At 47.4% G+C, this 114,487-nt stretch carries 120 protein-coding genes, 1 tRNA gene and 1 riboswitch (2 of these 122 only partly in view); of the genes, 42 read left to right on the top strand and 79 right to left on the bottom strand.

Going from position 1 to position 114,487, the window contains the following annotated elements; genetic code table 11:
• The 9 genes from rpoS to ftsB form a co-directional block, all read right to left on the bottom strand.
• Positions 1-727, bottom strand: the 5' portion of a protein-coding gene (gene rpoS, locus U0358_RS06140; RefSeq protein WP_317496754.1) for an RNA polymerase sigma factor RpoS. Its footprint begins 242 nt before the window's first position; only the first 727 of its 969 coding nucleotides appear in the window; it begins with the start codon at positions 725-727; its stop codon lies beyond the left edge, outside the window.
• Positions 728-805: 78 nt separating this feature from the next.
• Complete coding sequence (locus U0358_RS06135; RefSeq protein WP_322407395.1) at positions 806-1,723, bottom strand: peptidoglycan DD-metalloendopeptidase family protein; 918 nt, start codon at positions 1,721-1,723, stop codon at positions 806-808.
• Complete coding sequence (locus U0358_RS06130; protein WP_114981397.1) at positions 1,724-2,308, bottom strand: YqaA family protein; 585 nt, start codon at positions 2,306-2,308, stop codon at positions 1,724-1,726.
• Positions 2,305-2,946 carry a protein-L-isoaspartate(D-aspartate) O-methyltransferase gene (locus tag U0358_RS06125; RefSeq protein WP_404398985.1) on the bottom strand — a complete coding sequence of 214 codons (642 nt, stop codon included), beginning with the start codon at positions 2,944-2,946 and terminating at the stop codon, positions 2,305-2,307. Before U0358_RS06125 ends, U0358_RS06130 begins: the two co-directional genes overlap by 4 nt.
• Positions 2,946-3,698 carry a 5'/3'-nucleotidase SurE gene (gene surE, locus U0358_RS06120; protein WP_317496752.1) on the bottom strand — a complete coding sequence of 251 codons (753 nt, stop codon included), beginning with the start codon at positions 3,696-3,698 and terminating at the stop codon, positions 2,946-2,948. Before surE ends, U0358_RS06125 begins: the two co-directional genes overlap by 1 nt.
• Positions 3,695-4,747: a tRNA pseudouridine(13) synthase TruD gene (gene truD / locus U0358_RS06115; protein ID WP_322407394.1), complete on the bottom strand. Its 1,053-nt coding sequence runs from the start codon at positions 4,745-4,747 to the stop codon at positions 3,695-3,697. Before truD ends, surE begins: the two co-directional genes overlap by 4 nt.
• Complete coding sequence (gene ispF / locus U0358_RS06110) at positions 4,747-5,226, bottom strand: 2-C-methyl-D-erythritol 2,4-cyclodiphosphate synthase (RefSeq protein WP_317496750.1); 480 nt, start codon at positions 5,224-5,226, stop codon at positions 4,747-4,749. The genes truD and ispF overlap by 1 nt, the downstream gene beginning before the upstream one ends.
• Positions 5,227-5,241: 15 nt before the next feature.
• Positions 5,242-6,003, bottom strand: coding sequence for a 2-C-methyl-D-erythritol 4-phosphate cytidylyltransferase (gene ispD / locus U0358_RS06105; RefSeq protein ID WP_317496749.1), 762 nt, complete (start codon positions 6,001-6,003; stop codon positions 5,242-5,244).
• An 18-nt stretch (positions 6,004-6,021) separates the two neighbouring features.
• Positions 6,022-6,303: a cell division protein FtsB gene (gene ftsB, locus U0358_RS06100; protein ID WP_322407393.1), complete on the bottom strand. Its 282-nt coding sequence runs from the start codon at positions 6,301-6,303 to the stop codon at positions 6,022-6,024.
• Positions 6,304-6,395: 92 nt separating this feature from the next.
• Here ftsB and U0358_RS06095 point away from each other — a divergent pair, with 92 nt between their 5' ends.
• Both U0358_RS06095 and U0358_RS06090 read left to right on the top strand, forming a co-directional pair.
• Positions 6,396-7,118 (top strand): sulfite exporter TauE/SafE family protein, encoded by a 723-nt coding sequence (locus U0358_RS06095; RefSeq protein WP_322407392.1) that lies wholly within the window; start codon positions 6,396-6,398, stop codon positions 7,116-7,118.
• Positions 7,119-7,158: 40 nt separating this feature from the next.
• Complete coding sequence (locus U0358_RS06090) at positions 7,159-9,648, top strand: bifunctional diguanylate cyclase/phosphodiesterase (RefSeq protein WP_322407391.1); 2,490 nt, start codon at positions 7,159-7,161, stop codon at positions 9,646-9,648.
• 1 nt (position 9,649) lies between these two features.
• Here the strand turns inward: U0358_RS06090 and U0358_RS06085 are convergent, their stop codons facing one another.
• Positions 9,650-9,916, bottom strand: a complete 267-nt coding sequence (locus U0358_RS06085) for a DksA/TraR family C4-type zinc finger protein (RefSeq protein WP_317496746.1) — start codon at positions 9,914-9,916, stop codon at positions 9,650-9,652.
• 108 nt (positions 9,917-10,024) lie between these two features.
• Between U0358_RS06085 and U0358_RS06080 the strand changes: the two genes are divergently transcribed.
• The 3 genes from U0358_RS06080 (at position 10,025) to U0358_RS06070 (ending at position 11,267) form a co-directional block, all read left to right on the top strand.
• Positions 10,025-10,327 (top strand): putative signal transducing protein, encoded by a 303-nt coding sequence (locus tag U0358_RS06080; protein WP_317496745.1) that lies wholly within the window; start codon positions 10,025-10,027, stop codon positions 10,325-10,327.
• Positions 10,328-10,357: 30 nt separating this feature from the next.
• Entirely contained in the window at positions 10,358-10,780 is a 423-nt protein-coding gene (locus tag U0358_RS06075; protein WP_322407390.1) for an MAPEG family protein, read from the top strand.
• Between the two features lie 118 nt (positions 10,781-10,898).
• Entirely contained in the window at positions 10,899-11,267 is a 369-nt protein-coding gene (locus U0358_RS06070) for a hypothetical protein (protein WP_322407389.1), read from the top strand.
• 16 nt (positions 11,268-11,283) lie between these two features.
• Here U0358_RS06070 and U0358_RS06065 read toward each other — a convergent pair whose 3' ends face one another.
• The gene (locus U0358_RS06065; RefSeq protein ID WP_317496743.1) at positions 11,284-11,940 is read right to left on the bottom strand and encodes a Fe2+-dependent dioxygenase; all 657 of its coding nucleotides are present in this window, start codon (positions 11,938-11,940) and stop codon (positions 11,284-11,286) included.
• Positions 11,941-12,028: 88 nt separating this feature from the next.
• Between U0358_RS06065 and U0358_RS06060 the strand changes: the two genes are divergently transcribed.
• The 11 genes from U0358_RS06060 to thiH all read left to right on the top strand — a co-directional run bounded on the left by U0358_RS06060 (position 12,029) and on the right by thiH (position 22,249).
• Positions 12,029-12,823, top strand: a complete 795-nt coding sequence (locus U0358_RS06060) for a 4-helix bundle domain-containing protein (RefSeq protein WP_322407388.1) — start codon at positions 12,029-12,031, stop codon at positions 12,821-12,823.
• Positions 12,824-12,958: 135 nt separating this feature from the next.
• Entirely contained in the window at positions 12,959-13,351 is a 393-nt protein-coding gene (locus U0358_RS06055) for a c-type cytochrome (protein ID WP_322407387.1), read from the top strand.
• Positions 13,352-13,384: 33 nt separating this feature from the next.
• Positions 13,385-14,542, top strand: a complete 1,158-nt coding sequence (locus U0358_RS06050; protein ID WP_317496740.1) for a multicopper oxidase domain-containing protein — start codon at positions 13,385-13,387, stop codon at positions 14,540-14,542.
• A gap of 10 nt (positions 14,543-14,552) precedes the next feature.
• The gene (locus U0358_RS06045; RefSeq protein WP_322407386.1) at positions 14,553-15,305 is read left to right on the top strand and encodes a formylglycine-generating enzyme family protein; all 753 of its coding nucleotides are present in this window, start codon (positions 14,553-14,555) and stop codon (positions 15,303-15,305) included.
• Entirely contained in the window at positions 15,298-15,942 is a 645-nt protein-coding gene (locus U0358_RS06040; RefSeq protein WP_322407385.1) for an SCO family protein, read from the top strand. The genes U0358_RS06045 and U0358_RS06040 overlap by 8 nt, the downstream gene beginning before the upstream one ends.
• 40 nt (positions 15,943-15,982) lie before the next feature.
• Positions 15,983-16,101, top strand: a riboswitch (TPP riboswitch).
• 83 nt (positions 16,102-16,184) lie between these two features.
• Positions 16,185-17,891: a phosphomethylpyrimidine synthase ThiC gene (gene thiC / locus U0358_RS06035; RefSeq protein ID WP_322407384.1), complete on the top strand. Its 1,707-nt coding sequence runs from the start codon at positions 16,185-16,187 to the stop codon at positions 17,889-17,891.
• On the top strand, positions 17,891-19,405 hold the full coding sequence (thiE, locus tag U0358_RS06030) for a thiamine phosphate synthase (RefSeq protein ID WP_322407383.1): 1,515 nt from the start codon (positions 17,891-17,893) through the stop codon (positions 19,403-19,405). The genes thiC and thiE overlap by 1 nt, the downstream gene beginning before the upstream one ends.
• Positions 19,395-20,153, top strand: a complete 759-nt coding sequence (locus U0358_RS06025; RefSeq protein ID WP_322407382.1) for a HesA/MoeB/ThiF family protein — start codon at positions 19,395-19,397, stop codon at positions 20,151-20,153. The genes thiE and U0358_RS06025 overlap by 11 nt, the downstream gene beginning before the upstream one ends.
• Positions 20,137-20,337 carry a sulfur carrier protein ThiS gene (gene thiS, locus U0358_RS06020; RefSeq protein ID WP_317496734.1) on the top strand — a complete coding sequence of 67 codons (201 nt, stop codon included), beginning with the start codon at positions 20,137-20,139 and terminating at the stop codon, positions 20,335-20,337. Before U0358_RS06025 ends, thiS begins: the two co-directional genes overlap by 17 nt.
• Positions 20,338-20,339: 2 nt before the next feature.
• Positions 20,340-21,110: a thiazole synthase gene (locus tag U0358_RS06015; RefSeq protein WP_322407381.1), complete on the top strand. Its 771-nt coding sequence runs from the start codon at positions 20,340-20,342 to the stop codon at positions 21,108-21,110.
• On the top strand, positions 21,107-22,249 hold the full coding sequence (gene thiH / locus U0358_RS06010) for a 2-iminoacetate synthase ThiH (RefSeq protein WP_322407380.1): 1,143 nt from the start codon (positions 21,107-21,109) through the stop codon (positions 22,247-22,249). Before U0358_RS06015 ends, thiH begins: the two co-directional genes overlap by 4 nt.
• Here the strand turns inward: thiH and U0358_RS06005 are convergent.
• The 3 genes from U0358_RS06005 to U0358_RS05995 are packed head-to-tail and all read right to left on the bottom strand — an operon-like array spanning position 22,200 to position 25,800.
• A complete protein-coding gene (locus tag U0358_RS06005; protein ID WP_322407379.1) occupies positions 22,200-22,877 on the bottom strand; it encodes a hypothetical protein in 678 nt (225 codons plus the stop codon). The two genes, thiH and U0358_RS06005, sit on opposite strands and share 50 nt — an antisense overlap.
• The gene (gene eno / locus U0358_RS06000) at positions 22,831-24,123 is read right to left on the bottom strand and encodes a phosphopyruvate hydratase (protein ID WP_322407378.1); all 1,293 of its coding nucleotides are present in this window, start codon (positions 24,121-24,123) and stop codon (positions 22,831-22,833) included. Before eno ends, U0358_RS06005 begins: the two co-directional genes overlap by 47 nt.
• Positions 24,124-24,162: 39 nt before the next feature.
• Positions 24,163-25,800 carry a CTP synthase gene (locus U0358_RS05995; protein WP_317496729.1) on the bottom strand — a complete coding sequence of 546 codons (1,638 nt, stop codon included), beginning with the start codon at positions 25,798-25,800 and terminating at the stop codon, positions 24,163-24,165.
• 159 nt (positions 25,801-25,959) lie between these two features.
• Between U0358_RS05995 and U0358_RS05990 the strand changes: the two genes are divergently transcribed.
• The gene (locus U0358_RS05990) at positions 25,960-26,595 is read left to right on the top strand and encodes a cation efflux transmembrane domain-containing protein (protein WP_322407377.1); all 636 of its coding nucleotides are present in this window, start codon (positions 25,960-25,962) and stop codon (positions 26,593-26,595) included.
• Here the strand turns inward: U0358_RS05990 and U0358_RS05985 are convergent.
• The 9 genes from U0358_RS05985 to U0358_RS05945 form a co-directional block, all read right to left on the bottom strand.
• Positions 26,592-26,948 (bottom strand): DUF6404 family protein, encoded by a 357-nt coding sequence (locus tag U0358_RS05985; protein ID WP_322407376.1) that lies wholly within the window; start codon positions 26,946-26,948, stop codon positions 26,592-26,594. The two genes, U0358_RS05990 and U0358_RS05985, sit on opposite strands and share 4 nt — an antisense overlap.
• Positions 26,949-26,965: 17 nt before the next feature.
• A complete protein-coding gene (locus U0358_RS05980; RefSeq protein WP_322407375.1) occupies positions 26,966-27,196 on the bottom strand; it encodes a hypothetical protein in 231 nt (76 codons plus the stop codon).
• 127 nt (positions 27,197-27,323) lie between these two features.
• Positions 27,324-30,455, bottom strand: coding sequence for an efflux RND transporter permease subunit (locus U0358_RS05975; protein WP_322407374.1), 3,132 nt, complete (start codon positions 30,453-30,455; stop codon positions 27,324-27,326).
• 10 nt (positions 30,456-30,465) lie between these two features.
• Positions 30,466-31,371, bottom strand: coding sequence for an efflux RND transporter periplasmic adaptor subunit (locus U0358_RS05970; protein ID WP_322407373.1), 906 nt, complete (start codon positions 31,369-31,371; stop codon positions 30,466-30,468).
• Positions 31,368-32,615, bottom strand: a complete 1,248-nt coding sequence (locus tag U0358_RS05965) for a TolC family protein (protein WP_322407372.1) — start codon at positions 32,613-32,615, stop codon at positions 31,368-31,370. The genes U0358_RS05970 and U0358_RS05965 overlap by 4 nt, the downstream gene beginning before the upstream one ends.
• 49 nt (positions 32,616-32,664) lie before the next feature.
• Positions 32,665-32,991, bottom strand: a complete 327-nt coding sequence (locus tag U0358_RS05960) for a hypothetical protein (RefSeq protein WP_322407371.1) — start codon at positions 32,989-32,991, stop codon at positions 32,665-32,667.
• A 343-nt stretch (positions 32,992-33,334) separates the two neighbouring features.
• On the bottom strand, positions 33,335-33,577 hold the full coding sequence (locus U0358_RS05955) for a hypothetical protein (protein WP_322407370.1): 243 nt from the start codon (positions 33,575-33,577) through the stop codon (positions 33,335-33,337).
• Positions 33,578-33,684: 107 nt separating this feature from the next.
• Entirely contained in the window at positions 33,685-33,909 is a 225-nt protein-coding gene (locus U0358_RS05950) for a hypothetical protein (RefSeq protein WP_322407369.1), read from the bottom strand.
• Between the two features lie 13 nt (positions 33,910-33,922).
• The gene (locus U0358_RS05945) at positions 33,923-34,390 is read right to left on the bottom strand and encodes an energy transducer TonB (protein ID WP_322407367.1); all 468 of its coding nucleotides are present in this window, start codon (positions 34,388-34,390) and stop codon (positions 33,923-33,925) included.
• A 696-nt stretch (positions 34,391-35,086) separates the two neighbouring features.
• On the opposite strand from U0358_RS05945, the gene U0358_RS05940 reads away from it, so the two are divergent.
• From U0358_RS05940 to U0358_RS05930, 3 genes are all read left to right on the top strand, one after another.
• Positions 35,087-35,866, top strand: a complete 780-nt coding sequence (locus U0358_RS05940) for an acetoin reductase (RefSeq protein ID WP_322407366.1) — start codon at positions 35,087-35,089, stop codon at positions 35,864-35,866.
• Positions 35,867-36,115: 249 nt separating this feature from the next.
• Positions 36,116-37,264 (top strand): L-threonine dehydrogenase, encoded by a 1,149-nt coding sequence (gene yiaY / locus U0358_RS05935; protein WP_322407365.1) that lies wholly within the window; start codon positions 36,116-36,118, stop codon positions 37,262-37,264.
• Positions 37,265-37,638: 374 nt separating this feature from the next.
• Positions 37,639-38,532, top strand: a complete 894-nt coding sequence (locus tag U0358_RS05930) for a ZIP family metal transporter (protein WP_322407364.1) — start codon at positions 37,639-37,641, stop codon at positions 38,530-38,532.
• 94 nt (positions 38,533-38,626) lie between these two features.
• Here the strand turns inward: U0358_RS05930 and U0358_RS05925 are convergent, their stop codons facing one another.
• From U0358_RS05925 to rpoE, 16 genes are all read right to left on the bottom strand, one after another.
• Positions 38,627-39,223: an HAD family hydrolase gene (locus U0358_RS05925; protein ID WP_322407363.1), complete on the bottom strand. Its 597-nt coding sequence runs from the start codon at positions 39,221-39,223 to the stop codon at positions 38,627-38,629.
• A gap of 12 nt (positions 39,224-39,235) precedes the next feature.
• On the bottom strand, positions 39,236-39,427 hold the full coding sequence (locus U0358_RS05920; protein ID WP_322407361.1) for a hypothetical protein: 192 nt from the start codon (positions 39,425-39,427) through the stop codon (positions 39,236-39,238).
• Between the two features lie 362 nt (positions 39,428-39,789).
• Positions 39,790-40,563, bottom strand: coding sequence for a nucleoside triphosphate pyrophosphohydrolase (mazG, locus tag U0358_RS05915; protein ID WP_322407360.1), 774 nt, complete (start codon positions 40,561-40,563; stop codon positions 39,790-39,792).
• Positions 40,564-40,585: 22 nt separating this feature from the next.
• Positions 40,586-42,775: a GTP diphosphokinase gene (gene relA, locus U0358_RS05910; RefSeq protein WP_322407358.1), complete on the bottom strand. Its 2,190-nt coding sequence runs from the start codon at positions 42,773-42,775 to the stop codon at positions 40,586-40,588.
• A 3-nt stretch (positions 42,776-42,778) separates the two neighbouring features.
• Positions 42,779-44,131, bottom strand: coding sequence for a 23S rRNA (uracil(1939)-C(5))-methyltransferase RlmD (rlmD, locus tag U0358_RS05905; protein ID WP_322407357.1), 1,353 nt, complete (start codon positions 44,129-44,131; stop codon positions 42,779-42,781).
• A 27-nt stretch (positions 44,132-44,158) separates the two neighbouring features.
• Positions 44,159-44,539, bottom strand: a complete 381-nt coding sequence (acpS, locus tag U0358_RS05900) for a holo-ACP synthase (protein WP_322407356.1) — start codon at positions 44,537-44,539, stop codon at positions 44,159-44,161.
• A complete protein-coding gene (gene pdxJ / locus U0358_RS05895) occupies positions 44,539-45,267 on the bottom strand; it encodes a pyridoxine 5'-phosphate synthase (RefSeq protein WP_011234058.1) in 729 nt (242 codons plus the stop codon). Before pdxJ ends, acpS begins: the two co-directional genes overlap by 1 nt.
• A 39-nt stretch (positions 45,268-45,306) precedes the next feature.
• Entirely contained in the window at positions 45,307-46,011 is a 705-nt protein-coding gene (gene recO, locus U0358_RS05890) for a DNA repair protein RecO (RefSeq protein ID WP_317496711.1), read from the bottom strand.
• Between the two features lie 3 nt (positions 46,012-46,014).
• A complete protein-coding gene (gene era, locus U0358_RS05885) occupies positions 46,015-46,932 on the bottom strand; it encodes a GTPase Era (RefSeq protein ID WP_317496710.1) in 918 nt (305 codons plus the stop codon).
• The gene (gene rnc, locus U0358_RS05880; RefSeq protein ID WP_317496709.1) at positions 46,929-47,618 is read right to left on the bottom strand and encodes a ribonuclease III; all 690 of its coding nucleotides are present in this window, start codon (positions 47,616-47,618) and stop codon (positions 46,929-46,931) included. Before rnc ends, era begins: the two co-directional genes overlap by 4 nt.
• Complete coding sequence (lepB, locus tag U0358_RS05875; protein WP_317496708.1) at positions 47,615-48,535, bottom strand: signal peptidase I; 921 nt, start codon at positions 48,533-48,535, stop codon at positions 47,615-47,617. The genes rnc and lepB overlap by 4 nt, the downstream gene beginning before the upstream one ends.
• Positions 48,536-48,538: 3 nt before the next feature.
• A complete protein-coding gene (gene lepA / locus U0358_RS05870) occupies positions 48,539-50,350 on the bottom strand; it encodes a translation elongation factor 4 (protein ID WP_317496707.1) in 1,812 nt (603 codons plus the stop codon).
• Positions 50,351-50,453: 103 nt separating this feature from the next.
• Positions 50,454-50,897: a SoxR reducing system RseC family protein gene (locus U0358_RS05865; RefSeq protein ID WP_317496706.1), complete on the bottom strand. Its 444-nt coding sequence runs from the start codon at positions 50,895-50,897 to the stop codon at positions 50,454-50,456.
• Complete coding sequence (locus U0358_RS05860) at positions 50,897-51,862, bottom strand: MucB/RseB C-terminal domain-containing protein (protein ID WP_322407355.1); 966 nt, start codon at positions 51,860-51,862, stop codon at positions 50,897-50,899. The genes U0358_RS05865 and U0358_RS05860 overlap by 1 nt, the downstream gene beginning before the upstream one ends.
• A gap of 4 nt (positions 51,863-51,866) precedes the next feature.
• Positions 51,867-52,445, bottom strand: a complete 579-nt coding sequence (locus tag U0358_RS05855; protein ID WP_317496704.1) for a sigma-E factor negative regulatory protein — start codon at positions 52,443-52,445, stop codon at positions 51,867-51,869.
• An 18-nt stretch (positions 52,446-52,463) separates the two neighbouring features.
• Positions 52,464-53,042: an RNA polymerase sigma factor RpoE gene (gene rpoE / locus U0358_RS05850; protein WP_317496703.1), complete on the bottom strand. Its 579-nt coding sequence runs from the start codon at positions 53,040-53,042 to the stop codon at positions 52,464-52,466.
• Positions 53,043-53,187: 145 nt separating this feature from the next.
• Between rpoE and nadB the strand changes: the two genes are divergently transcribed.
• Positions 53,188-54,789 carry an L-aspartate oxidase gene (gene nadB / locus U0358_RS05845; RefSeq protein ID WP_317496702.1) on the top strand — a complete coding sequence of 534 codons (1,602 nt, stop codon included), beginning with the start codon at positions 53,188-53,190 and terminating at the stop codon, positions 54,787-54,789.
• On the opposite strand, the gene U0358_RS05840 is transcribed toward nadB, so the two are convergent.
• Positions 54,786-55,019 (bottom strand): hypothetical protein, encoded by a 234-nt coding sequence (locus U0358_RS05840; protein ID WP_317496701.1) that lies wholly within the window; start codon positions 55,017-55,019, stop codon positions 54,786-54,788. The genes nadB and U0358_RS05840 overlap by 4 nt on opposite strands.
• A 65-nt stretch (positions 55,020-55,084) precedes the next feature.
• Entirely contained in the window at positions 55,085-55,357 is a 273-nt protein-coding gene (locus tag U0358_RS05835; RefSeq protein ID WP_317496700.1) for an FAD assembly factor SdhE, read from the bottom strand.
• A 79-nt stretch (positions 55,358-55,436) separates the two neighbouring features.
• Between U0358_RS05835 and U0358_RS05830 the strand changes: the two genes are divergently transcribed.
• Complete coding sequence (locus U0358_RS05830) at positions 55,437-56,330, top strand: CAF17-like 4Fe-4S cluster assembly/insertion protein YgfZ (RefSeq protein WP_317496699.1); 894 nt, start codon at positions 55,437-55,439, stop codon at positions 56,328-56,330.
• A 4-nt stretch (positions 56,331-56,334) separates the two neighbouring features.
• Positions 56,335-56,817, top strand: a complete 483-nt coding sequence (locus U0358_RS05825) for an FKBP-type peptidyl-prolyl cis-trans isomerase (protein WP_317496698.1) — start codon at positions 56,335-56,337, stop codon at positions 56,815-56,817.
• Between the two features lie 60 nt (positions 56,818-56,877).
• Here the strand turns inward: U0358_RS05825 and lysS are convergent, their stop codons facing one another.
• From lysS to U0358_RS05795, 6 genes are all read right to left on the bottom strand, one after another.
• Positions 56,878-58,389 (bottom strand): lysine--tRNA ligase, encoded by a 1,512-nt coding sequence (gene lysS, locus U0358_RS05820; RefSeq protein WP_317496697.1) that lies wholly within the window; start codon positions 58,387-58,389, stop codon positions 56,878-56,880.
• Between the two features lie 36 nt (positions 58,390-58,425).
• Positions 58,426-59,524, bottom strand: a protein-coding gene (gene prfB, locus U0358_RS05815; RefSeq protein WP_317496696.1) for a peptide chain release factor 2 whose coding sequence is annotated in 2 segments (ribosomal slippage) — positions 58,426-59,448 and positions 59,450-59,524 — 1,098 coding nt in all. Because the reading frame shifts where the segments join, the coding sequence is not laid out codon by codon here.
• Positions 59,525-59,563: 39 nt separating this feature from the next.
• A complete protein-coding gene (gene recJ / locus U0358_RS05810) occupies positions 59,564-61,276 on the bottom strand; it encodes a single-stranded-DNA-specific exonuclease RecJ (protein WP_322407354.1) in 1,713 nt (570 codons plus the stop codon).
• A gap of 3 nt (positions 61,277-61,279) precedes the next feature.
• Complete coding sequence (dsbC, locus tag U0358_RS05805) at positions 61,280-62,011, bottom strand: bifunctional protein-disulfide isomerase/oxidoreductase DsbC (RefSeq protein WP_322407353.1); 732 nt, start codon at positions 62,009-62,011, stop codon at positions 61,280-61,282.
• Between the two features lie 55 nt (positions 62,012-62,066).
• Positions 62,067-62,969, bottom strand: a complete 903-nt coding sequence (gene xerD, locus U0358_RS05800; protein ID WP_322407352.1) for a site-specific tyrosine recombinase XerD — start codon at positions 62,967-62,969, stop codon at positions 62,067-62,069.
• A gap of 97 nt (positions 62,970-63,066) precedes the next feature.
• Positions 63,067-63,552 (bottom strand): VC2046/SO_2500 family protein, encoded by a 486-nt coding sequence (locus tag U0358_RS05795; RefSeq protein WP_317496692.1) that lies wholly within the window; start codon positions 63,550-63,552, stop codon positions 63,067-63,069.
• Between the two features lie 111 nt (positions 63,553-63,663).
• Here U0358_RS05795 and U0358_RS05790 point away from each other — a divergent pair.
• Positions 63,664-63,748 (top strand) — tRNA-Tyr (locus U0358_RS05790).
• A gap of 37 nt (positions 63,749-63,785) precedes the next feature.
• On the opposite strand, the gene U0358_RS05785 is transcribed toward U0358_RS05790, so the two are convergent.
• Positions 63,786-64,754, bottom strand: a complete 969-nt coding sequence (locus tag U0358_RS05785; RefSeq protein WP_322407351.1) for an NAD(P)H-quinone oxidoreductase — start codon at positions 64,752-64,754, stop codon at positions 63,786-63,788.
• An 84-nt stretch (positions 64,755-64,838) separates the two neighbouring features.
• Here U0358_RS05785 and U0358_RS05780 point away from each other — a divergent pair, with 84 nt between their 5' ends.
• Positions 64,839-66,482: a response regulator gene (locus U0358_RS05780; RefSeq protein ID WP_317496690.1), complete on the top strand. Its 1,644-nt coding sequence runs from the start codon at positions 64,839-64,841 to the stop codon at positions 66,480-66,482.
• On the opposite strand, the gene U0358_RS05775 is transcribed toward U0358_RS05780, so the two are convergent.
• The 16 genes from U0358_RS05775 to rpsB all read right to left on the bottom strand — a co-directional run bounded on the left by U0358_RS05775 (position 66,479) and on the right by rpsB (position 82,190).
• Complete coding sequence (locus U0358_RS05775) at positions 66,479-67,315, bottom strand: pirin family protein (RefSeq protein ID WP_322407350.1); 837 nt, start codon at positions 67,313-67,315, stop codon at positions 66,479-66,481. The genes U0358_RS05780 and U0358_RS05775 overlap by 4 nt on opposite strands.
• Positions 67,312-68,274: a glutathione S-transferase family protein gene (locus U0358_RS05770; RefSeq protein WP_322407349.1), complete on the bottom strand. Its 963-nt coding sequence runs from the start codon at positions 68,272-68,274 to the stop codon at positions 67,312-67,314. Before U0358_RS05770 ends, U0358_RS05775 begins: the two co-directional genes overlap by 4 nt.
• Positions 68,275-68,368: 94 nt before the next feature.
• The gene (gene lpxB, locus U0358_RS05765) at positions 68,369-69,508 is read right to left on the bottom strand and encodes a lipid-A-disaccharide synthase (protein ID WP_322407348.1); all 1,140 of its coding nucleotides are present in this window, start codon (positions 69,506-69,508) and stop codon (positions 68,369-68,371) included.
• Positions 69,508-70,275 carry an acyl-ACP--UDP-N-acetylglucosamine O-acyltransferase gene (lpxA, locus tag U0358_RS05760; RefSeq protein ID WP_317496686.1) on the bottom strand — a complete coding sequence of 256 codons (768 nt, stop codon included), beginning with the start codon at positions 70,273-70,275 and terminating at the stop codon, positions 69,508-69,510. The genes lpxB and lpxA overlap by 1 nt, the downstream gene beginning before the upstream one ends.
• Positions 70,276-70,731 (bottom strand): 3-hydroxyacyl-ACP dehydratase FabZ, encoded by a 456-nt coding sequence (fabZ, locus tag U0358_RS05755; RefSeq protein WP_011234085.1) that lies wholly within the window; start codon positions 70,729-70,731, stop codon positions 70,276-70,278.
• A gap of 14 nt (positions 70,732-70,745) precedes the next feature.
• A complete protein-coding gene (gene lpxD, locus U0358_RS05750; RefSeq protein WP_322407347.1) occupies positions 70,746-71,771 on the bottom strand; it encodes a UDP-3-O-(3-hydroxymyristoyl)glucosamine N-acyltransferase in 1,026 nt (341 codons plus the stop codon).
• A 3-nt stretch (positions 71,772-71,774) separates the two neighbouring features.
• Positions 71,775-72,290 carry an OmpH family outer membrane protein gene (locus tag U0358_RS05745; RefSeq protein WP_317496684.1) on the bottom strand — a complete coding sequence of 172 codons (516 nt, stop codon included), beginning with the start codon at positions 72,288-72,290 and terminating at the stop codon, positions 71,775-71,777.
• A 44-nt stretch (positions 72,291-72,334) separates the two neighbouring features.
• Positions 72,335-74,836, bottom strand: a complete 2,502-nt coding sequence (bamA, locus tag U0358_RS05740) for an outer membrane protein assembly factor BamA (protein ID WP_317496683.1) — start codon at positions 74,834-74,836, stop codon at positions 72,335-72,337.
• Positions 74,837-74,867: 31 nt separating this feature from the next.
• Entirely contained in the window at positions 74,868-76,223 is a 1,356-nt protein-coding gene (rseP, locus tag U0358_RS05735; RefSeq protein WP_317496682.1) for a sigma E protease regulator RseP, read from the bottom strand.
• A complete protein-coding gene (ispC, locus tag U0358_RS05730) occupies positions 76,223-77,413 on the bottom strand; it encodes a 1-deoxy-D-xylulose-5-phosphate reductoisomerase (RefSeq protein WP_322407346.1) in 1,191 nt (396 codons plus the stop codon). Before ispC ends, rseP begins: the two co-directional genes overlap by 1 nt.
• Before the next feature lie 4 nt (positions 77,414-77,417).
• Positions 77,418-78,281 carry a phosphatidate cytidylyltransferase gene (locus U0358_RS05725; RefSeq protein WP_322407345.1) on the bottom strand — a complete coding sequence of 288 codons (864 nt, stop codon included), beginning with the start codon at positions 78,279-78,281 and terminating at the stop codon, positions 77,418-77,420.
• A gap of 3 nt (positions 78,282-78,284) precedes the next feature.
• Positions 78,285-79,058 carry a polyprenyl diphosphate synthase gene (gene uppS, locus U0358_RS05720; RefSeq protein ID WP_317496680.1) on the bottom strand — a complete coding sequence of 258 codons (774 nt, stop codon included), beginning with the start codon at positions 79,056-79,058 and terminating at the stop codon, positions 78,285-78,287.
• An 82-nt stretch (positions 79,059-79,140) separates the two neighbouring features.
• Positions 79,141-79,698: a ribosome recycling factor gene (frr, locus tag U0358_RS05715; RefSeq protein WP_317496679.1), complete on the bottom strand. Its 558-nt coding sequence runs from the start codon at positions 79,696-79,698 to the stop codon at positions 79,141-79,143.
• A gap of 31 nt (positions 79,699-79,729) precedes the next feature.
• Entirely contained in the window at positions 79,730-80,464 is a 735-nt protein-coding gene (gene pyrH, locus U0358_RS05710) for a UMP kinase (protein ID WP_016341299.1), read from the bottom strand.
• A 103-nt stretch (positions 80,465-80,567) separates the two neighbouring features.
• Positions 80,568-81,446: a translation elongation factor Ts gene (tsf, locus tag U0358_RS05705; protein ID WP_322407344.1), complete on the bottom strand. Its 879-nt coding sequence runs from the start codon at positions 81,444-81,446 to the stop codon at positions 80,568-80,570.
• A 15-nt stretch (positions 81,447-81,461) separates the two neighbouring features.
• Complete coding sequence (gene rpsB / locus U0358_RS05700; RefSeq protein ID WP_011234096.1) at positions 81,462-82,190, bottom strand: 30S ribosomal protein S2; 729 nt, start codon at positions 82,188-82,190, stop codon at positions 81,462-81,464.
• A gap of 285 nt (positions 82,191-82,475) precedes the next feature.
• On the opposite strand from rpsB, the gene map reads away from it, so the two are divergent.
• From map to dapD, 3 genes are read left to right on the top strand one after another with little or no spacing between them, the layout of a single operon-like run.
• Entirely contained in the window at positions 82,476-83,264 is a 789-nt protein-coding gene (gene map, locus U0358_RS05695) for a type I methionyl aminopeptidase (RefSeq protein ID WP_317496677.1), read from the top strand.
• 20 nt (positions 83,265-83,284) lie between these two features.
• Positions 83,285-85,924 (top strand): [protein-PII] uridylyltransferase, encoded by a 2,640-nt coding sequence (gene glnD / locus U0358_RS05690; RefSeq protein WP_322407343.1) that lies wholly within the window; start codon positions 83,285-83,287, stop codon positions 85,922-85,924.
• Positions 85,925-85,933: 9 nt separating this feature from the next.
• Positions 85,934-86,758 carry a 2,3,4,5-tetrahydropyridine-2,6-dicarboxylate N-succinyltransferase gene (gene dapD, locus U0358_RS05685; protein WP_322407342.1) on the top strand — a complete coding sequence of 275 codons (825 nt, stop codon included), beginning with the start codon at positions 85,934-85,936 and terminating at the stop codon, positions 86,756-86,758.
• Positions 86,759-86,761: 3 nt separating this feature from the next.
• Here dapD and truC read toward each other — a convergent pair whose 3' ends face one another.
• Both truC and U0358_RS05675 read right to left on the bottom strand, forming a co-directional pair.
• Positions 86,762-87,472 (bottom strand): tRNA pseudouridine(65) synthase TruC, encoded by a 711-nt coding sequence (gene truC, locus U0358_RS05680; protein WP_322407341.1) that lies wholly within the window; start codon positions 87,470-87,472, stop codon positions 86,762-86,764.
• A gap of 2 nt (positions 87,473-87,474) precedes the next feature.
• Positions 87,475-87,819 carry a YqcC family protein gene (locus tag U0358_RS05675; protein ID WP_317496673.1) on the bottom strand — a complete coding sequence of 115 codons (345 nt, stop codon included), beginning with the start codon at positions 87,817-87,819 and terminating at the stop codon, positions 87,475-87,477.
• A 93-nt stretch (positions 87,820-87,912) separates the two neighbouring features.
• Here U0358_RS05675 and U0358_RS05670 point away from each other — a divergent pair, with 93 nt between their 5' ends.
• Both U0358_RS05670 and U0358_RS05665 read left to right on the top strand, forming a co-directional pair.
• Positions 87,913-88,944, top strand: a complete 1,032-nt coding sequence (locus tag U0358_RS05670; protein WP_317496672.1) for a DUF3549 family protein — start codon at positions 87,913-87,915, stop codon at positions 88,942-88,944.
• Positions 88,944-89,255: a DUF3301 domain-containing protein gene (locus tag U0358_RS05665; protein ID WP_322407340.1), complete on the top strand. Its 312-nt coding sequence runs from the start codon at positions 88,944-88,946 to the stop codon at positions 89,253-89,255. The genes U0358_RS05670 and U0358_RS05665 overlap by 1 nt, the downstream gene beginning before the upstream one ends.
• A 1-nt stretch (position 89,256) precedes the next feature.
• Here the strand turns inward: U0358_RS05665 and U0358_RS05660 are convergent, their stop codons facing one another.
• A complete protein-coding gene (locus U0358_RS05660) occupies positions 89,257-89,937 on the bottom strand; it encodes a GNAT family N-acetyltransferase (RefSeq protein WP_322407339.1) in 681 nt (226 codons plus the stop codon).
• 96 nt (positions 89,938-90,033) lie between these two features.
• Positions 90,034-90,585: a SecY-interacting protein gene (gene syd / locus U0358_RS05655; RefSeq protein WP_317496669.1), complete on the bottom strand. Its 552-nt coding sequence runs from the start codon at positions 90,583-90,585 to the stop codon at positions 90,034-90,036.
• 59 nt (positions 90,586-90,644) lie between these two features.
• On the opposite strand from syd, the gene queF reads away from it, so the two are divergent.
• Positions 90,645-91,469 carry an NADPH-dependent 7-cyano-7-deazaguanine reductase QueF gene (gene queF, locus U0358_RS05650; protein ID WP_322407338.1) on the top strand — a complete coding sequence of 275 codons (825 nt, stop codon included), beginning with the start codon at positions 90,645-90,647 and terminating at the stop codon, positions 91,467-91,469.
• A gap of 4 nt (positions 91,470-91,473) precedes the next feature.
• On the opposite strand, the gene U0358_RS05645 is transcribed toward queF, so the two are convergent.
• The gene (locus U0358_RS05645) at positions 91,474-93,279 is read right to left on the bottom strand and encodes a M61 family metallopeptidase (protein ID WP_317496667.1); all 1,806 of its coding nucleotides are present in this window, start codon (positions 93,277-93,279) and stop codon (positions 91,474-91,476) included.
• A 151-nt stretch (positions 93,280-93,430) separates the two neighbouring features.
• Between U0358_RS05645 and U0358_RS05640 the strand changes: the two genes are divergently transcribed.
• The 5 genes from U0358_RS05640 to U0358_RS05620 all read left to right on the top strand — a co-directional run bounded on the left by U0358_RS05640 (position 93,431) and on the right by U0358_RS05620 (position 99,408).
• Positions 93,431-94,954, top strand: coding sequence for a GGDEF domain-containing protein (locus tag U0358_RS05640; protein WP_317496666.1), 1,524 nt, complete (start codon positions 93,431-93,433; stop codon positions 94,952-94,954).
• Between the two features lie 74 nt (positions 94,955-95,028).
• Positions 95,029-96,384: a nucleotide 5'-monophosphate nucleosidase PpnN gene (gene ppnN, locus U0358_RS05635; RefSeq protein ID WP_317496665.1), complete on the top strand. Its 1,356-nt coding sequence runs from the start codon at positions 95,029-95,031 to the stop codon at positions 96,382-96,384.
• 7 nt (positions 96,385-96,391) lie between these two features.
• Positions 96,392-96,778, top strand: a complete 387-nt coding sequence (locus U0358_RS05630) for a DUF3192 domain-containing protein (RefSeq protein WP_034820394.1) — start codon at positions 96,392-96,394, stop codon at positions 96,776-96,778.
• Positions 96,775-98,298 (top strand): hypothetical protein, encoded by a 1,524-nt coding sequence (locus tag U0358_RS05625; protein WP_322407337.1) that lies wholly within the window; start codon positions 96,775-96,777, stop codon positions 98,296-98,298. Before U0358_RS05630 ends, U0358_RS05625 begins: the two co-directional genes overlap by 4 nt.
• 105 nt (positions 98,299-98,403) lie before the next feature.
• On the top strand, positions 98,404-99,408 hold the full coding sequence (locus U0358_RS05620; RefSeq protein ID WP_322407336.1) for an isocitrate dehydrogenase: 1,005 nt from the start codon (positions 98,404-98,406) through the stop codon (positions 99,406-99,408).
• Between the two features lie 45 nt (positions 99,409-99,453).
• Here U0358_RS05620 and rlmM read toward each other — a convergent pair whose 3' ends face one another.
• The 9 genes from rlmM to U0358_RS05575 form a co-directional block, all read right to left on the bottom strand.
• A complete protein-coding gene (gene rlmM / locus U0358_RS05615; RefSeq protein WP_317496662.1) occupies positions 99,454-100,563 on the bottom strand; it encodes a 23S rRNA (cytidine(2498)-2'-O)-methyltransferase RlmM in 1,110 nt (369 codons plus the stop codon).
• The gene (locus U0358_RS05610) at positions 100,563-100,943 is read right to left on the bottom strand and encodes a DUF423 domain-containing protein (protein ID WP_322407335.1); all 381 of its coding nucleotides are present in this window, start codon (positions 100,941-100,943) and stop codon (positions 100,563-100,565) included. The genes rlmM and U0358_RS05610 overlap by 1 nt, the downstream gene beginning before the upstream one ends.
• Positions 100,940-101,563 (bottom strand): alpha/beta fold hydrolase, encoded by a 624-nt coding sequence (locus U0358_RS05605; RefSeq protein ID WP_317496660.1) that lies wholly within the window; start codon positions 101,561-101,563, stop codon positions 100,940-100,942. The genes U0358_RS05610 and U0358_RS05605 overlap by 4 nt, the downstream gene beginning before the upstream one ends.
• Positions 101,563-102,462, bottom strand: coding sequence for a transcriptional regulator GcvA (locus U0358_RS05600; protein ID WP_011234116.1), 900 nt, complete (start codon positions 102,460-102,462; stop codon positions 101,563-101,565). The genes U0358_RS05605 and U0358_RS05600 overlap by 1 nt, the downstream gene beginning before the upstream one ends.
• Positions 102,463-102,559: 97 nt before the next feature.
• Positions 102,560-103,324: an SDR family oxidoreductase gene (locus tag U0358_RS05595; protein ID WP_011234117.1), complete on the bottom strand. Its 765-nt coding sequence runs from the start codon at positions 103,322-103,324 to the stop codon at positions 102,560-102,562.
• Between the two features lie 20 nt (positions 103,325-103,344).
• Positions 103,345-104,241, bottom strand: a complete 897-nt coding sequence (gene mmsB, locus U0358_RS05590; RefSeq protein ID WP_322407334.1) for a 3-hydroxyisobutyrate dehydrogenase — start codon at positions 104,239-104,241, stop codon at positions 103,345-103,347.
• Positions 104,242-104,267: 26 nt separating this feature from the next.
• Positions 104,268-105,389 (bottom strand): enoyl-CoA hydratase/isomerase family protein, encoded by a 1,122-nt coding sequence (locus U0358_RS05585; RefSeq protein ID WP_317496657.1) that lies wholly within the window; start codon positions 105,387-105,389, stop codon positions 104,268-104,270.
• 9 nt (positions 105,390-105,398) lie between these two features.
• Positions 105,399-106,556: an acyl-CoA dehydrogenase family protein gene (locus tag U0358_RS05580; RefSeq protein ID WP_317496656.1), complete on the bottom strand. Its 1,158-nt coding sequence runs from the start codon at positions 106,554-106,556 to the stop codon at positions 105,399-105,401.
• 12 nt (positions 106,557-106,568) lie between these two features.
• Entirely contained in the window at positions 106,569-108,068 is a 1,500-nt protein-coding gene (locus U0358_RS05575; RefSeq protein ID WP_317496655.1) for a CoA-acylating methylmalonate-semialdehyde dehydrogenase, read from the bottom strand.
• 68 nt (positions 108,069-108,136) lie between these two features.
• On the opposite strand from U0358_RS05575, the gene U0358_RS05570 reads away from it, so the two are divergent.
• Positions 108,137-109,015 carry an EamA family transporter gene (locus tag U0358_RS05570; RefSeq protein ID WP_322407333.1) on the top strand — a complete coding sequence of 293 codons (879 nt, stop codon included), beginning with the start codon at positions 108,137-108,139 and terminating at the stop codon, positions 109,013-109,015.
• Positions 109,016-109,035: 20 nt separating this feature from the next.
• Here the strand turns inward: U0358_RS05570 and U0358_RS05565 are convergent, their stop codons facing one another.
• Positions 109,036-110,217: an acetyl-CoA C-acyltransferase gene (locus tag U0358_RS05565; protein WP_317496653.1), complete on the bottom strand. Its 1,182-nt coding sequence runs from the start codon at positions 110,215-110,217 to the stop codon at positions 109,036-109,038.
• 78 nt (positions 110,218-110,295) lie between these two features.
• Here U0358_RS05565 and U0358_RS05560 point away from each other — a divergent pair, with 78 nt between their 5' ends.
• The 5 genes in view from U0358_RS05560 to U0358_RS05540 are tightly spaced (at most 16 nt apart) and all read left to right on the top strand, a layout consistent with a single transcriptional unit that may run on beyond the window.
• Positions 110,296-110,715: a MerR family transcriptional regulator gene (locus U0358_RS05560; protein ID WP_322407332.1), complete on the top strand. Its 420-nt coding sequence runs from the start codon at positions 110,296-110,298 to the stop codon at positions 110,713-110,715.
• A complete protein-coding gene (locus tag U0358_RS05555; protein ID WP_317496651.1) occupies positions 110,712-111,881 on the top strand; it encodes an isovaleryl-CoA dehydrogenase in 1,170 nt (389 codons plus the stop codon). The genes U0358_RS05560 and U0358_RS05555 overlap by 4 nt, the downstream gene beginning before the upstream one ends.
• Before the next feature lie 15 nt (positions 111,882-111,896).
• Positions 111,897-113,504 carry a carboxyl transferase domain-containing protein gene (locus U0358_RS05550; protein ID WP_322407331.1) on the top strand — a complete coding sequence of 536 codons (1,608 nt, stop codon included), beginning with the start codon at positions 111,897-111,899 and terminating at the stop codon, positions 113,502-113,504.
• A gap of 16 nt (positions 113,505-113,520) precedes the next feature.
• A complete protein-coding gene (locus U0358_RS05545; RefSeq protein WP_317496649.1) occupies positions 113,521-114,306 on the top strand; it encodes an enoyl-CoA hydratase-related protein in 786 nt (261 codons plus the stop codon).
• 14 nt (positions 114,307-114,320) lie between these two features.
• On the top strand, positions 114,321-114,487 hold the 5' end (the start) of the coding sequence (locus U0358_RS05540) for an acetyl/propionyl/methylcrotonyl-CoA carboxylase subunit alpha (protein WP_322407330.1). It continues 1,804 nt past the right edge of the window; the window shows 167 of its 1,971 coding nt (coding positions 1-167); the start codon lies at positions 114,321-114,323; the stop codon falls past the right edge of the window.

Raw genomic sequence — 114,487 nt, 5'->3', positions numbered from 1 at the left:
CCTGTAAAACACCTTCCGGACCGGTATCCGCATCATCGGTCAGGATATCCAACAAGGCTTTATCGTTATCGCCGCCTATGGGCGTATCTACCGAACCAATGCGTTCATTCAGACGCAACATTTTGGTGATGTCGCCCACCGGCTTATCGAGGCTTTTCGCAATGTCTTCGGCAGTTGGCTCGTGATCCAGTTTATGCGCAAGTTCACGGGCAGCACGAAGGTACACGTTAAGCTCTTTAACAACGTGAATCGGCAATCTAATGGTACGCGTCTGGTTCATAATAGCGCGTTCAATCGTTTGTCGTATCCACCAGGTAGCGTAAGTTGAGAAACGAAACCCGCGTTCAGGATCGAACTTTTCGACCGCCCGAATAAGCCCCAGATTACCCTCTTCAACTAAATCTAATAACGGCAATCCGCGATTAGAATAACGACGGGCAATTTTAACAACCAGTCTGAGGTTACTTTCAATCATACGACGGCGAGCTGCTTTGTCGCCTTTCAATGCACGGCGGGAATAAAAGACCTCCTCTTCAGCAGTCAGTAAAGGAGAGAACCCAATTTCTCCCAGGTATAACTGCGTCGCGTCCATCTTCTTTTGATATTGAGTTGAAGACGAGGATAGCGCCTCTTCCAACTCTTCTGCTGTGCTGTCTGTGCTATCTACAATAGACTCTTCTTCATTAGCTTCGACGTTTTCAACTGCTTCTTCCTTTATGCGGCTCATAACAAGCTCCTGTTATACTGAACACCGTGTTACAACACACGTCGACTTCCTTATCTTGTTATTATTATTCCCACATGACTAGCGAGATTTGGGTAAGTAATGCCTCGGATTGACTGACTTACCACGAAAACGAACCTCAAAATGCAATTTCACACGAGAACTACCGGAATCTCCCATACGTCCGATAGTCTCACCTACGTCCACCCATTCTCTCTCCTGTACCAGAATGTCTTCATTGTGAGCGTAGGCAGTAATAAAATCATCGTTATGTTTCAAAATGATTAAATTACCAAACCCGTGTAATGCGTTTCCAACGTAAACCACTTTTCCTGCCGCCGCGGCGTTAACTGAATCACCCCGACCACCGGCAAAATCTATTCCTTTATTGCCTTGTTCACGCAACGAGAAGTCAGCTATTATCTTCCCCGATGAAGGCCAACGCCAAATAATATTGTTATTACTCGGTTGAGCCACTTCGGACCGTTCAATTCGCTGAATCGGTTGGCTCTTGCTCCCCTTATCGGTTTGTTTTCCAACCGTTTTTCTCGCGCTTGTTTTTTGACCATACCCTTTCTGTTTCTTATTAGCAACGGGCGTTTTTATATTATTTTGTGCGTTATCAGAGGCTTTTTTATTCTGTTTAGCACTAGCTGTTCGCTGCGCCTTTCTGGCTGTGGTGGCGCCTCGTTGCGGTGCGCTTTCCAAACTCAACTTTTGTCCCGGATAAATAGTGTAAGGTTTTTGTAAATTATTGATATGGGCAATATCCTGGACATCCAGGTTAGCCCGGAAAGCTATTGAATAGAGTGTTTCTCCGGGCTGAACTTCATACTCTTTGTCGTTAATTGAGTTGGCTTCAAAATCGCGGTAAGTTTTTCCGGTATAGAGTTCTTCGACGGGCGCAGGTGCCGACCGGCCACTGCAAGCCTGCAGCAGAATGATGGCAAAAACCAATAATAGAGATTGCTTAATTGCCCCGGACGATACCAACATCATTTATACCAACTGCGCTATTACGTACCCAATAATAACCAGTATTACCAGTGTCCAGCCAATGCGGTCAACATATTCACGAAGTTTCACGCCCATTTCCGGCCCACCAGTGCGCAACAGCCAGGCCACCAGATAAAAGCGCATACCGCGACTGATAGCCGATGCAATAACAAAAGGAAAAAACGCTATTTGCATAACGCCGGCAGTTACCGTAAACAGTTTATAAGGAATGGGAGAAAAGCCTGCAATAAATACTATCCAAACACCCCAGTCCGAAAACCAGCCCTGCACAGTAAGCAGCTTCGACTCATAGCCAAGTGCCTCAACCGCTGGCAGAACTAGTGATTCATAGGCCCAGTAGCCGAGAAAGTAGCCTAAAATTCCGCCTGCGACTGAGGTAACTGTCGTCAGAAACGCTAATCGCCACGCCCTTTTAGGCTGGGTCATTGCCATTGGCGCCAGCATAACATCGGGTGGTATAGGAAATATCACCGATTCGGCAAAACTCAACAGACCAAGAATAATGTCTGCTCTGGGGTGCTGAGTCCAGGATAATACTTTATCGTACAGTGCGGAGAACAGCTTCAAACGACATCTCCCTTAACTAAAGGCACGAAACGCACATCACCAATACGCTGTTGTTCCAAAGAGTCACCAAAGCGACGCATAACGACCAGGCTCTGCGACTGGTTCTGTTCGCCGACCGGAATGATCATCACGCCGCCGTCGGCAAGCTGATCCACTAAATCCTGAGGTATGTCGCTGGCAGCCGCGGTAACAATAATGCCGTCGAACGGACCCTTGCTGCGCCAGCCTTTCCAGCCATCGCCATGACGCATGGCAACATTATGTAAATCCAACTGCCGCATGCGTCGCTTGGCCTGATACTGCAACGTAGCAATACGCTCAACACTGAAAACCTTGTCAACCAGCTGAGCCAGAACCGCCGTCTGATAACCCGACCCTGTGCCTATCTCCAGCACATTTTTACAATGATGCTGCATTAATAACTGCGTCATTGTTGCCACCATTAATGGCTGCGAAATGGTCTGCCCGTTACCAATAGGTAGTGCCGTATTTTCATAGGCTTTGTGAGCTAATGACTCGGGCATAAACAGATGTCTTGGGGTTTCAGATATCACCCTCAAAACCTCTTTGTTGGTAATGCCGAGATCCTCTAATTGTTGAATCAGCCGCTTAACCCGCGACTGTCCATTACTAATCATCATTTTTGTTGTTTTAACCAGTCTGTCAGTGTATCGGTGTGTCTTTGCGCTGTCATATCCAGGCTTAGCGGTGTAATAGAAACATACCCCTCTTGAATCGCGGTAAAATCAGTATTAGGTTCATCACTTGCATGATGCCCAATGGGTCCATACCAAAAGATTTCGCTGCCAAAAGGGTCTCGGTCGTGAACCATGGTCTCTGCACGATGCCGACGCCCCAATTTAGTCACCCGCGTGCCTTTTAACTTATCGTAGGTCGTATAAGGCACATTGATATTCAGTACCGTATCCAGTCGCAGCGGATCGTTTTCCATATTTGCGACAATTTCTGCCACGACTCGCCCGGCGGTGTCATAGTAGTCGTGTCCACGGCCCCCCATTGACACCGCAATCGAAGGCAGCCCCATAAAACGCCCCTCCATCGCGGCCGCAACCGTGCCCGAGTACAATACATCATCACCCATATTGGGGCTGTCATTAATACCAGATACGACTAAATCCACGTCTTCAGCCATTGGCGAATTTGTACCTAAATGAACACAATCTGTCGGCGTGCCATTAACAGAATAGAAGCCATTATCCAGCCGGCGCACCCGCAAAGGATTATGTAAGGTTAACGAATTACTGGCACCACTGCAGTTACGATCCGGAGCTATCACTCTTACATCTGCCACTTCCTTTAAAGCCTGGTACAACGCGAGAATTCCCGGAGCGTGTACGCCGTCATCATTACTCAATAGAATTTTCATCATCTGGATTCACCACTTAAGTCCACAATTTCATTTAACACGGCTGTTGCATAAGCACCGGATGGAAGCGTAAAGCGAAGTTCTGCGTCCTTGCCCTGCCAACTCATTTCTGGGTTTTCTATGCGCAACAGAATAGCCCGCCGAGCTGCTTCTACACGCAGCTTTTTGAGCGCCTGTAACCAACTATCGAAAGCTTGTAAAAAACGTTGTTCAAAGGCCTCGGCTTCCCCCTTAACTAAGGGTTTAGTCGTGCTTCCCGCTAAAGGTGCCGTTAAGTAAATATTGTTATTTGCCAGCCGTTGTTTAAGTTCGTCGTCCCATTGCTCTACGGTAAAAACCGACTGGGAGCCTTCCAGCATGACACAATCACCTTCCAGATGGCCCTCAATACCAAAGTCGCGTATTCGCTCAGCCACTATCTCGTTAAATAAATAGCTGCGCAGTGCAGACAAATAGAGGCTTCGTTTGGTGCGGCTGATACGCGGTGGTCGGCTCGCCATAAGCCAGCGCTCTGCCTGGGCTACGTTATCTCCGCTGCGGCCAAAGCGCTGCTCGCCAAAATAATTTATTACACCCCGCTCACTCACTCCTTGCCAGAGCTTTTCCAGCGCCTCTCTGGAACTAACATTAGCTAACCGGATAACGAAGCGATTCGCACGGTGAAACCCCGTCTTTAATTTTTTGGTTCTGCGTATTACTCGCTCAACTGACATTTCTTCATCATTTAACTCGTTCCAGTTAAGCGTTTCTTTGCCGGGTAGCTGAATAGAAAACCATTGCCAGGTCACCGCCTGACGATCTTTTAACCCTGAGTAACTGACATTTCTCTCTGATACTCCGGCAAACCGGGCTATTTTCTCCGCACAAAAATTTGTATTAGCTCCGGTTTTCCTAACCCAAAGCCACTGGTGCTCACCTTCACCGTCATCGGCAACATCCAGCTGCTCAATAACCTGAAAATCTTCCGGCGTCTGTTTAAATTCGGCCTGCGGTCTGTGCCCTTTATGTAAACGTGGTAACTCAGCCAAAGACACTTGTGAGGGTGCCAACATTAAAATGACTCCATAAGAACCACGGCATGACAGGCAATACCTTCTTCACGCCCCACAAAGCCCAATTTTTCTGTCGTTGTCGCTTTGACATTCACATTATCGATGCAGGTTTTTAAACATTGAGCAATACTGGCCCGCATATCGTCAATACGAGGTGCCATTTTCGGAGCCTGAGCGACAACGGTTACATCAATGTTACCGGTCTTAAACTCTTTGTCCTGACATAGACTTACTGCATGACTCAGCAATTCGGCACTATCTGCCCCGGCATAGCGTTCATCGGTATCCGGAAAGTGCTGACCAATATCACCCAAAGCTAAAGCGCCCAATAACGCGTCGGTGACAGCGTGCAGAACAACATCTCCGTCGGAATGAGCGACAAGTCCCTGATCATGCTCAATTTCAATGCCTCCTAAAATCAAAGGCTTATCAGAACCCCAACGATGAACGTCATAACCATGGCCAACACGGATTTTCATGAACGACTGCCCTCTTTAATTTTTATGATCATTATTGTTCGCTAATAACCAGTCGCGAACACATTCAAAATCTTCCGGATGAGTCACTTTTAAATTACGGATAGACCCGGGAATAAGCGCCGGCTGAAAGCCACACCATTGCATAGCCGACGCTTCGTCCGTTAACTGAGGGTTTAGCGCTCCCATCTGCTCAATAGCCTGGCGTAAACGTTCTGCATGAAAAACTTGTGGTGTCTGTGCCTGCCAAAGCGCTTCCCGATCAACACTGGATTCTATATGAGTCAGACCGTTTTCATTATTGATAGCGATAACAGCACGTTTCAAAGAGTCTCTTACCGGAATGGCCAGAATTGCGCCTTGAGGATCCGTTAATCCATAATCAATAACCGCTGTTAGTGCCCTTTTCGGTAAGCACGGACGCGCTGCATCATGCACCAGCACGTGGGTAGCCCCTTGCGAAACGGCAACTTTAACTCCAGCCATTACAGATTCGGCACGGCTATTCCCGCCTTGTACAAAATGAACCTTTATTGGCAGGGTTTCTTTAAGCTCAATAAGGTATTCACCATTAGGGTCAGAAACCGCGACGAAAACCTGTTTCACCCGCGAATCGTTCAATATGGCTTCGATGCTGTACTCCAGCAAAGTCCGGTTAGCGACCGTGAGAAACTGTTTGGGGACGTTTGTCTGCATACGGCTTCCGTTGCCAGCCGCAGGAATTACAGCCATTAACGAATCAGCCTGACCGTCTGCGTGGCTCTCTGACTCACTTTTCATCTCGCTCACCCGTTCATGCTATGGGTTACGATCAGGTACAAGACGGAAGAAAAATTCATCTTTTTTTACCATCCCTAGTTCGTTACGGGCACGCTCTTCCAGCGCATCTTCCCCTTCGCGCAAATCTTCGATATCTGCGTAAATAAGTTGGTTACGTCTTTCCAGATTTTCATTCGTATTTTTCTGACTGCTGACTTCTTGCTGCAACCGCCAATAATCCGGTAGGCTGTTTTTGCCAAACCACAGACGGTATTGTAACGCAAGGAACAAGGCCAACAACACGACCAGAGTCACCCGCATGCTCAGCTCCGTTGTTTTTCCTGTTATCATTATGAAGACTATTGGCGTGACTGAAAAGCCGTTTTCAGCATTATAAGACAAAAGAGGTTCATTTGGAGTATTTCGCTGCCGCAATAGTATTTTTCTTCGCAGCTTTGATTCAGGGGGTAAGCGGTTTTGGCTCCGGTTTGTTAGCCGTCCCAATTCTGGCGCTGTGGTTTCCTATTAGCTTACTTACGCCTGCGCTGTCTGTCGTTAATATTGTGATAGGCGGCTGGATTTATTGGAAAAACAGAGAAGCAGCTCGCCCGTCTCAATGGAAGTGGCTGATTTTTTCAGGCGTCATCGCCTCTCTGATATCGGGCTCCTTGCTGCTAAGCGTAAACGAACAGCTTATTAAACTGGTTCTCGGTTTTGTCATACTGGCTGTTGCACTCGCACTAGCCAGCGGTAAACAACTACCAACAGCGGAACATACGCCCGGACATATTGCAGTGGGTACGGGCTCCGGCTTACTCAACGGACTAATGACATTAGGCGGGCCTCCCATTGTTTTATTTCTGGCCAATGCCCGTATTCCCAAACAGCAATTTCGCGCTACGCTCAGTCTGTTTTTCTGCTGCATTGCCATGGCAAATGTCGCGAATTTCTCGCGCCAGTCTATTTACACAGAGTCCCATTTTTATTTGGTGCTCACCTTACTACCCTGCGCGCTTATTGGCGCCAGCGTCGGGCAAAGACTTCAACACCATGTATCAGAACAGCGTTTTCGACAGTTGACTCTGGCATTAATGATACTTTCGGGAGTCAGTGTCGTAATGCAAAGTATTAAATAATTTTAGTACTCCAGCCACTAGCTCTGGTAAAATTAACTTTATGCTTGAAGCCCTATACGCATTTTTTGATTTGGGTCAATTTTCCCAACCCTCTATAAATGGCTCCCATAATCCTGGGTTAGTCACTCTCTCTTATTGTGTTGCGCTACTTGCCTCTTATACCGCAATACTCACGCTGGAGCGCGTACGAATATATCAGGCAAAGTTTGCTCGCTACAGTTGGCTAGTTGTCAGTGCGGCCATCTCTGGTGTCGGCGTCTGGAGTATGCATTTTATTGGTATGCTGGCTTTTGAACTTAACCTTCCCATGAGTCATGGCGTATTATTAACTCTTATTTCGGTTGTCCCTGCCATTGTCGGCAGTTTTATTGCCATGAAAATCCAAATATCTGAGTCGTCGGGCGGTGCTATAATAATAGCAGGCACTATATTAGGCGCAGGTATTGGCCTCATGCACTATACCGGTATGGCTGCAATGCAAGTGCCAGCTCACCTTCGTTATGACCCATTTTGGTTTATACTTTCGGTCGTTATTGCCGTATCGCTGGGCATTATTGCCTCTCTTGCATATCGGCATTACAAGCGAACCCAAAAAACCAGCTGGTTCACACGAAGAAGTGCACAAGTTGTTGTAGCAGCTATTATTGCTCTGGCTATCTCAGGTATGCATTATACCGCCATGATCGCGGCTAATTTTTATCCTGCAAGAGAACCCGATACAACATTCATAGGCCACGGCAACTGGCTGGCGTATGTTGTCGGCATTGGTTCGTGCTTAACCGCTTTGATGGCTATTATAGCCTCGCAGATAGACCGGCGTTTACAGCAGCAGCAAAAATTGGCCCAAATGTCGGCAGAGCAACTTTATGAAGTTATTAGTGCCATAGATGACGGCTTGTTGCTATTCGACGAGCACAACCGTGTTTTATTAGCGAACCAGGCCTTTACGCGACTCACTGGGGAGGAACTAAAACAATTAAAAGGAAGTAAACTCAATATTGAAAACTATATTGAGCACGCCGATAAATTACTGGAAAATATCAAGAGCACGTTAGTTCATAGAGCAGCATGGCAAGGTAAAGTTAATGCGAAAAAGCGCTCTGGCGCGACTTTTCCTGTACGCTTAAGTATTTCAGAAGTACGCTACAACCAACAAAAAGAACGACATTTTGTCGCAACGGTCACCGACATTAGTGCAGAAGTTGAGTCCAGTGAACGTATCCGTAACCTGGCTTACAACGATGCCTTAACCGGATTAGCGAATCGCCGTTCTTTGTTGGATCATTTGCAGGATAAGCTTGCAACCGATAAGAAAGACGGGCAAAACGGCGCGTTAATTCTGTGCGATATCGATAAATTTAAAATACTGAATAATACCCTGGGTTCGGACATGGGTGATTTGCTGCTAAAACGCGTGGCAGAAAGGCTGAAAAGCTCAACCAAAGCCAACTCATTCCTGGCGCGTTTGAGCGCGAACGAATTCGCCGTTGTGTTAACTGGCCTTGAGCGCGGTAATTCAATTAACATAAAACAGCAATTGTTGACCCGAATTTATCAATTGCAGGATCAACTACAACAGCCCTATCAGTTAAACAGCTATACACACCTTTGCTCCTTTAGCGCAGGCGCTTCCTTGTTTGACGACAGCGAATCAAATGCTGAAACCTTAATGACGCAGTCAGGCCTCGCATTATCTCACTCAAAACGCAAAGGCACGGGAGAGGTCTCACTGTTCCGTCAAGACTTTGCCGATGCAGTCAGCAAACGAGTCAAACTGGAAGAGCAATTGCGTCATGCAATAAAACAGAACGAATTCGAACTTTATCTGCAACCCCAGGTAAATGTTGAGTCAAAGGCTACCGGAGCTGAAGCACTCATCCGCTGGAAACAAAGTGATGGTCGCTTTGTTTCTCCTTCTGACTTCATTCCTTTAGCCGAAGAAACCGGTTTGATTGTTCCTCTGGGGTACTGGATTACTGAGCGCGCCTGCCAAATTCTCCAGCAATGGCAACAGAGCCCGGAAAAAGCAAAGATGCAACTGTCGATTAACGTCAGTGCCAAACAATTTCAACAACCCGAATTTGTTGAGCAGGTTCAACTTCTGGTAGAAAAGTATGAGGTACCGCCTCATAAGTTAAAGCTGGAGCTCACAGAAAGCTTACTGATGGATGACATTTCCAGCGTCACCAACAAAATAAAGCGTTTGAAGCTGCTTGGTATTGAGTTCGCGCTGGATGATTTCGGTACGGGTTACTCGTCTCTTTCCTATCTTATGCAAATTCCGTTCGACACCCTGAAAATTGACGTGTCGTTCGTACGCAATATGCTGGATAGTAAAGAAAAAGCTCAAATTGTTCACACCATTATTCAGCTAGGAGAAAGTCTAAAACTGAACATTGTTGCTGAGGGAGTCGAAACCGAAGAACAGTTTAATTATTTGGCCCGGCTAAATTGCGATACCTTTCAAGGCTACCTGTTCAGTAAGCCCGTACCTGAGTCCGAACTTCTGGCAGATAAGACAGCTCCATAGCTTAACGTAGCTGGCTGTCTTTACTCCCCCTCCGGTTAAAGCCCGCTTTGCTTGAATCCTGCTTGTCGAGTTCCGCCTGGCATTCCACACACAGACGAACACCCGGAATAGCTTTGCGCCGGGCTTCCGGAATAGGCTCACCACACTCTTCGCAAAACTCCAGACTTTCGCCGCCGGTAAGTTTGCTGCGTACGCGTTTTACTTCATCTTCGGTACTGGCATCAATTTGTTCCTGTACGGCACCATCGTGCGACCAGCCACCCGCCATATACAACTCCTTAGAAAAAATGGAGAACACAAACAGACGCTGAGTCTGATACATTAACTATAACGTAAAAATTAACTGCTATTCAGGTTTTACCTATAAGAAACGCCTATGAAACTTATTTATACCCATGAAAACAAACTATTAGTGGAAAACGCTCGTAACCTATTGCAAATGGAAGGCATTGAAACGGTTATGAAAAATGAGTTTTCCAGTGGCGCCGCTGGTGATTTAGCGCCATTAGATACCTGGCCTGAGCTCTGGCTTGTTGAAGATACTCAACTCGCTGTCGCTAAAACACTGATTGAAAACATGGAAGAGCAGGCTAACGGGGCGGACTGGCGTTGCAATAATTGTCAGGAAATTAACGGAGCCGCTTTTGAAGTCTGCTGGAATTGTGGAAGCCCGGCTTAATGATTCATACAAAACGAAAGGAGATTTAAAATGAACGGAAGTGAAACTTATACCATGGCTTATTGGGGCGTTCTTATTGCACTAGTCATTTTGCTGGTTCAATGGGTTATTGCCAGTGGTCAAAAAGCGAAGCAACCCGGTGCCGTCCCGGGCAAAATCGACGACTCACTGAGTCATTCATCTTTTGTGTTTCGTGCTCATCGTACCCTAATGAACTCATTAGAGAACTATCCGCTGATGCTGGGCACAGTATTTCTTGCTTTCTTCATAGGTGCCAGCGCTTTCTGGACGGGGCTGTTTATCTGGATTTTCGCTATTGCACGCTTAATTCATATGGTTCTTTACTACGCCATAGCAACAGAGAAAAACCCCAGTCCCCGCAGCTATTTCTTTATGATAGGTTTAGCCGGTAACATTGCATTATTGATCTTATGCGGCATAACTCTGATCTAATTATCATTAGATCTATTTACTTAACGGGCCGACAATGCGCCGGCCCGCTATAACTATTGATAACAAATAAATATAACTATAATTTGGTAAGACAACAAAGGTAAGAGTTCCAAATTCTATGAAAGCATTTTTATCCATCACGGCAATCAGCGCCTTTTTAATTGGCTGCAGTAGTGCGAGCTTTAATACAAACGTAGAACCCTATGCGAAAAATAAATATCGAATGATTGCGGTGAAAGAGTATTCATTTCAGCAAATGATCACATTTCAAGCTGAATCACTTGGCGGAGTATCTGCTAACTACTGTCAACAGAACCTCAAAGACCCCAAAGCTAATCAGTCAGCCGTCATCGACAACTTAAAAACCAAAGTTTATCAAAGAGGAGGGAATGGGCTAGTTATTGAGCAATGCCGTTCTTCAAAATACCGATCCTGTGAAAGTTATATTGAATGCTATGGTTCTGCTTACAACGTTCCTGAAGATTAATATACATAGCTAAGTATTATACATCAGCCCATTCTCTTAACAGGTTATGAAACACTTTGGTTAGGCGATCAAAGTTTTCAGACTTACCGTTTGCATCAAATTCAGCTTTCAACGATTGCTCTATATCAAAGAGTAACTCTCTGTAATTAGGCTGCTTAATTAAGCTTTGCACCCAGCCTATCATTGCCAGCCTCGAACCTTTAGTAACCGGATTAACCCGATGTAGGTAATGACTCGGATACATGAGAATATCTCCCTGCCCCAGTCGCCAGCTCCGCTCGCCACTGGCATCCTCAATAACCAGCTCCCCGCCTTCAAAATCCGATAATGGTGACAAACCCAGCGTAAAAGAAATATCGGTTCTTACACCGTTCATTAAGGAATCATCCATGTGGGTACCATAGTACTCTCCCTGCTGATATCGGTTTATAGTCACCCGCGCGACCTGCTTTGGCCGCATAACCGATTGCACCAGAGCATTTTGCTGAAGCCTGTCCAGCAACACCTGAGTAGCCGCCTCAGACTTTTTACCCGACAGTTGCTGGTTATTTTTTACATCTTTCGCTGCCCAGCCTGCGGTTTTTTTGCCATCGCGAAACTGCCCGGCATCAAGACCCGCAACAATACTCTTTACTGTGTCTGTATCAACGGCGTTGCTAATTTGTAATATCATGCTTCCACACTTCTAACTTGCGAATAGTTATCATTTCTGCAAATATACATGAGTTAACTCTCTCAAAAAAGCATACTAAGGTCTTTATATGTTTGAAAAGAAAAAAGTTTGGCTTGGCGTTGGCAGTGTTCTGGCCACCACCGTAGCAGCATCACAAGTAACAGCAGCGCCACTGACGCAACCGGGCGCAGCACCGTCTATGTTCATGGCAGCCCCTATGGCAGAAGGCGAAATGGCCGCCCCTGAAATTGATTTAAACACCAATGACACCGCTTTTCTGGCGCAGTTGGGTTTTATTCGCGGCCATTTATGGGTGGGAATGAAACTTTACGAGCAAGGTCACATTGAAATGGCCAAAACTCATATGAAACACCCGGGTGACGAGCTCTACAGTGGCCTCACTGAGGCATTTGAAGCACGCGGCTTACCCGGATTTGCCGAACCGTTAAATACCCTGGCGGAAAGTGTCATTAATGATAAAGATGAAGACACGGTTATGAGCAACTACAAGACTCTGCTGGACTCTGTCAGCGCTAATGAACCTATTGCTGACATGTCAGCTAAAGACGTGATACTGAGTGTTTCATCAATGCTAATGGTAGCCGCCGACGAATACGCTATTGGCATTCAAAATGGCGAAGTCGCTAACGTGCACGAATATCAGGACGCCATGGGCTTTAAAGAAATTGCGCTCGAACGTTTAAACCGCATTAATGATAAAGAAGCAAGCAAAGCTGAAGAAGCCATTAGCGAAACCCGCAAGGTCATCGGTAATCTTGAAAACCTCTGGCCTACCACAACTCCAGAAGGAAAATTCGAAGGTGACCCGAGTAAAATTTACGGTGCTGCCTCTCGTATCGAACTGGAAGCACGCAGTATTTAATACCCACCAGCCTGCATTAGGCTTACTTCTTTTACACATAAAGGAGTAGGCCTGAGTTACCCCTTCATTTCACTCGTAAAAGCTCATTAAAGAAGTATTCTAAAGGCATCTTAAGTCAATGACGAAGGTGTCGTTATGAGCATTCAATCTCTTTGCAAAGTATCACTTATTGCCGTGTCACTCGCGGGTTTATTCGTAAGCCAGGCAGTCGATGCCAGCGAGGGCGAAAACGTTTACAAAAAATATTGTCAGGCTTGCCATCAGCCAAATGGTAAGGGCATGCAAGGTGTTTTTCCACCACTGGCAAATAACCCGAACCTAAAGGACAAACCGTCTTATATCGCCGAAACCATAATTCAGGGTAAGTCAGGCGCTATCACCGTTAATGGAACTAACTACAACGGCGCTATGCCGCCCATGGGTTATCTGAAAGACGCCGATATCGCGACCTTAGTCAACTACATCAATACCGAGCTTGCAGATGGCAGTGAAACTATCACAGCCGAAGCCGTTGCCAGTTTGCGTTAAACCTATTTGTTATCAGTTAAAGGAAAAATCATTATGAAAACTCTAAGTTTATCAATTATCAGTGCATCCCTTCTGGCCGCTATGGCCTCTGCATCAACTCCGGTTAATGCGGAAGAACTCAGCCTTAAACATGACAGCGAATATGTCATTGATGGTAAAATCTTTGGCTTACCAGAAGCTAAAGTGTACCGTGAAGACTACAGCGGCCCGGCGGTTGTTGGCGACTACCTTACTCAGGTTCCAAATATCGCCAAGCTCGACTATGAAGGCAACAAAACTCACGATGTACGCATGGATGTGTTCTCTCAGAAAATAGAAGTTGCTCCGGGAGTAACCTATTCAGCCTGGACATTCGGTGGCTCAGTACCCGGTCCCGTATTACACGTGCGTGAAGGCGACCGTGTCATTTTCAAAATGAAAAACCGCTCTGACGAAGAAGTGACTATCACGAAGCCGGTAAAAAATGGTTCGCCATTTTTCCAGCAAGTACAAGCCAACGGTTATCAGAATAACCAGCCTGTCGTTAACCCAATGCCCCACTCTATGGACTTTCATAGTGGCACAGTAGCAGCGGAAGACAAATGGCGTACCATTTCTCCGGGTGAAACTATTGAGTTCGAATGGATAGCCAACTACGCGGGGACTTATATGTATCACTGTGGTACTTCCAGCGTACTTATGCACACAGCTATGGGGCAGTATGGCGCCGTTGTGGTATCTCCTAAAGATGGCTACCCAACTGACAAAGACGTTGATAAAGAATTCGTTCTGGTGCAATCAGAGCATTATCTGGAAGAGGCATCAGAAGGTAACTACATCTATAACCACGGTGCAGCTTTAGACCGCCAACCAAGTCATGTGACCTTTAATGGCCATGTTGCAGCACTTAGCGACAACCCTTTACGCGCGAACGAAGGTGACCGTGTGCGCTTACATGTGTTAAACGCAGGTCCGTCGGGCACTTCCAGCTTCCACGTTATTGGTGCCATTTTCGACCGCGTCTGGTACGAAGGTGACCCGCGTAACGAATGGTACGGCATGCAAACCGTACTGCTGGGTGCCAGTAACAGTGCGACAATTGAGTTTATTGTTCCGGAAGAAGGCATCTACAAGCTGGTCGATCACGAATTTGCTGATGCAGAGCGTGGCGCAGCTGGCGCATTAATTGCCGGTCCGCGCAAAGAGAAATAAGGGGAAACTTATGGTTAAGTGGCTTGGAGTTGCAGGTGTTTTATTGTCACCGTTAGTGCTTGCCGATCCAGTTCTGATCAATGGCGGTGCGTTTAAGCCACCGGTATTACTGGACAAAGAGCGGCTCAGCATAGAGATGGAAAGTTTCATGCTGGACTCAACTCCGGTCACTAACCAAGAGTTTCTGGAATTTGTCATTGAACAACCGCAGTGGCAGCGAGACAACATCGCTGCCCTATTCCATGACGGAAATTACCTGAAGCATTGGGATGATAATACTGGATTTGCTGAAGGCAAAGAAAACGAACCCGTCACTTATGTCTCCTGGTTTGCCGCACGCGAATACTGTTCCGCACAAGGTGGCCGCCTGCCCGACCTTAACGAGTGGGAGTATGCGTCGGTCAAATATCGGCAACAGCAGAACATCAGCGATGATGACTATGCCCGCAACTTGTTTGCCTGGTACAGCCAGCCACACAGCGCGAAACAACAAACTGTCGACCCAAATGCTGACCAATTGATGCACATGCACGACCGTGTCAACGAATGGGTAGACGACTATCAATTATTACTAACCAACGGCGATGACGTCGATTTGCTCTCCGGTTCATGTGGCGACGGAGCGCGCTTTATGTCGAGTTTTAGTAACGCCAATTACGCCACATTTTTCCGTTATCAGTCGCGCAGTGATTACGCCCCGCAAAGTGCAACCAGCACTATGGGTTTTCGTTGCGCATACGACCTGGAGAACGATCATGAATAAATTGCTAAAATTGACCGCCCTGGCCTCTTTGATCTTTGCTGCCCAGTCTCTTGCGCAGGATCATTCGCATCACGATATGCACAAGAATCAGACAGCTAACGACCACAGCAATCATACAGCAATAAACGCAGCAGAGGTCTCTCACTCCGAGTCGGTATACCAGGTAGATGCGACCTGGAACACGCATAAGAATAGCGAACTCAAGCTTTCAGAACTTGAAGGCCAGCCGGTTATTCTTTCCATGATTTATGGCAGTTGCACCACCGCCTGCCCAGTCTTGGTCCATGATGTAAAACGCTTATACAGCAAGCTGGACGAAGACACTAAACAGCAAGTTAAGCTCGTTATGGTGAGTTTTGACACCGCTCGCGATACACCCGAAGCGCTAGCTGACTACGTCAAGCAATACAAGCTTAACAACGACAGCTGGCTGTTTCTGAACGGTTCGGAGCAGGATATCAGAACCTTAGCTACAGTACTTGGCGTGAGGTATCGCCAGCGTCCCGACGGTGATTTTGATCACAGCAATTTGATCACTATTCTCGATAAGCAAGGGCTTATTGTTGAGCGTATAGAAGGTTTAAGCCAGCCGATGGAGAAGCCAGCTAAAGTTGTCGCCAAACTGGTTAACGATTAACGACGGTTGCATTCGTTCTAAGATTTTGTTCCACTAAAAAGGAATCTTGTCGGAGTGCCGGTTACTTTCTTGATTAAGTAACCGGCTGAGACCGCAATTGCGGGATCCGTTGAACCTGATCAGGCTAATACCTGCGAAGGGAACAAGAGAGCATCAGCATGACACAACCGTCGTTTCTGCGCTGGTGTTCCTTTCAACACTCCTGACAAGCATCTCTAACATCAACAAAATGAGAGAATGCTATGTCGACTGCACCATCGAATAACCGTTTAAACCGCCAACAGGCTGAATCCTTTTTATCGTCGTTATCCGGGCATTATTACCCTAATTCCAGCCGTGAATTTCTTTCAGGCAGTAACAAAGACATCCAGGTACCCTTTCGCCGCATTCATTTAAGCGAAACTTTGCACCAACCCACGCCGGGTGTGAAGTTACCACCGAACGATCCGGTCGATGTGTATGATACTTCCAGCATTTACGGCGACCCGGAAGCTGCAATTGACGTGAACGAGGGTTTGAGAAAAATTCGTGAAAACTGGATCAAGCAACGTCATAGCGAGAACCAAGAAGACAATCACGGTATTACTCAACTGGCCTACGCCCGGCGCGGCATCGTTACGCCCGAAATGGAGTTCATAGCACTGCGTGAGAATATGGGGAGAGAGCACCTTGAAAACCCCATAACGCCGGAATTCGTGCGCGACGAAGTCGCCAGTGGACGCGCGATTATTCCCGTTAATACCCACCATCCCGAATCTGAACCGATGATTATTGGCCGCAACTTTTTAGTCAAAGTGAACGCCAACATTGGTAACTCCTCAGTCAGTTCGTCTATTGAAGAAGAAGTTGAAAAGCTGGTATGGGCCACGCGCTGGGGCGCTGATACCGTTATGGACTTGTCTACCGGGCGTAATATTCACCAAACCCGGGAATGGATCTTACGAAATAGCCCGGTCCCCATTGGTACGGTGCCTATCTACCAGGCATTAGAGCGCGTCAATGGAATTGCTGAGGATCTGAGCTGGCCCGTATTTAAAGACGTGCTGCTGGAACAGGCTGAGCAAGGGGTAGACTATTTTACGATTCACGCCGGCGTACTGCACGACTTCATTAAGCTAACCGCAAAACGAGTGACCGGCATTGTCTCCCGTGGCGGTTCGATTATGGCGAAATGGTGTATGGCGCATCAGCAGGAAAGCTTCCTTTACCAACACTTCCGGGACATCTGCAAAATTTGTGCGAAATATGACATATCACTGTCTTTGGGGGACGGCTTACGCCCCGGCTCCATAGCCGACGCCAACGACGAGGCTCAGTTCGCAGAGCTGAGAATACTCGGCGAGTTGACTCAAATTGCCTGGGAGTACGATGTACAGGTGATGATAGAAGGCCCCGGCCATGTGCCTATGCATAAAATTCAGGAAAACATGGATGAGCAATTAAAGCACTGCCACGGTGCGCCGTTTTATACCTTAGGACCGCTAACCACAGATATAGCACCAGGTTACGACCACATTACCTCAGGTATTGGTGCTGCGATGATCGGCGCCTTTGGCTGTGCCATGCTCTGCTATGTTACCCCGAAAGAGCACTTAGGTCTTCCCAACAAGGAAGATGTCAAACAAGGGATGATCGCCTACAAAATAGCGGCTCATGCAGCCGATTTAGCCAAAGGGCACCCAGGCGCTCAGGCCCGGGATGACGCTATGTCAAAAGCCCGCTTCGAATTCCGCTGGGAGGATCAATTTAATTTGGCGTTGGACCCGGTTACCGCTCGCAGCTATCACGATGAAACACTGCCTCAGGATTCGAACAAAACTGCGCAGTTCTGCTCTATGTGCGGTCCTAAGTTCTGCTCCATGAAAATTTCTCATGAGGTGCGTCAATACAATCCGGACACTCGCATTGATGTAAAAGTAAAAGATGCGGCGACCGCAGGAGCAGAATAATGTCGGTACCTGTCGTATGGACTGTCGCTGGCTCTGACAGCGGCGGTGGCGCAGGCATTCAGGCGGACTTGCACACATTTCGCAGTCTGAATGTACATGGTTGCAGTGTCATAACCACAGTGACCGCTCAGAACTCTGTTGAAACCAATGGATTGTTCCCATTAGCTGCTGACGCCATTCTTCAGCAGCTGGAATGCCTGCAACAGGACATGCCCCCTGCTGCGATAAAAATTGGTTTGCTCAGTAATGTTCAACAGTTGCGGGCTGTGGCTGACTTTCTAAAACAGTGGCCTGATACCCTTCCCCGGCCTTTCGTGGTCTGGGATCCAGTGATTGTCAGCACTCAGCAGGATCAGTTGTCTGAACTCAAACCAGAACACTGCGAGGAGTTATTCCCGCTGGTTGATATTATTACCCCGAATTTGGAAGAGCTCAGTTGGTTGAGTGGCTTGAGTGTTAACGATGAGAGTTCAATGTGTCGCGCTGCAAAACAACTTTTTCATGCTGGACTAACTCAGAGTCTTATCACTGGTACTGACTTTCGTAATGCAGGGAAAATATCTGATCATTACCTAACCCCCGAAGAGCATACTCAATACATTCAGCAAAAGTTGAAAACAAAACACAGCCACGGAACAGGTTGTACTTTGTCTTCTGCTATTGCGGCGGTATTAGCGCATGATTATCCATTTGAGGATGCCATTACGGTAGCTAATGCCTATGTGCATCAAGGCTTACTTCAAGCCAAAGGTATAGGCCGCGGACCCGGTCCTGTTACTCATACACACTGGCCACAGCAAATTGAACACTTTCCAAAGATAAAAACGCCGGAGTTGCCCTGTATTGACCTTCAATTTCCCAGACTAGACCAGGAACCCGGACTCTATCCGGTAGTGGATTCTTATGAGTGGATAGAAAAGCTCTTAAAACTGGGCATCAAGACACTGCAACTGCGTATTAAAGATGTAGATGACCCGCAGCTAGAAACCGCTATTAAAAAAAGTATTCAGCTGGCGAAGCAATATTCGGCACAGCTGTTCATTAATGACCACTGGCAACTCGCTATTGAACACAACGCTTATGGCGTGCATTTAGGTCAGGAAGACTTAACCGAAGCTAACCTTAACGCTATTCAGCAAGCAGGTTTACGACTGGGCATTTCCACTCACAGCTACACCGAGTTATTGATCGCCAACGCCTATAAGCCCTCTTACATCGCGTTAGGTCATATCTTCCCAACTCAGACCAAGGCTATGCCCTCTAAACCGCAAGGGCTGCAGCGATTACACCGTTATGCAGCGTTATTAGCGCCAACGAAGCTACCGACAGTCGCTATTGGTGGCATTTCTTTAGAACGCGTAGCTGCCGTGAAAGCTACCGGCGTTAACGGCATAGCGGTTGTTAGCGCGATTACTGCTGCAAGCGACGTCGAGCAGGCTGTTTGTCAGCTACAGAGGGAAATGGAAGCTGAAGTTGAGACTACGCCAAAAATGGAGGTCGCTCATGCTAAATAACGAGCAACTTCTGCGCTACAGCAGTAACCTTCTGATGAAAGAAATAGGCGAAGTTGGACAACAGCGTTTGCTCAAAAGCCATGTTTTAATTATTGGTTTGGGCGGTCTTGGTTGCCCAGCGAGTCAGTATCTGGCGTCATCGGGCGTTGGGCAAATCACACTGGTCGATCATGACACCATTAGTCTCAGCAACCTACAGCGCCAAACACTCTATTCCAGCGATGATATTGGTTTGCCCAAGGCGCGGCAAGCTGGTCATTCCTTGTCACGGTTAAACCCGGACGTTCGTATAACCGCAATTGAAGAGCAAGCCTGTAAAGGCAACCTGAACGCGCTCGTTGAGCAAGCTGATTTAGTCCTGGACTGCACCGACAATCGCGAGACCCGATACCTGATCAACCACAGCTGCTACCGACTGAATACGCCGCTAGTTTCTGCAGCCGCACGAGCTTTTAATGGACAACTCATTGCGCTTAACCCGGAGCAACCACACGGCTGTTATCAGTGCCTCTATCCCGACAATGTTACTGAACCTCTGAACTGCAATAATGCCGGCATTGCAGGCCCTGTTGTCGGCATTATGGGGGCTAGTCAGGCACTACAGGCAATTAATTATTTTACCGGGCATGAACTTAACTGGGGTTACCTGCACACCTTCAACGGCTTATCGCAAAACTGGCAACAACTCTCTTTACCCCGGGCCGCTTCGTGCCCTGTATGCGGAGGTAAAAATGCGCATTCAAGTTAATGACAAACATCTTGATATCACTGAAAAAACCAATTTATCGCAGCTATTGTCTGCTCAGAATATTGATACCTCGGCCGTTGCCGTCGCCATGAACGGACAGATTATACACCGCGAACAATGGCAACAGACTGAGCTTAAAGACAACGATACTATCACCCTTGTTCAGGCCGTTGCCGGAGGTTAACCATGCTGAGAATAGCCGATTGTGATTTTCATTCCCGCTTACTCATAGGTTCGGGCAAATACAGCAGCGCGGACATTATGCAGAAGTCTCTGGCTGCATCCGGTAGCGAGTTAGTGACGCTGGCGTTAAAGCGCGTTGAACTCGAACGCCCCACTGACGACATTGTCACGCCTATACAAAATTTAGGTTTACAGCTACTACCCAATACCTCCGGTGCAAAAACCGCACAGGACGCGATTTTTGCCGCCCGCCTTGCCCGTGAAGCTTTAGGTACCCATTGGCTTAAACTGGAAATACACCCCGACCCCAACTATTTGCTACCGGACCCGATAGAAACCCTAAAAGCCGCTGAAGCTTTGGTTAAAGAGGGTTTTACAGTATTGCCCTACTGCGGTGCTGATCCGGTATTGTGCAAACGCTTAGAGGAAGTTGGCTGCGCGGCAGTTATGCCGTTAGGCGCCCCCATAGGCTCAAACCAGGGCCTGTTAACACGGGATTTTCTGCGGATTATCATTGAACAGGCATCGGTACCGGTCATTGTCGATGCCGGCATTGGTGCGCCAAGCCACGCCGTGGAAGCCATGGAAATGGGAGCAGACGCCGTATTGGTCAATACCGCGATAGCTACTGCGAATGACCCTATCGCTATGTCAAAAGCCTTTCGCGATGCCGTTATTGTCGGGCGCCAGGCCTTTGAAGCGGGGGTAAATCAGAGTGCTTCGTTAAAAGCGACAGCGTCCAGTCCTTTAACTGAATTTCTGGAGTCGTTATGAGCTTTTACACTGTCTGGGAGCAAACCAGCTGGGATGATACCCGCCTGCAGCTTTACAGCAAAAACGCGGCTGACGTTGAAACCGCTTTAAGCAAGCAACATCTGAATACCGGTGATTTCATGGCGTTACTGTCGCCGGCGGCAGAACCTTATCTGCCCCTTATGGCAGAGCGCTCGCAGCAACTGACCCGGCAACGCTTTGGTAATACCCTGCACCTGTTTATCCCGCTGTATTTATCGAACCTGTGTGCAAACGATTGCAGCTACTGCGGCTTTTCTATGAGTAACCGCTTAAAACGCAAAACCCTGTCGCCAGCTGAAATCGAGCAGGAATGTCAGGCCATAAAAGCCAAAGGTTTTGACACCCTGCTGATAGTGACTGGCGAGCATGAAACCAAGGTAGGTATTGATTATTTCCGTCAGGCGCTGCCTATTATCAAGCCCTATTTCAGCTATGTCATGTTTGAAGTACAACCATTGGCTACCCATGAGTACGCTGAATTACGAACGCTGGGTCTGGACGCGGTTATGGTGTATCAGGAAACTTATCAGGCCGCTACGTATGCTAAACACCACTTAAAAGGGAAAAAACGTGATTTCCGCTGGCGGCTTGAAACACCCGACCGCCTGGGCGAATCCGGTATCGATAAAATTGGCCTGGGCTCATTGATTGGACTGGAGGACTGGCGTGTCGACAGCACCTTTACCGCTCTGCATCTGGATTATCTGCGGCGACGTTACTGGCGCAGTCGCTACTCGCTGTCATTTCCACGGCTGCGTCCCTGTGCCGGAGGTGTCGATAACGCAAAGACAATTTCTGATAAACAACTGGTTCAGTTAATTTGCGCGTACCGATTGCGGTTCCCGGATGTAGAACTCAGCCTTTCCACGCGCGAACAACAAGCGCTTCGTGATGGGTTATTCCGTTTAGGTGTGACTTCGGTTAGTGCGGAATCAAAAACTCAGCCCGGCGGTTACGCCAACGAGCAGCAAGAGCTCGAGCAGTTTTCGATAGACGACAACAGGCCAGTAAGTGAGGTGGCGCAGGCAATAAAAGCGAAAGGATTACAACCGGTATGGCAGGACTGGCTTAACGAGCTATCCGCAATGCCACCTGAAACTTTTTCCAGTCCAGAGTAGCCACCAGTAACAACTCACGCAGCGTTAAGGTGCGTGGGTTAATGCGCCCTTTATGATTCCACTGATGCCCACAGCTAGCCGCGGTCATAATGCGTTTGTTGGGTTTCAGTAAGGCGTCCTGGCTGTGTTCACCCTGTCCGGTAAAATCAAACCAACCACGGTAGTTGAGATGCAGGCGCTTTTTTTCCTGATCAACGCGATCGATACTGTCCAGCATAATGGTCGTAAATTCAGGAGTTTGATAACGAACCGGAACCACCAGACCCAAAGCGGCATGTTTAGCAAACCATTGGCTCTGCCCTTCGGCAGATATACCGGCTGAAGGAACTTTTGTTGGCTGAGGAGCTTGCCAGCTGGCGTTCTGAACATCCAGCTTTAACGGCGAATACTGCACTGCATTGAGACAACCATGCGCAGCGTGACGAATATAGTGCGGAAGACTCGCTAAACGGCGTTGCAAAGCCGCAACCGGCATATCATTAACTTGTGCCAGTTGCGGTAATTCGCGTTCATACAGCGCTGAGCACAGCTCGGCAAAATCGCCCTGCTGTGCCAGCGGCTGAAAAATGTCCGCCTGTTGGTTAGCCAGCGTTGACTTCCTGTCGTCCGCGGTAAGGCGCTTGGCCATTCAAATCGCCCTCTATACGCAATAATTGGTTGTACTTAGCAACCCGGTCAGAGCGACACAGTGAGCCGGTTTTTATCTGACCCGCTGCGGTGCCTACTGCCAAATCCGCAATAGTAGCGTCTTCGGTTTCACCCGAACGGTGAGAAATAACCGCCGAGTAACCTGCTTCACGCGCCATCGCGATGGCTGCTAAGGTTTCTGTCAGGCTACCAATCTGATTAAATTTAATCAAAATTGAATTGGCAATCGACTTGTCGATGCCCTCTTTCAGAATACGTGTATTGGTCACAAACAGGTCATCGCCAACCAACTGAACTTTGCTGCCCAGCTTTTCAGTTAAGACTTTCCAGCCATCCCAGTCGCTTTCGTCCAGGCCGTCTTCGATAGAAATAATGGGGTAACGGTCGCAAAGCTCTGCCAGATAGTCAGCAAACTCTTCGGCGGTAAACGATTTCCCTTCACCAGACAATTCGTATTTACCATCACGGTAGAATTCAGATGCTGCGCAATCCAAAGCCAGCGTAATGTCGCTGCCCATTTTGTAGCCCGCGTTTTCCACCGCTTCCACAATAACTTGCAAAGCTTCTTCGTTCGACGCCAAGTTTGGTGCAAAACCACCTTCGTCACCAACCGCGGTGCTTAAGCCACGCTTCTGCAGAACCTTTTTCAGAGCATGGAATACTTCAGCGCCCATGCGCAGGCCTTCTTTGAAGCTTTCAGCGCCGACCGGCTGGATCATGAACTCCTGAATATCCACGTTGTTATCTGCATGTTCACCGCCGTTTAAGATGTTCATCATTGGCAGTGGCATGCTGTATTTACCGCTGGTGTTATTCAGGTTAGCAATGTGTTCGTAAAGCTCGATGCCTTTACTCAAAGCCGCCGCTTTCGCCACCGCCAGAGACACAGCCAGAATGGCGTTAGCACCCAGCTTTTCTTTATTATCGGTACCGTCGAGCTTTAGCATAATGTTGTCGACAGCTTCCTGGTTAATCGCATCAATACCATTTAAGCTTTCAGCAATAGCACCATTAATATTGGCAACCGCCGTTTCAACACCTTTACCTAAGTAACGCGATTTATCACCGTCGCGTAACTCCAGAGCTTCACGTGAACCGGTTGATGCGCCACTTGGTGCTGCAGCACGGCCCATGTGGCCAGACTCCAGGTAAACGTCGGCTTCAACCGTCGGGTTACCACGGGAATCCATAATTTCACGACCAACAACTTTAACAATCTTACTCATGCTTAAATCCTGTTTAATGCTTAATCATTAGCCGGGTTATTAACCCAAACGCTCTTTATGAAATTCACCAGCAGCTTCTATAAAGCCTTTAAATAACGGGTGCCCGTCACGCGGCGTTGAAGTGAATTCCGGGTGGAACTGTACTGCCACAAACCAGCGATGTTTCGGGTTTTCCAGAATCTCGACCAACTGTTTGTCATGCGAGTAACCGGTAATTTTTAAACCAGCTTTCTCCAGTGCCTCTACATAATGGTTGTTCACTTCGTAACGATGACGGTGGCGTTCTTCAATGGTCTCTTTACCGTACATTTTCAGCGCTTTAGAGCCCTTTTCTAAATGACATTCTTGTGAGCCAAGGCGCATGGTGCCACCCAGATCAGAATGCTTATCACGCAATTCTTTCTGGCCGCTGGCGTCCATCCATTCGGTGATAAGTCCCACTACCGGATCACTACAATTTTCATCAAATTCCGTGCTGTTAGCGCCAGCTAAACCGGCCACATTACGAGCGAATTCAATCATTGCGACTTGCATACCTAAACAAATGCCCAAATACGGAACATTGTTCTCACGAGCGTATTTCGCTGCAATTAATTTGCCTTCAATACCACGACCACCGAAGCCACCGGGAACCAAAATAGCGTCCACGTCTTCGAGCTTTGAGGTGCCTTTGGTTTCTAAATCTTGCGAGTCTATGTAACGAATGTTCACCGTTAAACGATTCTTAAGACCAGCGTGCGCCAAGGCTTCGTTAACTGACTTGTAAGCGTCCGGAAGTTCAACGTATTTACCGACAAAACCAACTGTGACTTCACCGTTCGGATTCGACTCCTGATAGAGAACCTCTTCCCACTCATGCAAGTCGGCTTCAGGACAGTCCAGACGGAAACGCTTGGTTACTATATCGTCCAGGCTCTGAGCCTTTAACATAGAAGGTATTTTGTAAATACTGTCAACGTCGCGCAGACCAATAACCGCGCGCTCTTCTACGTTGGTAAACAACGCAATTTTCGAGCGCTCAGTTGCCGGTAATGAACGATCTGAACGGCATATCAATATATCGGGTTGAATACCAATAGAACGCAGCTCTTTCACTGAGTGCTGTGTTGGCTTAGTTTTCACCTCACCCGCAGCGCCTAAGAATGGCACCAGGGTCAGGTGCATAAATAAGGTGTGGTCACGACCAATTTCCGTGCCCAATTGACGAATGGCTTCAAGGAAAGGTTGTGACTCAATGTCACCCACCGTGCCGCCAATTTCAATAATGGCAATATCGAAGCCTTTACTGCCTTCAATAACACGACGCTTAATTTCGTTGGTAATATGAGGAATGACCTGAATGGTCGCTCCTAAAAACTCACCTTTACGCTCACGGCGTATAATGTCTTCATAGACACGGCCGGTGGTAAAGTTGTTGCTGCTGGTCATACGGGTGCGGATAAAACGCTCGTAGTGACCAAGGTCAAGATCGGTTTCAGCTCCGTCTACGGTGACAAAAACTTCACCGTGCTGAATTGGACTCATGGTACCCGGATCTACGTTAATGTAGGGGTCCAGCTTCATGATAGTTACGTTAAGGCCCCGTGCTTCAAGAATTGCCGCCAGGGAGGCTGCAGCAATGCCTTTACCCAGCGAGGATACAACTCCGCCGGTTACGAAAATATAGTTTGTCGCCATGTGATACCTAGTTGGTCAGGTCAAATTTGGGATTGCATTCAGACGGGAAAGTAGTATACCGAAAGACGCCCCTAACAACAAATAAAAAGCACGCCACCTGTCTCCAGCAAAGCACTTTTGCTAGTATAGCGCCAGCTAAAACCTATCCGGAGTTACTTTATGTCATCCTGCTGTGGTACCACCGCACAACAACACATCGACAAAACACAAAGGAAATTATTATGGGCCGTACTGGTTCTTAACGGAGTGATGTTTCTGGTGGAGTTTGTAGCAGGCTGGATAGCTGAGTCCAGCGGCCTGATTGCCGATTCACTGGATATGCTGGCCGATACTCTGGTTTACGCAGTAAGTCTGTACGCCGTAGGTAAAGCCATAAAATACAAAGCTAACGCCGCCATTCTTAACGGCACATTGCAAACCGTGCTGGCACTTGTGGTTTTGGCAGATGTATCACAACGTTTAATTTTTGGTAGCCAGCCTAACGCCAACATAATGCTGTGGGTTGCCCTGCTCGCTCTTTCCGTTAATATCGCTTGTTTTGCTTTGCTCTACAGCTCGCGCAATGGCGATATTAACATTCGTGCCAGCTGGATATGCTCGCGCAACGACATGATAATGAACGGCGGTGTTATTCTCTCAGCTCTGCTGGTAGCTAAACTTAATATGGCCTGGCCGGACTTAGTTATCGCCACTGTCATCGCTTTAATTGTACTGCGCTCTGCAATACGCATTATTCACGATGCACGAGCAGTAAAAGCGGGTGAAAAAACCGATATTTCGGGGTGTTGCGGCTAGTTTCCCGCTAGTTCCCCCCATCGAGATAAGTTATTTTTTCGGCCGCTGAAGCGGTAATAATACGCCATTGAGAGGCCAAATAACGCACCGGCTAATAACGAAGCTGCAATAGCCGCTGATAAAGGAAGCGCGGTTGAGTTCCAGACGAATAGCCACATAATTACACCCCAGAATAGACCAAAAAAAGAGCCTAAACTTAGAGCGTTGTGCATAAAGCTATTGTAGTGCGGTGGTTTTGTTTCTCTTCCTAACCACCACATAAACAGTAAGAAAGGAGGCTGGTAGTTAGATTGCCAAATTTTAGAGCTTTTTAGTTCAGCCAGTGCGGCCTGCTTTTTCGCTTCAAAAGACATGGAGTAAACCTTAACAATCAAAACCGTTTTAAATAATGAAAAAGAACATATGTCCAAATAACAACTGCGGGTATCAGACTAAAAGCAAGTTGAGAGTACATTTCAGAATTGCCGGTAAACTCAACCAGACTTATTGCCAACCCTAGCCCCACACCGAAAAGTAAACTTAGAACGGAAAATAAAATGGTAAAGGCTTTGCGGTCGAATTTAGTTTCGCTAGCAGCTAATGCCTTCGCGCCTGAGTTCATGGTATTTCCTTAATAATCGGAACTTATTGTTTTAATCATGTTAATAAAACCAAACTAACTTGTTAAGAGTGAATCAATAAAAAAGCGCGCTCAAAATGAACGCGCTTATTCGGAGGCATTAATAAAATTACGTTTTCGCCTGTTTAAATCGATTTACCAAATAAAACAACGCGGGTAGAACAACCAGCGTCAGAAGCGTTGACGAAATAATACCACCAATAACAACGGTGGCCAGAGGCCGTTGAACCTCTGCTCCGGTACCCGTATTAAACGCCATAGGAACAAAACCTAAGCTCGCGACAAGAGCCGTCATCAGTACCGGTCGCAGACGTTGTTGCGCGCCCTCAAATACAGCGTCTTTCAACTTCAAGCCATCCCGGAGCAACTGTCGAATAAATGACAGCATAACAACCCCGTTTAACACCGCGACACCAGACAAGGCAATAAAACCCACCGCCGCAGAAATAGACAGAGGCATGCCTCGCAATGACAAAGCGAAAATTCCGCCAGTTAATGCCAAGGGCACGCCGGTAAAGATGATCAATGCGCTGCTTAAAGAACCGAAAGCGCTATACAGCAGACCTAAAATCAGCAACAGCGTCAACGGAACCACCAGGCTTAAGCGCTGTGAAGCTGACTGCAACTGTTCAAAAGTGCCGCCATAGTCAATCCAGTAACCCGTGGGCATATCCAGGTTTGTGTTTAAACTCTCCTGAACCGCATTAACAAATGAGCCCAAATCGCGGTCAGTAACGTTGGCACTAACTATGACATTCCGTTTACCACTTTCCCGGTTAATTTGGTTAGGCCCATTAGCCAGGGTCAATTTAGCTACTTCACCTAACGGCACATACTGTAGCTCTGGGTTATTTGCCGCAGGCACATCCACCGGCAGCTGTTTCAATTTTTCAATGTTCTGCCGCCAGTCACTGTCCAGCCGGACCAATAATTTGAAACGTTTGTCGCCTTCATAAATAACCCCGGCCTGAATGCCGCCTACAGCGCTCTGCAGTGTACTTTGTACATCCGCGACCGTAAGCCCCAGCAACGCCAAATGGTCTCGCTTAGGCTCAACGGACAAGATAGGTAAGCCGGTCATTTGCTCAACGCGCACGCCGGAAGCCCCCGAAACCTCTCTGATAATAGCCGCTGCTGAGTCACCCAATTGTTTGAGTTGTTCAAGGTCGTCGCCGTATATACGTACGCCAAGATCAGCCCGCACGCCGGCAATCAACTCGTTAAACCGCATTTCTATCGGCTGGGTAAATTCGTACTTGTTACCGGGCAACTCTTGTACCGCCTTACGAATTTCACTGACCAGTTGCTCTTTGCTTTTATCCGGGTTGGGCCAGTCTTTGCGTTCCTTCAGCATAATAAAGGTATCAGCCACGCTCGGTGGCATCGGGTCCGTTGCGACATCCGGTGTACCAATTTTCGAGAATACCCGCTTCACTTCGACAAATTCCGCCACCACGGCTTCTACGTCTTTCTGCATATCGACCGACTGCTGCAAGCCCGTACCCGGAATTCGCAAGGCATGCATGGCAATGTCGCCTTCATCCAGTTGTGGTAAAAACTCCGTACCCATACGGCTGGCCTGAAACAAAGAAACAGCGAACAAGCCGAAGCCGATAGCAATAACGAACACCGGAAGTTTTAGCGCACCTCTTAATACCGGTTGATAAGCTTTACGAGCGCCCCGCATCACTTTGTTCTCGCCGTGCTTAATATTGCCACGGACAAAGATAGCGACAGCGGCAGGAACAAAAGTGACCGAGAAAATCAAGGCACCCAGCAGCGCTGCAACTACGGTGAAAGCCATAGGATGGAACATTTTTCCTTCCACACCGCTTAGCGCGAATATGGGCAGGTACACCAGCATAATAATGAGGACACCGAATACCGCCGGATTGAATACCTCACGCGTACTTTTCATGACCTCAACCAGACGTTCCTGAGTTCTTAACACTCTTCCTAACCGCTGTTGCGCATTACCCAGTCGTCGCAGAGCATTTTCCACTACAATAACGGCCCCATCGACAATAATGCCAAAGTCTATCGCGCCCAGACTCATCAAGTTGCCGGACACTTTATTCGTGACCATTCCGGTAATAGCAAACAGCATACTAAGTGGAATAACGCATGCGGTGATCAAGGCAGCCCGTATATTGCCGAGCAAGATAAACAGAACCACAATAACCAAAACCGCGCCTTCGAAAAGGTTCTTCTCAACCGTGGCAATGGTTTTATCCACCAGGGTAGTACGATTATAAATAGGCTCAGCAACCACGCCTTCCGGCAGGCTTTGTTGCACTTGTTCCAGCTTTTCAGACACCGCTTGTGCCACTATGCGACTGTTCTCACCAATCAGCATCATGGCGGTGCCCAGAACCACTTCTTCCTGACTAGATGTAGCTGCTCCGGTACGCAGTTGTTTACCCAGTTTGACTTCAGCGATATGGCCAACACGAACCGGCGCATCGTCCCGCTTTGATACCACCACATTGCCAATGTCTTCCAGAGACTTTAGCTGACCCGGCGAGCGCACCAGCCACTGTTCCCCGTTCTTTTCTATATATCCGGCGCCGGCGTTTCGGTTGTTCAAGTCCAGAGCTTTGAGTAAGTCCTTCATGGTCACTTTGTAAGCCAGCATACGCCCCGGTTGAGGTGCAACCTGGTATTGCTTTTCATAGCCGCCAACACTGTTTATTTCGGTAACCCCAGGCACTTTTACCAACTGCGGTTTAATGATCCAGTCCTGTATGGTGCGCAGGGTTTCCGCAGTGTAAGGGTTACCCTCTGCGTCGGTTGCCCCGGGTTTTGCTCTGACAACGTAATTAAAGATTTCGCCCAAACCGGAGGCTATGGGTCCCATTGCGGGTTCAACGCCTTGCGGCAGCTCCCCCCTAACCTGCTGCAACCGCTCGCTGATTTGTTGCCGGGCCCAGTAAATGTCAGTGCCTTCTTCAAATACCACCGTCACCTGAGACAAGCCATAACGAGAAATTGAGCGGGTATAATCCAGCTTCGGAATACCCGCCATAGCCGTTTCTACCGGGTAAGTGATACGTTGTTCTGTTTCCAGCGGTGAGTAACCCGATGCTTCGGTATTTACCTGTACCTGTACATTGGTAATGTCCGGCACCGCGTCAATTGGCAGCTTCATGGTGCTATACACACCAACAGCCGCAATCAAAAAGGTCGCAGCCACCACTAACCAGCGGCGTTCAACCGCAAAGCGAATGAGTGCATCAATCATGATAGTCCCCCTAGTGGCTGTGCCCTGCACCCTGTTTGAGAATGTCAGCCTTAATCAAATAACTGTTGCCAATGACATACTCTGCGCCTGACTGAAGCCCCGAAAGAACCTCGACGTAGTCACCCGATTTGCGCCCTGTTTTAATCTCACTGGCTTCAAACCGGGTGCCGTTGCGGATAAAAACTACGGTTTCTCCGTTCAAGGTCTGAATGGCATCGGACTCAACCGCGATATCGGCAGTAAAGGTGTCGGTTGTGACATCCGCTTTAACGTGCATTCCCGGGCGCCAATGTCCTGACTTATTGGGCAATACCACGCGTGCCCGGGCTATATGACCGCCGCTCATCTGAGGTGCAATGTAAGATACTGTACCGCTTACCGTTTTATGGTGGTGCAAGTCGTATAACTCGGCGCTCTGACCTTCCTGCATTGCTTCCACGTTTTCGGGAAACGCCGACAACTCTACCCAAACTGAAGCGGTATTAATTACCTGAAATAAAGGCTGCTGATCAACCAATTCACCAACATTGGTAAAACGTTCAGATACCTCGCCACTAATGGGACTGACCACATTAAACTTGGTACCTGTACTGACGTTTTCGACTACGGCAAGTACCTCGCCCTTTTCAACTGAGTCGCCGATATTGGCATTAAGCGAACTCACAGTGCCTTTATAGCGGGCGCTAATATGCGCAATATTGTTATTCTCCGGCGCAATTACGCCGAATACGGTTTGAGTCACAGCCATGCGTTGGGAGCTAACTTGTCCCATAGTCAGTTCGGCGTTTTCTATGGCTTTATCGCTCAGTTCAGTATGCAATTTTTCATGGTGGTCATCTTCCGACGCGCAGGTTTGTTGGGTGTAACTACAGACAGCCAAAAAAGCAGCTGTTAGAAAGTAAGTTGATAGTTTCACTGCTGTTCTCCTAAAAATGCTTGTCCGGTCATACGTTCCAGCTGAATGACATCGCTGTATATGGCGTGCTCCCGCGAAACTCGTTGATACTCGAGCTGAGCTAGCTCATTCTGGGCATCCAGCACCTGCAATAGCGAATGCGTACCGCGCGCATATCCCTGGTTCGTTTGTTCGACCAGTTGCTGTGCCAGTGGCAATAGTGTGTCTTTCACTTTTTGTCGGTAGTTTTGGTGGGTTTGCAGGCTGTTTATTAGCGCCAGTGCCAGCGACCGCAACTGAGTTCGCACCAGCTTTTGCTGCTGCAGGTTCGATTGATGCAACACCCGACGCTGCTGAATACGCCCAATATTAGGATCTTGCAGCTGCAATGGCATCGACGCCTCAACCACAAAACCGGTATCATCCGACTGATTGTTGTAACGCACGCCAAATCCCAGACTTAAGTCAGAGGTGGAGTCTGCTTCCAACGCCTTTGCCTGAGCCTGCAATAAGCGCTCGGAATCTAACAGGCGTAAATATTCAGGTGCCTTATTTACTGCATTTAGAACGTCGGCCTGTTCCGGCAAATTTAAGGGGAAATAAAAAGTGCCCGAAACTTGGTTAAAGTTCGGCTGCTCAGCCCACATTGCGCTGAGCTTTGCCTGCGCTTTAGCCAACTGGCCTTTCAGTTCCTCTATATCAGCCCCTTGGCTCTCGCGCTGAAGTTGGATACGGGTTACCTCAGAGTTTGGAACCGCGCCAGCATTTGCCCGCTCCTGTGCTGTTTCTAACAGACTCTCCGTACGATGTAGCTGCTGCTTGCTAAGGCTAATAAGCTCCTGCAACTTGAGTACCTGGTAAAAGCGTTGTGTTGTTTGTGCCAGTACCTCAATGCTCTGGTATTCAAACTCGGCCTGTTGCACTTTTTCTTCGGCTGTTGCCGCATTAATGCGCTGCTGGCGTTTCTCTCCTAACTCAATGACCTGAGAGAAGGACAACGTCATCTGCGCATTATCCAAACCGGAGCTTTCACCAGAGCCAGCAAAGTTTTCAACTTCCAGTCCAATTCTCGGGTTAGGTGAAAACCCAGCCTGCAGAGTCAGAGCCTCGGCGGCCTGCTGTTGATAGTCGTACTTTTGTAAATCGGGGTTACTCTTCAGCGTGCGGTTTAATGCATCACTTAAAGTTAAATCTGACGCGGCAGCACTAACCGGAAATGCCAATATGGCACCCAGAAAGACCACCACGAAGCTTAAACGCTTCATGTTTTATCTCCAATTGTTCGCTATTTAAAAATGACGGTAGAAATGGAGATTAAGCGTTTGGTGGGGGAACCGGCGGTTGGTGGGCTAAACCCTTATCAAAAATCACAGCGGTAGGCTGAGCTTCGGTAATAACGGGACAAGCAGAGACACTAATACCGTAACCAGTAATGCAACTCACGTGCGCATGAAACTGGTGCTCGTGACTCTGCTCAAGATCTAAAGATGAAGAATTCGGGCTATGTTCTAAACCATGGTTGACATCAAAAACAACATCCACACTGCTGTGGCTTGCGTCTTCCATATGGCCAACCGCGGACGCACAGGTAAAAAAGCTGTGTATCAGGATGACTGTAATGAGTAACCATGGGATTTTCATGCCCGCTACTTTATCGAACTTAAGCCGAAAACGCTAATGGTGGGGTAATAATTAGAATCAATTGACCTAAAGACGTTGCATTAAAATTCAAAAGTTAATCCATTACTGTTTCATCGTCATTTTATTCAGCCAACTAGCGTTTACTAAACTCGCTCTATTCAAAGCTGTTATTGCGAGAGCCTATGAAAACCTTATCGGCCCGCGCTACCCTTCTATCTACTCATCAAGCTTGATGGCGTCTTTTGAAAGTGCACTCGGAAAAAGCATATCGACATGGACTCGACAGCTATCGTAAGGTGACGCTTTGTTGTATATGCGTTTGAGTTGAAGCGTCATTTTAGATCTATTCCTTGCTCCCACCCTCTTTTCTAAGCAATTTGAATATTCGCTGATATAACAAGGAAGTGGTCACTGCAATGGTTACAAATACGCCTAAATCAATTAAGAAATTAGCAATATCGAAGCCATCACTTATTGGGTTGTATTTTAAATCAAAGCTATGCATGAGTATTTCAGTCAAAATAACAGCCATAATGACAGGCACAAGAATAGAGCCAAATGGTTGGTGGTCAGTTGATTCACTCATGGTTATTTCCCAGAATATCCGTTAGTACGTTCTTTATTAAATTCGCACATTCGCCAACAATAATTATAGGCATAAGGGAAATGACGCATTGACGCTACATACTTTTTCTAAGGGCTCTTCGTTTCAAGTACTTTCCGTTTTCGATAAGGCTCAATTAAAAACCTCCAGACCCAGTAACCAGTAGCGATTGCATAAATCACTTTTTTACCTAAAAACATCCAGTCAAAACCAGTATCAGACCAAAAGAAAACAATATCAATCACTGCTGTAGTGAAAACAAGCAAACAAAGACCACCCCATAGATGCAAGAGGGGTTGTTTTAAAGGCGTCATTACTTCCCCCGGGTTACTGCAGCATCATCCCGCGAGAATGAATAATATCCTCGCCCGGACAAGAGTATTTAGGCTCTATTACTGAGCAATTCTGGTTAGCTTTATCAAGGCAAAAGTCAAAACGTGTTTGCGTTTTCACAGGATCAGAAATAATATTGTTGGGAAGGTCTTTCCATTTCCAGTTTGTAATAACGTCTTTGGCTGCCACAGAAAAATTTCTGTTAGTAGACTCGACAACCGCTATGTCTTTGATTTCGTTATCCGGCGTTATGACGTACTGAACTGTGGCGCAGCCCTCTAGCGAATTAATCACAGCTTGCTCAGGATACCTTGCGGGAAACCGCTTTAGATCAGCCCATTTAGGCTGTGCCAACTCATTATCGGTTAATGCTAGGTTAGCGTATTCAACGGTGTTTTTTGTGGATGTGCAGCCGCTGGTTGCGAGAACACCAACTAGAGTAAGAATAAACTGTTTTATCATGCCGCTTCCTTTATGCTTTATTGACTAATCTTACATAGCTTCCATTTAAAAGCCAGAGAAATCCGTTATAAAAATGTTAATTACAATATATTCTTTAATTTAGAAAAGCAATTGCTTAGGCTAAAATCAGAGTTGCTATAACGCGGTGCTTAGGAGTTGCGTAAAGCAGGAACTTCGTGTTGTTGCACTGGTTAGTTATTGTGCCGTCAAAGTCAAAGAGGGCTAAGTTTATTGAGATAGTCTATTCCGAATCCACTTTCATCAATCAATATTTTTCAAACCAATAGATTCATTTCAAACAGAAGTTTTCGCGCGCTCCGTCGAGAGTCCATAATCAATAATAATTCGATTTTAGTTGCTAGTTTATTAACTTTCTAAATGATCAAGTTATCTCCGTCAATTACCCATTGTCGATATTTAGTTAACCCTAAGTCTAAAAAGCGTTCGCTAATTGGTGCTATCTCGGGGTTCATGGCAACTCTGTCTCAATACGAGACCTTACTGATTTGATAGTTTCACGAGCTATTGAATACGAATACTTGTCGATCAAATAGGCTTAGATGACAAAGCAGTTGCGGAAGTCATGTCCTTGGTTATGTCTTAATGAAAACACCCCATTGTTTCATCTACACTTGCGAAATTTAACCACCGCGTATGTACTATAGTTGAAATGCAATTTTCAAATAGGAGTACGTTATGTCTATACAAAATAAAGTAGCTTTAGTGACTGGAGCCGCTCAGGGTATTGGACGGGCTATAGCTTTGCGATTGGCAAAAGATGGTGCAGACATTGCCATTGTTGATCTAAACGAAGACAAAATGAATGAAGTCTCCCGGGAAGTAGAAGCATTAAACCGGAAGGCAACGACATTCAAAGCTGATGTAAGTGATCGTGAGCAAGTTTACGCAGCCATTGACCATGCCGAAAAAACACTAGGTGGTTTCGACATCATGGTTAACAACGCCGGTATTGCACAAGTTCAGGCAATTGCAGATGTCACTCCGGAAGAATTGGATAAAATTCAGAAAATTAATGTTGATGGCACCCTTTGGGGCATTCAGGCAGCAGCGAAGAAGTTTATTGAGCGCGAACAAAAAGGCAAAATTATAAATGCCTCTTCCATAGCCGGTCATAATGGATTTGCATTATTAGGTGTGTACTCTTCCACTAAATTCGCCGTGCGCGCTTTAACTCAAGCCGCAGCTCTGGAATATGCAAGTCAGGGTATTACGGTAAACGCATACTGCCCCGGAGTCGTTGGCACCGATATGTGGGTTGAAATTGACAAACGTTTTGCTGAACTGACTGACGCGTCTGAAGGCGAAACATACGAAAAGTATGTTGATGGGATTGCCCTTGGCCGGGCGCAAACACCAGAAGACGTAGCAAGCTTTGTATCCTACCTGGCGGGTCCGGACTCTGATTACATGACCGGTCAAGCGCCGTTAATTGATGGTGGTATCGTTTTTCGTTAATTCGGAAGCCTTATTTACATCCTGATAGATAACGAAACCACGATAATTGCTGGTGTTTATTTCAATGCACCAGCTTAGTTCCCGAATGAAGCAGCCTCCAAGGGCTAAGTTATTCACTGCAAGAAGCAAAACGCATCAACGTAAGTAACTAAGGCTTGCATGCCAACCTCTTGATGCAGATCAAGTTATTTAACGGAAGAAAAGAACACAATAATAAGATGTAAACTTACAGACAAAAAGGTTAATGCCATGAGCAACACTTTTTATATTCCAGCAGTCAATATTATTGGCGATAATGCCCTTAAAGATGCGGCCACGCAAATGGATAACTATGGCTTTAAACAAGCCTTGGTAGTTACCGATCCAGGCATGACCAAACTGGGCGTTACTGAAGAAATCAAAGCCCTGCTCAAAGAGCATGGAATAGGCAGCCTAGTTTACGATGGCGTACAACCCAACCCGACTGTGACAAACGTTAAAGCCGGGTTAGATGTTCTGCAGAAGCATCAGTGCGATTGTGTTATTTCACTAGGTGGAGGTTCAGCTCACGACTGCGCCAAGGGCATAGCACTGGTTGCCACTAATGGCGGACATATTAGCGACTATGAAGGCGTTGATGTCTCGAAAAAGCCACAACTGCCACTCATTAGTATTAATACCACCGCAGGCACTGCGTCTGAAATGACCCGCTTCTGCATTATTACCGACCCGGAACGCCATATTAAAATGGCAATTGTCGACCAAAATGTGACCCCCATCCTGTCGGTTAACGATCCGGGATTAATGGTCGGTATGCCTGCCAGCTTGACTGCAGCAACGGGCATGGATGCTCTGACCCATGCCGTTGAAGCCTATGTATCCACCGATGCTACACCCATTACCGATGCCTGTGCCATAAAAGCCATAGAGATTATCCGGGACAATCTTCACGAAGCGGTTCATAACGGAACGAATATGGAAGCTCGTGAGCAAATGGCTTACGCACAGTTCCTGGCGGGTATGGCGTTTAACAATGCGTCTCTAGGTTATGTACATGCCATGGCCCACCAACTCGGCGGATTCTACGATTTACCGCACGGTGTCTGTAACGCGGTTTTATTGCCTCATGTGCAACGCTACAACAGTCAGGTTGTCGCACCGCGCCTGAAAGACATTGGTAAAGCGCTGGGCGCAGACGTACAGGGATTAACAGACAAAGAAGGTGCTGACGCTGCTATTGCCGCCATTGTCCAACTGTCTCAGAGCGTTAATATTCCGGCTGGTCTGGAAGAACTGGGGGCAAAAGAAGAGGACTTTAGTACACTAGCAGACAATGCGATGAAAGACGCTTGTGGCCTGACTAATCCAATTCAACCCAGTCACGAAGACGTTGTTGCTATTTTTAAAGCGGCTTTTTAACCGGAATCTTTTACGCTTAGCCGCTCAACGTCGAGTATCGCTAAAGATTTTTACAGTGCGTTCAATACATCCTATCCCCGCAGCTACATTAATGTAGCTGCGAAAAAATGAGTATATGCCCAATAGTAGCCTTCACATCGATAGACATAATTTGATTCTCTCCCCCTTGCTCGTACGTGAATAAAAGCTTGCTCTACTGTCACCAATCCCGGCACAATCAATCAAGATAATTAATTGATAAACTGATTCCAATACTTGATCTGAATGCTTGGGAACACGCTACTATTTAAGGTGTCGGAGTAAACGTGCAGACTAGCTGCAGTATTTTAAGCGAACCACTGGTTAGAAGTTACCAGGCGTTTTGAGGAACATTAATGAAGGTAATGGAATTATTTCAATCAGATTGGCGGTTTGGAAGCAAGCTGCTTGCTTGGTGCGCCTTATTTTTAGGTGTGGGCTATGGTCTGTATCAGCTCATTCTGCTCATGCAGTCTCAAGACAATGTACGCTATGCGTTTTATGCCGGAGCAGTAGCTGCCGCCGCCACGGCTTTGGGGACTCTTCCAGCCCTATTCTCACGTGGTCTCTCCGGCCGCTTACACGCTGCAATGCTAGGCTTTGGTGGTGGTGTCATGCTGGCCGCCAGTATTTTTTCTCTCATTGTGCCGGCATTAGATCTGTTTCAAGCAGCAGAGCAAATAGCCTGGCAGGGCCCGCTCAAAGTAGCTGCTGCTATTCTCCTGGGCTCTTTTTTGATGATGGCTCTGGAGCGCAGTGTACCGCATGAGCACTTTATTAAAGGTACTGAAGGCCATCAGGCACTGATATTGAAACGCAGTTGGTTATTTGTCATTGCTATTATCTTGCACAATATACCCGAAGGACTGGCAATTGGCGTCGCGTACGCTGGCGAAGATACTGTTGGAGCTTCAACTCTGGCAACTGGTATTTCTGTACAAGACATACCGGAAGGTTTTGTCGTAGCCATGGCCTTACTGGCCGCTGGGTACAGCCGCAAACTTTCCATTGGAGTAGGTATGTTATCGGGGCTAGTAGAGCCTTTAATGGCCGTTATTGGCGCTATTGCATTGAGCAACGCAGCTGTACTGCCCTGGGGGCTGGCTATGGCCGCGGGCGCTATGCTGTTCGTCATCAGTCATGAAATGATTCCCGAATCACACAGAAAAGGCCACGAAATGTCTGCAACGAATGGTCTGATGCTGGGTTTTGTGCTGATGTTTGTACTCGATACCGCTTTGGGTAGTTAGCGCTCAGCTTAAATTAACGCGTCTTAAAACAGACAAATTCTTCTCAACTTGTTCGCTAACGGGGGCTATTTCAGGATTACTTGAATGGGTGTTCTCAATCAGTAATACGCTTCCAGTTAAGGTACTTCTCATGGGCTAATGCAAGCATTGGCAAGTCTTCTGCTGTATCTCCGTAGGCATAAATGGTTTTAAAGTCGATCAAATTTACTTTTCGTTTAATGGCAATGACTTTATTCTCCAGGCTGCAGTCACCTGACACATAACGTCCTGTTAATTTATTATTCTTTGTTTCCAGTTCGCTGCATACCCACTTAATACCTTGTGAACGGCACCAGCGGGAAAGATAAAGGTCTAAAGAGGCCGACACCACATAGACTTCGTCTCCTTGCGCTTTGTGCCATTCAATTTTTTTAAGGACTTCGGCTCTGATAACATTGGGTAGATATTGCTCGGAGAAGCTACGGGCTAACCTCGTAATGTCAGCCACGGAGCGATTCCAGAACACGATTTTAGATAATAGCGGCCTAGTCTTTGACGGTTTAAGCAGCCTTAGTTTATACAGTGCAATAAACGGGGACGCTAATAGCAGCGTCATTATCAATCGGCGTTTAGGCGTAACGTAAAACAGGAACTGAGTATAAGTATCCTGCTCTGTTATTGTTCCGTCAAAATCAAAAAGCGCTAAATTCATTAGAGCTCGTAATTAACTGGCTTTATCACAATTAGGAACCGCATTGATATTGCGCTGAACGTCGGTATCTAATTTAGTGACGTCCATACCCTCAAGAAACAAGAAAAAGTCTTCGTCGTCTTGAGTCTTTAAATAAATATCCAACTCTGAATTACTCCATGAAAAGTTATCATCACGGCAGGCAGAGACTAGTCTCACGTTCATACTGCCCGCTCCTCCTTTTTCATTGTTTTCGCGGCAGTCTTTTACCATCTGTTGCCCTTCAGCCATTGTTTGCGCATCTTCTTTTGACAAAGGTATTTTACACAAGTAACTGACCATTGCTGTGCAGCAAAGTTTCAAAACTTGATTAAGTCATCCGTTTTTCAAGTAAAACAGGGAATGATGAGTAGGAAAAGGGAGAGGCATACCCTCGGGCGGGAAGAGGCGTAAGAGTGAGCGGCCTGGGTATACAGGAGTGTCGAAGGCCATGGATGGCCTTCGTCAAGCTTTCATGGATGAACTCGCAGCGTCTCCTGAATATCCAGGCCGTTCACTCAGCCGTGTTTACGCGCGAAGGTTTGCCGTTATTTCCGCTTAGCGACTTGCCATAGAGATTCTAACTCTTCAAGGTTGCAGTCGGTTGGGTGCTTGCCTTGCTGACTTAAGCTTTGCTCTATGTGCTGAAAGCGGCTTTTGAACTTTTCGTTGGCGCGTTGCAGCGCGGCTTCGGGGTTCACTTGTTTGTGGCGGGCGAGGTTAACTACGGCAAACAATAAGTCGCCAATTTCTTCTTCGATATGGTCCTGGTCGGTGGCTTCTTTTACTTCCTGAATTTCTTCGTCAACTTTGGCGTAAACAGGCTCAGCTTCGGTCCAGTCAAAGCCCACTGACGCGGCACGCTTTTGCAGTTTGGCAGCTTTTAAAATACTGGGCAGTTGACTGGGTATGTCGTCAAACACAGAGCCTTTGGCATCTTTCTTTGTCCGCTCCTGCTGTTTTATCTGTTCCCACTGGGCTTTAATTTCAGCGTCAGACAGATTGCGCTCAGCATCGGTGCCGAATACATGCGGGTGGCGACTTATCAATTTTTCAGCGGTATGTGCAGCGATGTCGTCCAGCTCAAATTGCTGCTCTTCGCGCGCTAACTGAGCATAGAACACTACCTGAAACAGTAAATCGCCCAGCTCATCTTTTATCGACTGCCAGTTACCCGACTGAATGGCATCTACCACTTCGTAGGTTTCCTCTATGGTGTAAGGAATTAACGAGGTCATGTTCTGCTTTAAATCCCAGGGGCAGCCGCTTTCTGGGTTGCGTAGCTGAGTCATAACCTGTTGCAGTTGTTGCATGCCTTTCACTGAGGTACCTCTATTGTTTCAACTAAAGCTTTAAAGTAATGCGCTGAACTTGCTCAACACAATGAACCTGGCGCAGTCTGTCTGTAATACGGCTGAGTGCGTCGCTGTCTTTTACGGTCAGAGTTAACACCACAGTTGCCGACTGTGACTGCGCATCGCTTTCGCTGTCCATTTGCGCCACTGCCGCCTTCTCGTTCGACAGCACACTGGTAATGTCATGCAACAACCCGTTACGGTCTAAAGCTGACACACGCAGGCTTGCCCGGTATTCCTGTTTGGAATGCCCCGACCAGGACACTTCAATACCGCGCTCGGGGTGCTGGTGCAATAAATGCTTCAGTTGATCGCAGTCGCTGTGGTGCACGGACACGCCCCGTCCCTGAGTAATAAATCCGGTAATGGGCTCACCCGGCAGCGGTTCACAGCAGTTAGCAAAGTGCATCATCAGGTTACCAATGCCTTCTACCGTAACGTCAGACTTCGGTGTTTTTGGCGACTGCTTGGCTTTACGACGTTTAGTTAAGCGCTCTACTTTGTCGGCTTCGGTTTCCTGCGGTTTCAGGAAATTCACCACCTGATGCAGTCGCACATCGCCCGCGCCGATAGCAGTTAACAAATCGTCCAGCGTCGGCACGTTAAAGCGCTCGACCGCTTTATTAGCATCTGCCACATGTAACTGATACTTCTGCAATTCGTTTTCCAGTAACTCTTTACCGGCCTGCAGGTTCTTTTCCCGGTCTTCTTTTTTGAAGTAGGTGTGAACCTTGGCTCGTGCCCGTGACGAATGCAGGTAACCCAGTTGCGGGTTCAACCAGTCGCGCCGTGGCTGGGCGTTTTTCTGAGTCAGAATTTCAACCCGGTCACCGTTTTGCAACTGGTAAGTAAAAGGCACAATACGGCTGTCGATTTTTGCGCCAATACACTTATGCCCTACCTGACTGTGAATGTAGTAAGCAAAATCGAGCGGGGTTGAGCCCATGGGCAAATCGACTACCTCGCCCTTCGGGGTAAACACATACACACGGTCTTCAAACACCTGCGAGCGAATTTCATCTACCAGAGTTTCGCTGCCAGCCATGTCTTCATGCCAGGCCAGTAGCTTACGCAGCCAGGCAATTTTGTCTTCAAAACCGTGGCGTTTACCGGCCGCAGCGCCCTCTTTGTACATCCAGTGCGCGGCCACGCCCAACTCGGCGTCGTCGTGCATGTCGTGCGAGCGTATCTGAATTTCAACGTTCTTGTGCTCAGGCCCTATAACCACGGTGTGAATGGACTGGTAGCCGTTGGGTTTAGGCGTTGCCACGTAGTCGTCAAACTCGGACGCAATATGCCGCCAGCTGGAATGCACTACGCCTAGTGCGGCGTAACAGTCTTTCAGGTTATGCGTCAGAATGCGCACAGCTCGAATGTCGAACAGCTGGTCAAACTGCAGGTGCTTTTTCTGCATTTTGCGCCAAATAGAATAAATATGTTTGGGGCGGCCATAGACATCGGCATCAATACCCTGCTGCTTCAGTGACGCCTGCAACCCCGACACAAAATTATCTATGTAGAGTTCGCGGTCGGTGCGGCGCTCATCAAGACGCTGAGCAATGGTTTTGTAGGTTTTAGGATGCAGGTAACGGAAAGAAATGTCCTCCAGCTCCCACTTCAGCTGCCCTATGCCTAATCGGTTAGCCAACGGCGCGTATATTTCTGCGCACTCTTTAGCGGCCAGTACCCGGGTTTCTTCGTCGGCTTTTTTTACTTCGCGCAGATAGCAAATGCGTTCGGCCAGCTTTATCAGCACCGCGCGCACATCTTCCACCATAGACAGTAACATGCGTCGCACGTTGTCTATCTGACTGCCGTCAGGCTGGCCGTGTTGGAAGTGTTGTAAGTCACCTATACTTTGCATTTGCTGTACGTTTCGCAGTAGCACAATCAGGGTTTTCGATTGTTTACCGGTGAGTTTGTCTAAATCGAGCTTGCCTGCTTCCAGCAATGGCACGTACAACGCCGCCAGCAAGGATTCTGCATCCAGCTTTAACGGTGCCAGTATTTCGACCATCTCCTGGCCTTTCAGCAAGGCTTCAGCTTCTTCAGGAAACTGCTGCTTCAGTTGCTGAAAAGTACTTTCTAACGGCTCAGGATCACTCACAGCGTTCAGCCAATGCTGTTCGCTGTCTTTGTATTTGGGGTCATCCACGTGGGTACTGCGTACATGGACCATGATTTACGACGCTCTCTCCAGACAAACCATAGTTTCAATGTGATGGGTTTGCACAAACATGTCAACTGTACTCAGGCCAATTATGCGGTAATTGCAACCTTTGCTTTCGCTTAGCATGCCGGCAATATCCCGCGCCAAAGTATCCGGTGCGCAGGAAACATACAAAATGCGCTGTGGTCTGTGTTCGGGCTTCAGCTTATGCAGCAACTTCACCACACCTTCAGCCCCCGGTCTTGCAGGATCTAAACACCACAAATCGGCGGGCTCACCTAAGTCTGAAGCGGTAATTTCGTTTAAGTCGGCGCTAAGTGAACTCAGGTTATCCATGCCGTTGTTTTCAGCGTTAATGCGCGTCTGCTCGGCCATGCGGTAAACACCTTCTACTGCCAGTACCGATTTTGCCCGGCGCGCCAAAGGCAGACTGAAGTTGCCAATACCGGCGAAAAAGTCATACACGCGCTGTGTTTTTTCTGGCTTCAGCCAGTCCATAGCCTGTTGCACCATGCGCTGGTTAATACCGCCGTTAACTTGTAGGAAGTCACCCGGCTGAAAATACAGTTTGTCACCGTCAATGCTGGTATCAAAAGGCATTGCTGCACCAGCTAAAGGCTGCAGATCGTTCTCGCTCTGTAACCAAATATTGGTTTTATTGGCCGTTTGCCACTTCTGCAACGCCTGCATGGCGTCACCCGGCAGCGCTTCCGTGATACGCAGCAAAATAATAGGGGTATTGGTATTAATAGCCTCAATATGACCGAGCTTGCTGGCAACAGCCGATGTATTTAATAAAGGGTATAGGGCATTGACGCGTTGCAGCAGAATTTCATCGGCTACCAGGCAGTCATGTATGGCGACAATATGGTGGCTTTGTGCTTCTCTGAAGCCAATCAGCAGCTTTTGCTCCTTGCCCAGCCAGCGCGTTGCCAGCCTCACTCTGCGACGGTAACGCATCGGTTCGCTAATCAGCGGTTCCTGCCACGGCAGACTGCTGGTTTGGGGATTAAATACGCCGAACTTCTGAAACAGCTCTTCCACCACTTGCCGCTTATGAGCCAGCTGTTTTTGCTCGTCTATGTGCTGAAAGTCGCAACCTCCACAGCTAGCATAATACTGACAAGGCGCTTCACGACGGTCGCTACTGGGCTCCAGAATACGCTCTAAATGACCACTGTGTTTGCCCGCAGTTTTGTACTCTATGATCTCGCCCGGCAAGGCGCCCATAATAAAACGGGTGGGCTGACCTTTTACGGCTGCACGTACAACCGCACGCGCCTGATGGTCAAGTGCTGACACCTGACCTTTTAGGGTTTTACTTACGGACTTATTGCGCTTTTGCGGCTTAAAAAATTGCGCCATGTTGGTTTTGCTTTACCTGATTTATTTCTAGTCTGTTTCTAAAATAACCGTTGCTACCGCGTAGTGCTTTTCGTCACTAATGGATAAATGACTGCCGGTGATGCCCTGCTCTTTTACCCATTGTGCCGCGGTTTCGGTGAAATGCCATTCAGGTTTACCGTATTCGTTATGTACTACCTGCATATGCTGAAAAGACAATCCGGCGGAAATACCACGACCAAAAGCCTTGGAGCAGGCTTCTTTGGCAGCAAAGCGTTTGGCCAGAAAAGCAGCTTCATCAACCGAGGCTGTCATTTCTTCCTGCTCTTTTGTTGTTAACACGCGTTTCACTAAACTGTTGCCACGCGCTAACGACTGCTCTATACGGGCTACTTCAACAATGTCAGTACCTAAGCCCCAAATTGCCATTAGCGTGCCTTATCTAAAATATTGCGCATATCGCGCACAGCCTGATCCAAGCCAACCAATACCGCACGGGCAATAATCGAATGACCAATATTTAATTCACAAACTTGCGGAATTTCCGCCACTTCTAATGTGTTGTGATAGTGCAGACCGTGCCCCACATTCACCTGTAAACCAATGGAATGCGCGTATTCTGACGCTTCCATTAAGCGTGCCAGTTCAACGGTACGCTGCTCTTCAGTTTCGGCCTCCGCGTATTGCCCGGTGTGCAATTCCACAATGGGTGCACCGGCTTTTTTAGCGGCATCTATTTGCTCGTGGTCAGCATCAATAAATAAAGAAACCTGGATACCCGCATCGCTTAAGCGACGAGTGGCATCGGTAATGGTTTCTAACTGACCAGCAACATTCAGGCCACCTTCCGTAGTCAGTTCCTGGCGTTTTTCAGGTACCAGACAACTGTAGGTAGGCTGCGTTTTTATCGCTATATCGAGCATTTCTTCAGTAACCGCCATTTCCAGATTCATAGGCACGTTCAGTGTTTGCTTCAGCATGGCAACGTCGCGGTCAGTAATATGGCGGCGGTCTTCACGCAAATGAATGGTAATGCCGTCGGCACCAGCTTGTTCGGCAATAGCTGCCGCAGCTACCGGGTCGGGATAACGAACTCCACGTGCGTTACGCAACGTGGCCACGTGGTCAATGTTAACGCCCAGGCGTAAACCTTTCATTATTCAGCTCCTTTCGCTTTTCGGCTAATTCTTCGCAATTCACTGACGCTTAGTGCCACGGAACAGTTCACGACTGCGCAGCGGTTTGTCACCTAAATAAACCGCTAAGGCATCACGCATAATATATTTTAGCAGTCTTAAGCGGCTTTCGTCGTCAACATCCCACGCGGCCAGTTTTTGAATATCCGCCACCGAGTATGCTCGTTGTTGATTGTCTCTGGCTTGGGTCACAAAGCCATGATCGGGAATAAAATAGCACCACTTCGAGTCGGACAGCACATGACCGGTATCGGCGTCATAATGCCAGTCAAATGCCGCTCCTAAATGCTGCAATAACTGCCATTCAAACTGACGCAAAGCAGGCTCTACACGCTCGCTGTTGGTCATGTTTTGTAAGGCTGACAAATAGCTTTCAAAAAGCTCGGGCGCTTCAGCTTCTGCCGGCACCAGCCGTTGAATTAACTCATTGAGGTAAAAGCCACTGTAAAGTTTATCGCCCTGCAACCGCAGTTCTTGGGTTGGCTGCTGCGGTTCCAGCAAGGTTAAAGTTTTTAAATCGCTGCGCCCCTGAAACTCGGCCAACAGTGGCATAAAAGGTTGTGCTAAACCGCGCCAGGGGCTTTTCGGACGCTTAGCGCCTTTTGCCACCACCCGGACCCGTCCTTTATCTTCAGTGAACAGATCCAGAATGAGACTGGTTTCCTGATAGTCCCAACGATGCAACACCAGTGCCCGCTGCGCCACCGGTTAATCTTCCCGGTAGCCCAGACTTTTCAACGCTCGCTCGTCGTCCGACCAACCAGATTTTACCTTAACCCAAAGTTTCATCATGACTTTGTTGTCCAGCAGTTTTTCTAAATCGCGCCGGGCTTCGGTGCCTATAGTTTTCAGTTTACTACCACCCTGCCCGATAATCATCCGTTTCTGCGCTTCGCGCTCTACCAGTATTAAGGCATGAATGTGAGTGGTGCCTTTTTCAGACTGACCAAACTGCTCAATTTCTACTGTCGTTTCATACGGCAGCTCCTCGCCGGTAAAACGCATAAGTTTTTCACGCACAATTTCTGCCGCCATAAAGCGTACAGAACGGTCGGTTACGTAGTCTTCAGGATAATAGTGGTAGCCCGGCTGCAAATGCGAGCGAACAATTTTTCTCAGCTCGTCAACATTATCGCCGTGTGTTGCCGATATGGGCAAAATGGCATCAAACTTGTGCTGCTCATTCAACCACTGCAAGTGCGGTAATAAACGTTCTTTATCTTTCAGTTGGTCAACTTTATTAACCAATAACACTACCGGCACTTTACTGCGCTGAACTTTCTCCAGCACCATTTTGTCGTCTTCTAACCACTTTAAGTTTTCAACCACGAACAGCACTAAGTCTACATCTTTTAACGCAGAGGAAGCAGTCTGGTTCATCACGCGGTTTATGGCACGAGGTTCTTCTTTGTGCATACCCGGCGTATCGACATAAATGGCCTGACAGCCATCGTCGGTGTCTACACCTAAAATACGGTGGCGGGTAGTCTGAGGCTTATTCGAGGTAATGCTGATTTTCTGCCCCAGCAACCGGTTAATCAGTGTGGATTTTCCCACATTCGGACGACCAACAATGGCGACGAAGCCGCTGTGTTTATTCTCGTCCAGTTCTATATCCAGCGTCATGCGCTCTCCTGCAAATGTTCTAATGCGGCCGTTGCTGCAGCCTGTTCGGCTTTACGGCGGCTGGTACCTGTGCCTTTAAAAGGACTTTCGATACCTTCTACAGAACAGTTTACGGTAAATTGTTGATTATGCGCCTGCCCTTGCGTAGCGACCACGTCGTACTCAGGTAAAGGCTTCTGACGCGACTGCAGTAACTCCTGCAGGCGTGTTTTTGGATCTTTCTGGCTGGTTCCGGGCTCAATCAAGGTTAACTGGGGCTCAAACCAGTTAAGAATGACTTGCCGAATGGTATCCATGTCACTGTCCAGATAAATGGCACCAATAATGGCTTCTACTGCATCGGCAAGAATGGACTCACGACGATAACCACCGCTTTTTAACTCGCCCTGACCTAGCGACAAAAAATCGCCCAGCCCCATTTTCTTACCCAGCTTCGCCAAAGAACGACCACAAACTATAGCAGCGCGCATACGGCTTAAATCGCCTTCTGCTACTTTGGGAAACTTTTGATACAAAGCTTCAGCTATCACCAGACCTAAAATAGAATCGCCCAGAAACTCCAGACGTTCATTGTGCGTTGATGAAGCACTACGGTGGGTCATTGCCTGATGCAGTAAATCCTGCTTTTCAAAACTATGACCAACAATTTTTTCCAGTTCCGTTAAAGGTGGTTTGGGCAAACTCACTCAATACTCCCTAGCCTTTCAAATCGAACTCCCGTAGGAACCCACGACGGCAACCAACTATCGCTACTGCGATCCATTTCAAAACTCATCCAGATGAATACCGCTCTGCCAACCAGCAGCTCTTCGTCAACAAAGCCCCAGTAGCGGCTGTCACGAGAATTGTCGCGGTTATCACCCATAGCAAAATACTGGCCTTCCGGCACTACCCATTCATCTTTCTGTGTGCCCGGCTGATTAAAATAAAGCATGGTGCGCGGCGCAACACGTGGGTCGATAAGAATTTCGTGGTTTACGTCACCTAACTGCTCGGCATACGTGCGTAAAGGCGACGAACCAGAGAAATACTCACCATCTTCTTTTAACGTGGTGGATATCACTTTCATTTCTTCGCAATCTTTCTCGCCAATGGCACAAGCCGGCTGAATATAAAGCGACTTATCACGGTAAATAATACGGTCACCGGGTAAACCAATAATGCGCTTTATATAATCTATATTTGGCTCTTCCGGATATTTAAATACCGCAATATCACCGCGTTCCGGCATTGAGGTATCTACCAGGGTTTCCTGAAAAACTGGGTCTTTAATGCCGTAGGAAAACTTTTCTACCAGAATAAAGTCGCCCTTCAGCAAGGTTGGCATCATTGATCCTGACGGTATCTGGAACGGCTCGTACAGCAAAGTACGTACCACCAGTACTAAAGCAATAACCGGAAAAATAGACTCGCTCAGCTCCATCAATTTAGGCTGAGGCGCCAGAGTGTCAATCTGCTGTTCGGTTAAAGCCTTGGTTGTTTTTGTCTCAACCTCAGCAATAACCGCTTTACGCTTTGGCTTCAATACCCGCGCATCGTAAAGCCATAACAACCCGGACAGAACCGTAATTATGGTTAAAATAATTGAAAAATAATTGGCCATTTCCTACTTGCCTACTTTTAAAACCGCAAGGAAGGCTTCCTGAGGTACTTCTACGTTACCCAGGTTCTTCATGCGCTTTTTACCCTCTTTTTGTTTTTGTAAAAGCTTCTTCTTACGACTAACATCACCGCCATAACACTTAGCGGTTACGTTTTTACGCAGCTGCTTGACCGTCGAGCGCGCAATAACATGGTTGCCAATGGTCGCCTGAATGGCAATATCAAACATTTGTCGTGGAATTAACTCACGCATTTTATCCACTAACATGCGGCCACGACCTTCAGCGTGATCACGGTGGGTGATCATTGCCAGCGCATCTACCCGGTCACCGTTAATTAGTATATCGACACGAACCATGTCCGCAGGTTCAAATTTCTTGAACTGATAATCCAGTGAAGCGTAACCACGACTGGTCGATTTCAACCGGTCAAAGAAGTCCATGACCACTTCCGCCATAGGCAGTTCGTAAGTTACCGCAACTTGTTTACCGTGATAAGCCATAGCCGTTTGTACACCACGCTTATCAACACATAAGGTAATCACATTACCCAAAAACTCCTGCGGAACCAGAATATTGGCTTCTACGATAGGTTCGTAAATGGTTTCAATATCGTTAACCGGTGGTAAATTAACCGGGTTATCAACTTTCACCATGCTGCCATCAGTTTTTTCAACTTCGTAAACAACCGTTGGCGCCGTGGTAATCAGGTCTATGTTGTACTCACGTTCCAAGCGTTCCTGAATAATTTCCATGTGCAGCATACCAAGGAAACCACAACGGAAACCAAAGCCAAGTGCCGCAGAATTCTCCGGCTCATAAAAAAGCGACGCGTCATTTAAGGACAATTTACCCAAAGCATCGCGAAACGATTCGTAGTCCTCTGAGCTGATTGGGAACATGCCGGCGTAAACCTGAGGTTTTACTTTTTTAAAACCTGGCACCGGTTCTTTTGCCGGGCTCTTCGTGTTGGTTAGGGTGTCGCCGACCGGGGCGCCCAGAATGTCTTTAATGCCCGAAATAACATAGCCTACCTCGCCGGTGTGCAAAATACCGGTTTCGTGAGGCTTTGGATCAAAATAGCCGACCTTATCAATTTGATACGACTGACCAGTGGACATTACTGTCATTTTCTCACCAGCACGTAACGTTCCGTTGCGCACGCGAACCAGAGAAACAACGCCCTGGTAATTATCAAACCAGGAGTCAATAATCAGTGCCTGTAATGGTTCTTCTGGCTCACCCTTAGGCGCCGGTATCTGCCGGACAATGCGTTCAAGCACGTCATCGATACCAATACCGGTTTTCGCCGAGCACTGAACCGCGTCCACCGCTTCAATCCCGACAATATCTTCTATTTCCTGCGCCACGCCCATTGCATCGGCCTGCGGCAGGTCAATTTTGTTCAGTACCGGAACAACTTCTAAGTCCATTTCGATAGCGGTGTAACAGTTTGCCAAAGTCTGCGCTTCAACACCCTGAGCTGCATCAACAACCAGCAGCGCACCTTCACAACCCGCCAGTGAACGCGAGACTTCATAAGAGAAGTCAACGTGCCCTGGAGTATCGATGAAGTTTAACTGATAGGTTTCGCCATCTTTAGCCGTGTAATAAAGGGTTACGCTCTGTGCTTTAATCGTAATACCCCGCTCACGCTCCAAATCCATGGAATCAAGTACTTGCTCAGCCATCTCACGGTCAGTCAGTCCGCCACAATGCTGAATCAGACGATCCGACAAAGTCGACTTACCGTGATCAATGTGAGCGATTATCGAGAAATTACGAATATTACTTTGCTTGAACGCCCTATTCGGCATTGATGATACCTCTGTAAAACTAAATTCTGGAACTTAAAAAATTAGCCCTGATCATACTCATGTTAGCGGCAAGAACAAAGGACTTTATGACAGTTCAGGGCTTTCAGTGCCGAACTTCAACCGCAACGCTTTCCAGTTTGACCATTGCATTGACTTGAATGTCACGTTTACGGAACCAGCGTTTTAGTCCCCAGAAAGTAAAAGCAAAGCCGGCAAAGGACAGTAAAATAACAAAACCTTCGGGTAACGTGCCTGTGTTTTCCAGTAGCACAGCTAATAGCAGCAGTGTCAGTATGGGTAAACCGTAGAGTAGTAAAGCAAAGCGTGTTACTGCGGTTTCCGGTACTTCTAATTGCACTTGGTCGCCTGGGTTAAAAGCTTGTTCAGTAACCACGGTAAACTGCGCATTTCGGTCAGAAAAAACTTTACTTAAAATGCCGGCACCACAGTTAGATACCTGCGCACAACCCGAGCAGGCAGTTTTCAACTTGGTGGTAACGGTTACGCGGTTGCCATCAACCGCTGTTACTTCTGCTATTTCTTTCATTATTTAACTTCTGCCGCTATGCGTTGAGCCATAGTTAAAGGTACCTGACCCACCACTGTCACAAGAAAGTTATTATAACGCTTTGAGAACAAAGTGTGTGAAGAGGATAACGCGAGATCGGTTTCCATACCCTCAGTTAGCTCGGCCACATAAACCGAGTACTCGGCAAGACCATCGGAAAATAAATAGTGGTCAACCGGCGTCGAATCAACGACTAAAGTATGGCTTTGCTGACTCAATAATTTGAACCCTCGCGGTGCCCACTGTGGCTCAACACCGTAATTTGTTGCACTTTGCACCCGCAGATCTTTTAGCAGTGGCGGCATTTCAATATTGCTTATTTCTTTAGTAATTTCAGGTGCAGTATTGCGAACGGATAAACTGGTTAATTGCATTTGCTCCACAACATCGCCGGACTGATTCATCATGATCATTTTCAGCGGCATACCGTGCTTGCGATCAATCCATAGTGCATAGCTATAGCGTTGGTTATCTCGGCTTAAAATACGAATATGCTGGGCGTTGCGACCTAAAACTCTTGCACCACCGCCAACAGTCACCTTATAGCTATGGCTAAGTTTTTCAAAGGGGTGAGAAAATGCGGCCGGGAAAATAGCGGTAATTGTATCGGACTTTAATGCGTAGTTACTGGCTGACGTATTAAAGTGGGCAACCTTGTTATTCACTCTCAAGATGCGAAAATCCGGACCATTCATCTGGATTAACAGTTCGGTACTTGCTGTTTCCGGATCGTTACCCTGTAGCCACTGATAAGGCTCAATTTGGTCACCATGTACATGAACTAACGACGCTTCAAAATTCAGTTCAGTTAAAGCTTCTGCCATACGGTTGAACCAGTCAGCACCACTTTCTGCTTGTTCGCTAGCCTGTTGTGCGCTTACCGACATGGTTCCGGTGAATAACACAGCGCCACATAAAATAGACCGGTACAACCGAGTTATCATAGCCTTAATTACCTTTGTTGAGCTCCTGCTCTGACTGCTCATCTTTATCTGCTTTTTGTTGCAACATCAATTGTTGTTGATGATCAATCAGGTATGACTGAACCTGGCGGCGTCTTTGCTGATCGCTGATTTGCGACATTGGCTCAACACGATTCAGGCTTACCGGCTCGCGGCCACCACCAATTGGGCTGGTCAGCAGAGTCGGTTCTGCACTGCTGCCATCAGGTGTCGCGGGTTGCTGATAAGTTTGCACTGTCATCACCGCAACCACTGCCACACTTGCCGCAACAGCAACTTTTGCGAAAGGCTGGAACCAACGTGAAGCCGCTTTATTCTGGCTCTTAGAGCGACCAAAACCTGGCTTAACGACATTGGACTCCTGGCTTACGCTAACGCGAACCCGCTCGCTAATATCAAGGCTGATATCGGAGTTTAAGTCACCTTTTATTGCCGCGCGAATAACACTATAACGGTGCCACTCCTGCTGAGCCTGTTCATCTTTCAACAGTGCTTCAATTTCATCGGCCTTGATGAGCTGTTCATCAAACAGCGCGGATGTTGATTCTGATTTGTTCCGAGACATAGATGCCCCTCTGTTAGTTTACCGTTCCAGCAACGGTCGGAGTTGATTATCTATTGCTTCCCGAGCGCGAAAGATGCGAGAGCGGACAGTACCTATAGGACAGTCCATTTCTAGCGCAATTTCCTCGTAACCGAGACCTTCAATTTCCCTTAATGTAATTGCCCGACGTAAATCATCCGGCAACTCATCAATTGTTTTTAACACCACATCTCGAATCTCATCAGAGAGCATTTGTTTTTCCGGAGAGGCGCTGTCTCTTAGCGCACCCGCTCCCTCATAAAACTCAGCGTCTTCTGCATCAATATCAGATGCGGGCGGCTTTCTACCTTGCGAAACTAAATAGTTCTTCGCCGTATTAACCGCAATTCGGTACAGCCAGGTATAGAAGGCACTATCACCACGGAAGTTCGGTAACGCCCGATACGCTTTTATAAACGCTTCCTGTGCAACATCAGCTACGTCACCTTGTTGTTTGACATAACGCGATATCAAACTCATGACTTTGTGCTGATACTTTTTTACCAGCAGATCAAAAGCCCGGTTATCACCTTGTTGTACTCTTTCGACCAGCTGTTGGTCACTCACCTGTTCGCTCATCCGAGCCTGTTCTCCCTTAACCCAGGAACTGCTGGAACTGGCGGCCCGTCCTGTTTCTTACTGACTGTGACAGAGCCGCATGTAAAAAGTTCGCAAAAATATCGCCAAATGCGTAAAATCGTTCAAAATTCACATTGAGTACTTTATGGAACCTGTTGCAAATTATCAATGCGATGTACTGATTATTGGTTCGGGAGCCGCGGGATTAACTACCGCTTTACAGTTGGCCGACAACTTGAACGTTACGGTACTGAGTAAAGGTCCGCTGACAGAAGGCTCAACCTTTTATGCGCAAGGCGGCATAGCCGCAGTATTCGACGAAAACGACAGTATTGAGAGTCACATCGAGGATACCTTAATTGCCGGTGCCGGCCTTTGCGATCCCGAAGCCGTTAAGTTTACCACAGAAAACGCGCGTGCAAGCCTGCAATGGCTGATTGATGCCGGAGTGGGCTTTGATCAAGTTGAATCTAAAGACAGCAACCCGACGTACCACTTGAACCGTGAAGGCGGTCACAGTCACCGCCGAATTCTGCACGCAGCAGATGCCACCGGCAAGGCGGTACAGACGACATTGCAGAAAAAAGTGATGGAGCATCCTAATATTCAGGTGCTGGAGCGATACAACGCGGTCGATTTGATCACGGGGTCACGTATCGGTAAACCAGATGGTTGTTATGGGGCTTATGTCTGGAGTCGTCAGAAAGAACAAGTGGAAACCGTTGCCGCAGGTTGCGTGGTACTGGCAACGGGCGGCGCAAGTAAGGTATATCAGTATACCAGTAACCCGGATATTGCCAGCGGCGACGGTATTGCCATGGCCTGGCGTGCAGGCTGTAGTGTTGCCAATATGGAGTTTAATCAATTCCATCCAACCTGTTTATTTCATCCCAATGCTCAGAGCTTTCTATTAAGCGAAGCCTTGCGTGGTGAAGGTGCTTTGCTGAAGCGGCCGGACGGTACTCGTTTTATGCCGGACTTTCATGAGTCTGCTGAGTTGGCGCCACGCGACGTCGTTGCCCGCGCTATCGACTTTGAGATGAAGCGACTGGGTGCCGACTGCATGTATCTGGATATTTCTCATAAACCGAAAGACTTCATTCAGCATCACTTCCCTACCATTATGGAAAAATGCTTGTCGCTGGGTATTGATATCAGCAAACAGCCGATGCCGGTTGTTCCTGCGGCTCACTATACCTGTGGTGGTGTTAAAACCGATATGAACGCTGCGACCGATTTACCCAACTTGTATGCCGTTGGTGAGGTTGCCTGCACAGGTCTGCACGGAGCCAATCGCATGGCTAGCAACTCCCTGCTTGAATGTCTGGTTTTCGCCCGTGCGGCAGCTAAAGATATTTTATCTAAGCGCCCACATCAACAAGCCTTAAACCATATTCCCGGTTGGGACGAGAGTCAGGTAGGCAATTCCGATGAGGAAGTTATTATTCAGCATAACTGGCATGAGCTACGACTGTTTATGTGGGACTACGTTGGCATTGTTCGTACCACCAAGCGTCTGGAACGGGCACTTCACCGAATTCAGTTGTTACAGCGTGAAATTCACGAATATTACTCGAACTTCCGTGTGAGTAATAATTTACTGGAGTTACGTAACTTAGTGCAGGTATCGGAGCTTATTGTACGCAGCGCTATTAGTCGTAAAGAAAGTCGCGGCTTACACTATACTCTGGACTACCCTGACACCTTGCCGGATACTCAGCCTACGGTGCTGACACCTAAAAGTTAGGGCTCTGACAGATGTTGTAACTGGCGCCGCAGTTTTATCTGCTGCGCCTTTGACAACTGAAACCACCAAACCCGAAGCCAGCGCCGCTTTTCCTGACCTTTTTCTGTTTTATAGGCAAGCGGCAGTAAAACCAACATACCGCCTACGACCAGTGCCTTACTGAATAATTGACAGCGCTCACTCTGCCACCACCAGTAACGCCCGCAGGCCGACGCCGACAACACGCGCATCGGTCGCTTTAAGTGGAAATAACTGTCAGGGTTCACCGCGCGGGTCTATACCTTAACGCGCGGGTCTATACCTTAACGCGCGACAACATAAACTGAATCATTTCGGCCAGTTCTTCGTCTTCGCACTTTTGGTGACCCATAAACCAGGCAAAAAGATCCGGGTCATCGCAGGTAACCAGACGACGAAAGACAGCTTTTTGCTCTTCAGTCAGTTCGTCATAAGCCTGATCAACAAAAGGCTCAAACAATACATCCAACTCCAGCATCCCGCGGCGGCACGCCCAACGTAAACGACGCTTATCTTTAAGTGCTTCTTCCGACTGTTTTAACGGCAACATAAAATCTCCGCAGCAATTGCCCTTGTAATTCGATAATGTGCCCTAATATACCACGTAAGCCATTTAATAAGGAGTCATTGTGGTTGAGTTAACACAGCATTTTACTGACGCAAATCAGGATCACCTTTCCGTTCAACTGACGGACTATGGTATCCTCTCGGTTTCTGGCGAAGATGCTGACAGTTTTTTACAGGGTCAGCTGACATGTGATTTACGCAAACTCGACCAGAATAATTGCTTATATGGCGCACATTGCGATCAAACCGGAAAAGCATTTAGCATCTTCTGGACTTATCGCGAAGACGACACCGTTTTTTTAGTGATGCATCGCAGCGCCATCGAAGGCTCTTTAGCGCAATTAAAGAAGTTTGGAGTCTTTAGCAAAGTCAGTATTGAAGATGTAAGCGACGACTGGAGCATAGCCGGTGTTTTCGGTAGTAAAGCAGCCAGCGTGGCAGCAGAATTTGATGGCCGGGTAATACAGGTTGGGACCAGTCCCGACCAATATATGTTACTTAGCCAACAACCAATTTCTACGGATTATCCGCAACCCTACTGGGATGCGTTGGAAATTGAACGGGTTCGTCCACAACTTACGTCTGAGAACATCCAGGCATTTGTCCCGCAAATGATGAATTTGCAGGCGTGGGATGGAATCAGTTTTGACAAAGGATGTTATATCGGCCAGGAGACTATTGCCCGGATGAAGTATTTGGGCAAACAGAAACGGGCGCTTTTTCGCTTATCCGGTAAAGTAACGGCTCAAGTTACTGCTGGTACGCAATTAGAAAAAGCCATTGGCGATAACTGGCGTCGTGCAGGTACGGTCATTATGGCAGTGAACCGCACCGACACCCAAGTGGACTTGTTAGCTGTTTTACCCAGTGACATAGGCACTGACACGGCTATACGGGTTCGGGATGACGACGCAAGTTTCCTGGAAATACACTCACTGCCTTATCAATTAGGTTAAATTTATGAGCGAAACCATTGCACCAAACAAAGTCGTGGCTATCAACTATGCCGTTAAAACGGAAGATGGCCAGACCCTTGACCAGTCAAAAGACGGCAGCCCACTGAACTTCATCCACGGTCGTGGCATGCTGATTCCTGGTCTGGAAAATGCACTGGAAGGCAAAACCGTTGGCGATAGCTTCACTGCAGAAGTTAAGCCAGAAGAAGCTTATGGCGAACGTCATGACGGCTTAATCCAGACTGTACCACGTAACCTATTCGGCGAAAACGAAGTACAGCCTGGCATGCAGTTCCGCGCCAGCACGGATCAAGGCGAGCAGTCTGTTGTTATCGTTGAAGTAAAAGACGACGAAGTAACTGTTGACGGTAACCACCCATTAGCCGGTGTTAACCTGAACTTTGACGTAGAAGTTATTGAAGTTCGTGACGCGACTGAGCAAGAACTTGAGCACGGTCACGTTCACACTGACGGCGAAGATCACTAAGCGCTGTTTTTGATAAAAAAACCCGGCTAATTAGCCGGGTTTTTTGTTTCATAATGGTAATTAATCCGCTTTTGGGCGCATGTGTGGGAACAATAATACGTCGCGAATAGACGCAGAATCCGTTAGCAGCATAACCAGACGGTCAATACCAATACCCTGACCAGCTGTTGGCGGCATGCCGTGCTCCAGTGCGGTAACGTAATCTTCGTCATAGAACATGGCTTCGTCATCACCCGCTTCTTTCTGCTCAACCTGCTCGCGGAAACGTTCAGCCTGATCTTCAGCGTCGTTCAACTCTGAGAAACCATTAGCTAGTTCACGGCCACCGGCAAAGAATTCAAAACGGTCAGTCACAAACGGATTATCGTCGTGACGACGTGCCAACGGTGACACTTCAGCCGGATACGCTGTAATGAACGTAGGCTGAATCAGACGATGCTCGGCAACTGTTTCAAAAATTTCGATTTGAACTTTGCCTAAGCCCCACGACGGCTTAACGCTCACACCAACCTGCTCTGCAATTTCAGTAGCACGATTCATATCATTAAGCTGCTCAAGGCTCACTTCCGGCATGTATTTGATAATAGCTTCAAGCACTGTCATGCGCTCAAACGCCTTACCAAAATCATAATCCACGCCTTGGCTGGTAAACTGAGCAGAACCTAACACCGACTCAGCCGCACCGCGTAACATTTGCTCAGTTAAGTCCATTAAGTCGTGATAATCCGCGTACGCCCAATAGAACTCCAGCATAGTGAACTCAGGGTTGTGGCGCGTTGAAAGACCTTCATTACGGAAATTACGATTAATTTCAAACACCTTTTCAAAACCACCAACGACTAAACGTTTCAGGTAAAGTTCTGGTGCAATACGTAAAAACAGCTCCATATCCAGGGCGTTATGGTGCGTACTGAAAGGACGAGCTGCTGCACCACCGGGAATAGCCTGCATCATCGGTGTTTCAACTTCCAGAAACTGGCGATCGCTTAAAAAGCGACGAATATAGTCAATAATTTTAGAGCGGGCCACGAAAGTACTGCGGGACTCTTCGTTGGTAATCAAATCTAAATAACGCTGACGATAGCGCATTTCCTGATCTGACAGGCCATGGAATTTATCGGGCAACGGGCGCAGCGCTTTAGTCAGCAAACGTACTTCGTCAACTTGCACGCTTAACTCACCGGTTCCGGTAATAAACAAGGTACCAGAGGCGCCGACAATATCGCCTAAATCCCACTTTTTAAATTCAGTGTTGTAATAACCTTCGGGCAGATTGTCGCGGGCAACATACAGTTGAATTTTGCCGCTCATATCCTGAACCGTTGCGAAACTCGCTTTCCCCATAATACGACGGGTCATCATACGACCGGCCACTTTCACGCGAATGCCCTTTTCAGCCAGATCCTCTTTGCTCACATCATCGTATTCAGCGTGCAAATCGGCAGCTAAAGAATCCCGACGGAAATCGTTCGGGAATGCGATACCCTTATCGCGAAGCGCCGACAGTTTCGCCTTTCGCTGCGCGATCTGTTCGTTTACGTCTACTTCAGGTGCCTGCGATTTATCAGTCATTATCGATTTTCCTCTGTCGGGATACTTAAATTAAACTTACAGCCCGCTTTTTAAGCTGGCTTCAATAAATGGGTCAAGTGCGCCATCAAGCACAGCCTGAGTATTACGGTTCTCGATACCCGTACGTAAATCTTTGATACGCGCATCGTCCAGAACATAAGAGCGAATTTGACTGCCCCAGCCGATATCAGCTTTTGAGTCTTCTAATGCCTGTTTCTCTTCGTTCTGTTTCTGTAATTCAAATTCATACAATTTCGCTTTCAGCTGTTTCATTGCTGAATCGCGGTTCTTGTGCTGCGACCGGTCACTCTGACATTGCACCACAATGCCTGTTGGTTCGTGCGTTAAACGAACGGCGGAATCAGTACGGTTAACGTGCTGACCGCCCGCGCCAGAGGCACGATAGGTATCCACCCGCAGGTCGGACGGATCAATCTCAATATCGATATCGTCGTCTACTTCCGGGTAAACAAATACCGAGGCGAATGAGGTATGGCGGCGATTACCTGAGTCGAAGGGTGATTTACGCACTAAACGATGCACACCGGTTTCGGTGCGAAGCCAGCCGTAAGTGTATTCGCCAACGACACGAACGGTGGCCGATTTTATACCCGCGACATCGCCCTCTGACAGCTCAGTAATTTCCGCTTTAAAGTCATGCGCCTCTGCCCAGCGCAAGTACATGCGCAGCAGCATGTTAGCCCAGTCCTGAGCTTCGGTTCCGCCAGAGCCTGACTGAATATCCAGGTAGCAGTCTGCCGAGTCGTTATCTTTTGAGAACATACGACGAAACTCTAACGCCTCCAGTTGTTTTACTAGACCGGACAGTTCTTCATGAGCTTCGTTAAAGGTGTCTTCGTCTTCTGCTTCTACCGCAAGATCAACCAGACCCTCGACATCGTCGAGCCCCTGCTGAAGTTTATCCAGGGTTTGTACAACTTGCTCTAACGCCGCACGCTCTTTACCTAAGGCTTGTGCCTTGGGTGGATCATCCCACACATTGGGCTGTTCCATCTCACGGGTAACTTCTTCCAGACGCTCTAACTTAGCATCGTAGTCAAAGATACCCCCTAAGCGAATTACTACGCTCACGCATTTCTTTAATGTTGTTGTAGGTTGCGTTAGTTTCAAACATGCGACTACCTAATTCTGTTAATTCTAAAAGGGGCGTAGTTTAACGTATTGCGCGTATTTGCTCCACCAACAACTGAACGTTTGTGCGTCCGCGGAAGTGATTAAGTTGTGGCTTGTATAAAAGTTCAACAACCGAGCTCTCTCGCGCCGGCCATTGTTGTGTATCAACGTTAAAGGCAATCGCATCTAATAACTCGCCTTGCGGATGACGCACCACCAATTTTAGATGTCGCTCTCCGACAATACGCTGATCCACCAGCTCAAACTGGCCGTCAAACATCGGTTCTGGAAACTGTTGTCCCCAGGGGCCTGCACTTTGCAGCATATTCACACTGTCCTGAGAAAGTTGCAGTGTTGTGAGTTCGCCATCAGACCAGAATACACGTTGCTTCTGTTCTTCTGACAGCCACTCCGCCGCCACTTGTTCAGCCAGTTCGGAAAAGCGAGTCAGATTCACTTTCTTCATGGTTAAGCCGGCGGCCATAGCATGTCCACCGAAACGTTCCATGATTCCCGGCTGCAGACTATGAACACGTTCCAATAAGTCTCTCATATGCAGACCGCTAACCGAACGTGCGGAGCCTTTTAGGAATTCATCATCATCGTTGGCTAACGCAATAACCGGACGGTTCACCTGTTCTTTTACTCTTCCCGCGACAATACCAATAACACCGGCATGCCAGTCGGGCTGATACAAGGTAACTAAATCAGGCACCTGCCCCTGATCAAAACGCAGCTTCGCGATAGCGCTCTCGGCATGCTCGCGCATTTCAGATTCAATCGATTTACGCTGCTGGTTTAAATCGTTAAGCTGCTGCGCTAACTGCTGCGCCCGGGACTCGCCCGCTAATAAGCATTCTATTCCCAGTCCAATATCGTCTAAGCGCCCTGCTGCATTAATTCGCGGACCCAGAGCAAACCCTAAGTCACTGGCGGCCAGCTGACTGGCATCACGGTTCGCAACTTCCAGCAACGCTTTAATTCCGGGGCGGCTCATACCTTTACGAATACGGGCTATCCCCTGTTGCACCAATACGCGGTTGTTATAATCCAGCGGTACAACATCCGCGACAGTGCCAAGAGCAACGAGATCCAGCCAGTCAGCCAGGTTAGGTAATGGCTCAACACCTTCATCACGTAGCGCTGAACGCAACGCCAGCAGGACATAAAACGCCACTCCCACGCCCGCTAAATTTTTGCTGGGAAACTCACAGCCATGCTGATTCGGGTTCACTGTTGCATTAGCCGGAGGCAGTTCTTCAGGCGGTAAATGGTGGTCGGTAACCAGCACCTGTATGCCCTTTTCACGAGCAAGTGCAATAGCTTCATGCGCTGCAATACCGTTATCGACAGTTACAATTAACTGCACATTCTCTACAGCCAGTTGTTCTACCATGGCAACAGACAAGCCATAGCCGTCAGTCATTCGATTCGGTACACGGTAGCCCACTTGCTGCAGACCCAAGGCTTGCAAGGCCGACACCATTAATGCTGAGCTGGTCGCGCCATCGGCATCAAAGTCGCCGCAAATACAAACCTTTTCTTGGTTTTTTAACGCATTTTGCAGCAGTTCAACGGCTTTACCGATGTCTCTTAACGAGGAAAAATGCAGTAACCCGGAGGCTTTCAAAGATAATTTGTCAGCATGACGGACACCCCGGCGGGCATAAATTTGCCGCAACAAAGGTGGCATTTGTTGCGGCAAAAAGTCATCGTCAACGACTTGATAACGACGTATTTCGTAATCACTCATGAATTACTGTGACTCACCTTTTTTAATTTCAGCAATTAAACGTGATGCAGGTAGCGCTCCCGGTACTAAACGACCGTCGGGAAGGATAATAGCCGGCGTACCACTCACCCCAAACGATTTGCCCAGTTGGTAGTGCTCAGCAACCGGATTGGAACAACTGGAGTCGCCACTGTAATTTTCGTCTTCTTTAAAGGCGGTAATGGCCGCTTTTTTGTCGTCCGCACACCAAACCGTTTGTAGCTGCTGCCCACCTTTGCTACTCATACCTCCACGAGGAAAGGCCAGGTATTTTATGGTAATGCCTTCGGCGTGATAGCTGTCCATATTCTCATGCAAGCGCTGACAATAACCGCAGGTAGTGTCAGTAAAAATCGTTACCTGATATTTCTCATTCTCAGCCGGGTACACGATCATATCGTTTTCAAAGCCTTTCAGCATTTTCAGGCGAACTTTAGCCATACCCGCTTCACTTAAGTTTTCTGGTTCACTACCGGTTATATCAAACACATTGCCGCTAATAAGCCGTTCACCATCATCTGACACATAAAACATGCCCTGATTGGTCACCGCACGGACATAGCCGTCAATTTCACCGGGCTCTGTCGACAACACTTCAATACCAACTTTACTCAGGTGCCGGGTGTCAACTTCATTTTGTTCAGCACTAATTGCCGGCGCACTAAAACTCGCACCAACCAGCCCTACTAATCCAACTACAGACATTAAATTGCGCATAAATACCTCTTAAATTAACTGTCCGAACCCTACCCTGTTACCAGCCAAAATGCAATTAGCCGCGCGGGTGATGCTGAGCATGTAAGGCCTGCAGACGTTCACGTGCAACCTGGGTATAAATTTGTGTGGTAGATAAATCACTGTGACCTAACAGTAGCTGTAAGACACGTAAATCGGCTCCATGGTTCAGCAAATGCGTGGCAAAAGCATGGCGTAAAGTGTGTGGCGATAAATGTGCGTAAATGCCGGCTTCTTCGGCGTAATGCTTTAATCTGTACCAAAATGCCTGGCGTGTTAATAACGAGCCACGCTGCGTAACGAATACCCAGGGACTGCTCTTATCCGTTATTGCCGGGCGTCCGTGTTTTAAATAATTATCCAGCCATTCCAGCGCTTCTTCCCCTAACGGCACCAAGCGTTCCTTGTTGCCTTTACCGACAACCCGAACTAAACCTTGCTGGCGGCTCAACTGGTCATATTGCAGACGAATAAGTTCGGTTACCCGTAATCCGGTGGCATAGAGCACTTCCAGCATAGTCCTGTCACGCAGACCAATGGGAGTTTCTGTATCAGGTTGTTCCAATAGAGAAATCACATCGTCTTCGCTTAACGAATGTGGAATGCTTTGCGGTAATTTAGGGCGTTTTAAGCGTGCGGTTGGGTCTACTGCCACCCACTGCTGTTTTACAGCAAACTGGAAGAATTTCTTCGTCGAACTTAAAAAACGCGAGGTACTTCGTGGGGACAAACCTTGCATACGCCGCCACAACAGGTAGTCCTGTAACACAACTTCATCGGTGTCCATTAAGGATTTCTTCAGCGGCAGCAAATATTCACAATAACGGCGTAAGTCACTGCGGTACGCGGCTTGAGTGTTATTACTGGATCCATGATGCAGCCAGAGATGCTCAGTAAAAGCATCAATACGGTCTTCGTCCTCTGGGCGGAGTTGCTTCATGGGTTTTGGAAAATTAGCGAAATGATAATGCTATTATGCCGTATAGCGAGAGCGGCTGAAACTGCTTGTGCGAAACTCCCAGTAAAGAAGTTAAGCGCTAATGAGTAATGCCCAGTTTCTGCAGAACATCATATAGGCCAGCGGGCCCTTTGTGTTTGTACTCATCTTTTTCTTCCGTTTGTGGTTGTTTTTTCTTTTCCAGCCGCTGACGAACACGCCAGTCCAGGTTGTGGAGAAGCTCCAGGGGCAAACGATCAGGCGTTGCATCGGGGATAAGCGGCTGAGGATGAGTTGCGTCCTGCAGTTTAAAGTCTGACAACTGACTAACTGTTGCATAGACACCACTAGCCAGCACCATACCTGGCTTTGCATCTAAAGGGCGCGCTCTGCCAGCACCAATGGTTCTTTGCCAGTTAACTTGCGCAGGACGCTCAGAAATAACCGGGTCGCCACCCAACGCAGACACCCAATAAGCAAACTCGCCCGCGAAGCCGTGATTAACTGCTTCGCTCGCGTGTTGCTCAAAGAAGTGAGCGGCCTGGTTTTCGACAGCAGCATTCTGTACAGCTGAAACTTCACTCATTAAGACTCTGGATAATCGGTTACAGATACTTCTGTATCGGCCAAAGTCCTAAAAGTTTAAGTTTTCTCTTTACAGCTAAGCTAAGACTGTTATTATACGCGCCTCTTGAGTGGAGGGGTTCCCGAGTGGCCAAAGGGATCAGACTGTAAATCTGACGGCTCAGCCTTCGCAGGTTCGAATCCTGCTCCCTCCACCATTTCTTTACTGCAGCGCCAATTCGCTATCAGCCTGAGTTACTCCTCCGAAAGTGTTATAACCACCTTACCCTGAGTTTTATTATCTGCAACATAATCCAGTGCCTGCTGAATATCGTCAGCCGCAAAAACTTCATCGATAATAGGTTTTATGGTGCTGTTTTTAAACTGATCACTAAAGTCACGCCACAAACCTTGTAAAATTTGGCCTTTGCGTTCCGGTGATAATGCTCTCAGAGTTGAACCAATCAGCTTTTGACGTTTCATCAGCATACGTCCGAAATTAACTTCACCAGTCACACCAGCCATTAAGCCAATTAAAATAATACGACCATCCTGTGCCAGATATTGCTGGTCTTTTGCTATGGATTCACCAGCGACAGGATTCAGAATAACGTCAACTTCACCGAGGGCTTTAACTTCTTCGAGAACGTCCTGTTCGTGCCGGTTAACCGCATGTTTTGCTCCCAGTTTCAGGCAAAACTCTGCTTTCTCTCCGCTACCCACTATGGCGATAAGTTCGTTACCGCTTTCCCGGCACAACTGTGTTAATGAGGAACCTACACCACTAGCACCGGCATGAGCCAATACTCTCTCTCCGGGTTTTAAGTCAGCCAGTTGAAAGACATTAAGATAAGCCGTAGCAAAGGTTTCCAACCAGCCCGCAGCTTCTGCATTACTCCAGCTTTCAGGAACCTCCAGTATTTGTTCGGCGGAAACATTCACTTGCTCAGCAAAGCCGCCACCAGCCAATAACGCGCTGACACGTTGCCCGGTTTGCCAGCTACTGACCTTGTTCCCCACCTTTTCTATTACACCACAGACTTCTAAGCCAGGAACAGCTGAAGCACCCTTAGGCGGTGGATATTTTCCTGCTATTTGCATTAAGTCGGCACGATTAAGTCCGGCGCTTAGTACCCGCAGCTGAACTTCATTAGCTTGTGGTTCGTCCAGTTCAGGGTGGTTCTTCCAGTGTACTTTTTGTTCTGAAATCGCAATTGCTTTCATATCAGCCTCTGTTGCCGCTTAACATTATTGAAATTAGCCAGTATGCTGTCGGTATGAATAAGATCAGGATACTGTTTGACGCCAATGGACAAAACCTTAGAGCTCAATAATAAACGCGTATTATTAATAGATGACCAGAAACCCTTTCAGGTCATGCTCAAAGGCTTGCTGTTAAACTTGGGGGCGCAGGACGTACAAGTCAAGACCACCGGCGAAGCAGGTATTGCCGCTTACATAAAGAAACCGCACGATATTCTGCTGGTAGACTATAACTTGGGGCGTGGTCGCAACGGTCGACAGGTTTTAGAGGAACTGCAAGTTCGGGGGCTAATGAAAGAGCATACGCTGTTTTTTATTATTACGGGGGACAACACTCGCCCTATGGTGCTCAGCGCACTAGAATTACAACCCGATGATTATTTGATGAAACCGTTTTCACATCGTGTGTTGCGCTCCCGGCTGGTGCGGGCCTATAAACGCCGCATGTGGTTAAAAGATGTATTCAAAGCGCTGACAAACCATGATTATGATACCTGTATTGATGCCTGCCAGAAACATATTCAATCTAACAGCCGCTACAGTAATTACTGTCGTAAACTGCAAATTGAGTTATACAACAAAACCGGGCAATTAGATAAAGCGGAAACGGCAATTAAAGAATTGCTGGAAGAAAACTCCCACAGCTGGGTCTTTCTAAAACTGGCTGAAACACGGTTATTACAAAACTCTCCCGAAGAAGCGCTGAATATTCTTAATCATTTAATTAAGCGCATGCCTAATGCTGTTGAAGCGTATGACCTGAAAACTGAGTGTTACCTTCAACAGCAACAGCTGGAAGACGCTTTGGAAAGCGCTCGCGATGCCATTACCATGGCGCCATTTTCAATTGAAAGACAAACCAAACTGGCCCATATTGCCCGCGATAACGGCGACTTTGATATTGCCAAACAAGCCATGAACAACGTGTTGCAGATAGCCCGTAAATCGGTTTTTCGTAACGCGCATCACTTGTGTAACTATTTACGCAGTATTCTAGATGCGGCCGAAAACAGCGATACGCCTCAGCAAATCAGTAAATATCAGACAGAAGCAACAATGGAGCTGCAACGTGCCCGCTATGATGAGCATCTGTTGCATGCCGATATTTCATTTGAAGATTTGGAATCCATTTTATTGTCGCGTATTGACTCATTCAATGGACGCTTACACCAGGCACAGCAGCGCTTAAATGAAGTTGTTGGCGAAAAATTGGCGCACAACCAGCCTATTAATAAAGACTTACTGCCTGACGTTATCGCCATTTTGCTGGATGTCGGGGAATACGAAAAAGCAAATGCGCTCGCAACGAACCAGGACGAAAATCCAACTCTTGACACTTACACCTCTAAAATTTTACGGGCGCGCCTGGCCGCGGCTCAAAAACAGCAGGATAACTTCTTTGAAGTTCACAAGGCAGGCTTAAATGCATACCAGCAAGGCCACTACATTCGTGCACTAGAGCTGTTTCGCAAAGCGATGGAAGCCGCGCCAATGAACAGCGGCGCAGCACTTAACTTTGTTCAGGCCGCCGTTCGTTATGCAGAGGAAACACCTGGCGGCGAGCGGGTTCACCTTAAGAAAGAATGCGACAATTGTTTTAAAGTCTTAGAGGGGCTGCAATTATCCAGTAGCCACAGTAACCGGTACGGGCGGTTACTGGAGCAAACCGAAGAGTTGGAACTGCGCTAGCTTAGTTTTTGGTTAGCGGCTAACTGCCCCGATTGATAATCTTTAATAGCCTGCTCAATCTGATCCGACGAATTCATGACGAAGGGACCGTATTGGGCAATGGGTTCATCAATAGGTTTGGCGGCCAACAGAATAAAGCGCGCATTTTCGATAGCGGAGAAATCTAATGTTTCAGCAGAGTCAAGCAACATCAACTCCCCCTCTTTCGCCGCCTCTCCATTCACTGTCAGATCACCTTGATAAACATAAGCCAGACGTCGCTTTTGACCTTGTGACGGAAAACTGAGACCGTCACTTGCTAAGTGAATGTCCAGCATTAAAAAGTCTCTTCCCGGCGCATTAACAGGGCCCTCCTGCTGCTGGTATTGTCCTGAAATAACCCTTATCAGAGCATCACCATTTTTCACCTCAGGAATAGTAGCTGACGGGTAGTCGTGCCACTCAGGTTCACTCATTTTTTCATCGCCCGGCAAATTGACCCATAGCTGAAAGCCCCACATTAGGCCTTCAACTTGCTTCGGCATTTCGGCGTGAATAATACCTTTCGCCGCTTTCATCCACTGTACACCGCCTGCATCAATTTCACCGCTATTTCCGACAGAGTCTTTATGCTCCATAGTCCCCGCTAACATATAGGTCAGGGTACAAAATCCGCGGTGCGGGTGCGGCGGAAAACCCGCAATATAATCATCCGGGTTATCGGAGCGAAACTCATCCAGCATTAAAAACGGGTCCTGATGTTTTAGCCCCGGCTGATTAATAACACGAGTGAGTTTAACTCCCGCACCATCCTGCGCCGGCATTCCACGGTGTTTGGCTAAAATAACACTCATAACTGGCTACTCCCCTTGTTAGCTCGGTTATGTACCTGGTGAAAATCGATTTCAGGCCCTTTTGGCACTACTTGTGTCGGATTAATGGTTTTATGGCTGGCATAGTAATGCATCTTAATGTGGTCCATCACCACGGTCTCTTCAACACCCGGGTGTTGATACAGCTCTAACAGGTAGTTCCACATGTTAGGATAATCGACAATGCGCTTCTTGTTGGTTTTAAAGTGCCCGAAATAAACCGCATCAAAACGAACCAAAGTAGTAAATAATCGCCAGTCCGCCTCGGTGAGTTTATCACCGGTTAAATAACGGTTTTGGCTAAGAATACTCTCTACCTTGTCTAAAGCAGCAAATAGCGACTCATACGCCTCTTCATATGCCTGTTGTGTGGTCGCGAAGCCGCTACGGTAGACACCATTGTTAATGTCGTTGTAAACCCACTCATTAACTTCTTCTATCTGCTTTTGCTTATCTGCAGGAAAGAAGTCCTGTGTGTTCCCTGTCAGTTCATTAAACGCAGAGTTGAAAATACGGATAATTTCAGCCGACTCATTGTTGACTATGGTCTGATTTTTCTTATCCCATAGCACTGGGACGGTTACTCGTCCGGTATATTCAGGGTCGGCTTTTAAATACAGCTGATAAAGAAAATCGGCGTCATACAGTGGTTCGTTAAGTGGCGCGTCAGCAAACTCCCAGCCATTCTCCAGCATCAGCGGGTGCACAACAGAAACGTCAATGTGACTTTCCAGACCTTTTAATTTACGGAAGATAAGCGCCCGGTGAGCCCACGGACATGCGTAAGAAACGTAAAGGTGGTAACGCCCGGACTCAGGCTCGAACTCAGTACCCTGCGCTACGGTATTACGAAACTGTGATTCGCTACGAACGAAGCGGCCACCGTGTTTTTTGGTGTCATACCACTTGTCGTGCCATTGACCATCAACTAATAAACCCATAATAAACTCCTTAAGTTGGTATGGCCTTATAATAGAGTCTATTTTTTGGAATTATTAGCGCATTATTTTCTATTTATCTTTCTAAAAAATAGAACTATAGAAAAGATTCGACCACATCAGCGGCTTTTTCGCTCGCCGACACTTTCAGTTGTTGGTGAAGATTCGTAAATTGCTCCAACAAGGGCTGGTTGTCTTGCTCAATTAACTGGACAAGCGCTTGTTCGATAGCCTCTTCAGAGGCTTCTGATTGAGCCAGTTCCGGCACTATTTCTTTACCCGCTAAAAGGTTAGGTAAGGAGAAAAAAGGCGCATGAAAAAGACGTTTTATAATTTGATAAGACAACCAGTGAAAGCGATAAGCGACCACCATCGGGCGTTTTATCAGCAAGGCTTCAAGCGCAACAGTTCCTGACGTTAGCAGTAAATAATTGGCTGCAGCCATAACTTTTCGGCTTTCACCAACAGGTAGTGCAATATTCAGATCGGGGCTGTACTGATCTACTAGTTCCCGCAATTGTGTGGCGCGAGCTTCGCTTATCATAGGTGCCACAAAGCGTAGTTCTGGATATTTTTTCGCTAGCTTGTTCGCGACCTTCAGAAATATCGGCGCCATTCGGGCAATCTCACCCTTACGACTTCCAGGTAAAATGGCAAGATACGCAACATCAGGTTCAAGTTCCAGCTCGTTACGTGCTTCTGTTTGTTGCCACTGCATAGGAATATCATCTGCCAGCGGGTGACCAACAAAGGTTGCTGGTAGCTGGTGCCTGTCGTAGAAGTCTTTCTCAAAAGGCAATAAACACAGTACGTGATCAACAGCTTTTTTTATGCCTTTGATACGACCCTCACGCCATGCCCAGACAGATGGACTGACATAATGAACAGTAGAAATACCGGCTTTTTTAAGGCGGGCTTCAACCGTCAGATTAAAGTCAGGAGCATCAATGCCTATCATCACATCCGGTTGTTCAGAAATGAGATAGTTGACCAGGTTCTTTCTGTGTTTTAACAACTTAGGCAGTTGCTGAAAAACCTCAGCTATGCCCATAACGGCCAAATCATCCATGGCAAAGAACGAGTCCATTCCCTGCTCTGCCATTAAAGGCCCGCCGACCCCAATAAAAATTGCATTAGGGTGACGTTTGACAATGGCCTGCATTAGCCCGGCGCCTAACAGATCACCCGAGTGCTCACCGGCAACAATAGCTATTTTAGGCGGCTGGTTGTGGTTCATTACGGACGAATAATGCCTCGTGAACTGTTTTCAACAAAGGCTTTAAAGCCATCCAGAGCCGGTTCATTTAATGCTGAAATACTCTCCAGAGCTTCGTCTACAGTCAGGCTGGAGCGGTACAATATCTTATAGGCACGACGAACATTTTGAATTTGTTCGGGTGTATAGCCGCGACGTTTTAAGCCCTCAGCATTGATTGTTCTGGGTTTGGCGTTATGGCCCTGCGCCATCACAAAGGGAGGAATATCCTGAACGATAATAGAATTAACCGCGGCAAAAGAGTGCGAACCAATATGACAAAATTGATGTACACCGCTCATGCCACCCAGAATAACCCAGTCACCTACGTGAACATGGCCAGCCAGAGTAACCTGATTAGCAAAGATATTGTCATTACCTATGACACAATCATGAGCAACATGTACGTAGGCCATAAACAGGTTATTATCACCAATTTTGGTTAACGAGCTATCCTGCACTGTACCACGGTGAATGGTTACCGACTCGCGGATGACGTTGTTGTCACCAATCTCAAGCTCTGTCGGTTCACCGTCGTATTTTTTATCCTGACAGTCTTCACCAACAGACGCAAATTGATAAATGGTATTATTTTTACCAATGGTTGTCGGGCCTTTTAAGACAACGTGTGAGCGGATATCGCAGTTGTCGCCGATGACAACATCGGGGCCAATAACCGTCCAGGGACCGACACTAACGTTCGTACCGAGTTTGGCGCTGGGGTCGATAATTGCGGTTTCGTGAATCACTTAAACTTCTCTTCTTGCACAAATAATTTCAGCAGTACAGGCAACGTCACCGTCAACTTCCGCGCGACCGGTAAATTTCCAGATACCGCGACGTTCTTTTTCAAAGGTAACAAAGAAATCAACGGTATCACCCGGGATAACCTGACGTTTAAAGCGAGCGTTATCGATACCGGCAAAAAGGTACAAATCGTTTGCATTCTTCTTACTTTCGGTAATTTTAAACCCCAATAAACCGCAAGCCTGAGCTATAGCTTCAAGCAACAACACCCCTGGGAAAATAGGCTTCGCCGGAAAATGCCCATTAAACATAGGCTCATTAAAAGTCACGTTTTTTATCGCGTGCAACGAGTCTTTAGAATTTGTTTCTATAACTCTGTCTATTAATAAAAACGGATAACGATGAGGCAGTAAATCTAATACGCCCTGAATATCAAACCCTGATTCCGTAATTTTCAAACCTTTCACCTTACTCAATTATTATCGTCAGCTTGCTTTTCTAACTCTTTGACACGCTTGAAAAGATCATCCAGCTGACGGAATCTCGCCCCATTACGTCGCCATTCGCGGTGTCCACTGGCAGGGATACCTGACGCATAAACACCTGGCTCGGTGATTTCTTTTATCACCATAGCAAATCCCATAATTTGCACGTCGTCGCATACACTGATGTGACCATTAATAGCCGACGCTCCGCCTATCATACAGCGCTTACCAATGCGGCAGCTACCTGCGAGTACAGTACAGCCTGCAATAGCCGTATCTTCATCAATGAATACGTTATGTGCTATTTGACATTGGTTATCAATAATACAGCCCGACGAAATAATGGTATCGTCTAGCGCTCCACGATCGACCGTCGTACTGGCACCAATTTCAACATTGTTTTTAATAACAACGCGGCCTAGCTGAGGGATTTTTAGCCATTTGCCATTATCAGGTGCCCAGCCAAAACCGTCAGCACCAATAATAGAGCCGGAATGAAACAGGCAGTCATCGCCAATAATACAACGATGGTAAATTTTAACGCCTGACCAAAGTGTGCATCCAGAGCCAACTTGCGTTTCAGGGCCAATATAGCAATGTGGTCCAATACTGGTGTCATCACCAATTATAGCGTCATCATCAACGACCGTGTATTCGCCAATACTAACATTTTTGCCTATGCTGGCTGACTGTGCAATTTTCGCAGATTCAGCGACACCCTTCGCTGGTTTCGGCGTAGTGTCTAATAGCTGCGCTATTCGAGCAAAAGCCGCGTAAGGGTTGGACACACGAATCGCATTATCAATCGCATCGCTATCGTCTTTTTCAGAGACAATAACCGCGCCGGCAGAGGTTGTTTCTAACTGACTTTTGTAACGGCTATTCGCCAGAAAAGCGATAGCGTCACCAGTAGCAGACTGCAAGGTCGCCACGCGCAAAATGGGGAGCTGCGAATTGCCTCGCACCTCCCCACCCACATGGTCAGCCAACTGCTGCAATGTGTACTCAGACATAGATTAGTTACCTGACGTCATTTTCTCGACGACAGCACCAGACAAGTCATTATCGGCCTTCATGTAAGTAACCGCATTACTTTCAAGAACCATGTCGTAGTCTTTAGTTTCTGCAACAGCAGTAATCGCGTCCTGAACTTTTCCAAGTAGCTTGTTACGTTCTTCATTTTGGCGACGACGAGTGTCTTCCTGCAACGCTTTACTCTTCAGCTGTGCTTCAGAGATCGTTTGTTCAAGATCACGCTCTAACTGAGTTTTCTCAGAAGCCGACATGATTGATGCATCGCGTTCCTGCTTTTGGCGCAGTTCCTGAACTTTCTGTTCAAGGCGGCGCATTTCTTCAAAGCGATCCTGAAACTCAGTTTGTAGCTGCTCTGAAATTTGCTCACGTTGTGGTAACTGCTGGAATACTTCCATCATATCAACAACACCAATTTTTTGTTGTGCCTGTGCGGCACCAGCAAAAAGCGCTGTAGAAACAGCAACCGCTGCAGCTGTAGATTTAATTAACTTTTTCAAGGTAAAACTCCTTCAAATTTTATCACTATATTTAATTATTATTATCAGAATGTGGTTCCGATATTAAATGAGAACACTTGGGTTTCATCACCCTCAACTTCTTTTAAGGCCCGACCTAACGAGAAAGTTAATGGACCCATTGGAGATATCCATTGCACAGAGACACCAGCCGATGCGCGGAAATCTCCCGGTGAGCTATAGTCAGTTAACGGTTGTGGACTGGTATTTTCCAAATCCTTGTATCTATCGTAGTCGAATTCAGTATCCCAAACCATACCAAAATCAACAAAGACACTCGTTCGTACACTATTACGCATACCTTCATCTACAAAAGGTGTCGGTACAATCAGTTCCAGTCCACCAGAAACTTTAGCGTTACCGCCTAAAGAGTAGTTATTTTGTACAAACAACTGCTGGTTGCCGGTTTCTGAACTGTAGTTCGGTGTCGGCAACCCAGTAAAGTCCGGAATACCCTCTGAGTTAACTGACTCGGGTACAACATACACAGCTCTTGGGCCGACCGTGTTCGGTTCGAAGCCGCGTAAATCGCCCTGGCCGCCGATACGGAAGTATTCCCAGAACGGCAGCAAGTAATCATTACCAGCATCGTCTTCGCCGTAACCGTTACCATAACCAATATTCAGTCTGGTGAGAAATGACCACTGCTGGTCACGGCTTAGTGGGAAATAATGTTTATAGTCGTAATTAAAGCGGAAGTACTTGACATCGCTAAACGGTGCAGAGACTTCAAAGCTGGCTTGCTGCGACGAACCACTGGTTGGGAACCGTCCACGATTTAATGTTACCCGTGACCACCCTGCGTTCAGTTCATAAATGTCGAAACTAATTGGTCGCTCCGGATTTTGGTCATCCAAATAAGACCGGTAAAACTGCTGAATTTGCTCAATACTTTGGTTTTGCGAATTGACACTCACTTCCTGGTTTTTATAACCAATACCAAAATTTAGACGGTTAATTTCATCAATTGGAAAGTTAAGTCCCGTTGATAACCCATAGGTTTTCTGATTATAGTTTACGAGGTTTTGCGCATTACCCGCATCAAACTCACTCATATAAACCTGACCTGAAAGCCCAACACCATTCATGGTGAAGTAAGGGTCGGAATACGACAAGCTGACATTTTTATTAAATCGACTGGTGCTGATGTTAAAACCAACCCGGTTTCCCGTACCCAAAAAGTTGTTTTGCTGGACACCTGCATTAAGTTGCAGACCAGAGTAATCGCCGTAACCGATACCAGCATTAAAAGAACCTGAGGGTTGCTCTTTGACCTTATAAGTCACATCGACCTGATCATCGCTGTCTTCAACTCGTTCAGTAGAGGTTTCTACGGTTTCAAAATAGCCTAAGCGCTGAAGGCGCACTTTACCTTGCTCAATGTTGCTGTCAGACAACCAGGCGCCTTCAAGTTGACGCATTTCACGGCGTAACACCCGGTCTTTGGTTGCGCCGTTGCCCTCGAAGTTAATGCGGCGAACGTAGACACGTTTTCCCGGGTTTATCGAAAAGGTGATTTTTACCGTTTTATCTTCGTCATCGTGCTCAGGAATAGCTCTAACTTCTGGGTACGCATAACCGTACCGCCCATAAAAGCGGCTGATCATGTCTTCAATATAAGTCACCTGAGCCGCGTTATAAAGCGTGCCTTCCTCAATTTTAGCAATTTTTCCAACCAGCTCGTCATGCCCTTTTAAGTCGCCAATAACGTCCGTTTCGCTAATATTGTATTTATCACCCTCATTCACATTAATAGTAATATAAATACCTTCACGATCCGGCGTCATAGAAACCTGCACAGACTCCACCTGGAACCGCAAATAACCACGGTCACGATAGAAGGACTCTAAGGTTTCCAGGTCACCGCTTAATTGTTGCTTCTGGTAACGCTTTTCACCTATAAAGTTCCACCATGGAAGGCTATCCCGAAGTTCAAAGGTATCCAGTAATAGCTCATCAGCGAACGCCTTGTTGCCCACAATGTTGATTTGCGCAATTTCAGCGGCATCGCCTTCTTCAAAATTCATACGTAACTCAACACGGTTACGCGGCAAGTCCACGACCTGCACTTCTACCGAGGCATTGTATTTACCAACGCTGTGATAAAAGTCTTCCAGACCTTTTTCTATGCCTGAAATAGTGGTTCTGTCTAAAGGCTCACCAGTCACAATATTATTATCAACCAGGCTCTCTTGAAGCTGCTCGTCTTTAATATCGCTGTTACCTTCAAAGGTGATTTCGGCAATGGTTGGCCGTTCACTAACGGTGAAGATCAAAGTGTCTTCATCTCTCCGCGCATCGATATAGTCGAAGTGAGTAGAGGAGTAAAGCGAACGAATAGCGCTACGAATTTGCAGCTCACTCACTTCGTCACCAACCCTTACGGGGATGTATGTTAACGCAGCACCTAAAGCGACGCGTTGTAATCCTTTTACTTCAATATCTTCGACAACAAATTCATCTTGTGCGTAGGCTGGTGCTACTGCACCTGCAATCATGGCACTCACTAACAGCTTTTTAAACGTCATTATCACTAGCTACTTATTGTTAATTCGTGACTCAGAATGCGAAACGGGCGATGTCATTTGATATTGCTAACGCCATCAACGCGAATACCAGCACCCCACCAATCCTATAGCAAACGTCTTGCACTCTTTCGGATACCGGCTTACCGCGAACCCATTCAATGCTGTAAAACATCAAATGACCGCCGTCTAATACCGGTAAAGGTAATAAATTAATTATCCCTAAATTGACACTTAATAGCGCCAAAAAACTTAAAAAATAAACGAACCCATTGCTGGCACTCACTCCAGCACCTTCGGCAATACTTAAAGGCCCTGCCAGGTTCTTTACAGAAACATCTCCGGTCAGCAGTTTACCTATCATTTTCACGCTAACAACCATCAATTCCCAAGTTTTTTCTGCGCCTTTCGCTAAGCCACCGAAAAAACCGTATTGATGGTTAAAAACGTAATTGTCTGGCAACGGCTCTGTTACCGGAACTACGCCAAGGTAGCCTATGACACCATTTTGGCTTTCCCGTTCCCCTATTTGAACAGAAATTTGCTGCTCAACCTGGTTCCTCTCAACGGTAAATAAAACGTCCTGTCCCGCCGATTGAGCGATTATCTTACGTATTTCAGTCCAACTTTCGACACTTTCATCACCAATTCGGGTGATCGTGTCACCTTCTTTTAAGCCACCCACTTCCGCTGGCGAGCCACTTTCTACCTGGCTAAGTTCGGTATAAACAGCGGGTTGATAAACCTCAATTCCCAGACTACCAAAGGTCGATTCCGTTTCCGGATCAAACTGCCAGTCACTTAAATTCAGTGTGCGTTTTACTTCATCACCGTCCGGCGTTCTTAATGTGAGTACTGTTTCATCGTCGCCAATGGCCGACATAAGCCCCAACTGAACCTGTTGCCAGTCATAGGCTTCAACATTATCAACTGAGAGAATTTCGCTGCCTCTTTCAAGCTGAGCTTCGGCAGCAACAGAGCCTGCTTTTATATCGCCGATAACCGGTTTCACTGTTGGTACACCAATACCAAACATCAACCATAAAACAGCAACAGCTAATATAAAGTTCGCAACCGGACCGGCAGCAACTATAGCGAAACGCTTATAAACTGATTGTGCATTAAAACTGACATCTCGTTCTTCCTCGCTGACATCATCAATGCGCTCGTCCAGCATGCGTACGTAGCCACCAAGAGGTATAATACCCAGCTGATAAACCGTGCCGTCTTTGCCTTTACGTTTCCATATGGCCCGGCCAAAACCCACCGAAAACGTTAACACTTTTACACCGCACCGGCGCGCAACCCAGAAGTGTCCAAACTCGTGGAAAGCAACTAAAATGCCCAGAGTTACAACGAAGGAAAAGAAATACCAAATTGCGTCTATCACTATGCGTACTCCTGCAGCCATTTATTGGCCGCTAAACGCGCTTGTTTATCTATGGCTAACAGCGTTTGTAAACTATCAGCCTCATCAGCTTGTATTGACTGCAGTACCGAATCACACACTTTTGCAATATCAGTAAAACCAACCTGTTCTTGTAAAAATGCAGCAACGGCCACTTCATTAGCCGCGTTTAAAGCCGTAGTGGCCCACTGCCCTTCCCAACACGCTTCTATCGCCAACTGTAAACACGGATAACGTTGCGCTTCGGGCTGCTTAAAGGTCAGTTCAGCTATTTGAGTAAAATCTAAGCCGGCCACACCACTTTCCAAACGCTCCGGATAACCCAGCGAATGAGCTATTGGTGTGCGCATGTCCGGCTCGCCCATTTGAGCAAGTACGGAACCATCAGTGTATTGCACCATAGAGTGGATAACGCTTTGCGGATGAATGACAACTTTCAGTTGATCGCGTGAACAATTGAATAACCAACGGGCTTCAATGTATTCCAGCCCCTTGTTCAGCATAGTGGCGGAATCGACCGAAATTTTCCGACCCATGGACCAATTAGGGTGACTGCATGCCGCAGCCGGAGTTTGTTGAGGCAGCTCATTAAGGGGTAAATCGCGGAATGGGCCGCCGGAGCCGGTTAACAATAAATACTGTATCCCATGTTCGGTTAACGCCATAGTTCCGACCTGCTGCTGCGCAGCCAGGGGTAAACACTGAAAAATGGCGTTGTGCTCACTATCGACCGGGATAATTTTAGCGCCAGAACGTTGTGCATGATCAATAAACAACTGACCGCTCATGACCAGGGCTTCTTTATTGGCCAACAATACGTCTTTACCTGCGTCAATTGCAGCAAGTGTCGGTGAAAGTCCGGCAGCACCAACAATAGCCGCCATAACCACATCCACCTCACCAGCCGAACTGACCTCAGCTAAAGCCTGATCTCCATAAATAACTTGAGTTGCAGTCTTTTGACCGAGCAACTTCTTAAGCTCTGCTGCGGCATTTTTTGAACCCATAACCGCATATTGCGGACTATGCTTTACACAAAGCTCAGCCAGGGCACTAACCTGGCTATGGGCGGTTAAGGCAAAAACCTGAAAGTCATCCGGATGCCGTGAAACAACATCCAATGTGTTTTGACCAATGGAGCCGGTTGCTCCCAAAACTGTTATCCGACGCATAGGTTTAATGCAAAAACTCCAGATAAGCTAAGGTGAAAATAGGTACTGCAGCTGTAAGACTGTCAATACGGTCAAGAATTCCCCCGTGCCCAGGTAAAATTGAGCCACTGTCCTTAACCCCTGCACTACGTTTAAACATGCTCTCGTTTAAATCACCAAATACTGAAGCAACAACGGTAAACAATCCGGTTAAATAATAACCGGTAAATTGATCGGCCGGCACTTTGGTCCAGTGCGCCACAACCATCATCACCACAAAAGCTAAGGTCACACCACCACAAAGGCCTTCCATGGTTTTTCCGGGGCTTACCGCCGGCATCATTTTATTACGACCATAGCGTACGCCGGCAAAATACGCACCGACATCTGCAGCCCAAACCAGCAGCAAAATAAACAGAACCACCCAGCCACCAAAGAAGCGAGACTCATCAATATCAATTGAGCGAACCGTGACTAATGCCGCCCAAGTAGGAATGAAGATGAGCAAGCCGAATACACCAACAATAGCGCGGGTTCGGGACCACATGCGCCGGCTGGAGGGATAGTTTACGATCATTGCCAGCGCAACAACCCACCAGACACCGCCAGCTAAAATGGTGTAGTAGATGAGTTTAGAGAGCTCACCTCCCTCCCACAAATGCTCGTACGGAGCCAGCGAGGACAATACGCCAATTATAGCACCGACAAATAAGGTGTAAGCGATTCGCGCTGAAGTGCGACGCACGCCCATTAGCGGAGACCATTCCCAGGCGCCCAACATAAGGACCCCCTGAATGAAAAGAGCAAAGCCCCATAACGGCAGCATAAAAACACCGTACAGTGCCACCGGAACCAGCAATAGTGCTGTAATAATACGTTGTTTTAGCAAGTGTTATTCCTCTATCCGAGTTTCTATGCCTTGCATTAGCACGGTTAGTTGTTCGCTCGTTAAACCAAAACGGCGTTCCCGTTGCGCAAAATCTGTAATTGCCTGAGCAAAGGCGGTATCGTCAAAGTCAGGCCATAAAACTGAAGTGAAATACAGTTCAGCATAAGACAGCTGCCATAAAAGAAAGTTACTGATACGATGTTCACCGCCTGTGCGAATGAGTAAATCCGGCACTGGCTGATCTGCCATCATCAATTCACTGGCTATTGCCTGTTCAGTAATTTCTGTCGGTGCTATTTCACCTGCTTTGACTTTCTCAGCTAATTTACGACTGGCTTGCGTAATATCCCACTGGCCGCCGTAGTTCGCCGCTATGTTCAGATTCAGCCCGCTGTTACTTTGCGTTTGCTCTTCCGCTTCGCTCATGCGCTTTTGCAAACGCTTTGAAAAAGCCTCTTTGTCACCAACTATGCGCAAGCGAATATCGTTATCATCTAATTTTTTAATTTCGCTTTTCAGTACTGACATAAACAATTCCATCAATACCGAGACTTCAGTAGCCGGACGCTTCCAGTTTTCACTACTGAATGCAAACAAAGTCAATGATTCAATACCGTTACGGCGAGCAAAGGCAACAGCCTTGCGCACAGCTTCTGCGCCCGCTTTATGCCCAAAGGTTCTTATTTTACCGCGTTGTTTCGCCCAGCGCCCGTTACCATCCATTATAATGGCAACATGCTTGGGGACTAACTGCTCAATAGACGGTAATTCGTTCATTCAATCTGCCGTAAACATTAAAAAACGCCGTGCGAGTATACCTGACACGGCGTCATAGACCAACGTAGGTAAGGTTTGATGGTTAAATTTCCATCAAATCCCCTTCTTTTGCTTTCAGAGCTTCATCAATTTGCTTAACGAATTTATCGGTCAGTTTTTGAATTTCTTCTTCAGCACTACGTTCTTCGTCTTCGGTAATTTCTTTTTCTTTCAGCAGGTCTTTAATATCACCATTCGCATCGCGACGAATATTACGTACCGCAATACGTCCGTTTTCAGCCTCGGCACGAACAATTTTAACTAAATCGCGGCGACGCTCTTCCGTCAAAGGAGGCAATGGAATACGAATAACCGCACCGGCTGAGGCTGGGTTCAGACCCAAATCAGAATTAATAATAGCTTTTTCGACAGCCGCTGAAGCCGACTTATCAAACACTGTCAGAGCCAGAGTTCTGGAGTCTTCTGTGGTGATATTTGCTAACTGCTTAAGAGGCGTGTCAGTACCGTAATAGTTCACCATGACACTGTCCAGTATGCTTGGATGAGCACGGCCTGTACGTACTTTTGACATTTGACTGCGCAGCGATTCAACACTCTTTTCCATGCGATCTTTAGCGTCTTCTATAATTTCTTTTATCACTGTCTTATACCCTTTTATTCAATAACTGCAGTTACTCTGCGTTCTTACTAATCAGTGTACCTTCTTCTTCACCCATTATCACGGCTCGTAAGGCACCCGGCTTATTCATATTAAATACCCGGATAGGCAGAGCGTGATCACGCGCCAGAGTAAATGCCGCTAAATCCATTACTTTTAACTGTTTTTCCAGTATATCATCGTAATTAATGTGCTTATACAAAGTCGCATCCGGGTTACTCACCGGGTCATCAGAATATACTCCGTCAACCTTGGTTCCCTTAAGTACGACTTCGGCTTCAATTTCAATACCGCGCAAGCAAGCGGCAGAGTCAGTAGTAAAGAACGGGTTACCGGTTCCCGCAGAAAATATCACCACACGTCCTGATTTTAGCAAACTGATGGCTTCTGCCCAGTTGTAACTGTCACAGACTCCTGTCAATTCAATAGCTGACATTAAACGTGCGTTAACAAAAGCACGGTGTAAAGCGTCGCGCATAGCCAAACCATTCATTACGGTTGCCAACATGCCCATGTGGTCGCCCACAACACGATTCATACCGGCTTTTGCTAAGCCTTCTCCGCGGAATAAGTTACCGCCCCCAATGACTAAACCTACCTGAACCCCAAGTTCAACTAATTCTTTAATTTCCTGCGCCATACGATCAAGTACTTTGGCGTCAATACCAAATGGCTCATCTCCCATAAGAGCTTCACCACTGAGTTTTAACAATATGCGTCGATAACTGGGTTTCGGATGGGTGCTCATCATTGCCTCTACTCTTTCCTTTAGTTTAAAAAAAACCGCGTCCTGAACGCTCAAGACGCGGTTTATAATTTTCTATTTCATGGGGCTGGTCGAGACCACGCTATTAGCCTTTACTCGCTGCCGCCACTTGTGCCTGAACTTCAGAAGCGAAATCTTCTTCTTTACGTTCAATACCTTCACCCACTTCAAAGCGAACGAAAGTCACTACGTCAGCACCAGCTTTCTTCAGTAACTCACCAACAGTCATTGATGGATCTTTAACGAAAGGCTGACCTGTCAGGCTGATTTCGCCGGTAAACTTACGCATACGGCCTTCAACCATCTTTTCAGCAATTTCTTTCGGCTTACCGCTTTGCATTGCGATATCAACCTGAATCGCGCGTTCTTTCTCAACAACTTCAGCTTCTACGTCTTCAGGCTTAACGAATTGCGGGCTGCTTGCCGCAACATGCATGCACAGGTCGCGAGCCAAATCTTCGTCACCGCCAGTTAAAGCGACAGCAACACCGATACGAGCACCGTGAGTATAAGTCGCTACAACGTCACCAGCTTCAAGAGTTTGAACACGACGCACGTTCATGTTCTCACCAATTTTAGCCACTAAGTCCTCACGAGTTTTCTCAACAGTCTGACCACCGATGTCAGTTGTTTTCAATACTTCAACGTCATTTTCTTTGTTAGCAAATGCTGCGTTGATAACTTTATCGCCGAATGCCAGGAAGCTGTCATCGCGAGCAACAAAGTCGGTTTCACAGTTCAGTTCAACCAACGTTGCCTGGTTACCTTCAGATTTAACTAAGATAACGCCTTCAGCCGCAACACGGCCTGCTTTCTTAGCTGCTTTTGCCTGACCGCTTTTACGCATCAGTTCAATTGCCGCTTCCATATCACCGTCGACTTCCTGCAGTGCTTTTTTGCAGTCCATCATGCCAGCGCCTGTGCGCTCGCGCAGTTCTTTAACTAGAGCTGCTGTAATAGCCATGATTCTATTCCTCGATTATTCAGTTGCTTCGACGAAATCGTCTGAGTCTTTCGCTTCAACTTGCGCTGTACGTGCTTCTTTTACCGCTTCAGCAGCAGTGTTCAAGTATAATTGAACAGCACGGATTGCGTCATCGTTACCTGGAACAATGTAATCCACACCGTCAGGGTTAGAATTTGTATCCACAACAGAAACAACTGGAATGCCCAGGTTATTTGCTTCTTTAATAGAAATGTGTTCGTGATCAGCGTCGATAACAAACAGAACGTCAGGTAAGCCGCCCATGTTTTTGATACCGCCTAAGCCTTTTTCCAGCTTTTCCATTTCACGAGTATTAACCAAAGCTTCTTTCTTGGTCAGTTTCTCGAAAGTACCGTCCTGGCTCATTGTTTCAAGGTCTTTTAAACGCTTGATTGATTGACGAACTGTTTTCCAGTTAGTCAACATGCCGCCTAACCAACGGTGGTTTACATAGTACTGACCACAGTTAATGGCTGCTTCTTTAACCGCTTCAGCTGCTGCGCGCTTGGTACCAACAAACAGGATTTTACCTTTGTTAGAAGCAACGTGCTGCATGTAGCTCAACGCGTCGTTGAACATAGGCACAGTTTTTTCGAGGTTAATGATATGAATTTTGTTACGAGCACCAAAAATGTAAGGTTTCATTTTTGGGTTCCAGAAACGAGTTTGGTGACCGAAATGGACACCCGCTTTCAGCATGTCACGCATTGACACGTTAGCCATAATATTTTCCTTTTTAGGGGGTTAAGCCTCCATACATCCCATAAGCCGACCTGTTCTTAGACAAGCACCCCGCCTTATGTGTCGATGTATGTGTGGATTATAATTTACATACAAGTGTACTTAGTTGGCATAAGGCCAAAAAAGCGTGCGTTTTATACCATAAAGCCGAGCCCTGCACAACAAAAAACCTTCGCTAACTTCTGCATTGGCCTACCTCAAAGATAGCGAATTTTATCAGTCACTGTTAAACTGTCGGCTTTTCCAGCAGTCATGGACAGGAAGAGAATGACCATCTCAATTAAGACACCCGAAGAAATCGAAAAAATGCGCGCCGCGGGCAAGCTCGCCGCCAGTGTGCTTGAAATGATTGGTGATTACGTCAAGCCTGGCGTAACAACGGAAGAACTGGATGATATATGCCATAAGTACATCACGGATCATAACGCTTATCCAGCACCATTAAACTATCACGGCTTCCCTAAATCGGTATGTACTTCGGTAAACCATTGTGTCTGTCATGGTATTCCCGGCCCGAAAAAACTGAAAGACGGCGATATCATGAACATTGACGTTACCGTTAAACTGGATGGTTACCATGGCGACACCTCGAAAATGTTTATTGTTGGTAAACCTTCAATAATGGCCGAGCGGTTAATTAAGGTAACTCAGGAGTCGCTTTATAAAGCCATAGAAATGGTTAAGCCGGGTATCAAGCTGGGTGACTTTGCTGAAGTTATTCAAAAGCATGCCGAAGGCCATGGCTACTCAATTGTCAGAGAATACTGTGGTCACGGTATTGGTTCTGTCTTCCATGAAGACCCTCAAATTCTGCATTACGGTGAGGCAGGTACAGGCGAAGAGCTAAAAGCCGGTATGTGCTTCACTATTGAACCTATGGTCAATGTAGGTAAGCGCCATACAAAACTGATGAAAGACGGCTGGACCGTACTGACTAAAGACCGCAGCTTAAGTGCACAGTGGGAACATACATTATTGGTTACCGATAACGGTGTTGAAGTACTGACACTGCGCAGTGATGAGCCCGACTTAGCGCGAGTTATCGAGCACAGCTAACGCATTTGCAGGGGGAGCCTATGGCTAACGTTCAACAAGATAAAGACTTTCACTGGCGCTGGCCTGACCGAACCCTGCAACCTTGCCTAAAAGACTACAAAGCGCTTCTGGAAAGTTACCAGAACTGGTCTGCAGCACGTTTTGTCACCGCGGATATCGATGAGCTGATTCATCACCGCGCAACCTTCTTTGACCAGTTAATTAGCCAGTTGTGGCAGCAATTTCAACTAGAGAACGAGCCGGCAACTATCTTAGCTGTGGGTGGCTATGGTCGTGAAACTCTGCACCCCGGGTCAGATATCGACCTGCTCATTTTAGTGGGTCCGGAAAATGCTGAAGCCGAAGCTAAGTTGTCTGAAAAGCTCGGGCAGTTCATTACCTTTTTATGGGACCTACACCTGGATATCGGCCATTCGGTACGTACTATCGAAGACTGCTTCGCTCAGTCAGAAAAGGATATCACAATAGCCACAAACCTTATTGAAAGTCGCTACCTTTCAGGATCTGAGTCGCTTTACAATGAGTTTCATCAACAGTTGTTAAATGACTTTCCCTGGTCAAGCCGGGATTTCTATCAAGCCAAACTTGATGAACAAAAGCAGCGCCACCAACAATACCACAGCACGTCTTATAACCTGGAACCGAACATTAAATCGAGTCCCGGTGGGCTACGTGATATTCAGACCGTAGGCTGGATTGCTAAACGTCATTTCCGTACTCACTCGGATGAAAACCTGGTTGAATACGGTTATATGACAGCCGATGAATTCGTTGAGCTGCGTGACTGCATGAACTGGCTATGGCGCATACGCTTTGCGCTTCATTTAGAGGCAGGTAAACGCGAAGACCGCTTACTCTTTGATTTTCAGCCAGGCGTTGCTGTTCGCCTGGGCTACGGTAATGACGGTAAAGCCTCCGTTGAAACCATGATGAAAGATTACTTTAAAGTGGTTTTACGCGTAAGCGAGCTTAATCAAATGCTTCTGCAGTTTTTTCATCAGGCAATATTAGGAACGCAGGACTTACAACACGCTGAAAATATTAACGATAACTTTGCCGTTGCGAATAAACTGTTAACGGCTCGGCATGATAATGTATTCGATAGTCACTGCAATATTATCCGCGCTTTTGTCTGCATTGCGGAACATCCGCAAATACAGGGCATACACTCGAACACCATACGTTTACTCAGAAATGCCCGAGCTCAACTAAGTGAGCCACTCAGCCATGACCCGGAATGCCGTGACCTATTCAATCAGTTGATTCAGCATCCCAGAGGTTGTGGCTTGTCTTTTGCACTAATGCATCACCACAGTGTGCTGGCAAGCTACTTGTCACAGTGGCAACAAATTGTCGGACAAATGCAGTTTGACCTTTTTCACGCCTACACAGTAGATGAACACACCTTTCGCTTAGTAAGAAACTTGTACCGCTTTAGCGACGACGATTATCAGGATCAGTTTCCGCTGTGCGAAAAGCTGGTTGCGAAAATGGATCGCCGCTATTGCTTGTATTTGGCGGGTATATTCCATGACATAGCTAAAGGTCGCGGCGGCGATCACTCAGAGCTCGGCGAAATGGATGCGCGTAACTTTTGCCACCAACACGGTTACAGTGAAGAAGACGCAGAGCTAGTGGCCTGGCTGGTGCGGCACCATTTAACCATGTCGGTTACCGCGCAAAAGCGGGACATTCATGACCCGGAAGTCATCCAGGAATTTGCTAATCAAGTTTCAACGCTTGAGCGACTAGACTTCCTTTATTGTCTTACGGTGGCAGATATTCGGGCAACGAACCAGTCACTTTGGAACAACTGGAAAGCAACGTTACTGGAAGAGCTTTATAACGCCACCTCCTACTTGCTGGCACAGGACAGTAATAAGCCTACCCTGGATATTCGCCAAAGAATTAATGAAAATAAAGCCAGTGCAATGGCCTTACTGTTAAGCGCAGGCTTCGAAAAAGCGGAAATTCTGGCATTATGGGGGCGCTTTACTGCGGATTATTTTTTCCGCCATACGGCAGAGCAAATCAGCTGGCATTCACAGCATATTCTGAACCTGCCAAGCGAGCAACTGCCGCTCATCCTCATTGGAGACGAAAACAACTACGGCACAACTGAGTTGTTTATTTACCATCACGAAGAGGGGCATTTGTTTGCCTCGGTTGCGGGCGTTCTGGACAGCCAGCAACTCAACATTCTGGATGCACAAATTCTGGCTACCCGTGACGGCTTTGTTATGGATACCTTTGTCGTATTGCAACGAGACGGCAAACCGTTAACAGAGCCTCATCGTATTGAAGAGGTAAAACAACAGTTGCTGGATGTCCTGCACAAACGGATACCCGTTCCCAGCACGAAACGGCCTTTATCGCGTCGCATGAAGAACTTTTCGGTGGCAACTGAGGTCACTTTTATACCCAGTAAACATCACGGCCGCACTACCTTCGAACTGGTAACACTGGACAGGCCGGGGCTTATTGCTAAGCTTGCCGCTATTTTGCAGCAACAGAACGTTATCCTGCTGGCGGCGAAAATCACCACCATAGGCGAGCAGGCAGAAGACTTATTTATTGTCACTACCGAGCAGCAAACCGCTCTTAGCGACAAGCAAAAAAAAACATTGAAAGCAAAAATTATCAAAGACCTGGAGTTTTAAATTCTTATCATGGAAAACATAAAACAGCGCATCATTGATGCATTTGAACAACGTGATCAAATCAATGCCCGAACCGAAAACGACGACCTCCGCGAAGCTGTGCGTTACGTTATCGATGAAATTGACCGCGGCGAGTTACGAGTTGCCGAAAAAATTTCCGGTGAATGGGTTGTTCATCAATGGCTTAAGAAAGCGGTTCTTTTGTCATTTCGCTTAAACGACAACGACCTGATTGAAGGCGGAGAAACCCGTTTCTGGGACAAAGTGCCGGCCAAATTTGCCGACTACGACAGTGCCCGTTTCCGTGCTGAGGGCATGCGCGTTGTACCACCCGCTATGGTTCGTAAAGGTGCCTTTATCGGCCGTAACGTTGTCGTAATGCCATCGTACGTTAATATTGGTGCTTACGTTGGTGAAGGCACTATGGTGGATACCTGGGCTACCGTTGGTTCCTGTGCGCAAATTGGAAAAAATGTTCACTTGTCCGGCGGTGTTGGTATCGGTGGGGTTTTAGAACCATTGCAGGCTAACCCAACGATTATTGAAGATAACTGCTTCATTGGTGCGCGCTCTGAGATCGTTGAAGGCGTTATTGTCGAAGAAGGTGCGGTAATTTCCATGGGCGTTTATATTGGCCAGAGCACTCGCATTTATGACCGGGAAAACGACCGAATTCTGTATGGTCGCGTCCCTTCGGGTTCCGTTGTTGTGCCCGGCTCGCTGCCTTCCGCAAGTGGCACTCACAGCCTTTACGCTGCTATCATTGTCAAACGGGTTGATGCGAAAACTCGTGCCAAAGTGGGTATCAATGCCCTGCTACGCAGCGCGGAATAACGTTTACTTAAGAAATGGCTGGTGAAACTCATCCGGCAGTGGTATTTCCAGGTTTACAGATTCACCACTGACCGGGTGTTTAAAACTCAACCCTGTCGCTGCCAGCAGTAAACGGTGGCAATTAAAGTGCTCGCGAAAAAAGTTATTATGCCGTCCGTCACCATGGTTAGTATCACCGACAATGGGATGCCGAATGTGTGCCATGTGCCGGCGTAATTGATGCTTGCGACCCGTTTCCGGTTGCATCTGAACCAGTGAGTAACGCGTGGTGTCATGTTTTTTGCTGACTTTATAAGGCAGCTCAATCTGCTTTAAACACTGATAATGCGTCACCGCAGGTTGCTTATCTTTATCCGGATCCGCGTCTTTATCAGCAAGCTTATCCAATTCTTCTTTCAAGGCGTAATCAATAGTGCCGCTTTCTGATACGTAGCCTCTGACCACAGCATGGTAAGTTTTTCTCACTTCGCGCGCGATTAATTGCTCCGTCATAGTACGGGCAACATCGCTGTTTAAGCCAAAAACCAACAAACCGGATGTCGGGCGATCTAGACGATGAACAGGGTAAACGTGGCAGCCAAGTTGATTGCGCAGCATCTGCATTGCAAACTCACGGGCACCGCTTGCTATACGGCTTCTGTGAACCAATAAACCGCTGGGCTTATTAATAACGGCAAGATGCTTATCCAGGTAAACAAGGTCTAACTGACTCACTGTCAGACATCTTCCTGCAAGGGGTCAGTTCCGCTGAGCAACACATCAAATTCACGTATCAATGCAATGAGTTGTTCGTATTGTTCCAGCTCGCTGCGGTAGATATGCGCAGCCATTGGGCTAACGGCAATCCCCTCAGGCAAAGGGCGCTTGCTATCCACTAACGCCCACATTCGGGGAAGCATAATAAACTGCAACCACTGATGAAATTCCAGCGTGTCGACAGCAAATGGCTGCTGACTCTCCAACGCCTGCACCGGCGGGTGCTGAGACTGCCATAAGCCAAGACTGTTTAGTTCACGCTCTATTCTGTCCAGCAATCGAGCGGCTTTCTGATATTGCTCCATATCAGACTCCGTTACCACATAATTGTATAAACCGATATAATGGCGCCATAGTGATTTAATACGCCTTAAAATTCAAGCAAAAAGGGAGCGCCTGTGTCAGCACCGACCATAACTACCTTGGGTGAGTTTTTGCAAGCCGGCCAAGCCGAATACAAAATTTTTGATATAGGCAGATGCCTGACAGAGCTGTCTCAAGAAGAGTTTGCAGCCATTGAGCAACAGCAACGTCCATACCCCTACCCCATAGCGCGGCAGGCTCAATTGGCAATACTGTTCCAGCATAAACAACGTGACCAACAGCCTTTTATTTGGTTTCTGCAATTTCCGCTGGACGAGCGGGGTCTTTTAAATATAGCCGCGCGTAATCAATACCTGGAGTATGTGGTTAATTCATTAGGCCACGAAATTACCGGAGAAATGACCGAGGAGCAGCAAAATCAGCTGCAACAAAACCCGTATTTATTAACGCCGAATGAGCAACAGCGCGCGGCTTTGCATGCCCGGGTTCAGCGCCAGCAAAAATTATCGCCGTCCATACATTTTGAAACGGCGGAAGCGTATTTGAGGCAACCTGAAAGCGGTATAGATTGGCAAAAAGTAGGCTTGCAAGGGTTACACGACTGCGCAGCCCGGTTAGAGCAACTGCCGGAACTGAGCAAAGCCATAGCAACGCATTTTTCTCATTACCCAAGTGCTGTACGCCAGCCGTTGGCCGTTGCGCTTGAGCAACAAAGCCTGACTCCACCGGTAAGAGACGCTCTTCTGCAGAACCTCGAGAGCAGTAATGCTCAACTATGCACTGACAGTTTGCGCGCGCTGGCCTCCGCTTCAGCTCATCCTCGGGTACAAAAAGCAATAAACAAACTGGTTCCAAATGCCAATGCCGATCAGCTCGTTGTTATTGCTGCTCGTTTATGGCCGGTGCTTTGCGAAGAACCAAATTTGTTGCGCTACTTAGACGCCATAGCAGCGCTCGATAATTCGCTGTTTGATGCGTTATTCCAGGACATTATTGCCCTGCCAGATATACGCCCGTTACTGTTGGCCATTATTGCCCAACAAAAACAGTCTGCGGCAGTTAATGAAGCATTAAATCGATTAAAACAACAGACACAGGGAAGCTAATGAATTTACTCGATGTCATTGTTTTACTGGCGCTGGCAACGGCAATATGGGTTTTCTGGCAACACCGGCAACAGTCGGAAAGCGCTCAAAAACATGCGCTGTTTTATTGCAAGCAGCAAGGGCTTCAGTTTTTAGATATTCGTCGCGAGGACACGCGTTGGTCGTTTAAAGGCAGCCAGCCAGGCTGGCGTAGCACCTTCAAAATGGGCTTTAGCAGCGACGGCGAAACTCGTTATGAAGGCGACTTAACCCTTCATAACCAGCGTTTGGTCGGCGTTGAATTACCGCCGTTTCGTATTCCCGCGCAATAGTTTAACTAGGCTGCCGTTGGTAAAACAGGACTTCACCGGGCAGCTTTTCGACTTCTATTTGCGCCTGAATACGATAGCCGCGCTTTTTAAAGAAGGCCTGATAATCCGAACGAGTGACGTAAACGGCTATCCCTTGTGATTCCGGATCTTCTTCAAAAACCGCTTTGGCAGCTTCAACAAGTAAGTGCCCCACGCCCTGCGACTGATATTGGGGTGCTACCGCAATAAATGCCAGCATATGATAAGGCACATCCGGCATCGCTTCCTGAATTAAGCGTTCTTTTTCAAGCACCTGTTTAGTACTCAAAAAACCAGCCGTGAGCAACATGCTTATCCGCCAGTGCCAGAAACGCCCGGGACCAAAGCTTTTACCAGGACGGGTAAGACACGCAACACCTAATAATGTGCCGCCATCTCTAATACCAATAATAGGTTGCCCGCTTTCCCAGAAAGCGTTCAGGTCTTCCCGAATAGCGGCCCTTAAACGTTTATCGTAGTCAGGCTTGTCGAACCGGAAAATCTTTTGCAACAACTCGTCATCGTAATAAGTCTTGAATAAAAGAGAGGCTGCTAGCTTCAGATCTTCAGCAACAAGGTAAACCAGTTCACCCTGAACATGCTCACGGCTGTTCTCACCTGCGTCATCAATTTCGCTTTCCGTTTTTTCTGTCAAACCCTGCATAGTAAATGGCCAATCGTTAGTTTTTATAACACCAACTTAACCATTTTTCAGAATTCTGTCGAGACCCATTTACCCGCTATTAAAGCAAGACTGTCATCAAGAGTTGTTATCAGCTTTAACTTGAGGCTGACAATTCTCAAGCCAGTCAGCCAGAGAGTCAGACAGAACTTCGTGTTGTTCCTTACCTACCCATTCAAGTCCAACCGCACCACTTTGGTTATCTATGGTTACCAACAAGCTGTCATCCTCGCTACCTAAACCAATAAAGATCGTTTCAGGCTGTTTCAAACGACGCTTCATTAAAATGTGACCAGTAATATTCTCTAATAAGCGCTCACCGTCTTCTGCACTCTGCGTCTGTAGCAAGCTAACTGGATGGCCCTGGTAGTCAAGCGCAAGGTCTCCCGCGTACCAGCGGCCAAACAAAGCTTTAATACTTCCATGAAAATTCGTTTCCAGAGCACTCTCAAGATCATCAAAGTTTAGCGCTTCAGGTTGCCGGCATGGCGTCCATTCAACCGTATTCTCGTCAATAACAGTTCCATAAATTGGACTCTTCCACTCTTCTACATACTCTGTATAGCGCACAGGAACATTTTCCTGATAGCGCATCATTAGTGCATCGATTGATTCTTCTAGCGTCTTCATCTGGTACTTACACCTAAGAAAATTTACAATACAGCCATTGTACTTACGGAGCGACTTAAATGCCAAAGAAGGACGCACTAGACCACTTATCTCTGGGGCAGCACACCGACTACCCGAATGAATATGATCCAAAACAGCTGCAACCAGTCCCCCGCTCACTGAATCGGGAACCTATAGGGCTTAAAGACGAGCTACCTTTTTCGGGTGTGGATTTATGGACCGGTTATGAAATTTCGTGGCTAAACGCAAACGGACTGCCACAGGTTGCGGTAGGTTACTTTACCGTGCCTGCCAAGAGCCCTAATCTGGTCGAATCCAAGTCATTTAAGCTTTATTTAAACAGCTTCAATGACTCGCGTTTTAACACTTGGGAGCAGGTGCAACAACTGATGGAAACCGACCTGTCCGCTTGTGCCGGTGCGCCGGTTAACGTCAAGCTGAGACAGTTGTCTGAGTTGGAAGGCGAGTCTGTGGCAACCTTTCCGGGTCACTGTATCGACCATCAGAATATTCGTATTTCGCAGTACGACTATCAGCCGTCACTGCTTGCTACAGAGCAAAATGAAACAGAAGAAGAGCTACACAGTCATCTGTTAAAATCGAACTGTCTGATAACCAATCAACCCGACTGGGGTTCGGTTTACATTCATTATCAGGGGCCGAAGTTGGATCGCGCTGCGCTGCTCGCTTATCTGGTGTCATTCAGACGCCATAACGAATTCCACGAGCAATGCGTTGAGCGTATTTATCAGGACTTGAAAGCACTGGGAATGAAAAAGTTGACGGTTTATGCCCGTTACACACGTCGTGGCGGTCTGGACATAAATCCGTTTCGTTCAGACTTCGAGCCAGCGCTGCAAATGCAACGCATGGCCCGACAATAAGGGATTAAGCGTTAGGGTGCGGAATTTGTAACCATTGCAGGAAACGAGCTTTCTGTTCAGCAGTAGGCTCGTCTAATGGTTCTATTTTCGCGTCAGTTTCAGGAGTTGGTTGCACCGTTAAGGTTTTCTTGTGCAACTGGTCGCGACGGAAAAATGTCACTTCAATAGAATCACCCGCTCTATATTCATCAAAAGCTTCTTTAAAGCGACCATCAACTACGGTGTGTCCGTCGTAAGCAACAATGACATCACCCGGCGTAAAGCCGGCTTCCCAGGCGGGGCTGCCTTTGCTAACTCTGGTCAATTCCATACCGCCACTGGCTTCACTGGCACTCCAGCCAGCCCAGACTTTCTCAGCTTCGCGTTCGTCCTGCTCTTCATCCTTGTCCTGATCATAAACCAGCTTTAAACCCACCTGCTCCAGCATACTCTCGAACGGAATATCTGCGGCCGGAGTTTCAACATTGTCTTGCCACCAGTCCTGCCAGGATTCACCCGTTAAGTCTTTCAAAATAGTTAGCACATCGGCTGAAGTGAAGCCCTGCTCGTCGGCATCAAAGCGCTGATACAACTCATTATGCACGTCGCGATAGCTAACTTCTCCATCAGTTTTTTTCAACAGTTCGCTGTCCAGCAGCCAGGAAACCAGAGCACCTTCCGAGTATATATTCACAGAATCGTTGTGCGCGCGGTCGCCATATTGATCAATCCACGCCTCAAAAGAGGCTTCAGCCACTGACATAACATCTCGGCCTGGTTTTGATCGATAGCGGTCAATGCTGGTTGCTACTCGTTCGAAATACTCAGACGGCTTCATAATTTCTGCCTGTAATAACAAATGATTCTGGAAGTAGCTGGTTGAACCTTCAGCAATCCAGAATAAATCAGTGTAGTTTTCTTTTTGATAATCGTATGGAACCAGTCCGTCCGGGCGATAAGCTTTCACGTTCCAGGTATGCACAAACTCATGTGACGCTGTCGACATAAACGACAGGTAATCGTCACGACTAGCAAAGCTGTATCTTGGGCGCTGGATAATCGTCGAGTTTTTGTGTTCAGTCGCACCACCTGCGCCAGTTGTCGCGTGGACCATAAAAACATAACGCTCATATGGGTAGCTGCTCCAAATCGAGTCACCGGTAGCCACCAGCTTTTGTAAGTCTTCGACCGTTTTCTCAGCGTCGTAGTTACCCTCTCCCCAGAATACGACTTCATAATCGCGATCATCCTGAGTGAACTCATAGTGTTTGTTAATGCCCGTTTCTATGGGCGAGTCAACTAACACATCCCAACTTTCGGCCGAGAACTGGTGTGCACCGTCTCTGTCCATACCGGAGTAACTCTTCCACTCATCCGGAACATCCAGAGACACTGACACCGGTTTATCGCGCCAGGCGTCTGCATACATAAATACAGCGGATGCATCTAAGTAAGCATGGCTGTCGTCGATATGGCGGCTACGGCGCCCGAGCTGATTCGCGTAAATTTCGTAATCGACGGTTACTTCACCACTGTCTTCAGGTAAATATACGCGCCAGGTGCTTTTATCGACCTTTTCCCAGCGAAGTTCTTCCCCGTTGCTCTGAGCATCAAAATCCCGAACCCCATTAGCCAGATTCAAAATGCGATAATATCCGGTTCTCCAGGCTGGCATTTTTACATCCAGAAACTTAGTATCACTGGCTGGAAAGGTTATAGACACTTCGCCTTTGTGGTGCTCAGGTTGTGTTAAATCAATTTTATAATTGGTATTTGCCAATACAATGGAAGGTGCCAACATAACACCAACAGCTAATAAGCTCTTGCGCACAGTTTATCTCCGTTAGTTTCGCTTTATTTGTTAGTTAACTTGTTTAAAGACTACCACAATCCACCGATAGAAAATAAATTCAGATAGGTTAGACTTTATGACATTATTTTTCGTATTATGCGTATTGACTTCAACATTTGGTAGGTGAGCATTGGCATTACCAGAAACACCACAAGAGCAGGTTCAGCACCTTAGCAAGAAACTGCGACAGAGCATCCAGTCGCGTAAGCAGATAGAAGACGATTATCTGCGCGACTCGCAACGTTACTCAAACTTTGTGAACGATCTTTGTCTGGCATTAAATGGTGTTGATAGTGAGTTAGACGGTTTACTGCATAAATTACGAGGTCATCTGCAGCAAAATGCGTCCGCTGCGGTTATAGAGCCCATAATGCAACAAGTGGGTGAGGTGATTTCTCAGCATACTGTTCGTATGCAAACGCTGCTAAAAAAAACCAACGAAAGTATTCACCTGGCATTACAGTCTATTAAGCCACGCGATAGCAGTGGCAGAAGCCAACTACAAAAAATAGCAAATGAATTCGAGCAACCAACAATGACGGTTTCTCATTATTTGCCATTAGTAAACCAATTGCTGACACTTTCCTACCAGCAGCAAGGTACTCAGACAGAAACGCAAGTAACCCAATATCAAAGTCAATTGCTTGATTTACTAAGTGAGGTCGAGTTTCTTGGAAGCGCCGCTGATACTTTGCAGCAAGTAAGGGTAGCTTTACAAAAGCCGCAAACCAGCGAAACCTTGTTAGCTATCACATTAAAAGTTATGCGGCTGGTATTTAACAATATTAACGATGAACGCCGCTCAGCACAGCTGTTCCTGCAACAATTAAATGCTTCATTAGAATCTGTCCAGAGTGTATTAGGTAAAACCATAAATCACTCTGCTGACTTTGCTGACCAACGACTGCATCTGAACCAACAACTAAAAAGTGGCGTTTCCGAGATAAAAGCTTGCGTCACTGACGCGTATGAATTGAACGATTTAAAAGAGTCGGTCGGCTTGCAGTTGCACCGTTTAGGTGAAACTTTGAATCGACACCTCAAGTTACATGACGAAGAGCGTCAAAGTTTCCATAGCAACACGCAAGCCATGGAGCAGAAACTCCGTGAAACCGAAGAACAGGTTTTACATTACAAGCAGGAGCTGGCTAAACAAAAGTTCCGCAGCTTACAGGACAATCTGACCAAGTTGCCGAACCGCTCTGCTTTTGATGAGCGTTTAAACCTGGAATTCCAACGCTGGAAAAACGGTGAAACGCCACTCAGCATAGCCATTATCGACGTTGATCATTTTAAGAATATTAACGATAGCTTTGGCCATATTGCCGGCGACAAGACCTTACAAGTTATCGCAGGTACTCTCAGCAAATCGCTACGAGAATCAGCCTTTGTTTGTCGCTATGGTGGCGAAGAGTTTGCTATCATATTCTGTTCTGACGGACAAAGTGCCTGTCAACATATAGAGAATACTCGGGAGAAAGTGGCTAATATCCCGTTTAGATTTAAAACCGACGATATACGCATTACTATTTCCGCAGGAATAGCTGAATTTAAGTACAATGAAGATATACCACTGGCGGTTTTTGAAAGAGCCGATAAGGCGCTCTATGAAGCAAAAAACAGCGGGCGCAACAAAGTCATCACAGCAAAATAAAGAGCAAAGCTGATGGGCACCGCCGGTACAAGAATGACCCCGAGTCATCGTTATTACAGGAGTATGAAAAGATAATGAGAGCAAGTATTTCTCCAAGAGGCAGCATGTCTCTTTTGTCACAACTGGAAATAGAACGTTTAAAGCAATCCTCAAACAGCCAACTCTATAAATTATTTCGCAATTGCTGTCTCGCGGTTTTAAATGCCGGAAGCAATACCGATAGCAGCGCTGAAATTTACGATAAATATGAAGACTTCGCCGTTAATATTATCCGCAAAGAGCGCGGTATAAAAATTGAATTGATTGAGCCGCCGGCTGAAGCTTTTGTTGATGGCGAACTGATTGTCGGCATTCGCGAATTACTGGAATCCGTATTGCGCGACATTCTCTTTACCGGAGAACGTTACTCAGAAGAAGAACTGAAAGACGCTGACAGTGCCACCCTAACCCACGTGGTGTTCGACATTTTACGCAACGCCCGTACTATTCAGGCCATGCAAGAGCCCGATATGGTGGTTTGCTGGGGCGGTCACTCAATTAACGAAGCTGAGTACAAATACACTAAAGAAGTGGGTTATCAGTTGGGCTTGCGTGGCTTAAATATCTGTACCGGATGTGGCCCGGGTGCAATGAAAGGCCCTATGAAAGGCGCGACTATTGGTCATGCTAAACAGCGTATTAGTGGTGGTCGCTACTTAGGTCTTACTGAGCCTGGCATTATTGCTGCCGAGCCACCTAACCCTATTGTTAACGAACTGGTTATTTTGCCCGATATTGAAAAACGCCTGGAAGCTTTCGTTCGCTGTGCGCACGGTATTGTTATTTTCCCAGGTGGCGCTGGTACCGCTGAAGAGCTGTTGTATCTTCTTGGCATACTGATGCACCCGAAAAACCAACAACAAAGCTTACCGGTTATATTGACAGGCCCTGAGGCGTCTAAAGATTACTTTGATGCGCTGGACACCTTTATTGTTGAAACTCTGGGTGAAGAGGCTCGAGGCTTTTACCGTATTATTATTGCTGACCCCTCAGGTGTTGCACAGCACATGCACGCCGGCATGGCCGCAGTAAAACAATACCGCCGTGATTCTGGTGACGCTTACTACTTTAACTGGACCTTATTTATTGATGAAAACTTCCAGCGGCCGTTCTACCCGACTCACGAAAATGTTGCGTCACTGAACCTGCACCCGGAACAGCCTAAAGAAGAGCTAGCAGCCGACTTACGACGTGCGTTTTCAGCTATTGTAGCCGGGAACGTGAAAGATGGTGGCATTCGTCAAATTCGGGAAAAAGGCGTATTTACCATTCACGGTGAAAAGGAGTTAATGAAACGACTGGACGTATTGTTAAGAGCATTCGTCGAACAAGGACGTATGAAATTGCCAGGTTCGGTGTATCATCCTTGTTATAAGGTTGTTACTGACTGAAGGATTTATGAAAAATAAAGTCTTTGTCATACTCGCCATTGGCGCTGTTTCTTATCTAGCCATAGTAGGAGCAGTGCTGATGCTTTATCAGGCTGATCCTGCTGATTTACAGTGGCAGGAACGAGAGACCTATAACGCCAGACAAATTGGCCAGTTGGATCTCGGTATGTCCAAAGACAGTGTTATTCGTATTTTAGGCTCACCCGATATCAACGAAGCAAAAGCCTCATCTGAAGGTGACATGCAAGTTCTGTTTTATCGAACTCATCACGTGACTTCTGACGGAATAACGACTAAAGATGAATGTACCCCTTTGGTTTTTCGCGATAATAAGCTTATCGCCTGGGGCAACGACTCTTATCGTGACTATCAGAATTATCAGAGGCGAGAATGAGAGAGCTGACCGAGTGTTGTGAAAAAGCGGCAAGTTTACTGAAACAACACGACGTTCGTCAGCTTTATCGTCTGGTTCAGTTTATTGATGAAGAATATCAGCAAAACCGCTGGCCTGAACTGCTTCCCCTTTACGCTCAGCAATACGCTCCTGCGGATAATCAGATAATAAGTGAGTTACTCGCGGTTTGTGTGAACGCGCTGCATTGCGGTTATCAATGGTCTTTGCACTCACAATATCGCCGAATTCTGGCCGCTGCTTGTGTCAGTGAAAAGCTTAATCCAGACCCTGCCCACTGGAAGCAGCTGCATTTAAGACAGCCGCTGTGGCTCTCTGCTTTAGAGCCTTTAACGCTAAAATCTGCTGACATTGTCGTTTTTCGCTATTGGGTTAACGCCTTAACTCAGGTTCAGCTGCAACGCTGTGAGCCTACTCAAGCTTTTTTCCCCTTATTGAACAGTGAATTCCGCTATCGCTTCTGGGCGCTGTTAAATCAGCAGGATACACTTCCTTTAAGACTCACGGGTCAGAAGTTTTCACATCATAAGAACCAGCAGACCGCAGTACTTTTAGGTTTTGAAGGAAAACATCAGATTCTGGCTCTTATACATAAGCTGGACAGCCCATTTTATGTCAGCCCGGACGAGACACAAAATTGGGACGTTAACGACAAACCTCTGACTCAGGAACAGGTGAACGCTCTGGCTCAGCACCGATTGCTAAAGCACAAGCCAAAAAGTGCAACACAACAAACGCCCAGGAAACTGTTACAGGCAATAAACCGTTACGCCAATGCCAGTGGCGCCTTAAACGCAGTAATTCAGCAAATTAACCAACTGCCTTTTTTAGCCAGCAGCCTCCATGCTGCCGTGCATCAGAGCGAACGCATTGGCTACAACGAAGCCAGCCGTATGGACTTAAAGCAGTCTTATTTATGGTTAGGCTCTAAACGAGCTTCAGTTATTCTTGCTACTGCTTTTTTGCAGCATCAGTTTTCATTAAATACCATTCCTCAGCATAACGCATTGATGCAAAAGCTCGGCTTACTGACCACAACGCTACAGCACTTATCAACAGAAACCGGCGTTAGCCTGCCAACCCCGGCACCACTGCTTGCTCTACTTTCAGGCTCCGATCTTTTTCGTCACCCAGAGCTGCTTAAATCGGCAAGGTGGCCCCGTCCGCGAGAAATAGAGCATTGCTACAGTACAAGTTGGGTAGGCTCTGCACTGGATATCAGTGACTTTCGTCGCAGTCGACAATTAGTTAAGCGTTGGCAATTGCCGGCCGCCACTGAAAATTTATTGGATCCCGATAAGAGTGAAGACAATGAACTCAATGCTTTGTTTTTCTTAGCCAATTATTTGACCATAAGTACCTATTACCCCAATGTGTTATTAAGCGACTCGGTCAAATCACTGCTAAAGTCTTATTGTCAGCAACTTCAAGTAAACGGTGAGCAACTGACCCGAATTAAAGCTAAATCAGCTTTTGAAAGTCACTGTTACTCACCGTTATAACCTACATTTACTGGCTGAATAATGCTTTGCTAGTCAGTATTAACGCCGCAATGGTAGAATTACCATTCCTGTTTTTGTTGTAACACGGTTTAAAGGAATCAATTCATGAGTAGAACTATCACAGTAATTCCAGGTGACGGCATCGGTCCGGATATTGTCGAGTCCGCAACAGCCATTCTTGATAAAGCAGGTTGTGACTTTGAATATGAATACGTCGACGCTGGTTTAACTGCTTTGGAAAAAACCGGAGAGTTACTGCCACAGGACACTCTTGATGCGATTGAGCGTAACGGTGTTACCTTAAAAGGTCCGCTAACCACTCCGGTTGGTGAAGGCTTTACCTCTATTAATGTCAGCCTCCGCAAACATTTTTCATTATACGCTAACGTGCGCCCTGTTTTGTCTTTTACCGGCACACAAGCGCGCTACGAAAACATTGATATTATTACCATTCGTGAAAATACCGAAGGTATGTACTCCGGCTTAGGCCAAAAAGTATCTGAAGACGGTAACGAAGCCGAAGCAGTAAGCAAAATCACTCGTGAAGGCGCTGAGCGCATTGTTCGTTTTGCCTATGAAACCGCACGTCGCGAAGGCCGTAAGAAAGTCACCGCGGTGCATAAAGCCAACATTCTGAAATCCACTTCCGGATTATTCCTGAAAGTAGCGCGTGAAATTGCGGACGAGTATCCGGACATTGAGTCAACAGAAATGATTGTTGATGCGGCCTGCATGCGCTTAGTTATGAACCCGGAAGAGTTTGACGTTATTGTTACCACCAACCTGTTTGGCGATATTCTGTCAGACCTGTGCGCAGGTTTGGTCGGCGGCTTAGGTATGGCACCCGGCGCTAACATTGGTAAAGACTGTGCCATTTTCGAAGCTGTACACGGCTCAGCCCCGGATATTGCCGGTAAGAACCTGGCAAACCCAACCTCAGTTATCTTAGCGTCAATTCAAATGCTCGAATACTTAGGCATGCAAGAGCAAGCCGAAAAAATCACCAAAGCATTAGAAGATGTGATTTCCAGTGGCGACCGTACCACTCGTGATTTGGGCGGCTCGCACGGTACCACTGATTTTACTCAGGCAGTTATTGAGCGTCTTTAAGGCGAAAGGCATAGCCATGAATGAACTCAGGCTATGCCTTTAAAGCTAGCTGCGGGGCAACCAGCGCAAGTGTACAGTAATTTCTTCACGGTCGTGGTAAAGGTGCTTGGCCTGAATTTCAAACGGCTTAGTCCCCTCGGTTTGTAGCTGTTCTTTAATCTGATCCAGGTAGCCTTTAACTGCGGCGTAGCGCTGACGCATTGGTAACTTAAGGTTAAAGATGGCTTCTTCACAATCACCGTCTAGTAACCAACTGGTCATCAGCTCGCCGACACGTGCGGGTTTTTCAACCATATCGCACACCAACCAGGTAACATTTTTGCGTTTCGGGCGAAATTTAAAGCCGTCTTCCTGAATGTGCTTTACCTGACCGGTTTCCATTAAAGATTCTGCCATTGGTCCGTTGTCCACAGCCTGTACCATCATACCGCGGCGTACCAACTGATAAGTCCAGCCTCCCGGCGCTGCACCAAGATCTACCGCCTTCATGCCCGAATGAACACGTTTTTCATGTTCGTTTTCAGGCACAAATACCTGAAAGGCTTCATCCAGTTTTAACGTTGAACGGCTTGGTGCCTCTTTTGGCATGCGCAAACGCACAATGCCACCATCGTGCACTGTCTGGTTATAGCTGTACGAATACCCCACCAAAGCATGTGCCGCATTGACAAATAACACGTGAAGCATCGGTCGTTTGGCTAACGGTTTATTACTTAAAAGCTCTTCTTTGCGTAATGCCTGACGCAGCGGCACGCTGAATTTTCGGCAAAATTTGGATAGCTGGTTAGCTTCGTTAGTATCTGGGGTTTCCACCCGTAACTCACCGGCTAAACCAAAAGTTTCCTGGTGAGGTTTTAGTACCTTTATGACTTCGCTGGCACGGTCTTCAATACCGGCCACTTTAACCGGCCCCAGCAAGGCAAACATTTCGCGCGCAAAGACCAGGTCTTTCAGCGTCAGTTTACGGGCAATATGCTCTGCTTCTTCGTGCTGACAATGGTAGGTAACGTAAGCTTGTTCGGGTTGTGTCTGGCAATAACCATAAACACCCAGTTCCGCGGTTTTATCCTGAATTTCGGCCGCGCAATCACCTTCGAACCCCGCACGACACAGCAATACAATGCCACTACCTCTGCCGTTAACAATCTCACTCATTAACTACCTGCTCCTAACTTCATTGCGCCAACTAATAAACAGACCCAGCCAGCAATAAATAATACTCCGCCAATAGGCGTTATAGGTCCAAACCATTTAACACCGGTAAGTGCTAAGGCATACAAACTACCGGAAAATAAAACCACGCCAGCCAGCCACAAATAGCCGCTGGCAACAAACCAAACCGACGGTGACTGCTTTAACCAAAGCGCTAAAGCAAACAGTGCCAACGCATGATAAAACTGATAGGTGACTCCGGTCTCAAAAGCGCTCAGCAAACTCTCACTTAATTTCGATTTTAAACCGTGCGAAGCAAAAGCGCCCAACATAACGCCGGTACTGCCTAAAATGGCGGCCACAATTAAAAATACCTGACTCATTGAATAAACTCCTTAATGGCATCTGCTGCCTGCTGCCAAAGCTTAGGTGTATTCACCGCCTTGGCTTTTGTGGCGGCAAATCCGTGATCGGCACCCTCTAGCCATTGTAACTGCCAGTTATGCGGCAGCTCCACGCCTTGCCCCTGCTCGGCTCTTTTTAAAAGCGGCTTACTGAACGGGTCGCGCGTTCCCTGCAAAATAAGGCCGGGCGCCTGCGTCATCTTTAATTCTTCAAGGCGTGACTTCTCAGGTTTTTGCGGTGGGTGGAACGGAAAGCCCAAAGCAATGACTGCTTTCGCGCCGTATTTATCGGCTAAGCGCAACATTACCCGGCTTCCTAACGACTTGCCCATCAAAACTAACGGTTTATTATCTTGCTGTAACTCGCTCAGCAGTTCATCAATCGCATCGACCAATGCCTGCATTTTATTCGGCGGACGTGGCTTACCGGTTTCACGAACCTTTTCCCAATAAGGAAAGTCCGGGCGCACAACCTCCGCACCAAGCGCTATGCCATGCTCTGCAAAGAAATTCATAAAAGCTGTGTCGGGACCGCCTCCTGAGCCGTGCAAAAACACGATGCGGAACGCTCCTTCCGGGTTCTGTTGTTGATAACGCATTATTGGTTAAACTCTTGCTCTTCTTTTTGAACCAAGTTTAGCAGCCACTGACGGAAGGTCGCGATTTTACCTATCTCCGCCTGATTGTCACGACAAACCAGATAAAACGCTTTATTCCGCTGCAGTGCCTGAGGAAAAATACGAACCAGGTGGCCACTGTCAATTTCGGACTTCACCAGCACGTTATTGGCTAATGCAATGCCCTGCCCGTGGACTGCAGCCTGCAAAGCCAGGCTGGAATGACTGAATACCGGTCCGTTATCGCCTTTATACTGAGGTAACCCCACCAGCTGGAACCAGTCCTTCCAGGCGTTACGCGTTTCGTCGTGCAGCAAGGTTTGTTTGAATAAATCTATCGGCTCTTTGATATTCGCTTTGTTCAATAACAACGGCGAACAGACAGGCCATAAGTATTCTTCATGCAGCTGGTAAGCTTTTACGCCGGGCCAGCGACCATCACCATAGTAAATAGCAACGTCTACATCGTCCGTCAAAGAGCCGCTAATCTCATCCACCGCTTTAATGCGTATGTCCATATCTGGGTGTTCTTCGCGAAAACTGCTGAGCCGTGGAACAAACCATAAAATAGCGAAACTGGGCGGAACCGACACGGTCAATGCGCCGCGTTCGGACACTAATCGAAGTTTATCGGTCGCCTGTGCCAGTTGCTCAAAAATATCGCGTAACTCTAAGTAGTATTCCTGCCCTTCTTCGGTCAGCAACAGCGAGCGGTTACGCCGGATAAAAAGCTTAAGCTCAAGGAAGTCTTCTAACGCTTTTACCTGATGACTGACGGCCGCCTGAGTCACAAATAACTCTTCGGCTGCTTTGGTAAAACTGAGATGACGCGCTGCCACTTCAAATGATTTTAGCGCGTTTAAGGGAGGTAATTTCCGCATGCCATTAACTAAAAAGCGTCTCTGTTTAGTAGATAACCACCACTATAACAGAGACGCCCTTCGTTCGGCTATTTATCATTACTTTAACTAATGTGACTTACAGACGAACGCCGCCGTCAATTTCGACCACACGGCCGCTAAAGAAGTCATTTTCAATAATGTAGCGAGCACTGTGGGCAATTTCATTGGGCTGGCCCCAGCGTTTTAGCGGCACCATAGACAACGCGCGATCAACCGCTTCAGGTTTCATCTGTGCCGTCATTGGCGTTTCAATAAAGCCAGGCGCAATGGCACCACAGCGAATGCCGTAACGACCCAGTTCACGAGCCCAGGTGACTGTCATAGCAACCACACCGGCTTTCGTTGCGGAGTAGTTAGTCTGCCCCATGTTGCCGGCTCGCGCGACACTGGAAATATTGATGATAACGCCTTTCTTACCAGCTTTTACCATCTGCGCTGCGGCTTCACGTCCGCATAAGAAGGTACCGGTGAGGTTCACATCCAGTACCGACTGAAACTGCTGTAATGGCATTTTCTGTTTCAGTTCGCCGTCTTTGAATTTGATCAGCAAGCCATCGCGCAGTAAGCCTGCGTTGTTCACTAGCACATCGATGCCATCAAATTCTTGCTGAATTTGCTCAAATACGGTTTCTACCGACTCTTCATCGGTAATATCAACTTCATAACCAACCACTTTGGCTGCGCCCAGCTTTTCGCATTGTTCCTGAGCTTCACCTAATACGTCGCCGTTAATATCGATAAGCGCAAGTTTGGCACCTTGCCGGGCGAAATCTTCAGCCATTGCGAGGCCCAGCCCCTGAGCACCACCGGTAATAACAATGACACTGTCTTTAATTTGCATGTGTTTCCCCAATTCTTAGGTTACTTCTGTGACTTAGGTGCCACATAATTAAAAATACTGGAAAAGTCCTGGCGACCATGGCCTTGCTCAGACCAGCTATGGTAAAGGTTGCGAGTCAGTGACCCAATAGGCGTTGCGGCACCGCTTTCTAATGCGGTTTGTTGCGCAAGGCCTAAATCTTTAGCCATTAAGTCAACCAAAAAGCCGCCCTGATAGTCATTGCTTGAAGGCACGTTATCCATTACCCCAGGGCACGGATTATATACCTGTAATGTCCAATTGCTACCTGAGCTTGCTAGCATAATTTCCGATAAAACTTTTGGGTCCAGCCCGTTTGCCTTACCCAATTGCAAAGCTTCAGAGGTACCTACCATTAATACTGACAACAACATGTTATTACAGATTTTTGCAATCTGTCCGGCACCGACATCTCCGGCGCGGAAAACATTTTTGCCCATGTCGTTAAGCACGCTACGAGCCCGGTCAACGTTAGTTTCTGTGCCGCCGCAAATAAAGGTTAAAGTACCAGCTTTCGCGCCACCAACACCACCGGAAACCGGGGCGTCGATAAAGGCAATACCAGCTTTCTCTAAATGTTCACCCACATACATAGCGGTTTCAGAAGAAATGGTACTGCAGTCAATAACCAACTGATCTTTATTCAGCTTGTTGATTAGGCCATCGTCACCGAGATAAACGCCTTTTACGTGACGGTCTGCAGGCAGCATAGACACTACAAACTCGGCTCCTTCGATGGCTTCAGCTGCTGTTTTCGCCGCCTGTGCACCGTCAGCAACTATCGCTTTAAGTGCTTCTTCCGATAAGTCAAAAGCCTTAACCTTGTGGCCGGCTTTTGCCAGGTTGCTGGCCATTGGGCCACCCATGTTACCCAGTCCAATAAATCCTACGGTTGCCATGTTGGCACTCCTTCTCGTTATTCGTTCTATTTATCAAGATCGGCTAATGGATGCGTTCGCTCGCCCCAAGGCGGTAAAAAGAATGCATCAACTTCTTCCGCTGGTACTTCGGCTACCGAGTTATGCTGCCATTGTGGATTCTTATCTTTATCAATCAGCAGTGCCCGAATACCTTCCGCAAAATCGCCACGAACCGCACAGTTACAGGACAAGGTTAGCTCTAAACGGAAACAATCAGCCAACGACAAATCAGAGCCTTGCTGCAACTGGTTCCAGACCAGGTGCGATGTAAAAGGACAACCATTGGCCAGATTCTTACGCGCCCGCGCCAGCCATTTATCATCCGTTTCATCATTGACAATACGTTCAACAATTTCACCAATGTCGTTGCCCGTTGTAAGCTCTGTTATTAGCTTCTGATGCGGTTCTACCTGAGGCGTGGGTAACGCTGTTGGGTCATTACTTGCCTCGTCACTTAGTAAGTCCGTCACCTTTTGTTTGTTCAATGCCTCAGTATTGCCCCACTGAACTTCTTTCAGTTTATTCAGAATGCTTTCTTTGCTTTCATGCCCAACAAAGTGATCGGCCAGGTTCAGATACAGTGCATCGTTCGCATTCATCGTCGCGCCGGTAATGCCTAAGAACAAACCGCAACCTTGTGGCATACGATTAAGGAAGGAGGTCGCACCAACATCTGGGTACAAGCCAATAGTCACTTCCGGCATAGCCAGTAACGAACGTTCGGTCACGATACGATGACTGGCGCCATTCATCAGCCCCATACCGCCGCCCATCACAATGCCGTCACCCCAGCAAATAAGAGGTTTGGGGAAGGTCTGAATAAAGTAGTCCAGTTGATATTCCTTCGTGAAGAAGTTTTCGACTTCCTCTACTAATTTGCCCGGCTCCGCTTGCATGGCTTTATACATGGCGACAATGTCACCACCGGCACAGAAAGCTTTTTCACCAGCCCCCTGCAACCAGACACAGGCGACTTTGTCGTCTTCTGCCCATTTTTCCAGCTGCGGTAAGAGCTTTTCAGCCATCGCCAGGCTCAGAGCATTCAGCGATTTCTCGGAATTTAACGTAGCAACGCCGATGACTTTGTCACCGGCGTTCAGTTCTTCAAAAAGTACAACGTCTTGCATGGAATCTCCTTACAAGATTTCGCGATCGTCATCCGCCAGTATACGGCGCCCAATAATCATGCGCATCACTTCGTTAGTGCCTTCCAGAATCTGGTGTACACGAACATCTCTTACATGGCGCTCTAACGGATACTCTTTAATGTAACCATAACCACCGTGAAGCTGCAGTGCATCGTTACACACTTTAAAACCAACATCGGTCGCAAACTGTTTTGCCATAGCACAATAGGTGGTTTTATCAGCGTCGTTGTTATCGACTTTACTGGCAGCCAGACGAACCATTTGGCGGGCTGCAACCAGCTCAGTCGCCATATCGGCCAACTTAAACTGCAGCGCCTGAAAAGCCGCCAGGGGCTTACCGAATTGCGTACGCTCCTGCATATAAGCTTTGGCAGTATTTAGTGCCGCCTGCGCTGTACCCACTGAACATACCGCAATGTTAATGCGGCCGCCGTCTAAGCCCATCATCGCAAACTTAAAACCTTCGCCTTCTTTGCCCAGCAGATTTTCTGCCGGAATACGAACGTCTTCAAAAGTCACTAAGCGGGTAGGCTGTGCATTCCAGCCCATTTTATCTTCGGCTTTCCCGTAAATAACACCTTTGGCGTCCGCCGGTACCGCAAAGGCAGAAATGCCTTTAGGTCCGTCTTCACCTGTACGAGCCATAACCACTAAAACATCGGTTTCGCCGGCACCGGAGATAAACATTTTAGAGCCGTTCAGAACGTACTCGTCGCCGTCTTTTTTCGCACTGGTGCGTAAGCTCGCAGCGTCCGAACCAGATCCGGGTTCAGTCAAGCAATAGGAGCCAAGCTTCTCGCCTGTCACTAATTCTGGTACCCACTGGTCAATCACAGACTGTTGACCGAATGAGCCAATCATCCAGGTAACCATATTATGAATGGTCATCATAGCCGTGGTTGCTGTACAACCGCCCGCCAGTTGCTCAAAAATAAGCGCAGAGTCCAGGCGGCTCATTCCAAAGCCGCCAGCCTCTTCCGGTGTATACATGCCCATAAAGCCCATTTCACCAGCTTTACGAAACACTTCTATTGGGAAGTAATGCTCTTCGTCCCATTTAGCCGCATTGGGCGCCAGCTCTTTATCAGCGAAGGCCTTAGCAGTGTCTACAAAAGCTTGCTGATCTTCTGTCAATTCGAAATTCATCGTTATCCCCTGTTATCTTAGGTTAATTGACATGTTAGGACCTGCCGGATCTTCCAGGTCGCTCTCAAACCAACGCGCCGTTACGGTCTTAGTTTCGCTGTAGAAACGAACGCCCTGCTTACCATAAGCGTGTAGGTCACCAAAGAATGAACGCTTCCAGCCAGTAAATGAGAAGAACGGCAGTGGTACCGGAATTGGAATGTTAATCCCTACCTGACCCACTTCAACTTCGTGTTGGTATTTACGCGCTGCGGCACCGCTTGCTGTAAAGATAGAAGTACCATTACCGTAAGGATTGTTGTTAACCAGCTCTAATGCATCTTCTAAGCTGTCCACTTCTGTGGCGCACAATACTGGACCGAAAATTTCCGTTTTATAAATTTCCATATCCGGCGTTACGTTAGAGAAGACCGTTGGACCAACCCAGTTGCCGTCTGGCAAACCGTCAACTTTACAGTTACGGCCATCAACCAGCAGCTTCGCGCCTTCTTTTTCACCCTGAGTAATCAAAGCTTCAACGCGCTCTTTTGCTTGTGGGCTAATCACCGGACCATAAGCGGCATTTTCATCATTCCATGCGCCCGGACGAACTTTTGCAATGGCTTCCGCAATTTCAGGGATCCACTCTTTTGCCGCACCAACAAATACCGCGACAGAAATCGCCATACAACGTTGACCTGCCGCACCGACAGAAGAGCCAACCATATTGTTGATCACTTGCTGTTTATTGGCATCTGGCATAATAACGCAATGGTTTTTCGCACCGGCAAAGGCTTGTACGCGCTTACCATTTTCTGTACCACGACGGTAGATGTACTCTGCAACCGGTACAGAGCCAACGAACGACAAGGCACGAACTGCCGGATGATCCAGCAGAAAATCAACCTGATCTTTATTGCCATGCAAGACCTGCAACACCCCTTTAGGCGCGCCAGCTTGTTCAAATAATTCCACCAAACGATTTGGCGTTAATGGATCTTGCTCAGAAGGTTTAAGAATAAAGGTGTTACCACAAGCAATGGCCAGCGGGAACATCCAAAGTGGAATCATCGCCGGAAAGTTAAATGGTGTAATACCTGCACAAACGCCAAGTGGCTGAGTGTAACTGTAAGAATCAATTTTACGGGCAACGTTTTCAACGGTCTCGCCCATCAATAACGAAGGAATGTTCGCTGCGTGTTCAACCACTTCTATACCACGCCAAACATCACCTTTGGCATCTTCAAAAGTTTTACCAGTTTCTTGTGCCAGCGTTTCAGCTATTTCTTCCTGATGTTCTTTTAACAAAGCCTGATAGCGCATCATTACGCGAGCACGCTCAGAAACCGGCACTTCTTTCCAGGTTTTAAAGGCTTCGCGAGCACTCTCAACCGCGGCGTCCATTTCGCTTTGGGTAGCAACAGGCACTTGTGCAATAACTTCCTGAGTTGCCGGGTTGGTGACAGGAATCCACTGTTCTGACTTCGAGGCGATAAATTCGCCATCTATATACAGAGGCACTTTCTTAGACATAATTCACCTTCTTATTGTGTTATTTTGTCATCTATTGATGAGCTAAATTTAGTTAAGTGAGCCTTAACGTGACCCTCTTAATTCTGATTACTTTACTTTGGGCCGCCAGCTTTTCGCTAATCGGCGTTTATCTTGCTGGCCAGGTTGACGGTTATATTGTTGTCTTTATCCGCATGGTTTTAGCCCTGATAACCGTATTGCCGCTATTTCGTTGGCGGCATTTGTCTCCCAAAAGTGGGCAGCTACCTCAACTGGCTAAACTGGCCGTTATTGGCGCTGTACAAATTGGCGCCATGTATTTGTTTCTTTACCATGCGTTTTTGTATTTGAGCGTTGCCGAAGTGCTTTTGTTCACTATTTTTACACCACTCTATATAACGCTAATTGACGAGCTGATACTTAACCGCAAGCATCTCCCGCTCTTATGGTGGATAGCCGCAGCGGTATCGGTATGCGGTGCCGCCATTATTCGCTATCAACCTTTGTCCGATGACTTCGTCACCGGCTTCTTTTTAATTCAGGCAGCCAACGCATGCTTTGCCGCCGGTCAAGTCGCTTATAAACGTTTACCCACAGGTAAAACCTTAGAACAAAGTCAACAATTTGCCGCCTTTTTCTTTGGCGCCAGCGTCGTTGCCGGCCTTGGTGTTTTATTCTTTGGCAACTTAACCAAAATGCCGACCACCCATCTTCAATGGGGCATCTTATTGTGGCTCGGTACTGTTGCCTCCGGGCTTGGTTACCTTGGTTGGAACCTTGCCAGTAAATGGGTCAACACCGGGCAACTGGCCACGATGAACAATGCGTTAATTCCCACTGGAATTCTGGTTAATGTCTTATTCTGGGAACAGTCATTTGACTACACCCGCTTAAGTATTGGTGCTTTGATTATAGTACTTGCCATTTGGCTAGCCGGACGAGCTCAAAAACTGAAACCCTCCGGCTAGCCTATATCAGCAAAGCCCTATTACACCATTTCCACAGCCAGAGCGACGGCTTCACCGCCGCCGATACACAGTGAGGTAATGCCTCGTTTCTGGCCTTTCTGTTTCAAAGCGTGCAACAACGTTACCAGCAAACGTGCGCCGCTTGCGCCAATCGGATGCCCTAACGCACAAGCTCCGCCATGCACATTGACTTTAGCCGGGTCTAACTTCATTTGCTGAATGGCCAGCATAGTTACCATGGCAAAAGCTTCGTTAATTTCCCATAAATCGACGTCGTCTTTTGTCCAGTCCAGCTTGCTGAGCAAGGAGTTCATTGCCCCAATTGGTGCGACGGTAAATTCAGACGGTTCCTGCGAGTGCGTCGTGTGACCCATTACTCGCGCCAGCGGTTGCAAACCTTTGGCCTTTGCATCGCTCTCACGCATTAAAATAAGCGCTGCTGCACCGTCAGAAATGGAACTGGAATTAGCTGCGGTAATGGTACCATCCTTTTTGAATGCCGCACGCAACTGAGAAATTTTATCCAGACGCGCTTTACCCGGTTGTTCGTCGATATCGACAGTCACGTCACCTTTACGGGTGGAGTATGTAACCGGGGTAATTTCGTCTTTAAAAAGGCCATCTTTAATAGCAGTCTGAGCTTTGGTAAGCGAATGAATGGCAAACTCATCCATTGCTTCACGATCCAAACCGTATTCATCAGCAGTGTCCTGTGCGTAACATCCCATAGCTTTATGCTCGTAGGCGTCTTCCAGCCCGTCCAGCATCATATGATCCAGCACTTGTCCGTGCCCCATACGATAACCGCTACGGCCTTTTGGCAGCATGTAAGGTGCATTCGACATACTTTCCATGCCACCGGCAAGCACCACATCTGCTGAGCCTGCTTTAATTAAATCGTGCGCCATCATTGCAGCTTTCAAGCCAGAGCCGCATACTTTATTAATGGTTGTCGCGCCGGTAGAGCGAGGTAAATCGGCATGCAGCATTGCCTGACGCGCTGGTGCCTGACCTAAACCGGCAGGTAACACATTGCCCATGATAACTTCTGAAATATCATCGGCTGTTAAACCGCTGTTACTCAGCGCTGCTTTTATAGCTGTTGCGCCCAAATCAGGAGCCGTAACTTCACTCAAACTGCCCTGAAAACCGCCCATTGGCGTGCGGTTGGCCGCTACAATAACGATAGAATCGCTCGACATTTTTCCTCCAAATTCACTTTACGTTAACGTAAACTTCCTCTAAGCTTAGATCTTAGGACAACCAAAAAGCAAGTACCGATGAACAATAAAGTGACCTACACTATTGGCGAACTGGCAAAAGAATTTGACATTACCACCCGCAGCATTCGTTTTTACGAAGACGAAGGCTTGCTTTCCCCCAGACGCCAAGGGCAACAACGCATATATACCAACAAAGACCGGGTTCGTTTAAAGCTGATTCTACGCGGCAAACGACTCGGTTTTTCACTGGCCGAAACCCGTCGTTTATTCGAACTTTACGACGCGGATAACAGCAGTGCGGCCCAGCTCGAAAAGGTACTTGAGCTGGTCAGTGAGAAGAAACACTCACTCAAGCAACAAATGGAAGATATTAATGTGTTACTGACCGAGCTCAGTGGTCTGGAGCAGCGTTGTCAGGACGAGCTCGAGAACATTCAGTCGTCAGTTTCAGAAGTTCATTCTCAGGAGTCGTTATGATCAGTCAATATACCACCTTTAATTTTGGTCTCGGCGAAACAGCCGATATGATCCGTGAACAAGTTAATGCCTTCGCGCGTGATGAAATCGCCCCACGCGCCACAGAAATTGATGAAAAAAATCAATTTCCCGGCGACTTATGGCAAAAACTTGGCGACATGGGTCTGCTGGGCTTAACCGTTGCCGAAGAATACGGTGGTTCCGGCATGGGCTACCTTGAACATGTTATTGCTATGGAAGAAATTAGCCGTGCTTCTGCCTCAGTTGGCTTAAGCTATGGTGCCCATTCAAACCTTTGTGTTAATCAAATTCATCGCAACGGTAACGAAGAACAAAAACAAAAGTATTTGCCTAAGTTATGCACCGGTGAACACGTTGGCGCTTTAGCTATGAGTGAACCTAATGCGGGTTCTGATGTAGTCAGTATGAAGCTGCGCGCGGAGAAGAAAGGCGACAAGTACATTCTGAACGGCAATAAAATGTGGATCACTAACGGTCCGGAAGCTAATGTCTTCGTAATTTACGCAAAAACCGAACCGGAGAAAAACTCTCGGGGCATTACCGCCTTTATCGTTGAAAAAGACACACCAGGGTTCAGCCAGGCGCAAAAACTCGACAAGCTGGGTATGCGTGGGTCAAATACCTGTGAACTGGTCTTCGAAGACGTAGAAGTCCCTGAAGAAAACATTTTGGGAGAGCTAAACGAAGGCGTTAAAGTATTGATGAGTGGTCTTGATTACGAGCGTGCCGTTCTTGCTGCAGGTCCTTTAGGCATTATGCAGGCCTGCCTTGATACTTGCGTGCCTTATATTCATGATCGTAAACAGTTCGGTAAAGAAATCGGCGAATTCCAGCTAATTCAGGGCAAAGTTGCTGATATGTACACTCGCACCAATGCGGCGCGTGCCTATGTTTACGCCGTGGCTCAATCTTGCGACCGTGGCGAAACCACCCGTAAAGATGCCGCCGGAGCGATTCTTTACGCCGCAGAACTGGCCACCCAACTTGCACTGGACGCTATACAGTTATTAGGCGGCAACGGCTACATTAACGAATACCCCACAGGACGCCTGCTGCGCGACGCGAAGCTTTATGAAATCGGCGCTGGCACATCGGAAATTCGCCGCATGCTTATTGGTCGCGAACTGTTCACTGAATCCAAATAATAAGGAGGCAACGCCGTGGCGATTTTATCCAGTAAAATCAACACCCGCGATGCACAATTTGCAGCTAACAGCGAGTCTATGCGGGCCGTCGTTAACGACCTGCAGGAAAAAGCGGCAAAAATTCATCAGGGTGGCGGGCCTAAGTATCAGGAACGCCATTTGTCCCGGGGTAAATTATTGCCCCGCGACCGTATTAATAAACTGCTGGACGCGGGTTCACCGTTTCTGGAAGTCGGTCAGTTTGCGGCCTGGGAATGTTACGAAGACTACGTTCCTTCTGCTGGTGTAGTTGCCGGTATTGGTCAGGTTGAAGGCACTGAGTGTATGATCATCGCCAACGATGCTACCGTCAAAGGCGGCACCTATTACCCGCTGACCGTGAAAAAGCATCTGCGTGCCCAGGAAATTGCCGAGCGTTGTCACCTGCCTTGTATTTATCTGGTGGACTCCGGAGGCGCTAACCTGCCCCGTCAGGATGAAGTCTTCCCGGACAAAGAGCACTTTGGTCGCATTTTCTTTAATCAGGCGAATATGTCTGCCAAAGGCATTCCACAAATTGCTGTGGTTATGGGCCTGTGTACTGCCGGTGGCGCTTACGTGCCGGCTATGGCCGATGAAAGCGTCATAGTAAAAGAGCAAGGCACTATTTTCCTTGCAGGTCCGCCGTTAGTTAAAGCAGCAACGGGCGAAGAAGTGTCAGCCGAAGAGCTTGGCGGTGCCGACGTGCACACACGCATTTCCGGTGTTGCGGATCATTTCGCTCACAACGATGAACACGCCTTAGCCTTAGCGCGCCGCTCGGTCGCACGCCTTAACCGCGGTGAACCAACCAAACTGGATCGTCAACCGGCTAAGCCACCGCGTTACGATGCAAAAGAGTTATACGGCATTGTCGGCACCGACCTACGCAAACCTTATGACGTTCACGAAGTGATTGCGCGCATTGTTGATGACTCAGACTTCGACGAATTTAAAGCCAACTACGGTAATACGTTGGTGACGGGGTTTGCCCGCATTGATGGCTACCCCGTCGGTATTGTCGCGAATAACGGCATCTTGTTCTCTGAGTCGGCACAAAAAGGCGCCCACTTTATTGAGCTTTGTGCCCAGCGCAAAATCCCACTGGTGTTTCTACAAAACATTACCGGCTTTATGGTCGGTAAAAAGTACGAGGCCGAGGGCATTGCCAAGCATGGCGCGAAAATGGTTATGGCGGTTTCCTGCGCTAAAGTGCCTAAGTTTACTGTGTTAATCGGCGGCAGCTACGGCGCCGGTAACTATGGCATGTGTGGCCGTGCGTATGATCCCACCATGATGTTCATGTGGCCGAATGCCCGTATCTCTGTTATGGGCGGTGAACAGGCCGCTGGCGTTATGGCGCAGGTGACCAAAGACAACTTAGCCCGCAAAGGCGAAAGCTTAAGTGAAGAAAAAGAACAAGAACTTAAAAAGCCCATTGTCGAGCAGTACGATAAACAGGGCCACCCCTATTATGCGTCAGCACGCTTATGGGACGACGGCATTATTGACCCGGCACAAACGCGCGAAGTTCTGGCATTAAGCCTTGCCGCTTCATTAAATGCACCGATTGAAGACAGCCGCTTCGGCGTCTTTCGCATGTAATCGGAGGTTATTAACCATGGCAAAATACACAGAACTCAATATCAACGATCAGGGCGTTGCGACACTGACGTTAAACCGCCCGGATGTTCACAACGCATTTGACGATGTGATGATTGCAGAGCTGCTACAGGCGTTAAAAAAGGTTGAAGAAAGTGCCAGCGCGAGAGTACTGGTGCTTCGCTCAGAGGGCAAAAACTTTTCTGCCGGTGCGGATCTGAACTGGATGCGCTCAATGGCGGATAAAAACTACCAGCAAAACGTGGATGACGCCGGTGAGCTTGGCCTGCTAATGGAACGCCTGGACTTGCTTAGCAAGCCCAGTATCGCGTTAGTCCAAGGTGCGGCCTTTGGTGGCGCAGTAGGCCTTGCCGCTTGCTGTGACATTGTACTGGCACAACCGCGTAGCAGCTTCTGCTTGAGTGAAGTCAAAATTGGGCTTATTCCGGCAGTTATCAGTCCTTATGTTGTGCGTACTATTGGTGAGCGCCAGTCACGCCGCTATATGCTGACCGCTGAGCGCTTCTTTGCCGACAAAGCGCAAGAGCTAGGTTTGGTCAACGAAATTGTAGAAAGCTTTGAAGAGCCGTTAAACAAACTACTAGACGCGCTTCTAGCGAATAGTCCACAAGCGGTAACCGCCTGTAAGCAACTGATCCGCAATGTTGGTTCACGTCCAATTGATAAAGACGTACGTGAACATACCATTAAAGCCATTGCCGAAATTCGCGTGTCGGACGAAGGCCAGGAAGGACTCAGTGCGTTTCTTGAAAAACGCCCCGCCGCCTGGCTTAAACAGAGTTAACAACAGGTCTCATTATGATCAAAACATTATTGATTGCGAACCGTGGTGAAATTGCCTGTCGTATTATTGCCACAGCAAAGAAAATGGGAATTCGCTCCGTAGCGGTATTCTCCGATGCCGACCGCAACTCACGCCACGTTAAGCTGGCGGATCAGGCCGTACATATTGGTCCTGCAGCCAG

The sequence above is a fragment of the Idiomarina sp. PL1-037 genome, from assembly GCF_034422975.1.
Lineage (GTDB): Bacteria > Pseudomonadota > Gammaproteobacteria > Enterobacterales > Alteromonadaceae > Idiomarina.
The sequence above is the reverse complement of the archived record's forward strand: the minus strand, read 5'-3'. Positions and strand labels throughout refer to the sequence as shown.

What these genes read in the sequence shown, in the direction of transcription:
- U0358_RS05865 (WP_317496706.1), bottom strand. Translation starts at nt 50,897, where the DNA reads ATGAAAGAAATAGCAGAAGTAACAGCGGTTGATGGCAACCGCGTAACC.
- thiH (WP_322407380.1), top strand. Translation starts at nt 21,107, where the DNA reads ATGAGCTTTTACACTGTCTGGGAGCAAACCAGCTGGGATGATACCCGC.
- xerD (WP_322407352.1), bottom strand. Translation starts at nt 62,969, where the DNA reads ATGAAGCAACTCCGCCCAGAGGACGAAGACCGTATTGATGCTTTTACT.
- U0358_RS05595 (WP_011234117.1), bottom strand. Translation starts at nt 103,324, where the DNA reads ATGCAAATTAAAGACAGTGTCATTGTTATTACCGGTGGTGCTCAGGGG.
- U0358_RS06050 (WP_317496740.1), top strand. Translation starts at nt 13,385, where the DNA reads ATGAAAACTCTAAGTTTATCAATTATCAGTGCATCCCTTCTGGCCGCT.
- nadB (WP_317496702.1), top strand. Translation starts at nt 53,188, where the DNA reads ATGGAACCTGTTGCAAATTATCAATGCGATGTACTGATTATTGGTTCG.
- lysS (WP_317496697.1), bottom strand. Translation starts at nt 58,389, where the DNA reads ATGACTGATAAATCGCAGGCACCTGAAGTAGACGTAAACGAACAGATC.
- U0358_RS05565 (WP_317496653.1), bottom strand. Translation starts at nt 110,217, where the DNA reads ATGTCGAGCGATTCTATCGTTATTGTAGCGGCCAACCGCACGCCAATG.
- recJ (WP_322407354.1), bottom strand. Translation starts at nt 61,276, where the DNA reads ATGAGTGATTACGAAATACGTCGTTATCAAGTCGTTGACGATGACTTT.
- U0358_RS05950 (WP_322407369.1), bottom strand. Translation starts at nt 33,909, where the DNA reads ATGACGCCTTTAAAACAACCCCTCTTGCATCTATGGGGTGGTCTTTGT.
- tsf (WP_322407344.1), bottom strand. Translation starts at nt 81,446, where the DNA reads ATGGCTATTACAGCAGCTCTAGTTAAAGAACTGCGCGAGCGCACAGGC.
- U0358_RS05965 (WP_322407372.1), bottom strand. Translation starts at nt 32,615, where the DNA reads ATGAAGCGTTTAAGCTTCGTGGTGGTCTTTCTGGGTGCCATATTGGCA.
- syd (WP_317496669.1), bottom strand. Translation starts at nt 90,585, where the DNA reads ATGAAGACGCTAGAAGAATCAATCGATGCACTAATGATGCGCTATCAG.
- queF (WP_322407338.1), top strand. Translation starts at nt 90,645, where the DNA reads ATGCCAAAGAAGGACGCACTAGACCACTTATCTCTGGGGCAGCACACC.
- ispC (WP_322407346.1), bottom strand. Translation starts at nt 77,413, where the DNA reads ATGCGTCGGATAACAGTTTTGGGAGCAACCGGCTCCATTGGTCAAAAC.
- lpxB (WP_322407348.1), bottom strand. Translation starts at nt 69,508, where the DNA reads ATGAACCACAACCAGCCGCCTAAAATAGCTATTGTTGCCGGTGAGCAC.
- U0358_RS05985 (WP_322407376.1), bottom strand. Translation starts at nt 26,948, where the DNA reads ATGTCTTTTGAAGCGAAAAAGCAGGCCGCACTGGCTGAACTAAAAAGC.
- U0358_RS06125 (WP_404398985.1), bottom strand. Translation starts at nt 2,946, where the DNA reads ATGATTAGTAATGGACAGTCGCGGGTTAAGCGGCTGATTCAACAATTA.
- acpS (WP_322407356.1), bottom strand. Translation starts at nt 44,539, where the DNA reads ATGGCAATTTGGGGCTTAGGTACTGACATTGTTGAAGTAGCCCGTATA.
- surE (WP_317496752.1), bottom strand. Translation starts at nt 3,698, where the DNA reads ATGATGAAAATTCTATTGAGTAATGATGACGGCGTACACGCTCCGGGA.
- U0358_RS05990 (WP_322407377.1), top strand. Translation starts at nt 25,960, where the DNA reads ATGTCATCCTGCTGTGGTACCACCGCACAACAACACATCGACAAAACA.
- dsbC (WP_322407353.1), bottom strand. Translation starts at nt 62,011, where the DNA reads ATGCGCAATTTAATGTCTGTAGTTGGATTAGTAGGGCTGGTTGGTGCG.
- rpoE (WP_317496703.1), bottom strand. Translation starts at nt 53,042, where the DNA reads ATGAGCGAACAGGTGAGTGACCAACAGCTGGTCGAAAGAGTACAACAA.
- truD (WP_322407394.1), bottom strand. Translation starts at nt 4,747, where the DNA reads ATGTTGGCACCCTCACAAGTGTCTTTGGCTGAGTTACCACGTTTACAT.
- U0358_RS05605 (WP_317496660.1), bottom strand. Translation starts at nt 101,563, where the DNA reads ATGCGTTATCAACAACAGAACCCGGAAGGAGCGTTCCGCATCGTGTTT.
- U0358_RS05945 (WP_322407367.1), bottom strand. Translation starts at nt 34,390, where the DNA reads ATGATAAAACAGTTTATTCTTACTCTAGTTGGTGTTCTCGCAACCAGC.
- U0358_RS06060 (WP_322407388.1), top strand. Translation starts at nt 12,029, where the DNA reads ATGTTTGAAAAGAAAAAAGTTTGGCTTGGCGTTGGCAGTGTTCTGGCC.
- U0358_RS05775 (WP_322407350.1), bottom strand. Translation starts at nt 67,315, where the DNA reads ATGAGTGTTATTTTAGCCAAACACCGTGGAATGCCGGCGCAGGATGGT.
- U0358_RS06015 (WP_322407381.1), top strand. Translation starts at nt 20,340, where the DNA reads ATGCTGAGAATAGCCGATTGTGATTTTCATTCCCGCTTACTCATAGGT.
- U0358_RS05785 (WP_322407351.1), bottom strand. Translation starts at nt 64,754, where the DNA reads ATGAAAGCAATTGCGATTTCAGAACAAAAAGTACACTGGAAGAACCAC.
- U0358_RS05770 (WP_322407349.1), bottom strand. Translation starts at nt 68,274, where the DNA reads ATGGGTTTATTAGTTGATGGTCAATGGCACGACAAGTGGTATGACACC.
- dapD (WP_322407342.1), top strand. Translation starts at nt 85,934, where the DNA reads ATGGAAAACATAAAACAGCGCATCATTGATGCATTTGAACAACGTGAT.
- thiC (WP_322407384.1), top strand. Translation starts at nt 16,185, where the DNA reads ATGTCGACTGCACCATCGAATAACCGTTTAAACCGCCAACAGGCTGAA.
- U0358_RS05585 (WP_317496657.1), bottom strand. Translation starts at nt 105,389, where the DNA reads ATGCAAGACGTTGTACTTTTTGAAGAACTGAACGCCGGTGACAAAGTC.
- U0358_RS06065 (WP_317496743.1), bottom strand. Translation starts at nt 11,940, where the DNA reads ATGATATTACAAATTAGCAACGCCGTTGATACAGACACAGTAAAGAGT.
- U0358_RS06085 (WP_317496746.1), bottom strand. Translation starts at nt 9,916, where the DNA reads ATGGCGGGTGGCTGGTCGCACGATGGTGCCGTACAGGAACAAATTGAT.
- U0358_RS05575 (WP_317496655.1), bottom strand. Translation starts at nt 108,068, where the DNA reads ATGTCTAAGAAAGTGCCTCTGTATATAGATGGCGAATTTATCGCCTCG.
- map (WP_317496677.1), top strand. Translation starts at nt 82,476, where the DNA reads ATGACCATCTCAATTAAGACACCCGAAGAAATCGAAAAAATGCGCGCC.
- U0358_RS05925 (WP_322407363.1), bottom strand. Translation starts at nt 39,223, where the DNA reads ATGAATTTAGCGCTTTTTGATTTTGACGGAACAATAACAGAGCAGGAT.
- U0358_RS05675 (WP_317496673.1), bottom strand. Translation starts at nt 87,819, where the DNA reads ATGGAGCAATATCAGAAAGCCGCTCGATTGCTGGACAGAATAGAGCGT.
- thiE (WP_322407383.1), top strand. Translation starts at nt 17,891, where the DNA reads ATGTCGGTACCTGTCGTATGGACTGTCGCTGGCTCTGACAGCGGCGGT.
- U0358_RS05610 (WP_322407335.1), bottom strand. Translation starts at nt 100,943, where the DNA reads ATGAGTCAGGTATTTTTAATTGTGGCCGCCATTTTAGGCAGTACCGGC.
- rlmD (WP_322407357.1), bottom strand. Translation starts at nt 44,131, where the DNA reads ATGGCGCAATTTTTTAAGCCGCAAAAGCGCAATAAGTCCGTAAGTAAA.
- rpsB (WP_011234096.1), bottom strand. Translation starts at nt 82,190, where the DNA reads ATGGCTAACGTGTCAATGCGTGACATGCTGAAAGCGGGTGTCCATTTC.
- lpxD (WP_322407347.1), bottom strand. Translation starts at nt 71,771, where the DNA reads ATGTCTGAGTACACATTGCAGCAGTTGGCTGACCATGTGGGTGGGGAG.
- U0358_RS05920 (WP_322407361.1), bottom strand. Translation starts at nt 39,427, where the DNA reads ATGAACGTGAGACTAGTCTCTGCCTGCCGTGATGATAACTTTTCATGG.
- U0358_RS05560 (WP_322407332.1), top strand. Translation starts at nt 110,296, where the DNA reads ATGAACAATAAAGTGACCTACACTATTGGCGAACTGGCAAAAGAATTT.
- glnD (WP_322407343.1), top strand. Translation starts at nt 83,285, where the DNA reads ATGGCTAACGTTCAACAAGATAAAGACTTTCACTGGCGCTGGCCTGAC.
- U0358_RS05980 (WP_322407375.1), bottom strand. Translation starts at nt 27,196, where the DNA reads ATGAACTCAGGCGCGAAGGCATTAGCTGCTAGCGAAACTAAATTCGAC.
- pdxJ (WP_011234058.1), bottom strand. Translation starts at nt 45,267, where the DNA reads ATGAAAGGTTTACGCCTGGGCGTTAACATTGACCACGTGGCCACGTTG.
- thiS (WP_317496734.1), top strand. Translation starts at nt 20,137, where the DNA reads ATGCGCATTCAAGTTAATGACAAACATCTTGATATCACTGAAAAAACC.
- rlmM (WP_317496662.1), bottom strand. Translation starts at nt 100,563, where the DNA reads ATGAGTGAGATTGTTAACGGCAGAGGTAGTGGCATTGTATTGCTGTGT.
- U0358_RS05630 (WP_034820394.1), top strand. Translation starts at nt 96,392, where the DNA reads ATGAAAAATAAAGTCTTTGTCATACTCGCCATTGGCGCTGTTTCTTAT.
- U0358_RS05600 (WP_011234116.1), bottom strand. Translation starts at nt 102,462, where the DNA reads ATGCGGAAATTACCTCCCTTAAACGCGCTAAAATCATTTGAAGTGGCA.
- U0358_RS05860 (WP_322407355.1), bottom strand. Translation starts at nt 51,862, where the DNA reads ATGATAACTCGGTTGTACCGGTCTATTTTATGTGGCGCTGTGTTATTC.
- ppnN (WP_317496665.1), top strand. Translation starts at nt 95,029, where the DNA reads ATGAGAGCAAGTATTTCTCCAAGAGGCAGCATGTCTCTTTTGTCACAA.
- U0358_RS06070 (WP_322407389.1), top strand. Translation starts at nt 10,899, where the DNA reads ATGAAAGCATTTTTATCCATCACGGCAATCAGCGCCTTTTTAATTGGC.
- relA (WP_322407358.1), bottom strand. Translation starts at nt 42,775, where the DNA reads ATGGTCCATGTACGCAGTACCCACGTGGATGACCCCAAATACAAAGAC.
- U0358_RS06040 (WP_322407385.1), top strand. Translation starts at nt 15,298, where the DNA reads ATGAATAAATTGCTAAAATTGACCGCCCTGGCCTCTTTGATCTTTGCT.
- U0358_RS05930 (WP_322407364.1), top strand. Translation starts at nt 37,639, where the DNA reads ATGAAGGTAATGGAATTATTTCAATCAGATTGGCGGTTTGGAAGCAAG.
- U0358_RS06080 (WP_317496745.1), top strand. Translation starts at nt 10,025, where the DNA reads ATGAAACTTATTTATACCCATGAAAACAAACTATTAGTGGAAAACGCT.
- era (WP_317496710.1), bottom strand. Translation starts at nt 46,932, where the DNA reads ATGACGCTGGATATAGAACTGGACGAGAATAAACACAGCGGCTTCGTC.
- lepA (WP_317496707.1), bottom strand. Translation starts at nt 50,350, where the DNA reads ATGCCGAATAGGGCGTTCAAGCAAAGTAATATTCGTAATTTCTCGATA.
- U0358_RS05835 (WP_317496700.1), bottom strand. Translation starts at nt 55,357, where the DNA reads ATGTTGCCGTTAAAACAGTCGGAAGAAGCACTTAAAGATAAGCGTCGT.
- U0358_RS05960 (WP_322407371.1), bottom strand. Translation starts at nt 32,991, where the DNA reads ATGAAAATCCCATGGTTACTCATTACAGTCATCCTGATACACAGCTTT.
- pyrH (WP_016341299.1), bottom strand. Translation starts at nt 80,464, where the DNA reads ATGAGCACCCATCCGAAACCCAGTTATCGACGCATATTGTTAAAACTC.
- U0358_RS05625 (WP_322407337.1), top strand. Translation starts at nt 96,775, where the DNA reads ATGAGAGAGCTGACCGAGTGTTGTGAAAAAGCGGCAAGTTTACTGAAA.
- eno (WP_322407378.1), bottom strand. Translation starts at nt 24,123, where the DNA reads ATGAGTAAGATTGTTAAAGTTGTTGGTCGTGAAATTATGGATTCCCGT.
- U0358_RS05955 (WP_322407370.1), bottom strand. Translation starts at nt 33,577, where the DNA reads ATGAGTGAATCAACTGACCACCAACCATTTGGCTCTATTCTTGTGCCT.
- U0358_RS05660 (WP_322407339.1), bottom strand. Translation starts at nt 89,937, where the DNA reads ATGCAGGGTTTGACAGAAAAAACGGAAAGCGAAATTGATGACGCAGGT.
- yiaY (WP_322407365.1), top strand. Translation starts at nt 36,116, where the DNA reads ATGAGCAACACTTTTTATATTCCAGCAGTCAATATTATTGGCGATAAT.
- U0358_RS06045 (WP_322407386.1), top strand. Translation starts at nt 14,553, where the DNA reads ATGGTTAAGTGGCTTGGAGTTGCAGGTGTTTTATTGTCACCGTTAGTG.
- U0358_RS05665 (WP_322407340.1), top strand. Translation starts at nt 88,944, where the DNA reads ATGAATTTACTCGATGTCATTGTTTTACTGGCGCTGGCAACGGCAATA.
- U0358_RS05555 (WP_317496651.1), top strand. Translation starts at nt 110,712, where the DNA reads ATGATCAGTCAATATACCACCTTTAATTTTGGTCTCGGCGAAACAGCC.
- U0358_RS05840 (WP_317496701.1), bottom strand. Translation starts at nt 55,019, where the DNA reads ATGCGCGTGTTGTCGGCGTCGGCCTGCGGGCGTTACTGGTGGTGGCAG.
- U0358_RS05545 (WP_317496649.1), top strand. Translation starts at nt 113,521, where the DNA reads ATGGCAAAATACACAGAACTCAATATCAACGATCAGGGCGTTGCGACA.
- U0358_RS05795 (WP_317496692.1), bottom strand. Translation starts at nt 63,552, where the DNA reads ATGAGTGAAGTTTCAGCTGTACAGAATGCTGCTGTCGAAAACCAGGCC.
- U0358_RS06090 (WP_322407391.1), top strand. Translation starts at nt 7,159, where the DNA reads ATGCTTGAAGCCCTATACGCATTTTTTGATTTGGGTCAATTTTCCCAA.
- mmsB (WP_322407334.1), bottom strand. Translation starts at nt 104,241, where the DNA reads ATGGCAACCGTAGGATTTATTGGACTGGGTAACATGGGTGGCCCAATG.
- uppS (WP_317496680.1), bottom strand. Translation starts at nt 79,058, where the DNA reads ATGAACGAATTACCGTCTATTGAGCAGTTAGTCCCCAAGCATGTTGCC.
- U0358_RS05825 (WP_317496698.1), top strand. Translation starts at nt 56,335, where the DNA reads ATGAGCGAAACCATTGCACCAAACAAAGTCGTGGCTATCAACTATGCC.
- U0358_RS05975 (WP_322407374.1), bottom strand. Translation starts at nt 30,455, where the DNA reads ATGATTGATGCACTCATTCGCTTTGCGGTTGAACGCCGCTGGTTAGTG.
- U0358_RS05780 (WP_317496690.1), top strand. Translation starts at nt 64,839, where the DNA reads ATGGACAAAACCTTAGAGCTCAATAATAAACGCGTATTATTAATAGAT.
- ispD (WP_317496749.1), bottom strand. Translation starts at nt 6,003, where the DNA reads ATGAAAAGTGAGTCAGAGAGCCACGCAGACGGTCAGGCTGATTCGTTA.
- lepB (WP_317496708.1), bottom strand. Translation starts at nt 48,535, where the DNA reads ATGGCCAATTATTTTTCAATTATTTTAACCATAATTACGGTTCTGTCC.
- ftsB (WP_322407393.1), bottom strand. Translation starts at nt 6,303, where the DNA reads ATGCGGGTGACTCTGGTCGTGTTGTTGGCCTTGTTCCTTGCGTTACAA.
- U0358_RS05940 (WP_322407366.1), top strand. Translation starts at nt 35,087, where the DNA reads ATGTCTATACAAAATAAAGTAGCTTTAGTGACTGGAGCCGCTCAGGGT.
- U0358_RS06005 (WP_322407379.1), bottom strand. Translation starts at nt 22,877, where the DNA reads ATGGCCAAGCGCCTTACCGCGGACGACAGGAAGTCAACGCTGGCTAAC.
- U0358_RS06135 (WP_322407395.1), bottom strand. Translation starts at nt 1,723, where the DNA reads ATGATGTTGGTATCGTCCGGGGCAATTAAGCAATCTCTATTATTGGTT.
- U0358_RS06075 (WP_322407390.1), top strand. Translation starts at nt 10,358, where the DNA reads ATGAACGGAAGTGAAACTTATACCATGGCTTATTGGGGCGTTCTTATT.
- bamA (WP_317496683.1), bottom strand. Translation starts at nt 74,836, where the DNA reads ATGACGTTTAAAAAGCTGTTAGTGAGTGCCATGATTGCAGGTGCAGTA.
- U0358_RS06055 (WP_322407387.1), top strand. Translation starts at nt 12,959, where the DNA reads ATGAGCATTCAATCTCTTTGCAAAGTATCACTTATTGCCGTGTCACTC.
- U0358_RS05580 (WP_317496656.1), bottom strand. Translation starts at nt 106,556, where the DNA reads ATGAATTTCGAATTGACAGAAGATCAGCAAGCTTTTGTAGACACTGCT.
- U0358_RS06025 (WP_322407382.1), top strand. Translation starts at nt 19,395, where the DNA reads ATGCTAAATAACGAGCAACTTCTGCGCTACAGCAGTAACCTTCTGATG.
- U0358_RS05855 (WP_317496704.1), bottom strand. Translation starts at nt 52,445, where the DNA reads ATGTCTCGGAACAAATCAGAATCAACATCCGCGCTGTTTGATGAACAG.
- ispF (WP_317496750.1), bottom strand. Translation starts at nt 5,226, where the DNA reads ATGAAAATCCGTGTTGGCCATGGTTATGACGTTCATCGTTGGGGTTCT.
- U0358_RS05995 (WP_317496729.1), bottom strand. Translation starts at nt 25,800, where the DNA reads ATGGCGACAAACTATATTTTCGTAACCGGCGGAGTTGTATCCTCGCTG.
- U0358_RS05620 (WP_322407336.1), top strand. Translation starts at nt 98,404, where the DNA reads ATGAGTAGAACTATCACAGTAATTCCAGGTGACGGCATCGGTCCGGAT.